This window comes from Brevibacterium sp. UBA7493 (assembly GCF_002479565.1).
Classification (GTDB): Bacteria; Actinomycetota; Actinomycetes; order Actinomycetales; family Brevibacteriaceae; genus Brevibacterium; species Brevibacterium luteolum.
The window spans coordinates 56,413-171,755 of record NZ_DLOD01000015.1; the positions used below are offsets into that span (position 1 = coordinate 56,413).

Consider the following 115,343-nt stretch of genomic DNA (forward strand, 5'->3'; position numbering starts at 1 on the left):
GTACAAGGCGCGGATGCTCACGCTCGTCGAGGAGCTCTCAGCTGTGCTGCCGGAAGGTTCGCTGATGAACCAGCCGGCCGGCGGGATGTTCGTGTGGGCCCGTCTGCCGGAGGGCTACGACACGCAGGAGCTCGTCTTCGCAGCCGCGCAGGCCGGCGTCCTCTACGTGCCCGGTCCGCCGTTCTACGTCGCCGACCCGGATCCGCGCACCCTGCGGTTCTCGTTCGTGTCCAATGACGTCGAGACGACCCGCGAAGGTGTGCGCCGCCTGGCCACGGTGCTCAAGGACGCCCGCCCACTGGCCGAGATCGCATAACCGCCTGCCCTCAGCCTTCGCCGGTCAACGGCCGTTGCCGAGGCGGTGGCTGCCGTTGCCGTGGCGGTGGTCGCCTGCTTCCGGCGTGCTGAGGCGCGACAGCAGCAACGGGCGTCCGAGATTCAGCAAAAGTTGGCGGAGCCCAACATACTGTTGAGCTCATGCCCTTGAGCATCCAGTTGCTGCCGGTCTTAGCTTGTTCCATGGCAGTGTGATGTACCTGAGGTCTGGAGTCCCATCTCGCACTCGGCGCGATTCCTGCTCTCGCTCTCGGCGTCGACCGCAACATCACGATGCACCGCCTCGTTGATGTGTCTCCTCGCAGACGGATCCACCTCATCTCCCGGAGCAGCGACCAGAATCCGCTTGTGGCTGAAGCAGAGCAGGTGATTCTCGACTCCGCAGACCATTTTGTGGACTGGACACGAGAGGGTTTCGAAACCTATGAGGTTGACCATCCGCTCGCGGCCTGTCTGCACAGCGGCAGCAAACCCGTGAGGTGAGCTGCCGCCCGGTCAGCACTCGACGACGTTGACGGCCAGTCCGCCGAGTGCCGTCTCCTTGTACTTGTGGCTCATGTCCTCACCGGTGGCCTTCATCGTCGCGATGACCTCGTCGAGGCTCACCCGGTGCTCACCATCGCCGAACATCGCCATCTTCGCCGCATTGATCGCCTTGCCGGCTGCGATCGCGTTGCGTTCGATGCACGGCACCTGGACGAGCCCGGCGATCGGGTCGCAGGTGAGGCCGAGGTTGTGCTCCATGGCGATCTCAGCGGCGTTCTCGACCTGTTCGGTGGTCCCGCCCATAATCTGGGCGAGCGCCCCGGCAGCCATCGAAGACGCTGATCCGACCTCACCCTGGCAGCCGACCTCAGCACCGGAGATCGAGGCGTTCTCCTTGTACAGCACGCCGATCGCACCGGCGGTGAGCAGGAACTTCACGATCGCGTTCTCCCGGGCGTTCGACGAGGCCGGGGCGTCGGCCACCTCGGGAACGTAGTTGAGCGCATAGTATAGCACGGCCGGGACGATCCCGGCGGCCCCGTTGGTGGGGGCGGTGACGATCCGTCCGCCGGAGGCGTTCTCCTCGTTGACGGCCAGGGCGATGAGGTTGACCCACTCCTGGTAGAAGTGCGGGTCGCCGCTGGGGTCCTGCTCCTTGAGCTTGAGGTACCAGTCGTGGGCGCGGCGGCGGACTTTGAGACCGCCGGGCAGGTTGCCGGAGCGGTCGAGGGAGTTCATGACGCACTGGTCCATGACGCCGTAGATGTGCAGCAGCCCGCGGCGGATATCGGGCACCGAGCGGTGGACCTTCTCGTTCTCCAGCATGATCTCCCAGATCGCCAGCCCGGTCTCCTTGCTGATGCGCAGCAGGTCAGCACCGGTGCTGAACGGGTAGGGGATCTGCGGGCCCTCGTCGTGGGCGGCCGCAACGGCGGCGAGCTCATCGGCGGAGACGTCTGCGTCCTCGGGATGCTCCTTGCGCGCCTCGGCGATGAGCGCTTCCTCCTCGGACTGGCTGACGACGAAGCCGCCGCCGATCGAGAAGTACGTCTCCTCGGCGATGACCTCGCCGGCGGCGTCACGGGCAGCGAGTGTGAGGCCGTTGGTGTGGCGTTCGAGCACGGTCAGCGGGCGCTGGCGCATATCGTCGACGCCGAAGGCGATCTCCTTGCGGTCGCCGAGCAGCAGTCTGCCGGTCTCGTGCATCCGGGCGGTGCGTTCGTCGACCTCATTGGGTTCGACGGCTTCGGGCTGGCAGCCCTCCAGGCCGAGCAGGATCGCATCGAAGGTTCCGTGGCCGGCGCCGGTGGCGGCCAGGGAGCCGTAGACGTCGACATCGAGGGAGGCGACGTCGTCGATGCGCTCACCGATGAGCTCGACGAAGGTCGCCGCGGCTCGCATCGGCCCGACGGTGTGGGAGCTGGAGGGGCCGATTCCGACGGTGAACAGGTCGAATACGCTGATCGCCATGGTGACACCAACTTTCGCTCAGGGGGGCAGCGCTGCCCAGGAATGGGTTCCCGGCAGGTCGCCGGGCCGGCCGGACGCAGAGTGCGCGCTGGGCCGGGATGGGTGCCGCCGCCGAGGTGTAGCGGCGGCACCCAGCCGATCAGACGTGGCCGATCAGACGTGGCCGGTCAGATGTGGTTGGCCTCGGCGTATCCGGCGGCGTCCATGACCTCGCCGAGCTCGGTGGCGTCGACTTCGAACAGCCAGCCCTCACCGTACGGGTCGGAATTCAGCAGTCCGGGGTTGTCGTCGACGTTGTCGTTGACGGCGGTGACGGTACCGGTGACCGGGCAGTACAGGTCGGAGACCGACTTGGTCGACTCGACCTCACCGCAGGTCTCACCGGCGGTGACGGTGTCACCGACGGCGGGCAGGTCGACGAAGACGACCTCGCCGAGGGCGTCGGCGGCGACAGCGGTGATGCCGATGCGCACGGTGTTGCCGACGATCGCGTCAGCCGTGGCGTTGACCCATTCGTGTTCCTTCGAATAGGTGAAGTCCTGTGGCAGCGGAGGCAGTTCAGCCATGATGAGTTCCTTTCAGGTGGATGAGGTTGTGGCGGCAGTCAGGTGGTGTCAGCCGTGCAGCGGTGGCCGGTGCAGGTGCGCCGGTCACTTCTTCCGGCGGTAGAACGGCAGTTCGGTCACGGTGAAGTCATAGGACTTTCCGCGGATGTCGACGCTGACCGCGGTTCCGGGTTCGGTGTGCTCCCGGTCGAGGTAGGCCAGCGCGATCGGGTGGCCGAGCGTTGGGGACGGCTGACCGGAGGTGATCTCGCCGATCTGCTCGCCGTCCAGCAGCACGGTCGCGCCCTGGCGGGCGGCGCGCCGGCCCTGTGAGGTCAGGCCTGCGAGCACGCGGGCCGGCTGCTGGGTCAGCAGTCCTTCGAGTGCTTCGCGGGCGAAGAGGTGCTCTTTGTTCTTGACGTTGAGTTCGACCATCCGCGACAGTCCGGCATCGAGCGGGCTGTGCTCGAGGCTGAGCTCGTTGCCGTACAGCGGCATGCCGGCTTCCAGGCGCAGCGAGTCGCGGGCGGCCAGACCGCACGGCAGCACCTCGCCGTCGACCTTCTCGGCCGCGGAGAAGAGCAGCTCCCAGATCGCCTCGGCCGAGGCGTTGGGCAGGTAGAGCTCGAAGCCGTCCTCACCGGTGTAGCCGGTGCGGGCGAGCATGATCTCGACCCCGTTCAGGGTCAGCGGCTGCCAGGCGTAGTAGCCGAGCTCATCGAGCGACCCGCCGCCCCCGCCGGCGGCTTCGAGAATCGCCTGGGACTCAGGCCCCTGCACGGCGATGAGGGCGGTGTCTGCTGACTCGTCTGCCACCTCGGCGGCGGCATCGGGGACGATCTCGGTGCGGAACTCCTCGGCCCTAGCCTGCAGCGCTTCGACGACCGCGGGGGTGTTCGAGGCGTTGGGCACGACGAGGAACTCGTCGTCGGCGATCCGGTAGGTGACGAGGTCGTCGACGAGCCCGCCGGCGGCGTCGACGAGGACACCGTACTTCGCCTTGCCGACGGGCATCGAGGAGTACTTCGCCACGAGCGCGTAGTCGAGCAGCGCGCCGGCATCGGCACCGGTCACCCGCACTTCGCCCATATGGGAGAGATCGAAGATGCCGGCGGCCTCGCGCACCGCACGGTGCTCGGCGAGTTCGGAGCCGTACTTCAGCGGCATGTCCCAGCCGCCGAAGTCCGTGAACGAGGCGCCGAGGCGGGCGTGGACGTCATGGAGTGGGGTGTGCTTGGTCATGCGTTGTCACCTTTCGCATCGGCGGCATCGGCAAGCTCCGCCTCGGTGTCGGAATCGGTTTCGAATGCCTCCGGCGGCGGGCAGGAGCACACGAGGTTGCGGTCGCCGTAGGCGCCGTCGATGCGGCGCACCGGGGGGAAGTACTTCGTCAGCTTCAGACCCGGTACCGGGAACACGGCGGTCTCGCGGCTGTAGGCGGCGTCCCAGTCATCCATCACGCAAGTGGCGGTGTGCGGGGCGGCGGCCAGCGGCGAGGCCTCGTAGGAGTACTCGTCGCCGATCGCGTCGATCTCACCGCGAATCGACTTCATCGCAGTGATGAAGCGCTCGAGTTCGCCGAGGTCCTCGCTCTCGGTCGGTTCGACCATCAGCGTGCCGGCGACCGGGAAGGCCAGGGTCGGGGCGTGGAAGCCGTAGTCGATGAGCCGCTTGGCGACGTCCTCGGCGGTGACACCAGTCTTAGCGGTGATCTCGCGCAGGTCGAGGATGCACTCGTGCGCCACCAGTCCGCTCTCACCGGTGTACAGGGTCGGGAACTCCTCGGCCAGGGCGTGGGAGACGTAGTTGGCGCTCAGCAGCGCGGTCTTCGTCGCCTCGACGAGTCCGTCGGGTCCCATCAGCTTGAGGTAGGCCCAGGAGATCGGCAGCACGCCGGCCGAACCGTACAGCGAGGCGCTGACCGGCAGGTCGAGGCTGTCGCGCTCACCGGCGACGAGCTCAGCCGAGCGCGGGTCGCCGGGCAGGAACGGGGCGAGGTGCTCGCGCACGGCGACCGGGCCGACGCCGGGTCCGCCGCCGCCGTGCGGGATGCAGAAGGTCTTGTGCAGGTTGAGGTGCGAGACGTCGCCGCCGAACTCGCCGGGCTGGGCGAGGCCGCACAGCGCGTTGAGGTTCGCGCCGTCGACGTAGACCTGGCCGCCGGCGTCGTGGACCTTCTGGCAGACCAGGCGCACATCGGATTCGTACACGCCGTGAGTCGACGGGTAGGTGATCATGATGCCGGCGAGCGTATCGCGGTGCTTGTCGATCTTCGCATCGAGGTCATCGAGGTCGATCGAGCCGTCGGCAGCCGTGCCGACGACGACAACCGAGAGTCCTGCCAGCACGGCGGAGGCGGCGTTGGTGCCGTGGGCCGACTGCGGAATGATGCACACGCGACGCTCGGGCTGGCCGTTGGACAGGTGGTAGCCGCGGATCGCGAGCAGGCCTGCGAGCTCGCCCTGGGAGCCGGCGTTGGGCTGGATGGAGACCTGGTCGTAGCCGGTGATCTCGACGAGCATGTCGTTGAGTTCGCCGATGAGCTCCCGCCAGCCGGCCGTCTGCGATTCAGGCGCGAACGGGTGGATGGTCGCGAACTCCGGCCAGGTGATGGCCTCCATCTCGACAGCGGCGTTGAGCTTCATCGTGCACGAGCCCAGCGGGATCATCGTCCGGTCGAGGGCGAGGTCGCGGTCGGCGAGCGTGCGCAGGTAGCGCATCATGAGCGTCTCGGAGCCGTAGGTGTTGAACACCGGGTGCGTCAGGAAATCGGTCTCGCGGTGCAGCGACTCAGCCCACTTCGGGGCCGGCACCTGGGCGGGCCCGAAGCCGCCCTGGCCGGCGCCGCCTGCCCCGGTGGTTCCCGCGCCCGAGGTGCCGAGCACGTCGTCATCGAGCCGCGCCTCGATGCCGAGGGCAGAAAGCACGGCGTTGGCGTCGGCAGGCGTGTGGGGTTCGCCGAAGGAGACGGTGACGTGCTCGTCATCGTAGCGGCCGAGGTTGACACCTTCCTTATCGGCGGCGGCGATGGCGGCACCGGCGTCGGGCACGCGCAGGGTGAGCGTGTCGAAGAAGTCGGCGGTGGCCACTCTCACCGCACCCGAGGCGGCGGAGCCTCCCGAGGTGCCGACCGCCTCGGCGAAGGCGGTGGCGAGGCGGTGGATGCGCGAGGCGATCTTCGCAAGTCCGACCGGGCCGTGGTAGACGGCGTACATGCCGGCGCACACGGCCAGCAGCGCCTGGGCGGTGCAGATGTTGGAGGTGGCCTTCTGGCGGCGGATGTGCTGTTCGCGAGTCTGCAGGGCCAGGCGATAGGCGGGCTTGCCGTCGGCGTCGACGGACACGCCGACCAGGCGACCGGGCAGCATGCGCTTGAGCTTCTCGGTCACGGCCATGAAGCCGGCGTGCGGGCCGCCGAAGAACAGCGGCACGCCGAAGCGCTGGGCGGAGCCGACGGCGATGTCGGCACCCTGGGCGGCCGGCTCCTTGAGCATGGTCAGCGCCAGCAGGTCGGAGACGAAGGTGACGAGGGCGCTGCGCTCCTTGGCGGTGGCGACAGCGGAGTCGAAGCTGCGGATCGCTCCGGAGGTGCCCGGCTGGGAGCACACGATGCCGAAAACATCTTCGCCGACGAGGCCTTCGGAGAGGTCGGAGACCTGGACTTCGAAGTCCATTGCCCGGGCACGGGCGCGGACGACGGCGATGGTCTGCGGGTGGGTCTCGGAGTCGAGGACGACGACCGAGCCCTTCTTGTTGGCCCGGCGCATGAGCAGCACCGCCTCGGCGACGGCGGTGGCCTCATCGAGCAGGGAGGCGTTGGCGATATCGAGGCCGGTGAGATCCTGGACGACGTTCTGGAAGTTCAGCAGCGCTTCGAGCCGGCCCTGGGAGATCTCGGGCTGGTACGGGGTGTAGGCGGTGTACCAGGCGGGGTTCTCGACGACGTTGCGGCGGATCACCGCGGGCATGATCGTGTCGTAGTAACCCTGCCCGATCATCTGGGTGCGCATGACGTTCTTGCCGGCGAGCTCCTTGAGTCGGGCGAGGACCTGGGTTTCGGTCAGCGCGGCATCGAGGCCGAGGGCGCGCTCCTGGGCGATGTTCTTCGGCAGCGCGGCTGCGGCGAGTGCATCGAGGGAGTCGTAGCCGAGGGCCGCGAGCATCTGCTCGACCTGTGCGGCGCGCGGGCCGATGTGCCGGTCGGAGAACGGCCGGGGCGCGTCTCCGGCGGCGGGAGTCGTATGGGCAAGGGAACCAGTCGTCATGCTTATCCTCACGCTGCTTGGTCCGTCGCGGTGACGAACACACGAGTGCCGGGTGTTCCTCCCCGCTCTGTCAGACCAGCGCGGGGTGTGTCCCTGCGCCGAGGCGGCGGTTGCCCGCCAGCTGGTACCTCCAGAGGTGCCTGCATGCTCCGGTACTGGGCCTGAGAGTTTCCCGGGGAGGGAATTGCACCTACGGCGCCGCCGGCGGCGGCTCTCCCGAAACATGTCGTTGCGGCTGTGATGAGTCTACACAAATCCGCAGGCCGGCGACAGGGTCCCGCGTGCCGGCAGGTGGCCGTGCCATTGCAGCCGGTGGGCAGGGACAGCCCAGGAGCCGTAAATGTCTGGTCATTACCCTCCAGCGCCGATACACTGAGAGCAACCGGCCATGCAGGCACGGCCCTGCCCCCTCCGCAGCGCATCCAGGAATACCCCGAGGGGTATCATTGTTGTGGCGCAGGAAAGCGAAACCGTGATCAACCTCCGGCCCGCGCAGCGGGACGGACGAGGAGGACACATGCTCATCGAACGGATCTACGACGAGGACCTGGCGCAGGCCGCCTACTTCATCGGCTGTCAGGCCACCGGCGAGGCAATCGTCGTCGACGGCCGACGCGACGTCGAGTTCTTCCAGGAGTACGCCGCGAAGAACAACATGGCGATCAAGGCCGTGACCGAAACCCACATCCACGCCGACTACCTCTCCGGCACCCGCGAACTGGCTGAGGCCACCGGCGCGAAGATGTACGTCTCCGGCGAAGGCGGCCAGGACTGGCAGTACGGCTTCGAAGCCGAGCGCCTGAATGACGGTGACACCATCACCGTCGGCAACCTCACCCTCGAAGCCGTCCACACCCCCGGCCACACCCCCGAGCACCTGAGCTTCCTGCTCACCGACGGCGGCTTCACAGATGAGCCCGGCTTCCTGATCTCCGGCGACTTCGTCTTCGTCGGCGACCTCGGCCGGCCCGACCTGCTCGACGAGGCAGCCGGCGGCGTCGACACCCGCTTCCAGGGCGCAAAGGACCTCTTCCGCAGCCTCAAGGAGAAGTTCATGCCGTTGCCGGACTACATCCAGGTGATGCCGGCGCATGGCTCCGGCTCGGCCTGCGGCAAGGCGCTCGGCGCTGTGCCGACATCGACGGTCGGCTACGAGAAGGCCTTCGCCTGGTGGGCCAAGCACGTCAAGAACGACGACGAGCAGGGCTTCATCGACGAGCTGCTCGACGGCCAGCCGGATGCGCACGCCTACTTCGGGCGGATGAAGCGGGAGAACCGCGACGGCCCGAAGGTCATGGGCGGCCGCCAGCCGCTGACCGAGCTCGACCTCGCGCAGGTCGCCAAGGACTTCGAGGCAGGCAAGGTCGTCATCGCCGACACGCGGACGCCCGATGAGATCCACGACGGCACCGTCAAGGGCGCGCTCGCCATCCCGGCGAACAAGCCGGCGACCTACGGCGCCTGGTCGTATGACCCCGAGGCGGAGTCGACGCCGATCGTGCTGCTGGCACCTGACGCCGCTGAAGCTCAGCGCATCTGGGATCACCTGGTGCGCGTCGGCATCGACGACGTGTCTGGCTACATCACCTCGCTGGACACGCTGGCCGACTACAAGCCGGAGGTCATCTCCCCGGCCGAGCTCGACCACACCGACTACGACCTGCTGCTCGATGTGCGCAACAAGACCGAGCACGCCGAGGGCCACATCCCCGGTTCGGCGCAGCTGAATGTCGGCCGCCTGCTGTGGAACCTCGACGAGCTGCCTGCAGACGGCACGATCGTGAGCTACTGCCAGTCCGGCATGCGCAACACGGTCGCAGCACAAGCGCTGCGCCGCGCCGGCTACGAGGTCATCGAGATCGACGGCAGCTTCGAAGGCTGGTCGAACTGGAAGCGCTCCGCCACCGCCTGATCAGCCCACCGGCACCTGAACACCTCAGGTGAGCAAACGGAATCGACAGCCTCCCCGCACCCACGGTGCGCCGGGAGGCTGTCGCCGTCTCCGCCTCGGGCGCGGTGGCACACCTGTCGCCGGGACCACCGGACACCTGTCGCCGGGACCGAGAGTCGATAGACTGGCAGGATCAGGCCCCAGCACCAGGAGCTGACACCCATGGGTGACTACCGGCGCACGTTCCTCGGCCGACGCCAGCAGTGGTTCGGTCTCAAGCCTGCGGCCAAGCGCGCGCTCGCCAGCCCGCTCCTCCACCCGCTGCTCAGGCCGGCCACCCGGCTGCCGGGCATCACCATCGGCCGCCTGCCGGCGCCGGCCCACCTGACCGAGGTGACCGGCCGGGTGCGGACACTCGGGGCACCGGATGATGCGGCGGAGTTCGTGCTGCTGCGCCCCGATCGGTGCGAGATCGCCAAGGAGATGTACTGGGGCGCCGGCCGCCGGACCTCAGCTGCCGATGCCTTCGCCCTCGACCTCATGGCCACCCGTGCGGCCGACGCCGAGGTGTTCCTCGACATCGGCGCCTATACCGGCATCTTCTCCCTCGCCCTGGCTGCTGCCCACGCTGACCTGGAGATCCACGCCTTCGAGATGGTGCCCGCGGTCGCCGATGCGTGCCAGGCCAACATCGAGCGCAACGGCTTCGGTCAGCAGATCGCCCTGCACCGGATCGGGGTCGGCGACCCGGATGTCGTGCTCAGCGTGCCGTGCGGGGACGGCGGGTCGGCGCTGCCGTCGTTCTACTCGGTCGACATGGAGTTCTCCTCCGGGACCGAGGTGTCCTGCCGCAGCCTCGATGGGTTCGCTGAGCAGTTCGGTCCTGGGGATCGCGTGCTGCTCAAGGTCGATGTCGAGGGCGCGGAGAACACTGTCTTCGGCTTCGGCCAGCAGCTGCTGGCCGCCCACCGCCCGGAGATCCTGTGCGAGGTGCTGCCGGCCCGCGCGCAGCCGCGCGAGCTCGAGAAGCTGCTGGCCCCGCACGGGTACTCCTACTATCTGGTGGGCGAGGGCGTGCTGGAGCACCGGCAGCGGATCGTGCCCGATGAGGACTTCCGCGACTGGTTCTTCACCACCGCGACGCCCGGTGAGATCGCTGCCGCCGGTGTGCCGGTGCGGGACTGAGCCTGCGGTTCAGCGGGCGAAGGCGACCTCGCCGTTGACGATGCTGAGGTCGACCTGCAGATCGCGCACCGCACAGGCGTGCTCGAACAGCGCTTCCTCGGACTCGTACGTCCCGGTCATGCCGTCGGAGCCGGCGTGTCCGGTGATCGGGTCGGTGTCGACGACGATGAGGTCGGCGTCCATGCCCGACATGATCCGTCCGGACTGCTTCTCCCGCCCGGCCGCATATGCGGCACCGGCGGTGTGGGCTTCGATGGCGGCATAAGCGCTGATGCGCCGGTGCGGCTGGAAGGTCGTGGAAGGATCACCGCTGATGTCGGCCCGGGTCATCGCCGCGTAGATCGCCGCCCAGGGGTCGGAGGGCTCGACCGGCCCATCGGAGCCGAAGGCCACCGGCACGCCGGCAGCGGCCATCTCACCCCAGGCGTAGGCGGCCAGCTGCGGATCGGGCCTGAGCGCCTCCAGCAGGTGCAGATCGGAGATGCAGTGCCTGGGCTGCATCGAGGCGACGATGCCGAGTTCGGCGTAGCGGGCGATGTCATCGGGCTGGACGAACTGGACGTGCTCGATGCGGTGGCGCAGGCGCCGTGAGTAGATCCGCTCAGCCTCGCGGGAGATCGAACGGGTGCGGGCGAAGGCGGAGAGCACGTGGTGGTTGGCCTGATCGCCGATCGCGTGGATGGCCAGTGACAGCCCGGACATGAGCGCATCGGTGATCTGCTCGCACAGCACATCCTCGCTGGCGATCTCCATGCCGTAGTGATCGCAGGTGCCCGGATACGGGCTCGACATGTACGAGGTCTGGGATCCCAGCGCCCCGTCGGAGAACAGTTTGAGCCCACCGCGGGTGAACCACGCGTCCCCGTCGCCGGTGCGCCAGGCGATCCCCTTGGCCCAGTCGAGTTCGTCGAGGCGCAGGTACTTCACCACCCGCATGAGCTGGCCGCCGCCGGCACCGATCCCCTGTTCGCGCAGGGCCGCCCAGGTGCCCGAGGAGATCTGCCCGTCGATGTCGTGGATGCCGGTCAGGCCCTCGGACAGCCACTGCTGCTGGGCTGCGCGCATCCGCTGCATGCGCATCTCGATCGGCGGGGCGGGCACGAGGCGTTCGACGATCGTCGCAGCGTCCTCGCGCAGGATTCCGGTCGCCTGCCCATCAGCGTCGCGGACGATCTCGCCGCCGCGCGGGCTCGGGGTGTGCTCGTCGATCCCGGCCGCGCGCAGGGCCGCGCCGTTGCACCACAGCGTGTGGTAGTCGATCGACCACAGCGCCACCGGCCGATCCGGCAGGGCGGCATCGAGCAGCTCCCGGTCGGGCTGGCCGGAGGTCTCCCAGGTGTTGCAGTCCCAGCGCCCGCCGGTGACCCACACGCCCGGTGGCAGGGATTCGGCGTGGGTGCGCACCGCCTCGACGGCGTCCGGCAGGCTGCGCACCTGGCGCAAGTCGACCTCGGCGAGTGAGTCGGCGTACATCGTGGCGTGGATGTGGGCGTCGACGAGGCCGGGCAGCACGGTCTGGCCTCGGCAGTCGATGATGTCCGCGCCCGAGGTGGTGGCGCGCAGCTGCGCATCGTCACCGACAGCGGCGATGCGTCCTGCATCGATGAGGACGCCGGTGGCGTGGGGATGGGCCGGGTCGAGCGTGTGCACATTGGCACCGGTGAGGAGTGTGGGCACGGGTCTCCAGAGTCCGTCGGTCAGGGCTGGCCGGGCAGGCGAGCCTGCCGGCCGTCACTGCTCACGGTACTCCAGGCGGGGTGTGCGGCGGTGAGGGCGCACCGGTTCTCAGGGCTGACCGGTGCGCTGCTGGCGGTGGATCGCCTCGATCCGCTCGACGTCCTCGAGCGAGCCGGCGGCGATGCACAGGTCGCTGCCATCACCGGTGCCGTGGTGGTGGGAGGGCCTGCGGACGTGCAGGCCGGCCTCTTCGGCGATGAGGGCGCCGGCGGCGTAGTCGTACAGGCCCAGCCGGCGCTCATAGTAGACATCGACTCGGCCCGCTGCGGCCTGGCACAGGTCGATCGCAGCAGAGCCTGCCCGGCGCATGTCGTCGAAGCCCTCCATGACCTCGGGCAGCACCGCGAACTGCTCATCGCGCTGGGCGCGCGCGTAACCGAAGCCGGTGGCCACGAGCCGGCCGCGCTGGCCAGGGTTGCGACCCTGCAGACGGGTGAGCGGCACCTCGGGGCCGGGCTGACCACCGGAGTCATCGCTGACTGGTTGCAGGTCGCTGACCTGGCCTTCGAACATCCACGCGCCCTGACCGCGGCGGGCGAGGAAGACCTTGCCGAGCTCCGGGGCGGCGACGAGGCCGGCGAGCCAGGTGTCCGGACCGGTCGCGTCGAGGTCGCCTGGGTCGGGGGTTCGGACCCCGATGGAGAAGGCGTAATCTTCGATGCCGCGCACGAAGTTCACGGTCCCGTCGATCGGGTCGACATGCCAGTCCAGCGGCTGATCTCCGGCGGCAGCGCCGGCGGCCGGTGGGACGCCCAGTCCGGCGGCGATCTGCTCACCGCCTGCCACCTCGGTCACGGACAGCGCGGCGGCGTTCTCCTCGCCGGTCATCGCGTCACCGGGACGCCGGGAGGCCAGGTACCAGCGCACGAGTGCCTCGATCTCAGCGTCGGCGGCGGTGACGAGGTTGTTGCGGTCGCCCTTGGCCTCGACGTCGGCTGCGCTCAGCTCCTGACGCCAGTGCCGCATCCGGGCGGTGGCGATGTGGGCGGCGTCGCGGCAGAGGGCGAGCAGGGGGTCTGCGAGGAGATCGGCGGAGTCCACGCCTCCACCGTAGCGCCTCACAGCAGGGTGGGTCCGTTGAGGTTGTCCTTGCCGTCTTCCACTTTGGGGCTGGTGACGGCTGCGATGTCGCCGGCAGAGGAGAGGCTGGAGGGGTGTACGGCCTGGCGGGCGGAGTGCCGCCGGATGATCTCCTGGACCGCCTGGGAGGAGGTACCGGCCGCCTCAGCGATCGCCGCGTAGGTGACGCCCTCGTCCCGGGCTCTGAGGATCGCCGATACGTAGTTGGAATTCACACGTTGGCGCTGCTTTGCAATCCGGCGTACTGCCTGAACGACGGCCTTCTGTTCGGCCGTCAGTGCCCGGGGTCGGCGTGCCATGCTTCTAAATCTACCCACTTCAGTGCTGCATCGTCGACCGCCAGCTGCCCGTCGGGGAGCAGAGCCCGGCCTGCGGGAGGGAACCCGCGCGTGTTGCTGTTCGTCCGCCCGGCTACGGCCCGAGGCGACATCGGAACAGTCTGAGACACAAAGTATAACCAGACTGGGAGGTCGGTGCCACTCAGCCAGACGGGACGTTCGGTGCCGCCCGGAATCGACAGCAGACGCATCCATCATGCAGATTCCAAGCCGGGCCCGCTGCCGCCTGGCACAATGAGGCCATGGACGCCGACGCACCTGCCGCTGCACTCTCCCGCGAAACCACTGATTCCGAGGCGTCTGCCGCGCGCGTGAACGAGGTCGGCACCGCCCTGCGCGCGGCGGGCATCGCCGATGTGCGCACCGCGGCCGTCGAACGGGCCGCGTACTCCTCTGATGGTTCGCTCTTCCGTGTGGTTCCGGCTGCTGTGGTCTTCCCGCGCACCGCCGCCGAGGTGGGTCGGACGCTGAGTGTCGCACGGCGACTCGGGGTGCCGGTCACCTCGCGTGGGGCCGGGACGACGCTGGCGGGCAACGCGATCGGGCCGGGCATCGTACTGGACTTCTCTGTGCACATGAACCGAATCTTGGGCATCGATGCCCAGGAGCGCTCTGCCTGGGTGGAGCCAGGGGTGGTGCATGCCCAGCTGCAGGCGGCGGTCAAGCCCTACGGGCTGCGGTTCGGCCCGGATCCCTCGACGCATTCGCGGTGCACGATCGGTGGGATGATCGGCAACAACGCCTGCGGGCCGCGGGCGATGGGCTATGGGCGCACCGTCGACAACATCCTTGCGCTGCGTGTCATGCTCATCGATGGTTCGGTCGTCACGCTCACCGGTGATGACGGGGACGTCTTCCCGCGCCTGCGACAGCTGGTGAATAACCACCTCGGGCTCATCCGCACACAGCTGGGCACCTTCTCCCGGCAGGTCTCCGGGTATGGGCTCGAGCACCTGCTGCCGGAGAACGGCTGTGATGCCCGGCGGGCCTTCGCCGGTTCCGAGGGCACCTGGGGTGTGGTGCTGGCTGCGAAGATGCAGCTGGTGGCTGACCCGGCGCATGTCACTGCTGTGGTGCTCGGCTATGCGGATATGCCCACGGCTGCTGATGATGTGCCGGTGCTCTCGCAGTTCCCGGTCACCGCCTGCGAGGGGATGGACCGGCGGATGGTCGACCGGCTCATCGAGGAGAAGGGCCCGGATGCCGTCCCGCCGATGCCTGCCGGTGGCGGCTGGATGCTCGTCGAGCTCGCCGGTGACGATCCCGCAGCACTGGAGCGGCAGGCCGCTGAGCTCATCAATGCCTCCCATGCCGATGATGCGATGGTGCTGCCCGGGGAGGAGTCGGGCCCGGTCTGGAAGATCCGCGCTGATGGCGCCGGCCTGGTCTCGCGCACTCCGGATGGGCGGGACTGCCATGCCGGGTGGGAGGACTCCGCGGTCCCACCGGAGAAGCTGGGTGACTATCTGCGCGATCTCATGAGCCTGCTTGAGGAGCACGGCCTGTGGGCGCTGCCCTATGGGCACTTCGGTGATGGCTGCCTGCACATGCGCGTGGACTTCCCGCTTGATGCCGACGGTGGGCGGCAAGTGATGCGCGACTTCATGTTCGCTGCCGCCGAGCTCGTGGCCGCCTATGGCGGTTCGGTCTCCGGTGAGCACGGTGACGGCCGCGCCCGCGGTGAGCTGCTGGCGAGCATGTACTCCCCCGAGGCGATCGCGCTCTTCGCCGCCGTCAAGCATCTCTTCGACCCGCGCGGGCTGTTGAATCCCGGCATCATCGTCGATCCCGATCCGCTCGATGAGCGCATCCGCTTGGCCACCGTCCGGCCCGGGGACATGCCGCCGGCCCGCCGGGAGCTCGGCTTCTCCTTCGCCTCGGACAAAGGCGACTTCGCCACTGCCGTCCACCGCTGCACCGGGGTGGGCAAATGCCGAGCCGATGCCGCCGCCTCGGGAGCGGTCATGTGCCCGTCGTATCAGGCGACGAAGGACGAGAAGCACTCGACCCGTGGACGCGCCCGCGTGCTGCAGGAGATGGTCGACGGGCGGCTCGTCGACGGCGGCTGGCAGTCCCCGGAGGTGCATGAGGCGCTCGACCTGTGCCTGTCGTGCAAGGCCTGCGGTTCGGAGTGCCCGACCGGCACCGATATGGCGACCTACAAGGCCGAGGTGCTGCATCAGAGCTATCGCGGCAGGCTCCGGCCGATGGATCACTATGTGCTCGGCTGGCTGCCGAAGCTCGCCCGCCTGGCCGCCCCGATCGCCGGCATCGCGAACCTGCCGCAGCGACTGCCGGCACTCGGCCGGTGGGCGAAGAAGGCCGCGAACATCGATGTGCGCCGGCAGATCCCGACGTTCACATCCCTGCCGTTCACCCGCTGGTTCGCCCAGCGTGCCGGGGTCGAGCGGGTGATGCCAGCGGTGGATCAGGGTGCCCCGCAGCGGGTGGTGCTGTTCGCCGATACGTGGTCGAACTTCTTCGCCCCGAGGGTGCTCGCTGCCGCCGTCGAGGTGCTGCGCCACGCAGGTGTCGACGTGCACGTCATCCCGAGCACCGAATGCTGCGGGCTGACGTGGATCTCCACCGGTCAGCTTGATACCGCCCGTGCCAGCCTCACGTCTGCCGTCGCTGCTCTCGATGCCACCGCGCCCACCGCCTCGGGCACGGATGCAGGCGAGACCGGCGTGCCGATCATCGTCGTCGAACCCTCGTGTGCTGCCACCCTGCGTGAGGACGCCGAGCGGCTGCTCGGCACCGAGGCCGCCGCGCGGGTGGCCGGGCGGGTGCGCACGCTGGCGGAGTTCTTGCTCGATTCCGGCGCCGAGCTGCCCGACCTGACCGGGGTCTCGGCTGTGGTGCAGCCGCACTGCCATCACAGCGCGGTCATGGGATTCGCCGCCGACCGCGAGCTCATGACCCGGGCCGGGATGGACGTCGAGGTGCTCGGGGGCTGCTGTGGGCTGGCCGGGAACTTCGGGGTCACCGAGGGCCACTACGAGGTCTCCGAGGCCGTCGGCGAGGTCGCCCTGCTGCCGGCGGTGCGGACGGCCGAGCCGGAGACAGTGGTGCTGGCCGACGGTTATTCGTGCCGGACGCAGATCAGCGATCTGAGCGAGCGCAAGGGTGTGCACTTGGCTGAGCTGCTGGCCTCACGGCTGTCGCAGGACTGGCACACGCCGAGTGCCGCGGATCGGTACTGAGCTGGACACAATGGGAGCATGAGCTTCTATCCCCAGGGGCATGGTCCCTATCGTCGGCGGCGCGGCATGCACGGCTGCGGCTGTGCGATCGTCATGCTGGGGATCGCCTTCATCTTCGCGATCACGATTGCCGTCATCGTGTTCATCACGGCGATGACGCACGACGGTTCCTCCGGAACCGGCCCAACGACACCTGCGCCGTCGTCGACGGGCGACGACTGGCAGCCCAGCGGCGGGTGAGTCAGGTGGGTGCTGCGGCAGCTGAGCGCGCACGCCTGCGAGTGGGCACAATGGGGTCATGAGCTTCTATCCCTACGGCGGCTACACCCACGACCGGCGCCGCGGCAACCGCGGCTGCGGCTGCCTCATCGGCCTCGTCGCTGCCGTCGTAGCCCTCATCGTCCTCGGCGTCACGATCGCGACACTCTTCTTCCTCAACAGCCCAGGCGCCGATTTCGATGACCCGGCGACACCGGCGCCGTCGTCGACAGGCAGCGACTGGCAGCCCAGCGGCGGCTGAGTCAGGTAGCGTGCTGGCTCAGGCCTTGACGGTCAGCACCGGCACATCGGCTTCGAGCAGGATGCGCTGGGCCTGCGAGCCGAGGATGAACTTGCCGATCGCGCTGCGCTTGCGCAGGCCGATGACGATGAGGTCGGCGTCTTCCTGTTCGGCCCATTCGTTCAGGGTCTGGACGAGATCGTCTTCGTGGGCAGGCTGTTCGACGCGAGCGGTGACGCCGTGCTCAGAAGCCTGGGCGAGGATGCGCTCGGCGTCCTCCTGCTGGATCTGGGTGATGCTGTCCGTGGTTCCGCGCCGCGGCGAGTTGAGGACGACGACGTCAGTGTTGCGCAGCTTCGCTTCTGCGAACGCGGTTTCGAGGGCGGCCTCGCCTTCCGGCGCGGGCAGGTAACCGATGAGGATCGTCATAGCTTCAGTATATGCGTCGGGGCGCCTGCCCACAGGAACAGGCCGTCGGGTTCCCACGACCCGTGGCCCGAGAGGACTTCGCCACAGAGGTGACTTGCATACTCAGGTCTGCGAGCACAACCACCCGGCGACGTTCCTGTGCCGCCGACCGCCCAGCGGGCCCCACTGGAATCACCGGATTGTTCAGCCTAGCCTGGCAGTCATACATGCTCTGCTGAGCCCTGCACCGCATCCGCACCCAGGTCCACCGAACACATCCGCACCCAGATCCACCGAAGAGGAGCCGCAATGAAGGTTGCCATCGCTCAGATCAACACCACCCCGGACAAAGACGCCAACCTCGCGCTCATCGCCGAGAAGCTGCAGGATGCGGCAGCTCAGCACGTGCGGCTCGTCATCTTCCCGGAGGCGACGATGGTGCCCTTCGGCGCGAACCTCGAAGCCAACGCCGAGGAGCTCGACGGGCCCTTCGCGCAGCGGCTGCGCGAGCTCACCGCTGAGGCCGGACTGGTGGCCGCGGTCGGCATGTTCCGGCCCGGCACCGGCGAGCGCGTCATCAACACCCTCTTCCTCACCGGTGTCGACTCCACCGGGGCGCGAGTCGAGGCGCACTATGACAAGATCCACCTCTTCGACGCCTTCGGACACCGCGAATCCGATGATGTCACCCCGGGCGAGACACTCGCCGCGGTGGACATCGACGGCGTCACCGTCGGGCTGACGATCTGCTACGACATCCGCTTCCCAGCCCTCTTCACCGCCCTGGCGCGCTCCGGGGCCGAGGTGATCGTCTCCTCCGCGTCGTGGGGTGCTGGTGAGGGCAAAGTCGAGCAGTGGCAGCTGCTCGGGCGGGCGCGGGCGCTCGACTCGACGAGTTTCGTCCTCGCCTGCGATCAGGCGGATCCGCAGGTCACCGGCGTCGAGGTGCACCCGAAGGCTCCGACCGGCGTCGGCCACTCCTTCATCAGCGCACCGGATGGCAGCGTGCTCGCCGCCGCCGGGGAGGACACCGAGCTGCTCGTCGCCGAACTCGACACCGACTCCGTCGCTGAGATCCGGGCGCGGATCCCGGTGCTGGAGAACTCGCGTCTCGAAGCCGCTCACGAGGTCGCCCGCGCCTGAGCGCCGTCGGGGCGCAGTCGTCCGCAGGACGGGACAGCGCCTGAACAGCAATTGACCGCTTTCGTTAGTAAGGCCTAACTTACTAACGTGAAACCATCTTCGACGCATTCCGGCCTGCACGGCACACAGCTGCGGATCGGCTACTCCCGCGGCGACGTCGTCACCGATGTCAGCCTCGAACTGCAGCCGGGCCGGGTCACCGCCCTCGTCGGACCCAACGGCTCGGGGAAGTCCACACTCATGCGCGGACTCGCCCGACTGCAGCCGTTGTCGGCTGGCAGCGTGACGTTCTCCGACGGCACCGATGCTGCCGCTCTTCCCTCCCGCCAGCTCGCCCGCCGACTCACGATGCTTGCGCAGTCCCGGCCGGTCCCTCAGGGACTGCCGGTGCGCGCAGCCGTCGCCCTCGGCCGGCACCCGCACCAGGGCCGGATCCGCACCGGTGATCCTGATGGTGCCGCCGTCGTTGAGCGCGCCATGGCGCTCACCGGCGTCACCGCCGTCGCCGACTCCCCCGTCGACGAGCTCTCCGGCGGCCAGCTTCAGCGCGTGTGGCTCGCCTCCTGCCTGGCGCAGAACACCGAGGTGCTGCTCCTAGACGAACCGACCAACCACCTCGACCTGAAGTATCAGGTCGAACTCCTCGAACTCCTCCACAGCCTCGCCCACGATCACGGCGTGTGCATCGGCGTGGTGCTTCACGATCTCAACCACGCCGCCGCCGTCGCCGACCGCATCGTCCTGCTCTCCGCCGGGCGCATCGCCGCCGCAGGCACTCCGGCCGAGGTGCTCGACGGTCAGGTGCTCAGCACCGTCTACGGCATCGACATCACCACCGACTACAGCCGCGCATCCGAGCGCATCGAGGTGCGTCCCCGCCCGCCCCGGCGCAGCGGCGCAGCCCGGCCCAGTGCCACGGATCTCGATCCTGGGCGGCCCTGCATCGCTGATCACAGCGCCGCTGCACACAGAGCCGCTGATCCGATCGCCGGCCCGTCCATCGCCGCCTCGGCCTGAAACCGAAACGCCACCTGCGCCTGTGCCCTGGGCGGGGCATCGGCACACATACGGCCGCGCCAGGAAGCACCGCCTCGGCGCCGGCCCGCATGCCACCGGCGCTGCGACCTCGGCGCCGCAACCGGCACCCTCACTCCTCGACCGCACCCACCTGCCGGCAGCTCCGCTGGCGGGAACCCTCATCAGAAGGAACAGCATGAAACTGCGCACACTCGGGCTTGCGGCCCTCATCAGCGCCCTCGCCCTCACCGGCTGCGGCACGACCGACGCGCCGGCCGGCGATCCGACTGCCGCCACCGGCGATCCGGTCTCGATCACCGACGCCCGCGGCACCACCGTCTCCCTCGACGCACCCGCGCAGAAGGTCGTCACCCTCGAATGGTCCGTCACCGAATACGCCGTGTCCCTCGGCGTCGACCCGGTCGGCGTGGCCGACCCGAAGGGCTACGGGGTGTGGTCAGCGCGCGTGCCGCTGTCCGGGGACCCGGTCGACGTCGGGATGCGCACCGAGCCGAGCATCGACGCGATCGCCGACCTCGCACCCGATCTCATCCTCGCCGACACCTCCTCGATCCCCGAGGATGCGATGAAGCAGATGGAGCGCATCGCGCCGGTCGCCGTGTTCAACTCCGCGACCGCCGATGGCCTGTTCGACCTCGTCAAGAAGAACCAGCACGATGTCGCCACACTGCTGGGCAGAGAAGCCGAGGCGGATGAGCTCGATCAGGACTTCGACGCCGCCCTGCAGAAGGCGAAGGAGAGTGTCGAGAAGGCCGGCAAGACCGGCCACCCGATGGTCTTCGCCTACCCGTACAACGAGGCGAACTCGATGACTTTCCGGCTCCACGGCCCCGGATCGGCGCCCTCAGAGGTGGGCCGGGCGATCGGCCTGACAGACGCCTCGACCGAGAAGGGCGATGAGGCCTACGGACTGACGACCACCGACGTCGAGGGCCTGCGCACGCTGCCGGACGACACGCACTTCCTGTACTGGGTCGACGAAGACGAAGGCGACCCGATGGAGACCCTGAAGAAGAACGCGGTGTGGACCGGACTGCCGTTCGTCACCGCAGATCGCGTCGCACCGGCTGGGTCCGGCATCTGGCTCTACGGCGGCACCGCCTCGCTCGGAGCCTTCGCCGACGAGGTCGCCGGCATCGTCGCCAAGCAGTGACGCGGCGGGCAACCGAGGGCTGAGACACAGAGCTGACGGACGACAGGCATCACACGATCATGACGATTCACACAACGACAGCAGGCCGGGCGGCCGCGCCGGCAGCAGGTCGGTCGGCCGCGCCGGCGGGGGCTGGGGCTGGAGCAGACGCCGGCATGGGGGCCGGAATGGAGGTCGGAATGGACGCCGGGGCTGCGGCTCGAGCGCCGCGGGCAGTCCGGTCGCGGCGCGCGCTGCGCCTCGGGCTGCTGACCACGCCGGTCGCGGTGCTGCTGGCGCTGCTGAGCCTGCTCCATCTCCTGCAGGGCACATCGGAGCTGAGTCCGGCCGAGGTGTGGCAGGCGCTCACCGGCACCCTCACCGGCTCCACGGCTGAGGCGAGCGCGGTCATCATCGATGCGCGGCTGCCGCGGCTGTTCGCCGGGCTGGCCGTTGGTGCCGCCCTCGGGCTCTCCGGCGGGATCCTGCAGTCGATCACCCGCAACTCCCTGGCCTCGCCCGATACCCTCGGAGTCAATGCCGGGGCCTACTTCGCTCTCACCGCCGTCGCTGCCTTCGGCGTCAGCCTGCCGTTCATCTCCAGCGCCGGAGTGGCGTTCGCCGGAGGGCTGCTCGCCGCAGGTCTCGTCATCGGCCTCTCCACCGGACCGCACAGCTCACCGATCCGGATGGTGCTGGCCGGCTCGGTCATCGCCCTGGGCCTTGCAGCCGTGACCTCGATGCTGCTGCTGTTCTTCCCCTGGCAGACACAGGGGCTCTTCGCCTGGGGGGCCGGCAGCCTCAGCCAGGCCGGCATCCAGGGGGTCACCACCCTGCTGCCGGTCCTGGCTTGCGCGACTGCGGCGCTGCTGCTGTTCGGCCGACGCCTCGATGCGCTCCAGCTCGGCGACGACGCTGCGACCAGCCTGGGCGTGCGGGTGCGGGCTTGGCAGGCGGTGTTCCTCGTCATCGCCGTCGTGTGCACGGCGGTGGCGGTGACGATCGCCGGCCCGGTGGGCTTCGTCGGCCTGTGTGCTCCGGCTCTGACCCGCCTGCTCGTGGGATTCTTCCCCGGCCTGACCCGCCAGCGCAGCCTCATCGTCGTCTCCGCGCTGCTCGGCGCCTTCCTCGTCATCGGTGCCGATGTCCTCATGCGCGCACTGCTCGGCTCCCAGCAAGGTGTATCGGTCCCCACCGGTGTCGTCACCTCGATCATCGGCGCGGTCTTCCTCGCCGCACTCGCCTGCACCGCCCGCTCCGGCTTCGACTCCGATTCCCTTGTCACGATGCGCGCCGGCACCGGATTCGGTCTGCGCCACCCCGTCCTGCTCATCACCATCTGCACTGGCCTACTGATGGCGGCGATCGCTGGTTCGGTGCTCGTCGGCGATGCGATGCTGCTTGGCGGCGATGTCGTCAACTGGCTGACCCACCAGGCCAGCGTGCGCATCGAGATCATCCTGGAGACCCGGGTGCCGCGTGTCTTCGCTGCCGTTCTCGGCGGGCTCAGCCTCGCACTGGCCGGTGCGATCCTGCAGGGCGTCACCCGCAATCCCCTCGCCGACCCCGGCGTGCTCGGCATCTCCGCCGCCGCAGCCACTGGGGCGGTCGCTGTCATCGTCATCACCGGGACCACCAGCTTCTGGGCGATCCTGTGCGCGGCGCTCACCGGCGCCTCGGCGGTGGGTCTGGTGCTCTTCGGCATCTCAGCGCGCACCGGCCTCGACCATGCCCGCATGGTGCTCGCTGGAATCAGCATCTCCGCTGCCGCAACCGCACTCACCACCCTCATGCTCGTGCAAACCGATCCGTGGAATCAGACGAAGGCGATGACGTGGCTGGCCGGCTCGACCTACGGCGCCACCGCCGTCGAGTGCCTGCCGATGATCATCGCCATCGTCGTCACCGGCTCCGTGCTCGCCGCCGTCTCCCGCGACCTCGACCTCGTCCAGATGGACGACACCACCCCGCAGGTGCTCGGTGTGCACGTCGGACGCACCCGCAGCGTCCTCGTCGCCTGCGCCCTCGTCCTCGTCGCCGCGGCCACGATCAGCGTCGGCACGATCGCCTTCCTCGGCCTCGTCGCACCGCACGCCGCGCGCCTGCTCATCGGGCGCACCCACCGTTACCTGCTGCCGCTGGCCGGGCTGCTCGGCGCACTGCTGCTCACCATCGCCGATGCCATCGGCCGGACCGTCATCGCCCCGTCGCAGATCCCGGCCGGCCTCATCACTGCTGTCATCGGCTGTCCCTACTTCATCTGGCTCCTATGGAGGATGCGCCGCTCATGACCACTGCCGACCGCTCCCAGAACCCCTACACGGCATTCCCTGCCGCACTCGTCGAACGCACCCAGCTCAGCCCGCACTTCACCCGGCTGACCTTCGCCGGCGATGCGCTCCGGGCCTTCGGCGGCACCCGCCTCGACCAGCGGATGAAGCTCGTTCTCGCCGATGACCGTCAGCGTGCCGCAGCACTGGCCGCGCCCGACTGGCTGACCTGGTGGCGTGAGCAGCCGGCGGAGGACCGCCCGCAGATACGCACCTATACGGTGCGGGCAGTCGACCAGGCCGCCGGCCGGGTCGTCGTCGACTTCGTCACCCACGGCACCTCCAGTCCCGCCAGCCGCTTCGCCCTCACCGCGGCGTTGGGGCAGGAGGTCATCCTCGTCGGCCCCGACGCGCGAGTGCCGGGCCATGACACGAGCGGCGTGGCTTATCGGCCCGGTGCTGCCGAGCAGATCGTCCTCATCGGCGATGAGACTGCCGTCCCGGCGATCGCCAACGCCTGCGAACAGCGCGACGGCAGTCCGGCTCGCCTGCGGGCCTTCATCGAGGTGCCCACCTCAGCCGACATCCTCGATCTCGACTGCCGGGCTGACGATGTCATCACCTGGCTGCCGCGCCTCGCAGAATCCGGCGCGCCGACAGCCGCGCGCGGGGAACAGCTGTGCGCAGCCGTCGCGGCTTGGGCCGCAGCACACTCCGCAGCCGGCGCCGAGGCGGGGGCTGGGCCGGATGCGGCGGCTGGGGATGCACGGATGGCGACTCCCGCCTCGGGAACGGGCGAGACCGAACCTGACAGCGGCGAGGCACTGCTGTGGGAGGAAGCCGAGGCTGCCGGCGCGCTGTATACGTGGGTAGCCGCCGACGCACCGACGGTCAAGCAGGTGCGGCGGATCCTGCTCAACGACCACGGCTTCGACAAGCGGCAGTGCTCGTTCATGGGCTATTGGAAGCCGGGAGTCTCCGGCAACTGAGCGGCCTGTCGCGCGCTGCGGGCACGCACCCTGCCGCGCGCTGCCGGCACGCACTCACCAGCTGCTGGACGCAGAACAGCTGCCGCACCGGCTCGCACGGTGCGGCAGCTGTTGTCTGCAGGGCCGGAGGGTCAGATCCTCCGGCGGTTCATCTCAGTTATGCGGCCAGCGCCCCGTACTCCCGGGCGTGGCGGTGGACGAGGAACTGCTTGTAGGCCGGTGTCGTGAGGAAGTCGGGCAGGTCGTCGTCGAGTGCGGTCTCGCGGAGGATCTGCACGGCATCGCAGTAGTGGTCAGCCGGGTGGCGGCGGATCGTTGCGAGCTCCTCGGCCATGATCCGCTCGACGAGCCGGCGGGTGACAGGGCGGCCGTCTTCGAGGATGACGCCGTGGTGGATCCACTGCCAGATCTGCGAGCGGGAGATCTCAGCGGTCGCGGCATCCTCCATGAGGTTGTTCAGCGCTGCCGCCCCGGTGCCAGAGAGCCAGGCGTTGAGGTAGCCGAGCCCGACCCGGATGTTGGCGCGCACGCCGGCTTCAGTCGGCTGGGCGTCGAGGCCCTCCATCGACAGCAGGTCTGCTGCGGTGGTCTCGACGTCGTCGCGCTGCCGGTCGAGCTGGTTGGGCTTGTCGCCGAGCACCGCGTCGAAGGACTCCCTGGCGATCGGGATGAGGTCGGGGTGCGCGACCCACGAGCCGTCGAATCCGTCAGCGGCCTCGCGGTCCTTGTCGGCTTTCACCTGGGCGAAGGCGTTCTCCGTGACCTCCGGCTGGCGGCGGTTGGGGATGAACGCGCTCATTCCGCCGATCGCATGCGCCCCGCGCTTGTGGCAGACCTTGATGAGGTGCTCGGTGTAGGCCCGCATGAACGGCACTGTCATCGACACCTGCGACCGATCCGGCAGCACGAACTCGCGGTGGCTGCGGAAGCTCTTGATCATCGAGAAGATGTAGTCCCAGCGGCCGGCGTTGAGTCCGGCGCAGTGGTCGCGCAGCTCGTAGAGGATCTCCTCCATCTGGAAGGCAGCCGTGATCGTCTCGATGAGCACGGTCGCTCGGATCGTGCCGTGGCTGAGCCCGAGGTAGTCCTCAGCGAAGCTGAACACGTCGTCCCACAGCTTCGCCTCGCGGGCGGCCTCGAGCTTGGCCAGGTAGAAGTAGGGTCCGCGCCCGGCATCGATGAGCGCCTGGGCGTTGTGGAAGAAGAACAGACCGAAGTCGACCAGTGAGGCCGATGCCGAGGTGTCGGTGCCGTGGTCGTCGACGTAGCGCAGGTGCTTCTCCGGCAGGTGCCAGCCGCGGGGTCGCACGACCATCGTCGGCGGAGCCGGATTGGTCACTTCGTAGTGCTTGCCCTTGGCCTCATCGGTGAATTCGAGGGTGCCGCGGACTGCCTGGCTGAGGTTGCCGATGCCGGTGACGATGTTGTCCCAGGTCGGGCTGGTGGCATCTTCGAGATCGGCCAGCCACACTTTGGCATCGGAGTTCAGTGCGTTGATCGCCATCGGTGCCGAGACCGGTCCGGTGATCTCGACGCGGCGGTCTTCGAGGCCAGGGGCGCCGCGGTGGCCGGCGACCTGCCAGCCGGGATCCTCACGGATCTCGCGGGTCTCGTCCTTGAAGTCCGGCAGCCGGCCGTGGTCGATCGCGGCCCGGCGCACATCGCGGGCGGCGAGGATCTCACGACGGCGGGCGAAGAAGTTCGCGTGCAGCGCGGCGACGAAGTCGAGAGCCTCACGGGTCAGCACAGTTTCGTAGCCGCGCTGCATGGGGCCGGTGATCATCATGTGTGACATGGGAAATCTCTCCTAGGTCCGATCGACCCCGGCCCTGACGGAACCCCTAATAACGTCAGGGCCGAGGTCGAACGAGTGTGGGGTGCGCCGGCCGGGGTGGCCCGGCCGGCGGCGCGGCAGTTCTGGCGGGGTCAGAACCGTCTGATGGGCATCAGAACTGCGCGGCTTCGGTGGAGTCCTTCAGGGCGGTGGTCGAGGACTCCGGGTTGATGGCGGTGGAGACGAGGTCGAAGTAGCCGGTGCCCACCTCGCGCTGGTGCTTGGTGGCGGTGTAGCCGCGGTCCTCGCTGCCGAACTCGCGCTCCTGCAGCTCGACGTAGGCCTTCATCTGCTCGCGGGCGTAGCCGTGGGCCAGATCGAACATCGAGTAGTTCAGTGCGTGGAATCCGGCCAGGGTGATGAACTGGAACTTGTAGCCCATCGCACCGAGCTCGCGCTGGAACTTCGCGATCGTGTCCTCGTCGAGGTGTGCCTTCCAATTAAAGGACGGCGAGCAGTTGTAGGCCAGCATCTGGTCCGGGTACTCGCTCTTGATCGCCTCGGCGAAGCGCTTGGCGACCTCGAGGTCCGGGGTGGAGGTCTCCATCCACAGCAGGTCGGAGTACGGGGCGAAGGCCAGGCCGCGGTCGATGCAGGGCTCGATGCCGTTGGTGACCTTGTAGTAGCCCTCGGCCGAGCGCTCACCGGTGAGGTACTTCTGGTCGCGCTCGTCGATGTCGGTCGTCATGAGGGTGGCGGCCTCGGCATCGGTGCGGGCGATGATGAGGCTCGGGACGTTCTCGACGTCGGCGGCCAGGCGGGCGGCATTGAGGGTGCGGATGTGCTGAGCGGTCGGCACGAGGACCTTGCCGCCGAGGTGGCCGCACTTCTTCTCGGAGCCGAGCTGGTCCTCGAAGTGCACGCCCGAGGCGCCGGCTGCGATCATGCCGCGCATGAGCTCGTAGACGTTGAGTGCACCGCCGAAGCCTGCCTCGGCATCGGCGACGATCGGGGCGAGCCAGTCCTCGACGCTGGAGATGCCTTCAGAGCGCTCGATCTGGTCGGCGCGCATGAGCGCGTTGTTGATGCGGCGCACGACGGCCGGCACCGAGTTGGCCGGGTAAATCGACTGGTCCGGGTAGGTCTGCGAGGCGAGGTTGGCGTCGGCGGCGACCTGCCAGCCGGAGAGGTAGATGGCCTTGAGGCCGGCTTTGACCTGCTGGACGGCCTGGTTGCCGGTCAGCGCACCGAGGGCATTGACGAAGTCCTCGCTGTGCAGCAGGTCCCACAGGCGCTCAGCACCGCGCCGGGCGAGCGTGTGCTCTTCGATGACCGAGCCGCGCAGCGTGACGACGTCCTCGGGGCTGTAGTCGCGGGCGATGCCCTGCCAGCGCGGGCTCGATGCCCATTCGCGGCGCAGCGCGTCGACGTCGTGCAGATTCTGCTGGTTGTCCTGTGCCATGGTGTCCTCCTGTTGCGAGCTGCGCCGGATCTTTGGCGCTGAGGTTCTCTGTCAGTCGTGGCCGCCGCCGAGGCGGTGGCCGGTTCTTCTGTTGTGTTCCCCAGTCTTGTGCCCCGCACCACATGATTTCCATCGAAAATGGATAGAAGATTTATCATTCTTCTGCTGGTTAGAAATTCTGGTCTTCTGCACGCTTTTTCGTGCCGTGTGTCACAATGAAGAGCATGAGCAACATCATCCAAACCGAGGCGAGGGCCGCCTCACGCACCCCAGCCACCGCCTCGGGCGCGGGCGTCTCCGGTGAGCACCAGGCCGGGGCCGACGCGCTGAGCATCGGGCAGAAGGTCCGGCACTACCGGCGGCGCAAGAAGCTCACGCTCGATGAGCTCGGCCGTCGGGTCGACCGCGCGGCCTCGCAGATCTCGACGATCGAGAACGGCAAGCGCGAGCCCTCGCTGTCGATGCTGTCCGCCCTGGCCAAGGCGCTCGACACGACGACCGATGCGCTGCTCGACCCGGAGCCGGTCGACGAGCGCAGCGCCCTGGAACTGGAGCTGGAGCGCGCGCAGTCCTCGCCGCTCTATACCTCCCTGCAGCTGCCGCAGGTGCGGGCGAAATCGCTGCCGCAGGATGCCCTGGAAGCAATCGTCGGTCTGCAGAGGCAGCTGAGTCAGCTCGTGCGCCGGCGCGCGGCCACACAGGAGGAAGCGAGGCGGGCGAACAAGCGGCTGCGCGAGGACATGCGCGCCAGGAACAACTACTTCGCCGGTCTGGAGCAGACGGCGGCCGAGCTGCTCGACGTCATCGACTACGACGATGGGCCGCTGCGGCAGGCGCAGGCCGCCCGACTGGCCGAACATCTGGGCTTCAGCCTGCACTATGTCTCGGACCTGCCGAAGTCGACGCGGTCGGTGACCGATACGAAGAACAAGCGGCTGTACCTGTCGAATCAGGATTTGGCCGAGCACGACCCGCGCTCCTATCTGCTCACCGCACTCGCCTCGCACATCCTCGGCCATCAACCGCCGCACGACTACGGCGAGTTCCTCTCCCAGCGGGTCGAGGCGAACTACCTGTCAGCCGCACTGCTGCTGCCGGAATCGGCCGCGGTGCCGTTCCTCACCGAGGCGAAGAAGAATCGCCGGATTTCTCTGGAGGAGCTGCGCGACTTCTTCGGCGTAAGCTACGAGACCGCCGCCCACCGGTTCACCAACCTCGCCACCGAGCACCTGAGCCTGCCGGTGCACTTCATGAAGGTGCACTCGTCGGGCACCATCCACAAGGCCTACTCGAACGACGGGCTGCCGTTTCCCACCGATCCGCTCGGAGCGATCGAGGGCCAGTACGGGTGCAAGCGGTTCACCTCCCGGCAGGTGTTCACGGTCTCCGACCGGTTCAGCCCGTACTTCCAGTACACCGACACCCCGAAGGGCACGTACTGGTGCACCGCCCGGGTGCTGCCGGGCGCCGGCGACTTCTCCGTCAGCCTCGGAGTGCCGTTCCAGCATGTGCGCTGGTTCGATGGCCGCGAGACGACGAAGCGCTCGCAGTCCCGCTGCCCGGACCCGAGCTGCTGCCGCCAGGCTCCAGATGAGCTGGAGGAGAAGTGGGCCGACGCCTCGTGGCCGTCGGCGCGCATGCACGCCTCACTTCTGGCCGCGCTGCCGCCGGGCGTGTTCCCCGGTGTCGATACGACTGAAGTCTACGAGTTCCTCGAGCGCCGGTCCGGCGACTGAGAGTGATGACAACCGGCTGAGAGAACGGCTGATACCCGTCAGGGTATCGAGCGATAGAATCGGGGTATGGACCGAGACAACCGCAGCATGTGGAATGAACGATGGGCCGATCACGACTCCGATGTCGACGGCACCGACCCCAACCCCGAGGTTGAGGAGGCGATCGCCGGGCTGTTCCCCGACGCCTCGGCTCGCCCCGGTGGCGAGGAGCGCGGCAACGCGCTTGCCACCCTCAAGGCGATCGACCTCGGCAGCGGCGCCGGACGCAACACCGCGCCGCTGGCCCGGGCTGGCCTGCAGACGACCGCGATCGACTTCGCACCCTCAGCGATCGCCCGTCTGTGCGAGCGGGCGGAGTCCGAGGGCTGGGATGAGTCGCTCATCGGCATCACCGCGGACCTGGTGCCGTGGATGGAGACGACCGCTGAGCGTTACGACCTCGTCGTCGCCGGCTATCTGCACGGCATCGACACGGCGATCACACGCGCGGCCCGACTGCTGGCACCCGGCGGGCAGCTGCTGTGGATCCTGCACGCACCGGAGTCCCCGCACGGTCCGCCGCCTGCCGTGGCGCGACCGAGCGCCGAGGAGATCCTCGCCGAGGCCTCGGCGGTGGAATTCCTCACTGCGGTGCAGGTCGACACAGTGGTGCGCGACGAGCAGTTCACCGACCTGATCCTCACCGCCACCCGCCGCGACTGACCGGGCGTGAGTGCAGCCGGTCCGAGCCAACGAGGCGGGAGCCGGCTGCACGCGGTTCGGGCCGGCTGCTCGCGGTTCGGTCGACGGCAGGTTCTGCTTGATCAGACCGCCAGTGGGCGGGATGTCACGAGCCTGACACACGGAACACGTGACGGGCACACAGGCGACGCGGGCAGCACCTGAGGTCTTCATACGGTGGAGGCAGTTGAAGAAATGAGTGGAGGTCCCCAGTGATCTCCCACCACCGTGAGGAGACGACCATGCGTAAGTCCATCATCACCAAGACCGCCACCGTCATCGCCGGCGGAGCCGCCGCCCTGAGCCTGTCGGCCTGCGGCTTCCAGATCAGCTTCGGCAACACCGATGGTCAGCAGCAGGAAGAGCAGACCCGCGACCGCAACTCCGAGGACCAGCAGCAGAACGACGAGAACCAGGACAACAGCCAGGACCAGCAGAACCAGCAGGGCACCGACTCCGGCACCGACCAGAACACCGGCTCGGGATCGGGCTCCGGCAGCGGTTCAGGCTCCGGCTCGGGCTCGGGCAGCGGATCGGGCTCTGGTTCCGGTGCAGGCAGCGGAGCCGGCTCGGGCACCGGATCAGGCACCGGCACGGGCACGAACACCAGCTCGGACTCCAGCAGCGGTTCGACCGCTGCCGACGGCACCCCGGTCATCAAGGACTACCAGCTGGAGAAGTCGATCAAGGAGCAGGCTGAGCAGCAGTCGGGCATCAGCGGCATCACCGTCGACTGCAACGACCTGCGTGCCGACTACGTCGGCGCAACGACCAGCTGCACGATGGACGTCCCCGGTGACAAGAAGTACTTCCCGCTGGCCAAGGTCACCAGCATCGACGGAAACTACGTCAAGTACGAACTGAAGTTCCCCGGCGTCGACTTCTGATCACGCCGAGAGCAGGGCAACTCAGCGCTTCCGCAGCCGGTACGCATCTGCCGGGCGGGAGCGCTGCTGCGTCTCCAGCTGCCGGCGCAGCTCGGCGTTCTCCGCCTTGAGCTGCTCGCTCTCAGCGCGCAGCGCGGCCAGCTCCTCGCGCATCGCATCCGATGCCGCACCACGGGCAGCCTCGGCAGAACCGGCCGCCGTGCGCTCGGCAGCTGCGACCCAGCCGCGCAGCGTGCGCGGATTGACATCCAGGTCCCGGGCGATTTCGGCGACCGGCCGGGCAGACGACTGCACCTGCCGGACCGCATCGGCCTTGAACTCAGCCGGGTAGTTCTGTCGGGTGCCTGCCATCACGGTGCTCCTGGGGTCGAGGGTGCGGGTCTCCCCAGCTTAACCACCGGCCTGTGGCCGGCCGGTCAACTGCCGCACAGGCGCACCTCCCCGAGCCTCGGCACTGACCGGGCTCAGCGCAGTTCGGCGACCGCCTGGTCGACGATGTGCTCGGCGATCGCCAGCGAACTCGTCGCTCCCGGCGAGGGGGCATTGCGCACCTGGGTGAGCCGGCCGCGGGTGGTGATGACGAAGTCGTCGACGAGGTTGCCCTGGGCGTCCATCGCCTGGGCGCGCACGCCGCGCGGGCCCTTGCGCACCGTCATCGGGTCGATGTCGGGCACGAACTTGCGGGCCTCCTCGATGAAGGCCTTGGGGCTGAGCGCGGTGCGCACCTCGCGGGCGGCCGCCCCGATGTTCTGCGAGGCGAACTTCCAGAACCCCTTGAAGCCCAGCGTCGAGCCGATGTCGGACAGGTCGAACCCGCCCTTCGAGTACGACTCCCGGCCCATCGACAGGAAGGCGTTGGGCCCGAGCATGAGCGCCCCGTCGACCCGCCGGGTCAGGTGCACGCCGAGGAACGGGTACTTCGGATCCGGGACCGGATAGATCAGCCCGCGCACCACCTCGGCGGCGGGACGATCGATGATGAAGTAGTCGCCGTAGAAGGGCACGATCTTCGGCACCGGATCGAGGCCGGAATTCACCGCCAGTCGGTCCGACTGCAGGCCGGCGCACGTGACGACGAGGTCGAAGGACCCGGCGTCCTCGGTCACCATCGACTCGCTCGCCCCGGGCATCGCCAGGCGGATCCGGACCTCGCTGCCGAGCGTGTCGAGCTGGGCGACCTCGGAGTTGAAGCGCAGCTGCCCGCCGGCGGCCTCGACATCGGCGCCGAGCGCCTCGGTCAGCGCAGCGAAGTCGACGATCGCGGTGTGCGGCGAGTGCAGCGCGAGCACTCCGCGCACATTCGGTTCGACCTCGCGCATCTCATGCCGGTCGAGCAGCTTGACGTGCGGGACCCCGTTGGCGGTGGCGCGCTCGTGGATCTTCTCCAGCCGCTCGACCTCCATCGTGTCGTGGGCGACGACGAGCTTGCCGCACTCCTGGTAGGGGATGCCGCGCTCGTGGACGTAACGCACGAGCTTCTCGACCCCGGCCCGGCACAGCTTCGCTTTGAGGCTGCCGGGCTCGTAGTACAGGCCGGCGTGGACGACACCGGAGTTGTGGCCGGTCTGATGAGCGGCCAGATGCGGTTCCTTCTCGAAGAGGGTGACAGTGGCGTCGTCGAAGCGGTGGGCGAGCTCGCGGGCGACGGCGGTGCCGATGATGCCGCCGCCGACCACGGCGATGCGTGAGATCTTCATGACGCCATCATGTCACCCGCCCCGCTCCCCTGCCAGGGTCATCCCAGCCCTCCACGACCGCGTGCGCGCACCGCGGATTCGCCCGCTCCCGAGGCGGCGGTCGCCGTCGTGGGGGAGGTGGCGGGTGTGGATGCGCCGGGCTGGGGGTGTGGATGCGGGCGTCTGCGGGTGTGGATGGAAAGGCTGATTCGCGGCCCGAAGTCGAGCCTGCGGCGACTCGGGGACGGCGCTCCGCCCTCACACGGCGAGCCAGCGGCCCTCCCCTGCGATTCGCTCACCTGCGGTGATGAGATCGACTCGTGTGCACTGCTCTTGCGCCACCGCTCCGGGCGCGGAGCGAATTCCCTATCCCCAACACCTAATGACCACAAGTCGCAATATAAGAGTTTTCCGGGAGAAGAAAATATTCATAGACATATATAGACAGAGAGACACCATCGCTGTACGATTGTTGTTATCGAACGCACGAACCGAACGATGGAGTTGATGGACGTGCCGACACTCACTCGCAGAACCCACCGCGATGATCCCGCCTTTGACGAGCTGTCGGATTTCAGTGCCGCACTCACGACGATCGAGCTGACGCACAGGAGCATCGACAGCTACCTCCTCGCGCAGCTGAAGAACCTCTTCGAGCTCTTCCTCAGCCGCATCAGCGCTGACAACCCCGACAGCCATGCCGAACAGCTGGCCGCTGTGCGCGAACTTGTGGCGCCGTCCGTCAATACGGCACCGGCCGAACGTGAGGCTGTCAACGCCCGGCGACGCGCAGCATACGAGTGGATCAAGTCCCTCATCCCTGCCACGAGTCTCATCCATGCGGCTCAGCTGCTTGACGTGACACCGATCGAGATCGGCAACCGGGTCCGGTCGGCGGCACTCGGGATGATCTGCCTGCCCCAGGCGACCGAGCAGGCCGCCAAGCAGCTGCTCTCCTTTGAGCGGTATGCCCATGCCACCCGGCGAGCGCGCAGCCTCGACACGTCAGTGTTGCCGGAGTACGACGACGGGCTCGTGCGCATCCGCGCCTCTGACATGGCCGCGTTCAAACGTGCGGTGAGCCAGCTCGTCGCCCGCCTCTCAACACGCGAATCCCAGACCAAGCACATCCGCCAGCGCCGAGGGGTGAGCTTCCATTACGATCCGCATGGAGAAGCCACCATGGTGGCTCGTGGGCCGTCGCCTGCCATCGCCCTCCTCGAAGCACGCCTCACCGGTGTCGCCCGGGCAGTCATCACCGGCAACACCTCGAGTCTCGGCATCGTCAATGCCGGCGAACTCGCTGACGATCGTTCCCTGCGCGAGCTCATCTTCGACTTCCTGGCCAACTCCCTGCCAGCCGGGTCTGTGACCGTTTCTGCCGACGAGGGTGCCTCCACCAGCCCGGGTGAATCCGGTCCTGCGCGTGCCACTGGTGATCCGCCGACAGCAGACAGCCTCACAGTGCCGGCGGCGAATCCGTCCGGCATCGACATCGATGCCACGGCTGAGAACTACAGCAGGCACTACCGAGAGGTCGGCATCACCTGCCCGACAGAATCCGAATGGCTCAAACGCCAAGCCCGCGTGACGATCACCGTCCCTGCGCTCACACTTCTCGGCGACACCCCCGGCACCGAATCCGGCACCGGACGCAACTCAGGAGACCGATCCGCAGTCGGGGTGCCGGGAACCGTCAACGGCGCACCAGTGGCGCCGGACGTCGCCCGGCAGCTGGTGGGCAGCGGACACTCGACCGTGTACCGGCTCCTCACCGACCCGGTGACTGGCGTGGTCCTCGATCACGCAGCAGAGAAATACACGATCCCCGACCCACTCAGAACCGCGCTCATCGAGAAATGGCAGTTCTGCACACTTCCCGGCTGCGACCGCTCAGCCATCAAAGCCGAACTCGACCACATCATCCCGTTCAACCACAGCAACCCGAGCGAAGGCGGGCTGACGACGATGCAGAATCTCCACCCGCTCTGCCGCCAGCACCACCAGATGAAGACCGAGCGGAAGATCTCAGTCACCCGTGACTCGCTGACCGGAATGCTGCACTGGAAGCTGCCCGGAGGTGTCACCACCACATCCGAACCGCCCAGCCACCCCATCAATCAGGCACACGCGGAACTGCTCAACCGAGTGTGACCGACAGCTCCACCTATCCTTCCCCGCCCCCAAGCGTCTGCCTGCCCCACCGGGCAGTGACAGAACGTTCTTCAGTAACTCCATAGAGATGAGGCAACGGTCGGGCGCCGGCCAGCGATGGCAGGCGCCCGACCACACCCCGATAGCCGGATGCACCCCGCCTTGAGTCCGAGCGATGCACGCTGACTTATCATGAGCGAGATGACTGACGAGGAGCTGACACCGATCGGCAGCCCGCAGCTGCTGTGGCCGCTGCGCGAGCAGGCCGCAGCCGAGGTGCGCTCCCCGGCACGTGCCCGGCTCACCGGCTGGCAGGTGCCCGGCGCCTCGGCAACGGCCACCGGTCCCGAGGCGGAGGCTGGGGTGAGTGCGGATGCGAACCTGCTCGTCGAAGGCGACAATCTGCCGGCTCTCAAGCTGCTGCAGCCCACACATGCCGGGCAGGTCAAGGTCGTCTACATCGACCCGCCGTACAACACCGGCAGCAGTTTGAGCTACGCCGATCGGGCACGGGGAGATGCTGCGGTCACCAGCAGGGATGCATGGTTGGCGATGATGTATCCCAGGCTCGTCCACGCGCGTGCCCTCATGCGCGCCGACGGGGTCATCTTCGTCTCGATCGATGACAACGAATCAGCAGTCACGCAGCTGCTGTGCCATGAGATCTTCGGCGAAGAGAACTTCCTCGGGACCTTCGTCCATCAGCGCGCCAAGGGCGGTGGGAATGCGAAGTTCTTCATCCGCGGCCACGACTACGTCCATGTGTGGGCCAAAAACATCCGGCAGGCAGGCGGCTTCACCACCGAGAAGCGACCGCCGGCCAAGTACGAGCGCATCGGCGGACAGCTCATGCTCGTCGAAGACGATGTGCTCAGGGTCAGCTTCGGCAAGTACACCCGCGGGGCGGAGCGGCGTCTGATGTACGAAGACATCGTCGCGGTGCGCGGGGAGGCGAAGAAGGCCGAGATCGATGCCGGGATCGCCGCCGGGCGCTACCAGCTGCGCGAATGGGCAGACGGCAATCACGCGGTGGTCCGCCTGACGCCCGCAAATCTGGCCAGTTCGAAGATGTACTCGATCATCCGCGCCCTCGGCGAGACCGGCCGGCAGGACCTCGTCGACCTGGACCTCGGCGGGATCTTCGCCTACCCCAAGCCCGTCGAGCTGCTCACCACGCTCATCGCTTCGCAGACGATGTTCGACCCCGAGGCGATCGTGCTCGACTTCTTCGCCGGCTCCGGCACGACCGCCCAGGCGGTCATCGAACTGAACAAGCGCGACGGAGGCAACCGCAGGTTCGTCCTCGTCCAGCAGCCCGAGCCGATCCGCGCCGCCGGCGGCGCACGGGTGGGCGCGCAGGCCAGCGCCGAGGCGGTGGCTCAGTTCCCCTCGATCAGCGCGTTCATGGCCGAGCGGGTGCGCCGTGCCGGCGGGGAGTTCACTGCCCTGCGAGTGGTGGACGACGCTTCCGCAGCGGCTCAGTGACGGCGTCGGTCAAGCATGCTGAAGCGCTCAACGGCGGCAGGAGGGCCGGCGATGATGATCTCGTCGCTTGCTTCAAGCACCGTGGAGCGGTCGGTGTTGGCCCAGCCCTGCTCACCGCGCTTGACGGCGATGACGGTGATCCCATGCGAGTCCCGCAGCCCGAGCTCTCCGAGCGCATGCCCGACTGCCCGCCTGGGCGGGGTTGTGCGCACGATGGCGTAATCGCTGTCGATGCGCAGGAAGTCGCTCATGTGACCGCGGATGAGGTGGGCCAGCCGCCGGCCCATATCGTCTTCGGGCCTGACGATGTGCTGGACGCCGAGCTGAGCGAGGATCTCAGCGTGCGGTTCGGAGATCGCCTTCGCCCACACCCGGTCATTGCCGCTGCGCAGGATCCGGGAGGCCGCCAGGATGCTCGCCTCCAGATCCGAGCCGATCGCGATGATGACCCGGCTGGCCTCGGGCACTCCGAGTTGGGTGAGCGCAGCATCCTGGGTCGCGTCGGCCCGGGTGACGAAGGGCAGCTCATCGCGCAGGCTCTCGACGACAGCCTCATCGCGGTCGATGCCGACGACGTCGACGCCCAGGTCGACGAGTTCGCGGGCGAGCGCAGCGCCGAAGCGGCCGAGACCGATGATGACGACCGCGCCGTGCTGGGCCAACGGGGTCGGATCGCCGGTGAAGAAGGTGCGGGCGCGGGAGTGCCAGGGGGCGTGCGGGTCGGTCATGTCGGGTTTCCTCTCAGCGCCGCTCAGCCGATGAGCGGGCGTTCCTTGGGCAGTTCGTGCTGTTCGCGGTGGCGGCGCAGCGCCAGGCCGGAGGCAAGCATGACCGGGCCGATGCGGCCGGTGGCCATGACGAAGATGATGATGCACTGCGCAGCCGGCGGCAGGTCACCGGTGATCCCCGTCGACAGACCGACGGTCGCAAACGCGGAGACAACCTCGAAGAGCACCCGGTCGAAGGCGAAGCTCGGCTCCATCAGCATGATCGCCATCGTCGCCGAGACGATGAGGGTCAGCGCCAGCACGATGACCGTCGTCGCCTGACGATGGACGAACCGCGAGACCCGCCAGCCGAAGAGGACGACGGTGCGCCGGCCGGAGATCTCCGCCCACGTCATCGCCGCAAGCACCGCGACGGTGGTGAGCTTGACACCGCCAGCAGTGCCGGCCGGGCCGCCGCCGATGAACATGAGGATGTCGAGGCCGAACCACGACACCGGGTGCATCTCGGCGATGTCGATCGAGTTGAACCCGGCGGTCCGCGCGATCGTCGACTGGAAGAACGCCGCCAGCAGCTTCTGCCAGCCGTTGAGGTGACCCATCGTCGCCTCGTTCGACCATTCCTGGGCGAGCAGGAAGAGGGTGCCTGCGACGAGCATGATCGGGGTGAGGCACACGACGATGCGGGTCGTCATCGACCAGCGCATCGGGCACCGGTAGCGGTAGGCGAGTTCGGTGAGCACCGGGAAGCCCATCCCGCCGATGATGACGGCCAGGCAGATCGGCAGGCTGATGAAGGGGTCCCCAGCATAGGGCATGATCGAGTCGGCCCGCAGCGCGAACCCGGCGTTGTTGAACGCCGAGATCGCATGGAAGATGCCGTGGTAGATCCCCTCACCGGGAGTGTCGGCATACCGGGTGGCGAACCGGATGCTGAGCAGGCAGGCGACCACCGCCTCGGTCACGGCCGAGAACGCGAGAATCCGCAGCACCATCGGCCGCAGCCCGCCGAAGTCCTCGGTCTTCGTCTCGGCAGCAACCGTCTGGCGCATCTGCAGACCAGTGCGGCGGGCGACGAGCATCGCCAGCAGCATCGTGAAGACCATGACGCCGAGCCCGCCGATCTGGATGAGCGCGAGGATGACGAGCTGGCCGAAGAGCGTGAAGTCCTGACCCGTGTCGAGGACGACGAGCCCGGTGACGGAGAACGCCGAGGTGGTGGTGAACAGCGCGTCGATGACGCCGATGCCGCCCGGAGCCGTGGTGGCTGCAGGCAACATGAGCAGGGCCGTGCCGATGGTGATGACCACGGCGAAGCCGACGATGATCCGTGCCGGAGGGGACACTACCGTCCAGTCCGGGAGAGGGGATGGGCTATCGTTTCTCTCAGCACAGCGCAATCCTAATCACAGACTGGCCGCTGCGCGCAGCAGCACGGTGATTTTTCTGGGCCACGCGAAGCCTCGGCCGATGAGAGCGACAAGGAAGTTGGATTCATGACTCACGAACACTCTGCATCCGAGGATCGGGGCCACGGGTTCGTCAAGGCGCTCGGCACCGTCGACGTCCTCTTCATCGGCTTCGGCGCGATGATCGGCTTCGGCTGGATCGTGCTGACCGGCGGCTGGCTCGATGACGCCGGAACGCTCGGCGCGCTGCTCGCCTTCGCCGCCGGCGGTGTCATCATGGGCTTCGTCGGCGTTGTCTACTCCGAGCTCGTCGCCGCGATGCCGCATGCCGGCGGTGAGCACAACTACCTCATGCGCGGCATGGGCCCGCGCCTGGCGATGCTCGGCTCCTGGGGCATCACCGGCGGATACATCGGCGTCGTCATGTTCGAGGCCGTCGCCGTGCCGCGCACCATGACCTACCTGGTGCCCAACATCGAGCACATCCACCTGTGGACGGTCGCCGGCTTCGACGTCCACCTGACCTGGGCGCTCATCGGCTCGATCACAGCGGTGCTGCTCACCTGGCTCAACATCCGCGGCATCAAGATGACCTCGCTGGTGCAGACCTTCGTCGTGTCCTTCCTGCTGCTCGTGGCCCTCGTGCTCATCGCCGGCGCATTCGTCGGCGGCGACACCGCCAATACCCAGCCGCTCTTCCACGGCGGAGTCGGCGGGTTCATGCTCGTGCTGGCCGTAGTGCCGTTCCTGTTCGTCGGCTTCGACGTCATCCCACAGTCGGCTGAGGAGATCCGCATCCCGCCGCGCAGGATCGCCCGCCTCGTCGTCTTCTCCGTCGTCATGGCCGTCGTCTTCTATCTCGTCGTCATCTTCACGACCTCACTCGCCCTGCCGGCCGATCAGCTCGTCGGCCTCGATCTCGCCACCGCCGATGCGGTCGCGGCGATGTTCGGCTCGGCCCTCATGGGCAAGATCGTCATCGCCGGCGGTCTGGCCGGCATCATCACCTCGTGGATCGCATTCCTCATCGGCTCCTCCCGCCTCATGTGGGCGATGGCACGTTCGGGCATGATCCCGCAGTGGTTCGCCGTCCTCCACCCGAAGTACGGCACCCCGGTCAACGCACTGCTGTTCATCGGCGTGCTCTCCGCTACCGCCCCGTTCCTCGGCACCGCGATGCTCGGCTGGGCCGTCGACGCCGGCTCGCCGATGATCGTGCTGACCTACTGCATGGTCTCGATCACCTTCCTCATCCTGCGCCGCCGCGAACCTGACATGGAACGCCCGATGCGCATCGGCGGCGCCGGCAACGGCGGCATAGTCATCGGCGTCATCGCTGTTGTGCTCACCGCGGTGCTGTTCGTCATGTACATCCCGGAGCTCACCCCGCTTTCGGTCACCCTCGACTGGCAGTCCTACCTCATGTTCGGCGTCTGGATGCTCGTGGGCGTCACGCTGATGCTCCACGTCCCCGGCGGCATCCACGCAGGCCCCGATGCTGAGGACCAGCTGCTGGAGAAGATCCGGGCCCGCCGCGGCACCGACGGTCCCGCCTGGTGAACCGGGCCCGAGGCGGTGGCCGGGCGGCCAAGCCGGGACGCTCCACCTCGTCCATGCCGACGGCACCTGTTCGGTGCACCGGACCGGTGGCATCGAGACCGGCACGGTCGCCTCTGCCGACGGGCACATCTTCCACTCCGACGCCGAGCACGACTCTGTGCTCTCCGACGAGCTCGTCACCTACGACCACCCCGAACCGGAGTCCGTAGCGATGGCGACGAACGCTCCTGGTGAGCTCAAGCGGCACGTGCTGTGCGGAGAGTTCACCAGCCTGTCGAACTGCGACGGGACCCTCAGCGTCGTCGTGTCCGAGAACTCGATCGACCGCGATATCCCGCGCGACAGCTACCTCGCCTTCACACCCGACGGCTCCGGGGTCGCAGCGGAGGAGCTGCCGAGTGAGCGGATCTCGACGATCGGGCAGTCAGCCCAGCCCTGCTGACTGTCAACAGCAGCGGGCAGGTGTGGCAGGTCGATCTGCGCAGAGGACGGCGACGACAGGGTCGTCACCGACATCACCGCGGTGACGCCTCGGGAGTGAGGGCCGGCAGCCGGGCTTCGAGCGCGGCGGCGATCCGGAAGACGGTGGCGTCGTCATAGGCGCGGCCGACGACCTGCGCGCTCGTCGGCACGCCGTCGGCGGCGACCCCGGTCGGCATCGCCATGACCGGCAGCCGGTTGGCGATGTTGAACGGCACCGTCATATGCCGCTGCCAGTAGAACTCGCACCCGTCGAGCCCGTCGAGGAAGAACGCGTCTGCCGCCAGGCTCGCCACCGCGAGGTGGGGGTCACGAACACATCGACGCCGGACAGTGCGGCAGCGATCTGGGTCTGGATGCGGTGCTCGAGGACGAGGGAGTCGACGACGGAGAACCGGCTGGCCCAGCGTTCGGTGAGTTCGAGGAAGCGCTGCGTGTACGGTTCGAGCAGCTCGGTGCGTCCGTCGCTCATGCGGCGGATGTTGCCGGCCAGGAAGTGCCCGTAGTGGGCCATCGACGCATCGGTGATGTCGGCGAGGTTGAGGTTGAGGTCGATGTCGGCGACCTGCGCACCCGCGGCAGCCAGCGCATCAGCGGCACGCTGCAGGCCGGCGGCGACATCCGGGTCGACGTCGTAACAGCCGAGGTCCGGGCTGATGCCGATCCGCAGACCGGTGAGCTCGCCTGAGACGAGGTCGTCCGGACCCGGATAGGGCTGCGGCGTCGGGACGGTGCCGTGGTCGTCGGGGTCGAGACCGCAGATGATGCCGGTGGCCAGGGCGGTGTCGGCGACGGTGCGGGCGAGGATGTGATCACCGCGGTACCAGTCCTGGTTGAGCGGCGGGGTAGCCGGGGTGCGGCCGAAAGGGGTCTTGAACCCGGGCAGCCCGCAAAACGCCGCCGGAATGCGGGTCGAGCCGGCGATATCGCTGGCGGTGGCCAGCGGCGCGTAGCCGAGCGCGACCGCTGCACCGGAGCCGCCGGAGGATCCGCCGGGGGTGCGCTCGGGATTGAAGGGGTTGCGGGTGATGCCCCACTCACGGGTCTGCGTGAAGGTCGCACACGACATCTCGGGCGTGGTCGTGCGGGCGAACGGAATCGCTCCAGCAGCCCGCAGCCGGGCGACGATCGGATGGTCGGCAGCCGCGATGCGACCGGCGAGCGCCTGCGACCCGCGGGTCGCCGAGCAGCCGGCGACGTCGTGCTGCTCCTTGACGAGCAGCGGGATCCCCAGCAGCGGCGGCAGGTCGCGCCCGCCAGCACGGTAGGCCTCAGTTGCGGTGGCTGCGGCCTCGCGGGCAGGTTCGGCCATGATGTCCATGACGGCGTTGAAGCTGTCGTCGAGGGCCTCGATGCGCCGGATGCATGCCTCCAGGTACGCCGTGGGGGTGAGGTCTTGGGTGCGGAAGGCGGCCACCGCCTCGGCGATGGTGAGTGTGTGCAGGGAAGCATCGTGAATCGTCATACCCGAATGATGGCACAGCCAGCCTCTGACCCAGGGGCTTCGCTCGCAGCCGGGCCCGAACTAGGCTATAGGTGAGGAGGGAGATGGCGTGACGACCGCAGACCTGCGAGACACCGGCGTTTCAGCGCGCCGTGCCGCCCGTCATGTCACCCTGTTCCTCGACGTCGACGGAGTGCTGAATTCCTACCCCGTCACTGGACTGCGGTTCCTGCGCGAACGCCGCCGGAAGGTCCGCGCCTGGCATTACGAACTGCACTTCCGGCCGCGGGTCGTGCGCTTCCTCGACCGGCTCACCCGCCGCCGGCTCGTCGACATCGTGTGGCTGTCGACGTGGTCGCAGCGCTGCCGCACCGAGATCGAGCCGAAGCTCGGATTCCGCTCCAGCTTCGAGGTCATCCCGATGCCCGATGACACCTACAACCGGTTCGCCAACGACCCGCACGAATGGTGGAAAGCCCGCGCCGTCGAGGAGTGGTTCGCCGCGCACGAGGAGGGCCGCGCGATCTGGATCGACGACGATCTCACCGCCCCTGAGACCCGAGCGCACTTCGAGCAGAAGTACGGTTCACGGCTGCTCATGATCGCCCCCGAGTTCTCCCAGGGGCTGAGCGAAGACCACTTCTCCCTCATCCGCGACTTCACCTACCGCCGCGCGGTGCCGGCTCCAGCACGCCGCACACTCCTGACCACAGAGCCGACCGGCGAGCTTGCGGCCGTCCAGGTGCCGGCGCCCGGCCTGACGAGCACCGACAGCCTCGCCGGCGACAACGCCCCGGTCGCCAACGACTTCCCCGCCGGCATCGGCACGACCTACCATGGAAAGGCCTGACATGACGCCCAGTCCCGGAACGCGCGCCCGCCCGGTCATCGGGATCATCGATTCCGGGCTCGGGCTCGTCAGCTACGCCGACGCACTTCACCACCAGTACCCGGCCGCCGACCTTGTGCTCGCAATGGACCCGGACTGGATGCCCTACGGGGCACTCGACCCCGAGGTGGTGGCTGAGCGGGCACTGCAGTCGGCCAATGCGCTCAGCCCCTGGCAGCCCGATGCGATCGTCGTCGCCTGCAACACCGCCTCCGTCCACGCCCTGGAGCGGTTGCGCGAAGTCTACGAGCCCGGCACCCCGATCATCGGCACTGTGCCGGCGATCAAATCCGCCGCTGCCACCGGGGAGGACTTCGCCGTCTGGGCGACACGAGCGACGACCCGCTCGGCTTATCAGGAGGGGCTCATCGCCGAATTCGCCTCCGGCATCACCGTCCACCAGGTGCCCTGCTACGGCTTAGCCGACGCCATCGATGCCGCCGATGAGGCCCGCATCGACGAAGCGATCGCCGCCGCCGTGGCCGCCACTCCCCCGGCCGCGTCGGGGATCGTGCTCGGCTGCACGCACTTCGGGCTCGTCGCCGACCGGATCCTGCAGCAGCGGCCGGGCACCAGCGCCCTGTTCGACTCCCCCCACGCCGTCGCCCGCCAGACCCTCAATCGCCTCGGGCTCGCCCCGGTGACCGACGCCTCGGCGCCGGAAGCCACCGAAACCGGGCGGGTGCTGGCGACCTACATGTCCGGCCGGCGCGCCGGGCTGCCCGACACGCTCGACGCCTACCCGGCGGGAGTGCGACTGCGCGCCATCGAGAACTGAGCTGTTGCGCGCGGTCAGTCGGGCCGGCGGTGCAGATGAGAACCGTCACCGGATTGAAACCGAACGCTGTTGACCGGCGTCCGAGAAGCTGGATGACGTCGAAACACTACCCCAGCGCATGCGCCGGCGACATTCCCACACCGCAGTGGCAGTCGAGCGGCGATCGCGTGCCCCACCACTTCTGAAAGGTCTCCTCAGTGGGTGTTCTCGACCGCGAAGCCATCGTCGCTTCTCCCAAGTTCAATCGGTGGCTCATTCCCGCCGCGGCCCTGGCCATCCACCTGTGCATCGGCCAGGTGTACGCCTTCTCCGTCTTCAAAGCTCCGCTCATGGACCACTTCGCCGTGCGCGAGGTGGCCGTCGGCTGGATCTTCTCGCTGGCGATCCTCATGCTCGGGCTCTCCGCCGCCTTCGGCGGCACCTGGGTGGAGAAGGCCGGGCCGCGCAAGTCGATGGCGCTGGCCGGACTGTGCTGGGTCACCGGCTTCATCGTCGCAACCTTCGGGATCTCGACCGGACAGCTGTGGCTCGTCTACCTCGGCTACGGGTTTCTCGGCGGCATCGGCCTGGGCATCGGCTACATCTCTCCGGTATCGACGCTCATCAAATGGTTCCCCGACCGTCCGGGCCTGGCGACTGGCCTGGCGATCATGGGCTTCGGCGGCGGTGCGCTCATCGCCAGTCCGGCCTCGAACGCACTCATGGCCCACTTCGGCGGCGGGCCTGAGCCCGAGCAGCTCGTCAACGGCATCATCCCGACGTTCATCACCCTGGCGATCGTCTACGCACTCGTCATCACCGGCGGCGCCTACTGCATCCGCGTCCCGCATCCGGACTGGAAGCCTGCCGGCTGGGACCCCTCCAAGGTGAAGGAGAAGCCGATGCAGACGACGAAGAACGTCTCGGCGAACTCCGCGATCAGGACTCCGCAGTTCTGGCTGCTGTGGATCGTATTGTTCACCAACGTCACCGCCGGCATCGGCATCCTGGAGAACGCCGCGCCGATGATCCAGGACTACTTCCCGCAAATCACCGCGGCCGCAGCTGCCGGGTTCGTCGGCATGCTGTCGCTGACGAACATGGCTGGCCGGTTCGTGTGGTCGAGCCTGTCGGACTACATCGGGCGCAAGAATATCTACATCGTCTACCTAGGCCTCGGGCTGCTGCTGTACCTCGCGGTGGCCGTCGTCGGCGGCGGATCGCTGTTCCTGTTCCTCATCGCGACCCTCATCATCCTGTCGTTCTACGGCGGCGGCTTCGCCACCATCCCGGCCTACCTGCGCGACCTGTTCGGCGTCTACCAGGTCGGTGCGATCCACGGCCGGCTGCTGACCGCGTGGGCGGCAGCCGGTGTGGCCGGCCCGCTCATCGTCAACCTCGTCGTCGAGTCTCAAGCCGCAGCCGGCAAGTCCGGCCCAGACCTCTACAACCTCTCGCTGTACATCATGGTCGGCGTGCTGGCCATCGGCTTCATCGCCAACGCCCTCGTCCGCCCGGTCGATTCCAAGCACCACGAGTCCGAGGAGGTCGTCGCCGCTGCGCAGGGCCGACCGGATCCGGGCGCCGTGGCAGCTGAAGAGACGCGTGCGCACAGGCGCGATGAGAACGCGCAGAACGGCGGCTTCCACGCCACCATCGCCGTGGTTCTCGCCGGTGTCGTGTGCGCCGGCCTGCTCTACGGACTCGTGCAGACGGTCATCAAGGCCACCGCGCTGTTCTGATCATCAGCGTTCTGGCGGCTGACCTCGTCTGCTTCCGACGCCGAGGTGCGTCGCCGTGACGGCGTGCTCGAAATGCCTCATCCTGCCGAGGAAGCCCGCGGCACCGATGCTGATGACGGTGACGGCATCCATGATCGAGTTGTGCATAACGGTTCCGTAGAATCACCGGTGAACGCCCGCCGCACGCAGAGAGGGAGTCGAGACGATGAGCGCCGGCCAGTCCTACCTCGTCAGCGGCAACCTCGTCGCCGTCATCACCGCCGTCCGAGACGCCGTGCCGTACGTGCTCACAACCGGCGGCGGGACGACCCTGCCGGCCGGGCCGCTGCAGCGCAGCCACCGCTCAATGCAGGAGGGCATGCGAGCGTGGGTGCTGCGCCAGACTGGCTGCGAGCTCGGCTACATCGAGCAGCTCTACACCTTCGCCGACCGCAACCGCGGCTCCGGTCCCGCCCTCGAAGTCTCCTACCTCGGGCTGACGACGATGGAACCCGGGGCCGAGGCGTGGCGCAGCTGGTACGAGTTCTTCCCCTGGGAGGACCGCCGGAACGGCTCTGAGGTCGTCGACGAGATCATCGCGCCGGCTCTCGGGCGTTGGGTTGAAGAGGCAGCTCACGACTGCCAGGACGGTCGCCGGGTGCGCTGTGAGGCGGCCTTCGGGCTGGCCGGCCGGCCGTGGCATCCGGACATGGCATTAGCGCGCTATGAGCTGCTCTACGAGGCCGGGCTCGTCCCCGAAGCCGGCGCCGAAGATCCTGTGCCGGGCCGGCCGATGACTCCGCATCACCGGCGGATCCTCGCCAGCGGGATCGCCCGGCTGCGCTCGAAGATCCAATATCAGCCGGTCATCTTCGAACTCCTCCCGAAGACCTTCACCCTCACCGGGCTGCAGACTGCTGTCGAGGCGATCGCCGGCCAGGAGCTGCACACGCAGAACTTCCGCCGGCTCGTGGCCCAGCAGCAGCTCGTCGAGGACTCCGGTCAGGTCGCCTCCAGCACCGGTGGCAGGCCCGCCAAACTCGTCCGGTTCCGCCGCAGCGTCCTCGATGAGCGCGCCGCAGCCGGCACCAAGCTGCCGATCCCCCGCGTGAAGTAACCGTCAGCCCACCCACGCTGACCAGCCGGTTTGCTCCCTCGCGCCTTTATGCTCATACTGAGCATAATAAGTTCCGGCAGCCCGAGCGAAGGAGCCGCATGCCGACCGTGACGATCGACACCGATGCCCTGTACCAGCGCGTCGACTCCGTCATCCCCCGCATCGAGTGGGCGACGATGGAAGACGACATCGCCGCCATCTGGCGACTCAAGGAGGAGCGCAACGCCGTCATCCTCGCCCACAACTACCAGACCCCGGAGATCTTCCACGGGGTTGCCGACATCGTCGGCGACTCCCTGGCTCTGGCCCGCGAGGCCGAGAGAGCCGATGCCGATGTCATCGTGCTCGCCGGCGTGCACTTCATGGCCGAGACTGCCAAGCTGCTGAATCCGGAGAAGACCGTTCTCGTCCCTGATCTGCGTGCCGGCTGCTCGCTGGCCGAATCGATCACGGCAGCCGACGTCCGGCAGCTCAAGGCGGACAATCCCGGCGTTCCCGTCGTCACCTACGTCAACACATCGGCGGCGGTGAAGGCAGAATCCGATATCTGCTGCACTTCGGGCAATGCGAAAGCGGTCATCGAGTCCCTCGGCACCGACCGGGTCATCATGATCCCGGATGAGCACCTGGCGGCGAACATCGCCCGCGACTGCGGCGTCGAGGTCATCACGTGGCCGGGCCGCTGCGAGGTCCACGACCGATTCACCGCCGCCGACATCGAACAGGTGCGCCGCGACCACGAGGGCGTACTCGTCATGGCCCACCCGGAGTGCCCGCCGGATGTCGTGGCCGCCAGCGACATGGCCGGTTCGACCGCGCAGATGCTCGCCCACGTCGCGCAGCAGCGGCCCAAGCGCGTCGCGCTCATCACCGAATGCTCGATGAGCGACAACATCGCCGCCGAGATCCGCGACGTCGAGATGATCCGGCCGTGCAATCTGTGCCCGCACATGAAGCGCAACTCGCTGGCCAACATCCGGGCCGCGCTCGAGGGCATGCAGCACGAGGTGACGATCGACCCCGACGTCGCCGACCGCGCCCGCGCCGCCGTTGACCGGATGCTTGCGATCTCATGACCGGTGAGCTGGCTGCGCTGCCGAAGGTGATGATCGAAGATCTCGTCCGCAATGCGCTGTTAGAGGACTTCGGCCGCGCAGGCGACCTGACGACGACGGCGACGGTGCCTGCCGGGATGCGGGCGAGCGCTGTCCTTGCCGCGCGCCAGCCCGGGACGGTCGCCGGTCTCGACCTGGCCGCCCTCGCCTTCGAGCTGCTCGACCCCGCCGCCGAGGTGGTGGTCTCGAAAGGCGACGGCTGCCGGGTGGGTGCTGGTGAGGAGATCGCCACGATCACCGCCGATGCCCGCGCGCTGCTGAGCGGTGAACGGGTGGCCCTGAATTTCCTCGGACATCTGTCGGGGATCGCCACTGCCGCGGCGGCCCTCGTCGATGCGGTCGCCGGGAGGTGTGCAGTCACCTGCACGCGGAAGACGACGCCTGGGCTGCGGGCGGTTGAGAAGTATGCAGTGCGCTGCGGCGGCGGAATGAACCACCGCACCGGGCTCGACGATGCGGTCCTCATCAAGGACAACCACATCGCGCTGGCCGGCGGCGTGACGGCCGCAGTCGAGCAGGTGCTCGCCCAGGTCGGACATCTCGTCGCCATCGAAGTCGAAGTCGACACGCTCGATCAGCTGCGCGAGCTGCTGGAGATCTCCGATGGTGTTGACGCGGTGCTGCTGGACAATATGGAGCCAGCTCAGCTGCGAGAAGCCGTGGAGCTCATCGACGGCCGCCTGACAGCAGAGGCCTCGGGGCGGATCACAGTCGAGACGGCACCGGCGATCGCTGAGACCGGCGTTGATCTCATCTCCGCCGGCTGGCTGACCCATTCGGCTGCGGTACTCGACATCGGGCTGGACATTCAGGTGTGAGGGGCCTGGTCTCACCGGATCTGCTGGAATCAGTGCAGGCGCTGTTCGTGGGAGTAAGCGTTGAAGGTGGAACCGCGGTTGAAGCCGATGACGGTGACACCGAGTTCTCGCCCGAGGTCGACGGCGAGTGCTGACGGGGCCGAGACTGCCGAGAGCATCGGGATGCCGGCCATCGCGGCCTTCTGCACGAGTTCGAAGGAGGCCCGGCCCGAGACCTGCAGGACAGCCCGGTCAGCCGGCAGCAGCTTCTGCTCCAGTGCCCAGCCGAGGACCTTGTCGACGGCATTGTGTCGGCCGACATCCTCTCGCAGAACCAGCAGGTCCGGTTCCCTGCCATCCTCCCCCGCCTCGGGAGCGGTGAACAGGGCTGCCGCATGCACCCCGCCGGTGGAATCGAACAGACCCTGGTGCGACCGCAGCAGCTCGGGCAGGGCGAGCACCGCGGATGGACTGATGAACCCGGGTTCCGGCGCGGCGACAGGGTAGGCGGATTCCTTGCGGACGGCTTCGATCGAGGCGGTGCCGCAGATGCCGCAGGCACTCGAGGTGTAGACCTGGCGGGCTCGGAAGGTCTCGCGGTCCCACACGCCGGGCTGCAGGCGGACGGCGGCGACGTTGTAGTTGCGGCTGCCATCGGGGTCGAGTCCGGAGGCGAAGTCGACCTCGACGATGTCAGCCATCGACGTGATGACGCCTTCGGTCAGCAGGAAGCCGGCGACGAGCTCGACATCGTCCCCGGGGGTGCGCATGGTGACGGTGAACTGCTCGCCGTCGAGGCGGACTTCCAGCGGCTCCTCACCGGCAAGTGCGTCGGCGCGGGCGCGGACCTCGCCGGAGGCGTCGAAGCGATGGACGCGGGAGCGGACGACCCGGCGCATCACAGCCCCTCGTCGAGGTGCTTGTACCAGGCGTCGATCCCGCCGGTGAGGTGCTTGACCTGGGCGCCGGACTGCAGGAGGACGCGGGCGGCGGCCTGGGAGCGGGCGCCGGACTTGCAGTACAGCACCACCTCGGCGTCAGAGGACTTCGCCTCGTCGATGAGTTCAGCAACCGCCTCGCTGCCGGCGGGAGGTTTCTCGGTGAACTCGCCGACCGGGATGAGGCGGGCACCGGGGATGATCCCGGTCTCAGTCTCATAGGGTTCGCGCACATCGACGAGCACGAGCGGCCGTCCCTGCACTTCGAGCGCGTCGACCTCCTCCTGCAGCTGGGTGCAGTTGAGGGCGGGCACGAGGTCGAAACCCACCTCTGCGGCGGTGGCCGGGCGGCGGACGGCCGGGTTGGCGCGCAGCGGCAGCCGCTCCCAGCCGGCAGTGCGGATGTCGTAGATGAGCACGGTGCCGATGAGCGGCCGACCGAAGTCGAGGATGAGCTTGAGCGCTTCACCGGCCTGGGCGACGCCGAGGATGCCGGGGACCACCCCGAGCACGCCGGCCTCCGCGCAGCTGGGGATCGCCCCGGGCGCCGGCTGGCTGGGCAGCAGGTCGCGGTAGACGGGCCCGCGGGAGGCGTGGAAGACGCTCAGCTGCCCGCCGGTCGTCAGCACCGAGGCCCACACGTGCGGGATGTCGACGACCGTGGTGGCATCGGAGACGAGATAGCGGGTGTCGAAGTTGTCCGCCCCGTCGATGACGATGTCGTAGCCGCTGATGATCTCGTAGGCGTTGCCGGAGTCGAGGCGGATCGGGTGCATCTCGACGGTGACGTTGGGGTTGAGCGCGTTGACGGTCGCGGCAGCCGAGACGGTCTTCTCGATGCCGACGTCGGCGGTGGTGTGCAGGATCTGCCGGTGCAGGTTCGACAGTTCGACCTCATCGTCATCGACGATGCCGATCGTGCCGACACCGGCGGCAGCGAGATACAGGGCTGCCGGCGATCCGAGTCCACCGGCGCCGATGATGAGCACGCGCGCTCGGCCGAGCGCATGCTGGCCGGCGACCCCAACGCCGGGGACGGTGATCTGCCGCGCATAGCGGGGGTGGCTCATGAGCCGATCCCCACCCAATCGTGGCCGCCGGTCGCGTAGTGCTGCTGCTTCCAGATCGGCACCTCGGCCTTGATCCGGTCAACAAGTTCGGCGCAGCAGGCGAACGCCTCGCGCCGGTGAGCGGCGGCGACCGCGACCAAGAGTGCGTCCTCACCGACGGCGAGGCTGCCGATCCGGTGAGCAGCCCAGATCCGCACCCCACCGGACTCAGCCGCGAACTCCTGGGCGACTGCCGCGCAGGTCGCGGCGAGGATCTCACCGGCCTGCGGGTGGGCGGTGTAGTCAAGCCCGGTGACGTCGTCGCGGCCGGAGTCGTGGTTGCGGATGACCCCGCGGAAGCTCGCGACCGCACCCATCTGCGGGCTCAGGACCGCGACGGCGGCGTCGTCTGTGAGAGGGTCCTCGGTGATGGATGTGTGGACGACTCCGGTTGCCGGTCCCGAGGCGGGGGCCGGCTGAGCAGGGTGGCGGTGGGAGTCGTCGTGGTCGCGGACGTCTGCGAGCTGTGCCTGCAGGTGGTGGAGGACGGAGTCGAGGACGGTGATGCCGTCGCGCACCCCGCCGGGTGAGCCTGGAAGGTTGCAGATGAAGGTCTGCCCGCACAGCCCGGCCCTCCCGCGGCTCATCATCGCCTCGTCGAGCTTCTGCAGACCATAGGCCCACAGCGCGTGCATGATCCCGGGGGCGGGCCGGTCGATGAACTCAGCTGTCGCCTCGGGGGTGCTGTCGTCGCTGTTGGTGCCGGTCCCGCCGGTGGTGAAGATGAACCGCGGGCGCTCGCCTGCCGGCAGGTCGACGAGCAGGCGCTGCAGTGCCGTGCGCACCGGGGCTCCGTCGGCGACGATGATCGGATCGGGCACGCGGTAGCCGTGGCCGGTGAGCCAGTCGGTCAGCAGCGGCCCGGTCGTATCGGCGGCTCGACCTTCGGCGGCGGCGGTCGAGACGACGATGACAGCCGCCCAGTCGCCGGCGCCGAAGTCCGGCTTGCGCTTGATGCGGCGGCCGGGCTGGAAGGCGAACTCATCAGCCTTGCTCATGGGAGGCCTCCCTTCTCATCAGCGGCGCGGTGGTAGTCGCCGCTCTTGCCGCCGGTCTTGGCCACGACGCGGGTGGTGGTGATCTCGGCGGCCTTGTCGAGAGCCTTGATCATGTCGTAGACGGTCAGGGCCGCGACCGAGGCGGCGGTCAGGGCCTCCATCTCGACTCCGGTGACCGCGGTGGTCTTGACGCGGGTGCGGATGTGCACGCCGGCCGGCAGCCGGGTGAAGTCGACGGTGACCCCGCTGATGGGCAGCGGGTGGCACAGCGGCACGAGCTCGGGGGTCTTCTTCGCGGCCATGATCCCGGCGACCCGGGCGACGGCGAGCACATCGCCCTTCGGGGCGGTGCCTGCGAAGATCTGCTCGACGACGTCGGCGGTGGTGGCCACGACCGCCTCGGCGGCGGCGGTGCGGGCGGTCACCGGCTTGTCCGACACGTCGACCATATGGGCGGTGCCGTCGGCGCGGACATGGCTGAGCTCACTCACTGTGGGCCTCCTCAAGCGGCAGAATCTGGACGGTGGATCCGGCCGGGACGGTCTCGTCACCAGGGGGGATGCGGATGAGTGCGGTGGCCTGCGCGGCCCCGGCGAGCAGGTGGGAGCTGGTGCCGGAGAAGGCGGCCGCGGTGACGTGACCGGTGTCGTCGGTGTGCCAGGTGCCGCGCCGGATCTGCTCGCGGCGGGCCAAGGGGGTGACGTCCTCGGTCAGGGAGGCCGGCTGCCAGCGGTGGGCCGACGTGCACCGGTAGCCGGCGGCCAGCGCTGGCCGCAGGAACATCTCGGCTGAGACCCAGGTGCTCACGGGATTGCCGGGGAAGCAGATGATGACCGCGCCCGAGGTGTGGGTTCCGAGGCCCTGCGGGCCGCCGGGCTGCATGGTCACCGATCCGAAGGCCGCACACCCTTCGAGTGCCTGGCGGATGACTTCGTAGCGGCCGGCGCTGATCCCGCCGGAGGTGATGATGAGATCAGGCGCGTGGGCGGCGACGTCGGCTTCGAGGACGGCGGCGAAGTCGGCGACGGTGTCGGAGATGAGCCGGGAGTCGGCGACGGTGACGCCGTTGCGGTCCAGCCAGGCGGCGAGCATCGTGAGGTTCGCGTCGTACAGGGCGCCCGGGCGCAGCGGGGTGGTGCCCGGGGCGCTCACTTCGTCACCGCCGGTGTAGATGACGGCCCGCGGCCTGGCGTGGACTGCCACCTCGGTCTGTCCGAGTGCGGCGATGGTGCCGAGCCCCGGGACGGTCAGGCGCGTGCCGGCAGCCAGCAGCAGGTCCCCGGTGCGGGCGTCGGAGCCGGTGGGACGCACGAATGTCCCAGCTGACACCTCGGGCACGGTGATCTGACCGGCCGTCACGGCGGCATCGAAGCTCGTCGCGTCGGTGTCTTCGATCGGGATGACCGCATCGGCCCCGGCGGGGATCGGCGCGCCGGTCATGATCGGGGCGGCGTGAGCATCCGGCAGCGGGTCGGGCCAGTGGCCGGCCGGAATCATCGGTGCCAGCGGCAGGGTGGCAGGCGTGTCGGCTGCGCAGACGGCGAAGCCGTCCATCTGGGAGTTGTCAAAACCGGGCAGGTCGCCGGTGGCGGTGACATCAGCGGCGAGCACCCGGCCGGCGGCTGCCGCCAGCGGCAGGGTTTCGGTGCGCACGCGCTCCCCGCCGACGGTGCGCGCGCTGGCCTGGGCGGCCACCGCCTCGGCGACGGCACGGATGTGGGCGGTGACCGAGCGTGCACCCGTCGCCGGCCAGCCGTCTGCAGTCGTGATCATGGACTCAAGCCTAGTCCCCGAAGCTCCACGCCCGGTGGACGCGCGGGCCTTTCTAGCCGAGACACATGCGCCGTTGCTAGACTCGATGCATGTCTGTTGAGCTGGGACTTCCCACCGTCAGGCCCACTGCCGGCAATGTCGCCGCGTCGCTGGCACGCCGGGCCGCCGATGCCCCTGCCTCCGGGCCGCTGCTCGACCAGTTCGGCCGGGCCGGCACCGACCTGCGCATATCCCTGACAGACAAATGCAATCTGCGCTGCACCTACTGCATGCCCGCCGAAGGCATGGACTGGATGCCGCAGGAGTCCCTGCTCACCGCCGATGAGGTGGTGCGGATCGTGCGCATCGCCGTGCGCGACCTCGGGGTCGAGAAGCTGCGACTGACCGGGGGCGAACCGCTCATCCGGCCCGATCTTGAGGCGATCATCGCCGGCATCCGCGCCGAGCACGCCGAACTGCCGGTCGCCATCACCACCAACGGCATCGGCTTAGCCGCCCGCGCAGCCAAGCTCGCTGAGGCCGGACTCTCGAGGCTCAATATCTCTCTGGACACCATCGACGCCGAGACCTACGCGACGCTCGCCCGCAGGGACCGGCTCACCCAGGTGCTCGACGGCATCGACGCCGCCCAGGCCGCGGGCCTGTCACCTGTGAAGATCAACGCGGTGCTCATGCGCGGGGTCAACGACGACCAGGCCGCAGGCCTGCTCGACTTCGCACTGGCCCGCGGGCTGGAGCTGCGGTTCATCGAGCAGATGCCGCTTGACGGCGATCACGGTTGGACGCGGGCGAACATGGTCACCGCCGAGGAGATCCGCACCCAGCTGAGCGCACACTGGGATCTCATCGCCGACGACGTCCCGCGCGCCGGCGCCCCAGCTCAGCGGTGGCGGGTCTACCCGCACGCAAGCACCGCCTCGGGAACGGTCGGGGAACCACTGGGCCGGGTGGGGATCATCGCCTCGGTGACCGAGCCATTCTGCGGCGACTGCACCCGCACTCGCATCACCGCCGAGGGCAAGATCCGCTCGTGCCTGTTCTCGCATGAGGAGTTCGACCTCTCGCTGCTGCTGCGCTCGGATGCCGATGATGCCGCTGTCGGGCAGGCGTGGCGGCAGGCGATGTGGCTCAAGCCGCGCGCCCACGGCATGGGCCGGCCCGGTCTTGACAGCGACGAGTACGTCCAGCCGGAGCGCTCGATGAGCGCGATCGGAGGGTGAGCATGGGTCAGCAGCACACCGCGCCCGAGGCGGGTCACGGCTGGGAGGTCACCGTCCGGTATTTCGCCGCCGCCCGCGCTGCCGCCGGTGGGATCGCCGAAGAGCAGGTGCCGCTTAATGAGCCGGTGAGTGAGGCGCAGCTCTTCGAGCTGCTGGCCGAACGGCACCCGGAACCACCGGCTGGAGAGCCGGCGCTCAAGACTGTGCTGGCGGAGAGCTCGAGCTTCGTCGACGGGTTCGTCGTGCTCGAGGGAACGCTCATCAACCCTGGTCAGCGGGTCGATGTGCTGCCGCCGTTCGCCGGCGGGTGAGCGGGCACAGGCAGCGTCTGCGGTGGGCTGAGCGGCTGCGGCGCTGACCGGGATCATGTGCGGCCGGCCGGGGTCATGTGAGAATGACAGCATGACCCACCCCGACTGGGCCGAGGCGATCACCATCGCCGCGCGCGCCGGTGCCTCAACACTCCAGCCGGCCGCAGCACAGCCGCTGCCGGCATGCCTGGGCCGGGTGCTCGCACACACGGTGACAGCCGGCCGCGCGATCCCGCATTTCGGCTCCTCGGCGATGGACGGTTTCGCCGTGTCCGGCCCGCCCCCCTGGCAGCTCGAGGCGAGCACCGCCTCGGGAGCGGATGCCCACGCCGCATCCGGCGCCCGTCCGCTGGCGGCAGGGTGGGCACGGCCGATCCTCACCGGCGGCGCAGTGCCGGCAGGCACCACGAGCATCGTGCGCTGCGAACACGCCGAGGTGATGGGAGCCGACGCGGCCGGACAGACCGGGCTGCGGCTGCGCGCTGATGCCCCGGCGACGGATCTGGCGCCGGCGCGCAACATCCGGCGAGCCGGCCGGGAGACCCGCGCCGGTGAGGTGCTGCTGGAAGGCGGGCGGGTGCTCTCACCGGCCGATCTTGCCTATGCGGCCGTTGCCGGGCTCGATGCGCTGCCGGTGCGCAGGCGGCCGCGGGTGGCGCTGCTGATGACCGGAGACGAGGTCATCACCGCAGGTCAGCCCGCACCCGGGCAGGTGCGCGACACCTTCGGACCGGCGCTGCCGGGACTTGTGGCAGGCCTGGGCGGAGACGTGATCGATGTACGGCGGATCGGAGACGATGCGCAGGAGACCCGGGTCGCGCTTTACGAGGCGCTGGCTGCCGCTCATGTCGTGCTCACCACCGGTGGGACCGGACATTCGGATGCCGATCACGTCAGGCGGGAGTCGGCACGCTTGGCCAGTGAGCTGCTCTTCCCGGAGCTGGCGATGCGGCCAGGACATCCGACGACGTTCGCTCAGCTCGGTGGGCACCCGGGAGCCTGGCATGTCGGGCTGCCGGGCAACCCGCTGGCGGCGATGACGGCGATCCGCGTCGTCGTCGAACCGCTGCTGTGCGGGATGCTCGGCCTCCCTCTGCGCCCGGCGCGTTCGGTGGAGGTCGCCGTCGAGGTGCGGCCGGTGCGCGTGAGCACACTCATGCCGGCACGCCAGCGCGAGGGCAACCGCTGGGAGCCCTGCGATGCCCGTGGGGCGAACATGCTGCGCGGACTCACCGAGGCCGACGGATTCCTCACCGTGCCGACTGCGGGTCTGCGCGCCGGCGAGCAGGCGCAGGTGCTCGACCTGCCCTGGCCGCAGGGGTGACGGTTCGTCTTCGCTGCCCTCAGCTCTGGGGCTGTGGGTCGTTCCTCGACCAGATGTCATCACCGCGCAGCACCGCATCGGCGTGAACACCCGTCCGTCCTGGTCAGCAGATGACGCTGGCCTTTCAGTCGGCGTGTCAGCGCAGCCGTGAGGTGATCGTGTCAGCTGCAGCCTTGACACGGTCGATGACATCGCGTATCCGCGCCTCGCTCTGCTCCGCATCGGGAATGCTGACGCCCACGGCGGCGACCGGCCGGTCGAGGACATCGAAGACCGGTGCGGCGATCGTGCAGATGCCTGGGGTGATCTCCCCGCGTTCGAGCGCATATCCCTGGTGGCGGGTCTGGGCGAGCTGCGTGAGCAGCTGCCGTATCGTCGTCGGCCCGGCTCCGGTGCGGGAGACGAAGACGTCCTCGCCGCTGAGCAGTGCGAGCACATCGCGCTTGGGCAGCCCGGACATGATCGCCCGGCCAGTGGCGGTCAGGTAGGCCGGCATCCGCACACCGGTGGCGGTGATGACGGCCACGGATTCGACCGACTGCTCCTTGAGCACATAGACGGTCTCCCAGCCGCGCAGCACCGCCAGCTGCGCGGTGCCGCGGGTCGCCTCGGCCAGCTGCCGGACGAGCGGTGCGGACATCCGCTGCAGCGGATTCGCCCGCACATAGGCGCTGCCGAGTTCGGAGACGCCGGCGCCGAGCATGTATCCGCCGCCGGTCTTCGCCACCAGCCCGAGTTCTTCGAGCACCGAGAGGATCTCGTAGATCGATGAGCGCGGGATCGACAGCGAACGCGCCATCGCACCTGCGGTGATCGGCCGGTTCGATCCGGCCAGCGCCCGCAGGATCGCGACAGCGCGGCGCAGGGCTGGGACTTCGGCCATCTCAGTCTCCGAAGTCGAAGGCCCGGTAGGCCTCCCGGTAGAGCTCGCCGACTGGCCCGAGGCTCGTGTGCACGCCGTTCGCGGCGACGAGCCGGCCGGCGGAGTACACGTGGGTGACATCGGCGGCGGTGCCGGCGAGCATGATCTGCTCGCCTTTGGATCCGTAGGTGCGCGGGGTGTCGGCGGCGATGACGGCGATGTCGGCAGGCTGGCCGACGGTCAGTCCCGCGCCCGAGGCGGTGGCCGGCTCTGCGTTGGTGTCCCCGAGGTGCAGAGACCGGCTGCCGCCTGAGGTGAGTGCGGCGAGCAGTTCAGCAGGGGTGAAGCGGCCGCGCTGGCCGGAGCCGAGTCGTTCGCCGGCTTCGAGTCCGCGCAGTTCCAGCAGCGGGTCGAGGGTGACGTGCTGGTCGGAGCCGAGGCTGATGACCGCACCGGCGTCAGCGAGGGCGCGGGCCGGGCCGATGCCGTCGGCCAGGTCTGCTTCGGTTGTCGGGCACATGACGATCGTGGAGGCGGCGTCACCGAGCAGTTCGATGTCCTCGTCGGTCAGGTGGGTGGCGTGGACGGCCGAGAGCCGGTCGGTCACGACACCTGCATCAGCGAGCAGCTGCGTGGGGGTCGTGCCGTAGGCCTTCCGGCAGGCGTCGTTCTCGGCCGGCTGTTCGGACAGGTGGACATGCAGCGGGCCCTCGAGTGCCGTGAAGGCCGGCAGAGCTGCGGCGGGGACGGCGCGCACCGAGTGGATCGCAGCACCGAGGGTCACTCCCCCCGCGGTGGCATGGGCTGGGAAGTCAGCGGCCAGCATCTCGGCCAGGCCGGTGTGACGCTGCAGGTAGCCGTCGATCGTGCCGTCGCCGAAGCGCTGCTGCTCTGCATTGAGCTCCTCGCCGATCGCACCGGTGAGGTAGCAGGTGTCGAGGAGGACGAGCCGGATCCCGGCATCAAGCGCCGCCTGCGCGAGGGCGCGCTCCATCGCGTGCGGCTCAGCGTAAGGTGCGCCGCCGGGGGCGTGGTGGACGTAGTGGAACTCGCCGACGGCCGTGTAACCGGCGGTGACCATCTCCGCGTAGATGGCGCGGGCGGCCCGGTAGTAGTTCTCCGGGTCGAGCTGGCCGGCCACCCGGTACATCACCTCGCGCCACGTCCAGAACGTCCCTCCGTCACCGTGGGTGCGGCCGCGCAGCAGCCGGTGGAAGGCATGCGAGTGGGCGTTGACGGCACCTGGGATCGCGAACCCTGCCAGCCGGTCCCCCGCCTCGGGAGCGGCAGGGTCTGCCCCCTCCTCGATCGCGGTGATGATGCCGTCATCGTCGATGCTGACGCGCACGTCACGGGCGTACCGGCCCGGGGCCAACCAGGCGGTCTCGAAGCGCAGCGAGCCGGTCATGATGCCGTTCCGTTGTCGAGGCCGTGGGTGAGTTCGGCGGCGAGCACATCGGCCAGCGCCTTCGCGCCGGCACGGGCATCGTCGTCTTCACAGGCTTCCTCCGGGGCGTGGGAGACGCCGGTGGGGTTGCGCACGAACAGCATCGCCGAGGGCACATGTGCGGCGAGGATCCCGGCGTCGTGCCCGGCCCCGGTCGCCAGCAGGGGCGCCTCGGGCAGGACGGCGCGCAGCCGGTCGTTCAGTTCGCGATGGAAGTGCGTCGTCGGTGAGTAGGATTCGCGGCTGACATCGAGGCCGACCTCGACGCCGTTCTCCCGCGCACCGGGACCGGCGGCTTCTGCGGCGCGCTCCTTGCCGCGAGTGGTGATCGCCTCGAGGACCTCTGCGACGACGTCATCGGAATCATGGCGGATGTCGAGCCAGAAGTCCATCGCCGAGGCGATGACGTTCGTGCCGCCAGGGTGGATCGAAGTGCGTCCGACGGTCGCGACGGCCTCATCGAAGCCGTCGGCCAGCGCCGGGATGTCGCCGATGAGGCGGCTGGCGGCAGCAACCGGGTCAGCACGGTGGGCCATCGGGGTGGTGCCGGCGTGGTTGCCCTGGCCGGTGAAGCGGAAGTGCCAGCGGCCGTGGCCGACGATCGAGGAGCCGATCGCCACCGGCTGGTCGGTGTTGATGAGCCCGACGCCCTGTTCGACGTGGAGTTCGATGAATGAGCCGATCTGGTTGACCCGGTCCCGGTCAGCACCCATTCGGGCAGGGTCGAGGCCGTAGCGGGTGACGACATCGGCGAGTGTGTCGCCGTTCTGGTCGGTGAGCGTCAGGGCGTCCGCGGCGGCGACCGCACCGGTCAGCAGCCGCGAGCCCAGGCAGGCGAGCCCGAACCGGGAGCCCTCCTCCTCGGGGAATACGGCGAGCGCGAACGGCCGGGTGGGCCGGTCGAAGGTGCCGCGGGCTTTGAGTTCGTCGTAGGCGGCCAGCGCCGAGGCGACACCGAGGGGGCCGTCGAACTGGCCGCCTCCGGGCACCGAGTCCAGGTGCGAACCGGTGACGACGGCGTTCTCACCCGGGGCGGTCGCCCAGGCCCACACGATGCCGTTGGTGTCGATCTCGACATCGAGGCCGCGGCGTTCGGCTTCGGCAACGAACCAGTCGCGCAGCTCGCGTTCGATCGGCGAGTAGCCCGGCCGCAGGTAGCCGGGCCCGCGCGGGTCGGTGCCGACCGTTTCGATCTGGCCCATGAGGCTGGTGACATCGGTCATGACTGTTCACTCCGTCCATTCAGCACGGTGCCATCCGTGTCGGTGAGCGTATGGGTGAGGCCAGCCACCGCCTCGGCGGCGGCCGTCACCTGCCCGGAGGACACGAGTTCGATCGCGTCGGCCAGCTCCGGTGAGAGGAACCGGTCGGGGCCGGGTCCGGGCACGGTCTGGCGCAGCAGGCTGATGACCGCGCCGGTGACGGCGGCCGGGTCGTGCTCGCGCAGGTCGGTGGCCCGGGCGGCTGCGTAGAGTTCGATGCCGAGCACGGAGGCGAAGTTCGTCACCGCGGTGCGCAGCTTCCGCGCAGCCGACCAGCCCATCGATACGTGGTCCTCCTGCATGGCAGACGAGGGGATCGAGTCGACGCTGGCAGGGGTTGCCAGACGCTTGAGGTCGGAGACGAGGGCGGCCTGCGTGTAGTGGGCGATCATGAGCCCGGAGTCGACGCCGGCGTCATCGGCGAGGAACGGCGGCAGGCCCTCGTTGCGGGCCACATCCATCATGCGGTCGGTGCGGCGTTCGGCGATGTTGGCGGCATCGGCGACGGCGATGGCGAGGAAGTCGAGCGCGTGAGCGAGCGGTGCGCCGTGGAAGTTTCCGTTGGAGGACACCGAGCCGTCGGGCAGCACGACCGGGTTGTCGATCGCTGCCCGGAGTTCGCGGGCGGCGACCTGGGCGGCGTAGGCGGCGGCGTCGCGGGCGGCACCGGTGACCTGCGGGGTGCAGCGCAGCGAGTAGGCGTCCTGGACGAGGTGGGTGGACTCGCGGTGGCTGGCGACGATCGGCGAGCCGTCGAGGGCTTTGAGCATGTTCGCTGCCGAGGCGGCCTGGCCCGGGTGCGGGCGCAGCGGCTCGTGCAGATCGGGCATGAACACCCGATCGGTGCCCAGCTGCGCCTCCACGCTCATCGCCGCGGTGAGATCTGCGGTGGTGAGCAGGTTCTCGATGTCGTGAAGGGCGAGGATGAGCATGCCGAGCATGCCGTCGGTGCCGTTGACGAGCGCCAGTCCCTCCTTCTCGGCCAGTTCGAGCGGTTCGATGCCGGCTGCAGCGAGGGCGTCGGCGGCCGAGGCGGTGGTGCCGTCGGGTGCGTGGACCTCGCCTTCGCCCATCGCGACGAGTGCGCAGGCCGACAGCGGTGCGAGGTCGCCGGAGCAGCCGAGTGAGCCGTATTCGTAGACGACCGGGGTGATGCCGGCGTTGAGGATCGCAACATAGGTGTTGAGCGTCTCCAGGCGCACACCGGTGCGGCCGGTGGCCAGCGTGCGGGCGCGCAGCAGCATGAGCGCCCGGACGACTTCGCGCTCGACCGGGGTGCCGACGCCGGCGGCATGCGAGCGGATGAGGGACTTCTGCAGCTGGGCGCGCAGATCATGGGCGATGTGCCGCTGGGCGAGCGCGCCGAACCCGGTGGAGACGCCGTAGACCGGGCGGGGCGCCTCGGCCAGGGCCTCGACTGCGGAGCGGTTGGCGGCCACATTCTCAGCCACCGCCTCGGGCACGGTGACCTGCGCGTCGTGGCGGGCGACGGCGAGAACGTCGGCGAAGGTCAGCGCATCGGGATCGAGGGCGACGGTGGGGGTGTCAGCGGTCATGTGGGTGCCTTTCAGGATGGGTTGACGGCGATCGGGCGGCCGGCGCGGTGGACCTCACGGATGAGGTTGACGCCGGGCCGATAAGCCAGGTGCCGGTAGCTGGGTGCGGTGAGGATGGAGAAGTCGGCGCGGGCGCCGGGGCTGAGCCGGCCGATGTCGCTGCGTTCGAGTGCCGCGGCACCGCCGGCGGTGGCCGACCAGATCGCCTGTTCGACAGTGAAATGCATATCGCGCACGGCCAGGGCGATGCAGAACGGGATCGAGCTGGTGAAGCACGAGCCGGGGTTGCAGTCGCTGGCGATCGCGACGGTGACGCCGGCGGCGTGGAAGCGGCGGGCATCGGGGTAGGGCTGGCGGGTGGAGAATTCGACGCCGGGCAGCAGGGTGGCCACTGTGCCGGCCTCGGCGAGGGCTGCGAGGTCCGCGTCCGAAGCGAAGGTCGCATGGTCGGCAGACGCGCAGCCGTGCGCTGCGGCCAGCTGCAGGGCGCCGCCGGCGGTGAGCTGGTTGGCGTGCAGGCGCGGACGCATCCCGGCAGCGACGCCGGCGTTGAGAATGCGGGCAGTCTGGTCTTCGGTGAAGGCACCCTCTTCGCAGAACACGTCGATCCACTTGGCCTTGCCGGCGGCGGCCGGGATGATCTCGTCGATAACGAGGTCGACGTAGCGCTCGGGGTTGTCTTTGTGCTCCGGCGGGACAACGTGGGCGGCGATGAGGGTGGATTCATCGGTGTGGCGGTTGATGATCTCCAGCTGGCGGATCTCGTCCGCCAGCGTGAGGCCGTAGCCGGTCTTGATCTCGAACGTCGTGGTGCCGGAGTGCTCGGCCTGGCGCATGAGCGTCGTGAGGTTGTCTTCGAGTTCGGCGTCGCTGGCTGCGCGGGTGGCGGCCACGGTGGTGGCGATGCCGCCGGCGGAGTACTTCTGACCGGCCATCCGAGCGGCGAACTCGGCGGAGCGGTCGCCGGCGAAGATGAGGTGGTTGTGGCTGTCGACGAAACCGGGGATGACCGCGCCGCCGGCTGCGGAGATCGTGGTGGCGCCGGCGGGGGCCTCGTCAGCTGGGCCGACCCAGCGGACGATGTCGCCGTCGATGAGCATCGCAGCGTCGGTGATGATGCCAAGACGTTCATAGCCGTCCGGCGCCGAGGCGGGGGCCGGGCCGGCAGCGGCGGCTGACGGGTCGTTGGTCACGAGCTCCGAAATGTCGGTCACGAGAATGGTGCCCATGGTTTCCCTTCTGCACTGGCCGGCGGCGTCATCACCCCCAGCCATTCGGCGTCCAGCCGCGTGGATGGCGTGCACACGGCAGTCGTCTTCAGGGTGCCATCCTGAGCGGCGTGAAGGCACCGGTCTCATGCCATTATCGTCTGAAATGCCGGACTCGGGAACCTCGTGTCATGGGTCTACGTGGACCCAACACCCGTGAATCGCCACATCGCCGACCACCAGGGCCAGCAGACGAATCTGGATGTAAACTGAAAGCTGACTGAGTAGAAACTGTGCAATGCGCAGCCGAGAGAATCGAGCATCAGATGTCGTATCAGCCCGGTGACGGCGAGACCGACCGCTTCCCACAGCAGCCGCCTCACGACCCGTCGTCCGCCTATCATCCTCTGGCCGATGCACACAGCAGCCAGCCCGGTTACAGCCCCGCACCTCAGTATGGTTCGCAGCCGCAACCGGCATACGGAACCTCCTCCTCACACCCGGGCGCGCACGCTCCGGGCTACGGTGCGCATCCGGGGCACCCTGCAGGCGACTCGGATAAGAGCTTCCTCGTCACCTGGTTACTGGCATACTTCCTCGGCTCTTTCGGCGCCGATCGCTTCTACCTCGGCAAGATCGGCACGGCGATCGCCAAGCTGCTGACCGCCGGCGGACTGGGCATCTGGGCGCTCGTCGACCTCATCATGGTCCTCGTCGGCGCCACTCGCGACAAGCAGGGCCGCCCGCTGGCCGGTTACCAGCAGCACAAGAAGACCGCGTGGATCGTCACCGCCATCCTCGTCGCACTCGGATTCGTCATCGGCATCATCATAGGAGTCGCCGGCCTTTTCGGTGCGCAGAGCGCTTCAACCGTGCGACCGGCTGACGAGCCGGCATCGCAGTCTGCACCAGAGGATCCCGCCGACTCAGCGCAGGAAGAAGAGCCGCCTGCAGCCGAGGAGGCCGACGCCGAGGAGGAATCGGCTGCTGAAACCGAAGACGCCGACAGCTCCGGCACCGACTTCGCTTCCTGGGCCGACGGAGCCTTCGGCACGTTCGACCCGGTAACCGAAACCGGCAGCGGTGACACGGTCATCGACATGCCCGCCGGCGTCTCCGGCGTGCTCATCACCGCGAAGTACAGCGGCGATGGCAATTTCATCATCCAGGGCCTCGACGAGTCGAATGCGAGCAGCGGAGCGCTGCCGGTCAATACGATCGGCGCCTATGAGGGGACGACTTTCGTCAGCGCAGACGGCTGGGACGCCACATCGAAGCTGCAGGTCACTGCAACCGGCACTTTTGAGATCACGCTGTCACCGGTGTCCACGGCGGCCGCATTCTCCGAATCAGGCTCGGGGGACACGGTGATGCAGTACACCGAGGGCGCGGCAACCGTCAGCTTCACCCATGACGGAGACGGCAACTTCGTGGTGCACGAGAATTCGGGCTCCGACTTCGGTCCCGACCTGCTTATCAACGAGATCGGCAGCTACGACGGCTCGATTCCCCTGAGGTCAGGCCCGTCGATTCTCATCGTGCAAGCCGACGGCAGCTGGACAGCGTCAGCAAGCTGAGAGACTGTTCGCACACCCGAAGGCCGAGGGGCCCAGCTCAGATGAGCTGGGCCCCTCGATCCATCCGCAGCGCATATGCTGATCCAGATCCGCCCGCTGGGCTGCATCATCCGCGAAACCCAGAGCATACGACGCTGACCTTCGTGCACAAGCCCCAGACGATCAAGGGCGACCCGCAGCAGTTCCGCTTCCGCGGCTTCACGGCCCAAAAGACGGCTCTCGCCGACTTCACCACCACATCGCTGCCGACTTCGTGGGAATTCCTACCCGAAGGTGAGGGCGATGACGAATCCGGTGCCCGGCAGCCCCGCACCCAGCATAGGCTGGGACGATGACCTTCACAGTGCCGCGCCGGCACCGGTTCGTCTCACAGTGGCAGATCCCAGCTGAGACGCACCGGTGCTGGCAGGCGCTGTGTGCCGTTGACGGCTGGCCGGCATGGTGGCCCGGCGTGCGAGAGGCGCATTTGTTCGCTGCGACCGGCACGGCTGCCCCGAACACCCGCGCCCGGGTGGTCGTCGGCAGCCCGCTGGGCTTCCGCCTCGATCTCCTGCTCAGACTCACGTCTGCCACCGCCCCGCATACCGCGAAGCTGGCGGTCAGCGGTGACCTGACCGGGACCGGGACATGGCGTGCCGCGCCCGATGGGTCGGGCACCCAGATGACGTTCGAGTGGTTGGTGTGCTCCCGCCGAATCGCGGTCAACGCCTGCAGCCCGCTCGCCGGCTGGGCGCACCGGCATGTCATGGCCGCAGGCGAGCGCGGCCTGGATGCCCACTTGTCCCCAGGCCCACCGTCGGGCGGGTGCTGATGCGTCGACTCCCCGTCATCCTCATCCTCACGGTCGCACTCGGCACGGCCGGGTGGCTGGCCGCCTCAGCGGTGCCGGTCATCCTGGCTGCCGGCACCGGGATCCTCGGTGCGTGGCCGTTGCTCGCGCCACGTGAGCCGGCCGCCGCCTCGGAAACGGGCAGCGGCTGGCACTGGGCCGACTGCGTCACCAGCCTCCGGTTGGGGATGCTGCTTATCGTCATCGCCGCGATCGCCGTGCACCCGGGCCCGGGCTTCGGGTGGCTGGCGGTCGCGATCGCGATCCCGATGCTCGCCCTCGACCTCGTCGACGGGCTCATCGCCCGGGCGACCGTCACGACTGCCGCCGGCGCCCGCTTCGATGAGCAGGTCGACGCGACCGTCGTGCTTGTGCTCTCCGCAGCGCTCGTGCCGCTCTACGGCACCTGGTGCCTCATCAGCGGGCTGGCGCACTTCGCGTTCCGGGCCGGAGCCGCGATCCGGCCGGCCTGGAGAGCCGAGCTGCCGCCGTCGTGGCGGCGCAAAACGGTGGCCGCCTTCCAGGGCCCGCTGCTGCTGGCCGCTGGCTCCCCGCCGGGCTTGGCGGTGCCGGCTTTCGGGTGGGTGTGCACGATCGCAGCGGTGGCAAGCCTCCTCGTCTCCTTCGCCCTCGACATCCGCATCCTCGAACGCGGCCGTGCCGCCGAGGTCAACCAGGCCTAGACTGTCATCCATGGCCATCTCCGAATCCGGCACCGCGCTTCACCAGCGGGCACGCACGATGCTGCCCACCGATCACGGCGTCTTCACCACTTACGCCTTCGACGCCGCCGGCACCACGCATGTCGCGATGGTCGCCGGTGACCCGTCTGCTGCGACCGCCCCGCTCGTGCGGATGCACAGCGAGTGCCTCACCGGCGATGCGCTGGGCTCGCATCGCTGCGACTGCGGCGACCAGCTGCAGGCGGCACTGGCCGCGATCGCCGATGCCGGCTGCGGTGTGCTGCTCTACCTGCGCGGACATGAGGGCCGCGGCATCGGGCTCGGCCCGAAGCTGGAGGCCTATGAGCTGCAGGATGCCGGGCTCGACACCGTCGATGCCAACCGGCGCCTCGGCCTGCCTGATGACGCTCGCGACTACACCGCCGCCGCCCAGATGCTCGAGGCCCTCGGCATCACCCGGGTGCGGCTGCTGTCGAGCAATCCGACGAAGGCCGCCGCGCTCGAAGCGCTCGGCATCGAGGTGATCGAGCGGCGGATGCTCCCGGTCGCCGACCGGCCGGAGAACGCAGGCTACCTCGACACGAAGCGCCGCCGGATGCACCACGACCGGCCGCGCGCCGTGCCCGAGGTGCCGGTCGCGGCTGCCCAGGCGACCGGCACCTCGGGCCCGGACTACGCAGCGATCACCGCCGGCGCCGAGGTCGTCGCCCAGCTGGCGCAGAGCGCTGACGGATTCATCGCCGCCCGCAGCGGGGATGCGGCGTTCGTCTCCGGGGAGGCCGACCGGGCGCATCTGCACCGGTTGCGCGCCGCTGTCGCCGCAGTCGTCGTCGGCGCCCAGACTGTCGTCGCCGATGACCCGCAGCTGACCGTGCGGGCGGTTGATGGCGAGAACCCGGTGCGGGTGCTGCTCGACCCGCACGCCCGGATCCCGGCCGACCGGCAGGTGCTCACCGATGGGGCGGCCAGGACGCTGTGGCTGGTCGGTCCCGCCGCCGAGGTGCCGGCTGACCTGGCCGGTCATGTCGCCGTCGTCCGGCTGCCGCAGACCGGCGGTGCGCCGGTGTCGCCAGAGCAGGTGCTGGCGGTCGTGCGTGAGCAGGTGCCGGGCGCAGTGCTCATCGAGGGCGGCGGCCGGACCGTGTCGGACTTCCTGGCTGCAGGTGTCCTCGACCGGCTGTTCCTGACCCTGGCGCCGGTGCTCATCGGCGATGGGGTGCCGGGGCTGCGGTTCTCCGGTTCGCCGGTGATGGCCGAGGCGCTGCGGGTGCCGTTCCGGCGGCACCTGTTCGACGCCGATGTGTGCACGGAGTTCGTCCTCAGCGCGGCTGCCCAGCAGCGCACCTCGGGACTGCTGGAGAGCTGAAGCTCAGCCCTGCTGGCGCGGCTGGCGCAGCCAATGCCACAGCAGCACGGCCAGACCCGGCAGGGTCGATGCAGTTGCGAGCAGCCCATAGGCGGTTGCGGCGCTGACGGCGGATTCGGCGTGCAGGGCCAGGGGTCCGGCGAGCAGTCCGACGGACAGTTCACGAGGACCCCACCCGCCGACCCCGACCGGCAGGCTCATCGCCGCCAGCCCGATGATCGCCACGATCGGTTCGATCCGGCCCCCCAGGGCGCGCATCGCGACGAGGAACAGCGCCACGAGTGCTGCCACGCTGAGCGCAGAGGTCGCCCACACGACCAGCTGCCGGCGGGTGCCCATTCCGCGCATGCACACGACGGCGGCGATCGCACATCCGAAGGACACAGTCGCAGCTGCGGCTGCGGCGATGAGCGCCGGCGAGGTGTGCAGCGAGAGGATGACGGCGGCGGCTGCGAAGAGCAGCGTTGTCGCGCTCAGCCGCTCCGCCCCGACCGCCAGGAGCGGTGAGAGCCAGCGACGGCGCCCGCGGTCGCGGTAGACCGCTGCGCGCACGGCATCGCCGGCCAGCCCGCCGGGCAGCACCATGTTCGCGAAGCTGGAGGCGTAGCAGTCGGCCAGCGCCCGGCCGAGCCCGAGCCGGATCCCGCCGGCGGCGGCGAGCAGGTGCCAGCGCAGAGCCTGCGCACCGGTGGCTGCGAACCCGAGCACAGCGGCGGCGAGGACGCTCACTGGCCCGAGCGCGGTGAATCCGGCGGTGAGCGCCTGCGCGCCGATGAGCCGGGCGGTGATGACGAGCAGCACGACACTGGCGATCACTGCGAGCACACGCATCCACCGCCCACCCCGTTGGGTTCGCGTGCGTCTCGGCGCCTCGCCTGCTGGCAAGGCGCGCGAGCCGGTGCGTGTGCGGGCCGCCGCCGAGGTGCCGGGCACCTGGGTCATCGCCCCTCCCCTGGAGTGGTGGGCAGGATGAGCAGATCGCGGTGGTCGACGGTGACGGTGAGTGTCTCGTCAGCCAGCCGGTCGCCCAGCCATGCGGAGAAGAGGGCCGCGGAGCCGGGATCCTGTTCGCTGGCAGCGGTGACGCGGTCGGTGAGGAACCGGGTGAGGAACACGTGATCCTCACGGGCGCTGAGCTGCCAGGGGCTGGCGGTGGACTGCACGCGCATGCCGGCGGCTTCGGCAGCGTCCTGCAGGTGGGAAGCGGCAGCGGCACCGAGCCGGCCCTCGCGCTGCTGATGAGCGGCGAAGGCACCGGCGATCTGTCGGTCTGCCGGGTGCACGGGGTTGAGGTGCCAGTCGCCGGTGATGGTGAGCAGGAACAGACCCGGCGCCCCGGTCGCTGCCAGCGTGTCGACGAGGGCTGCGGCATCAGCGGGGCGCAGCACGTCGAGCACGGCGCTGCCGGTGATGAGGTCGACGGGCTGGCTGACGTCGAGGATGCGTGGCAGCTCGGCGATCGGTGCGCGCCGGGTCTCAGCGCGGCGGTCGGGAGTAGCCCCGATGCGGGCAGCAGCCTGGGTGAGTGCGTCTGGGTCGTCGTCGATGAGCAGCCATGTCCGGTCGGTGATTCCGCGCTCGCCGAACGCGGAGTCGAACCAGAGTGCGGAGTTGCCGGTGCCGGCGCCGATGTCGCAGATCCGCAGCCGTCGGTCTTCAGCAGCCGGCACGGCAGGAGCAGCCGGCATGGCAGGAGCGGCAGGTGCGGTCCCCCGGCGGCCTGCCACCGCCTCGAGCGCGGCGTCGACGAGCGGCAGGGAGGCAGTGCGCGCGGTGTTGTCATACGCGATGCGCATGTCGAGCCAGTCCCCGTGTTCGGGAGAGAACGGGCCAGCCGCAGACGCATCCGCTGTACGAGCAACCGCATCGACGGCAGCAAGCAGCGCCGCCGCGGTCTCGTCCCACCCGGGCAGATCCTTGCGGGTGCGCTGCGCCTGCTCCCGCAGCTGGGTGCGGTCATGCTCATCGCCGAGCCATGCCATGAGTGCCTCAGCCCAGGCTCCCGGTTCCGGCGGCAGGGACCGGCCCGCCTGCAGGGCCTCCTGCGCGCCGGTGCCTGCGGTGACGAACGCGGGGATGCCGGCGGCAGCGGCCTCGGTGATGACCATCCCGAAGGTCTCGTGGACCGAGGGAAGCAGGAGCAGATCGGCGGCCGCGAGGGCGGCGTCGACGCCGTGTTCGTCGAGTTCGCCGGTGATCTTCCAGCTGCCGGCCGGCAGGCGGGTCAGGGCCTGCCGCAGCTGCTCGGCATAGTCAGGTTCGGTGATCGGGCCGGCGAACACGCAGCTGATCCCGGCATCCGGCATGGCTGCCTGCACGGTGGTGAGTGTTTCGGCCAGCAGCAGCTGGTTCTTCCGCTCCTCGACAGAGGCGAGGCACAGCAGGCGGGTGCCCGCTGCCTCGGGCACGGTGAGCGGACGAAGCTCGGTCCCCGGCCGGGCGACAGCGGCGCGCAGCCCGTAGAGACCGGCGATGTCCTCGACGGCGTGCTGGCTGGTGACGATGATGCCATCAGCGGCCTGCAGGCAGGCGCGCTCACGAGCGAGAGCCTCGCCACCGCCTCGGCCACGGGGCAGGTGGACGAGCTGCAGCAGCGGGCCAGTGTACACCGGCGGGGTGCGCAGCGCACATCCCAGCAGCCCGTCAAGGACGACCGGGCCGTCGAGCTCGGCGAGCAGGTCGTGCACGCGAGCCTCATCGGCGGCAGACGGGTCGGGCCAGCCGCCGGGCACGGAGTGCAGGCGCAGCCGGGCGGCGGCATCGGTGACGGCGCAGTTGTAGCGGGCCCCACCGGAGGCTCGGCCGAGGGCCGGTTCGAGCAGGTGGACCGGCCGGGAGCTCATACCTGCCGGGGCCCCGGGTCAGCCGGGTGCAGGGTAGGCGCCGGCGGGACGGTGTAGGTGACCCGCGCGTTGGGGTTCTCATCGAGGGTCACGGCGATGCTGATGTCGGGCCGGTCGGCGAGCGCTTCGCGCAGACGGTTGCCGATGTGGGCGGCGATGACCTCGGTCGTCGAGATCTTCCCGGCGAAGTCGGGGTGCTCGTCGAGGTTGGCATACCGCAGCGGGTCGAGGGCCGCGGAGAGGATCTCACCGGCCCGGCCGATGTCGAGCACGACGCCGTGGGAGTCGAGTTCGGCGGTCTCGAAGTGGGCCTCGACGGCGAGCGTGGCACCGTGCATGTGCTGCGCCGGGCCGAAGAACGGGTCGGGCAGGCTGTGGGCGATCATGATGTGGTCGTTGATGCTCAGGCGGAACATGGCTCTCCTCTCAGCAGGGCAGGCTGCGGTAGTCGACGATGTGGCACAGACTGGCGGGGTCGGTGAGCACGCGATCCATGACGACCGGCAGCTCGGACCAGTCGGTGGAACCGGTGATGAGCGCATCGAAGCGCTCGTCATGCAGGGCGTGAAGTGCCTGGCCAAGCCGCTGGGCGCGGGTGCGGCGGGCGCGCTGGCCGGCGGCGACCTGCCCGACCTGGCTGGCGATGATCGAAAGCCGGCGGGCGTGGAAGTCCGCGCCGAGCGGCACGCGCGGGGCGTCGGTGCCGTACCAGGAGGCTTCGACGACGGTGCCGTCGTCGCCGGTGAGGGCCAGTGCCGTGGCCAGGCCGGCTTCCGTTCCCGAGGTGTGGATGACGATATCGCAGTCGCCGCTGGCCTCATCTGGGGTCGCGGTGGACAGGCCGAGGCCGGTGAGCATCTCGCGGCGTGCGGCGTCAGTGTCGATGACTTCGAGGCGGGAGAGCCCCATCCGGTCGGCCAACAGCGCGGTGGCCGCACCGATCATGCCGGCGCCGATGATGGCCACGCGGTCGCCGAATCGGGGCGGAGCCTGCCACAGGATGTTGATCCCGGTCTCGGCCGCTCCGGCGAGCAGCGCACGCGAGGTGGGCACCGCCTCGGGCACGGGATGCACGTCAGCCGGGCCGACGATGTGATGGGTGTGGTGCGGCCGCAGCCCGAAGACGCGCTGGCCGAGCTGGTCGGCCGGGCCCTCGTCGATGGTGCCGACGGCCAGATACCCGTAGGAGACGGGGAAGGGGAAGGTGCCGCGCTGAGCGGGGGCGGCCATGAGACCTGCGACGGAGTCGGGGACCCGGCCTTCCCACACGAGGCGTTCGGTGCCGCGGGAGATAGCAGAGGCGGTGGTGCGCACCCGCAGCTGTCCACTGGCGGCGTGCGGTTCGTCGACCGCGCGCCAGCGGCCGCGGCGTGCCTCTTCGATCCAGAATTCCCAGGCCATGGTTCCAATGTACGCGCTCGACCTGCAGGTGCGCTCCGCACCGGCGAGTCGGCTTTCCGCAGGTGGGGCCCAGCTTGAAGGAAAGAGCGTGGTCTTGAAGGGAAAGTCAGGAAAGTTATTCATGGTTTCAGGCGCGAAAACCATGAATAGCTTTGCTAACTTTCCGGATCCTCGGGTGTGGCGGGCCTGCGGTCACCTGACGATGTGCGCGGAGCCACTCATCTGCTGCGGGTCTGCAGCAGATGAGTGGCTCCGCAGATTTCTCTGGACTGCCCTCCGGAGGCGTCAGTGTGCGCCTCGGCGGGCTCAGTTCGCGGCGGATTCCTCGTCGCGCTTGTCGAGCTCAGGATTCATCGGGATGCGCATGTGGCGTTCCTTGGCGACCTCGACGGCGCGGTCGTAGCCGGCGTCGACATGGCGGATGACGCCCATGCCCGGGTCGTTGGTGAGCAGGCGGGTGAGCTTCTGCTCCGCCAGCTCGGTTCCATCGGCGACCGAGACCTGACCGGCGTGGATCGAACGGCCCATGCCCACGCCGCCGCCGTGATGCAGCGACACCCACGTCGCGCCCGAGGAGGTGTTGACCAGGGCGTTGAGCAGCGGCCAGTCGGCGACCGCGTCGGTGCCGTCGAGCATGCCCTCAGTCTCACGGTAGGGCGAGGCGACGGAGCCGGAGTCGAGGTGGTCGCGGCCGATGACGATCGGTGCGGAGACCTTGCCCTCGGCGACGAGCTTGTTGAAGAGCACACCGGCCTGGTGGCGCTCCTTGTAGCCCAGCCAGCAGATGCGGGCGGGCAGGCCCTCGAACTCGACGTACTCATCGGCGGCGTCGAGCCAGCGATGCAGCGACTCGTTCTCCGGGAAGAGCTCCTTGAGCGCCTGGTCGGTGACCTTGATGTCCTGCGGGTCACCGGAGAGCGCGACCCACCGGAAGGGCCCCATGCCCTCGCAGAACAGCGGGCGGATGTAGGCCGGGACGAAGCCGGGGAACTCGAAGGCGCGATCGTAGCCGGCCTTGCGGGCCTCGTCGCGGATCGAGTTGCCGTAGTCGAAGACCTCGGCTCCCTTGTCCTGGAAGCCGACCATCGCGGCGACGTGCTTGGCCATCGACTCCTCAGCCCGCAGCGTGAACTTCTCCGGATCCTCATCAGCTTCGGCCTGCCAGTCCTCGAGGCTGACACCCAGCGGCAGGTAGGACAGCGGGTCGTGAGCCGAGGTCTGGTCGGTGACGATGTCGACGGGCACGTCGCGAGCGAGCAGCTCGGGGACGATGTCTGCGGCGTTGCCGACGAGGCCGACGGACAGCGCACGCTTCTCCTCTTTGGCCTTGAGCACCTTTTCGAGAGCGACCTCGAGGTCGGTCTCGACCTCGTCGAGGTAGCGCTTGGACTGGCGGCGATCGAGGCGGGACTTGTCGACGTCGATGATGAGGCAGGCGCCGCCGTTGAGGGTCACCGACAGCGGCTGGGCACCGCCCATGCCGCCGCAGCCGGCGGTGAGGGTCAGGGTGCCGGCCAGGGTTCCGTTGAAGCGCTTGCGGGCGACCGCGGCGAAGGTCTCGTAGGTGCCCTGCAGGATGCCCTGGGTGGCGATGTAGATCCAGGAACCGGCGGTCATCTGGCCGTACATCATGAGGCCTTCAGCTTCGAGGTGGCGGAAGTGCTCCCAGTTGGCCCAGTCGCCGACGAGGTTGGAGTTGGCGATGAGCACCCGCGGGGCCCATTCGTGGGTGCGCAGCACACCGACCGGCTTGCCGGACTGGACGAGGAGGGTCTCATCGGCTTCGAGGTCGTCGAGAGTCTTGACGATCGCGTCGAAGGCCTCCCATGAGCGGGCGGCACGGCCGGTGCCGCCGTAGACGACGAGGTCTTCGGGGCGTTCGGCGACCTCGGGATCGAGGTTGTTCATGAGCATCCGCTTGGCGGCTTCGGTCGACCAGGTCTTGGCCGTGATCTCGGTGCCGCGCGGAGCCCGCACGACGCGTTCCGGGTCGTGGCGGGTGAACGTCTGCTTCGCGGCTGCTTCCTTCGCAGCTGCGGTGTCTGTAGTTTCGGATGCGTGTGACGTCGTCATGCGTCTTCCTCCGGCTCTCGGGACGCCTGCAGTCAGGCGCGGGGTGCGAACGGTTCTGCTTCCAGTCTGCGCGCAGGTGGAAGCAGCCGAAAGTGAGCCGAAGCACGATCTGTCCGGAATCTCGGACAGGCGGCGGCCTCATGCGGCGTTTTCGCTGCCTCGAACCGCGCCTTCATCGTCTGTGCCGCCCCGGTGTCCGCGCCGCCCCGGTCCGAGAGCTCGGGTCGCGGCTTGCCTGCCGGAGAGATCTGCAGCTCAGTCGAGGATGATGATGTCGACCTTCCGCGGACCGTGGACCCCCTCGACACGCTGCAGCTCGATGTCCGAGGTCGCCGACGGTCCGGAGAACATCGTCACCGGCTGCCTGTGGTCGATGCGGGCGAGCGCCTCGGGCACGAGCTCGACGAGCGATTCGGCCGGCACCACGCAGATGTGGTGATCGGGGATGAGACTGATCGCCCGACGCCCTTCGGCAGGCCCCGCGTTGAGGAACACGGTCCCGGTCTCCGCGCACGAGACCGTCGAAGACGTCACGACGGCGTCGACCGCGTCGAGTTCGGCGTGGCTGAGCGGCTGGTCTGCTGTGTCAACGATCCTCTCACCAGCAGAGCCGTCACTGGGCAGCCAGCCGACCGGGAATCCCTCCGGCACCACGTGCCGCGCATCTTCGCCGAGGAGTTCGGCGATCCGCCCGGCGATCGTCTCTGCGGTTTCGATGAATGCACGAGCTTTGTAGTCGACGATCCGATCGATGAACATCTCGCGCACCGCCTGCGCATCGGCGCTGCTGCGCTGCCGGTAGTTGCGCACGGGTGCGGCCGGCTGCGGATTGTCGGCCAGCGCCGAACGGATGCGGGCGAGGATCTCGGCCTTCGCTGAGGTGGTCCGCTCACTCATGCTCTCTCGCCTTTCATCCGTCCGTCGTCCGTGCCCGAGGCGGTGGTCGCCGAGGTCTCGGTGCCGCGGGCATAGTCGGCCACGGCGGCACCGGTGGCGTCGTGGTGCTGGATCCCTGCCCGTTCGGCGGCCATGAGCCGGGTGTAGTCATCGGCAGGTGCGGCGAAGCGCGCATGGAGTTCGGCGGCCTTGCCGCGGTTGGCTGCGATGAGAGCGGCGACATCGGCCCTCTGCTCGGGGGCGCGGCGCACTGGGGCGCTCGTGCGGTTGCGCTTCCACCAGTGGCGGAAGGACTGCACAGGCGGTGCGTCGATGATCCGATGCTCGGTCCACCCGCCGATGAGACCGGGCAGGAAGGAGATCTTCCCGTCCCTGCCGCCGAGGATCCTGCCCAGCCGCAGTCCCCGTTCACCGATGCTCAGCAGCCCGGGCTTGGCGAAGGCGGTCTTGGCAGCCGCCATGAGGGCATCCATCTGATCGGGCACCCGACGGGCCACCGCCCCGGCGATGCGGGCAGCCCCGGTGCGGGCGGCCGTTGTCAGGCGGGAGCGCCGGGAGGCGCCGGAAGCAGAGGCGTCGGTGGCAGGCGAAACGTCCACCGCCTCGGGCGCGGTGCTGCGCGCGCTGTGGCGTGCCTCGACGTCGGCGCCGCGCAGGTGGACGAGCACATCGGGGATGTTGATCTTGACCGGGCAGACTTCGTAGCAGGCCCCGCACAGGGACGAAGCATAGGGCAGCGAGTTGTTCGCCGCGGCCTCGATGCCGGTCATCTGCGGGGACAGGATCGCGCCGATCGGGCCCGGATAGACCGAGCCGTAGGCATGACCGCCGGCGCGCTCGAAGACGGGGCAGACATTGAGGCAGGCTGAACAGCGGATGCAGTGCAGGGCCTGGCGGCCGACCTCATCGGCCAGTGTGGCGGTGCGGCCGTTGTCGATGAGGATGACGTGGAGGTTCTGCGGCCCGTCGCCGGGAGTCACGCCGGTCCACAGGGAGGTGTAGGGGTTCATCCGCTCACCGGTTGAGGAGCGCGGCAGCAGCTGCAGGAACACCTCCAGGTCGGCAAAGCGCGGCAGCACCTTCTCGATCCCCATGAAGGTGATGAGGGTGTCCGGCAGGGTCAGGCACATGCGGCCGTTGCCTTCGGATTCGACGATCGTCAGTGTGCCGGTCTCAGCGATCCCGAAGTTCGCCCCGGAGACGGCGACGCGGTTGTCGAAAAACTTCGCGCGCAGGCGCTCGCGCGATGCGTCGGCCAGGTCGGTGGGCTCGGAGGTCAGATCCGGACGCACGCCGTCGATCTCGCGCAGGAAGATGTCGCGGACCTCTTCCCGGTTGCGGTGGATGGCCGGCACGACGATGTGGGAGGGCTTGTCGCCGCCGAGCTGCACGATCTCCTCGGCCAGGTCGGTCTCAACAGCGGTGATGCCGTGGGCTTCGAGGTATTCGTTGAGGCCGGTCTCCTGGGTGGCCATCGACTTGATCTTGTTGACCTCGTCCACTCCCTGCTCCTGGATCAGCCGCAGGGCGATCGCATTGGCCTCATCGGCGTCACGGGCCCAGTGGACGTGGCCGCCGGCAGCGGTGAAGGAGGCCTCGAACTGCTCGAGGAGTTCGGGCAGGTCGGCCAGCACGTTCTGCTTGATCGCCGAGCCGGCGGCGCGCAGCTGCTGCCAGTCGGGCATCTCGCTGACGACGGCGGCGCGCTTGCCGCGGATCTTGCGCATCGCAAAATTGAGGTTGCCGCGCAGGGTCTCGTTCTTCAGATCCCGGGCCGCGCCCGAGGTGAAGGGTTCGTCGGCGAAGAGGTTGCCGCGGCCGTGGCGGATCGTCGGCATCCCGAGGTTGACGGTGGTCATGCGCAGCTCCTTCCGCCCCCGGAGACGGCGACGTCGCCGGAGACCTGCAGGGGATTCTCCCGGGTGCTCGCGAGGATCTCAGCGAAGTGGACGGTGGTGATGCCGGTCTTCTGCTTCTGTGCGGCGCCGCCGATGTTCATCAGGCATGAGACGTCGCCGCCGGCGCAGATCGAGGCCCCGGTGGACTGGATCGCGGCGACTTTGTCGGCGGTCATCGCCCCGGAGGTGCCGGCGTTCTTGAAGGAGAAGGTGCCGCCGAAGCCGCAGCAATCCTCCAGCCCGGGCAGCTCGGCGTAGTCGATGCCGGCGACGGTGCGCAGCAGATCGGACTGCCGGGTCCCGAGCTTCATGTGCCGCAGCCCGTGGCAGCTGGAGTGGAAGGTCACCCGGTGCGGAAAGTAGGAGTCGAGCTGGGTGGCGGCATCGGTGATGCCGAGGACGTCGATGAGCAGCTTCGAGAGCTCAAACGTCCGCCCGGCGATGGCCTCCGCCGCCGAGGCGCAGGCTGGGTCACCGGCGCGGCGGGCGATGTCGGGCTGCTGGTGCTGCAGGGACACGACGCACGAGGCAGAGGGGGCGACGGCGACGTCGTAGTCGTAGTCGGAGAAGGCCTCGACGTGGTTGCGCACGATGTCGTAGGCGTCTGCGAAGTAACCGGAGTTGACGTGCATCTGCGAGCAGCAGGTCTGCTGGGGCGGGAAGACGACCTCGTGGCCGAGGCGTTCGAGGATCCGCACCGTGGCTTCGGCGACTCGGGGGTACATCGCGTCGACGATGCAGGTCGGGAAGATCGCGATCCGCAGCGCGGTCTGCGCCGATGTCGGGGCCTGGGCTGACTGCGCAGCACCGGGCGGGCTGGGCCGGGTGGCCGATGTCATTGTCTACTCCCCTCTGACGTCCCGCCTGCCGGCAGGAGCTCGGCGGCAGCACGCTCATGGTTCCGGAGCGAGGTCGGCGCGAGCGGCTCTGATGAGGTGCTGCTGTGTGCCATCGTACGCCTCCAGCCTGACACGGATTTGTGCTCGTCCCGAACGCGTGTAAGCTGTGGTCCCACCACATACTGTAATGTAGCACACAGCACCGGCATGGATCACGTTCACTGCTGAACGCACCTCACTGGCCGCGCCCGCAATCGCGCCCTCCCGTCTCAAGGAGCCCCCGTGGAGAACTTCACCGCAGCCACCGACGCCGTCGGCGGGTCACTGGGCCTGTCCGCCCTTGTCGCCCTCATCCCGCTTGCGACCTTCTTCGCCATGCTGCTCGGCGTCAAAGCCCGCGCCCACACCTCGGCGCTGGCCGCGCTGACCGCGGCGCTGCTCGTCGCCTGGCTCGGATTCAAGATGCCGCTCGGACTGGCGGCCCTGTCCGCGACACAGGGCGCAGCCTTCGGGCTGTTCCCGATCGTGTGGATCATCGTCATGGCACTGTGGTTCTACGAGCTGACCGTCACGTCCGGTCGCTTCGAGGACCTGCGTCTGCTCTTCGACCGCATCGGCGGCGGCGACCTGCGCATCCAGGCGATCCTCATCGCCTTCTGCTTCGGCGGCCTGCTCGAAGCCCTCGCCGGCTTCGGCGCCCCGGTCGCCATCACCGCCACGATGGTGATGGCCCTCGGCGTGGCTCCGCTGCGCGCGGCCATCGCCGTGCTGCTGGCCAACACCGCGCCGGTGGCCTTCGGTGCACTCGCGATCCCGATCACCACCGCAGGATCCCTGACCGGTGAGGACCCGGCGGCGATCGGTGCGATCGTCGGTGTGCAGGCCCCGTTCGTCGCCTGGATCGTGCCCTTCGTGCTGCTCTTCGTCCTCGACGGGCTGCGCGGCATCAAAGACGCCTGGCCGGCAGCGCTCGTCATCGGCCTGTCCTTCGGCATCGCCCAGTGGTGGTCGGCGACCCACTTCTCCTACGAGATGACCGACATCGTCGCCTGCCTCGCCTCGCTCGGCGCAGCCGTGCTGTTCCTCAAGGTCTGGACCCCACGCGGCACCGCAGAGGTGCGCGAGCGCCTCGGCGTCACCGCGCCGGTGAGCACCGCCGAGCTCAAGCCGGTGCGCGTGTGGATGGCCCTGCTGCCCTATCTGCTCGTCGTCGCCTTCTTCGCCGTGGCGAACATGTGGAAGCTCGGCATCGACGTCCCGGCCGCCCTGGCGTCGACCACCTTGGAGATCCCGTGGCCGGGGCTGTCCGAGCACCTGCTCACCGCCGACGGCTCGGTCGTCGCGTCCACCACCTACAAGCTCGCCTGGCTGTCCTCACCGGGCACCATCCTGCTCATCACCGGACTCGTCGTCGCCGCGATCTACACGGTCTTCAGCGAACACGGCCGCTACCGCCTCGGGATGGGTGCAGCACTCGGGCTCATCGGCACCTGCGCCTGGCGGATGCGGTGGGCGGCACTGACGATCGCGGCCGTGCTGGCGCTGGCCTATGTCATGAACTTCTCCGGCCAGACCGTCTCGATCGGCGCCTACCTCGCGTCGCTGGGCGCGATCTTCGCCTTCCTCTCTCCGATCCTCGGCTGGCTCGGCACCGCCGTCACCGGATCCGACACCTCGGCCAACGCCCTGTTCTCCAACCTGCAGCACACCGCGGCGACCAACGCCGGGATCGACCCGAAGCTGCTGCTGGCAGCCAACACCTCGGGCGGGGTCGTGGGCAAGATGATCTCCCCGCAGTCCCTGGCGATCGCAGCGACGGCAGTGCAGATGGAAGGCAAGGAGTCCGAGATCTTCAAGAAGGTCATCCCGTGGAGCATCGGGCTGCTGTTCATCATCTGCAGCCTCGTGTTCCTGCAGTCGAATGTGCTCTCGTGGATGCTTCCCTGAGCATTCACCAGATGGGCCCCGAACGCCGCGCGCCCGCGAAGTCCTATGCCGCCATCCTCGACGCTGTCGAAGACCGGCTGCGCTCAGGGCAGCTGCGCATCGGCGACCGACTGCCCTCGGAGCGGGCGCTGGCTGAGGAGTTCGGCATCTCCCGCAACTCCGTGCGCGAGGCGATCCGCATCCTCGACGCCCTCGGGCTCGTGCGTTCGGGGGTCGGTTCGGGGCCTAGCGCTGGGGCGATCGTCATCTCCGAGCCCTCGGCCGCACTCGGCTGGGGGCTGCGGATGCACCTGGCGTCGAGCTTCCTGCCGGTCGTCGATGTCGTCGCGGTGCGCCGACTGCTCGAAGCCGACGCCGCTGCTGCTGCCGCCCGGCGTGAGGCCGTCTCCGACCCCGAGGCGGAACAGACTCTTGCACGGGCCGCTGAGATCCTCGCTGCGCTCGATGATCCTGCTCTGCCCGATGAGACCTTCCACGAACTCGATGCGCAGTTCCACCTGACGGTCACTTCGCTGGGCGGCAATGAGGTGACGACGACGATTCTCGGCTCGCTGCGTCAGGCGACCGTCGGCTATGTGCAGGAGGGGGTGCGGCTGCTGACCGACTGGCCGCAGGTCAGGCTGCGTCTGCAGGAGCAGCACCGGCAGATCCTCGCCGCTGTGGCGGGCAGCGACCCGCAGGCTGCCGCGGATGCGGTCACCGCACACGTCGAGTGGTTCTATCGGATGGCCTTCGAGCACCTGGAGGGTGAGGCCCCACGGCGCTGAAGACCGACAGCTCAGCCCCGCCCAGCAGCACGGCTGACAGGGCTCTACGATGGATGCCATGAGCGTGCTGGCAGAGTCGCAGGCGAACCGCCGCCTGATCGCAGAGGACCCTACCTGGTCTTTCCTGCGCAGCGACAATGTGTGGTTCGCCGCTCCGATCCTGCGCACGCACCTGACCGGCAGCACGATCCGGATGGCCGCCAGCGACCTGTTCGACCTCATCGACGCCGACCTCGATGCTCTGAGATATCAGGGCCATACCGTCATAGGCACGGCCCGCAGCTACTGCGAGCAGTGGCGGCGCGACGGAATCCTCATCCGCCGCAGCGTCGAGGCCATCCGGGAGGAGACCTTCGAGCTGTCCCCAGCTGGGCACATCGCCCTGCAGTTCGTCGACCGGCTCGATTCGGACCGCACCTCGGTGACGCAGTCGCGGCTGGCGACGATCCAGAATCGGCTCCGCCAGCTCGTGCGCGACACCGACCCCGATGTCGAACGGCGCGTCGCAGCCCTCGAAGCTGAGCGTGATCGCATCGACGCTGAGATCGACGCCGTCCGATCAGGGGAGGCGCTGCCGGCTGATGCGGCTGCCGCTTCCGAATCGGCACGTGACGTCTCCCAGCTGGCTTCCGAGCTGCCCGCTGACTTCGCCCGCGTGCGCTCCGAACTGGAAAGCATCAATCGCTCGCTGCGCACCCAGCTCGTGGAGGAGGCCGGCCACCGCGGAACAGTGCTGTCCGATGTGTGGCGCGGTGTCGACCATCTCGCTGAATCCGAGGCTGGCCGGTCGTTCGACGGCTTCGCTTCGATGCTTCTCGACACTGAAGCGGGTTTGGAGTTCGAAACGAACATCACTGAGCTGCTGGGCCGGGACTTCGTCGATCGCCTCGATCCTGCGACAGTGACGTTCCTGCGCCGGCTCGTTCCGATGCTCCAGGATCGTGCGGCAGAAGTCGGCGATGTCATGACGGCCCTGACGCGGTCGCTGCGCCGGTTCGTGCAATCGAGCGAATTCGCCGAAGACCGCAGTGTTGCAGCAGCCATCCGATCCGCGCGGTCCTTGGCGGTGCAGGTCGCCGCCGAGGTGCCGGTGTACGAACGGCTGAACATCTCGATCGCCCGGCCGTCTGTCGAGCTGCGCTCCGTCGGCTCCCTGCGCCTGCATGATCCGGCTCTGGCCCGAGTCGCGGATGAGGTCGAGTCACACACCACGGGCACCCTCGACGCAGCTGCACTGCGCTCCCTCGCCAGGGAGGCCGATATCGACATGAAGGAGCTTGCCGAGAACGTCAACGCCGCGCTCTCCGCTCACCGCGGGGGTCAGCTGCCTTCTGCCCAGGAGGATCTGCCGGGAATCGGAATCGGCGATGTCCTGGGATTCCGTCCGGCCACACAGGGGCTCGGCAGCGTCATCGGGCTCATGGATCTCGCGCTGCGCTACGGCAGCAGCGAACCCGATGAGTATGAGACGCTGCGCTGGGTGTCGGCCTCCGGTGCCGAACGCAGCGCCGAGGCGCTCTGCTTCCGTTTCACTGAGCCGATCCCGGCCCTCAGGCGCACCCGTCGCACTCGTGAAGGAACGCATGCCCAGCTCTGAAGCCAGTCGTGACGCACCTGCCGTGCCCGAGGCACCGGCCCGGGAGCCGGAAGCGAACCCGGACCAGCTCTGGGAATACGACTCTGGAACTCTCAGCGCCGATGCCCGGCGCGCACTCGTGAAGCTCGTGCAGGGGCCCTACGTCTCCAGCCAGTCCCACCCGGCGCTGTGGCGGGCGACCCTCAACGGTGAGGAGGCGCTGCGCTCACGGCTGGCGGACATGTTCCTGGAGCTCATCGTCGATGAGGACAGCGGGATCGCCTTCGTGCGCAATGTCAGCGCCCCGGAAGCAGCAGCGCCTGCGGTGGTGCGCACGCACCAGCTGACGCTGCTGGACTCCGCCCTGGTGCTTCAGCTGCGCCATGAGCTGCTGCGGGTCGACCGCGGGATGCGGGCGATCATCGGCGAAGAGGAGATGCGCGATGCGCTCAGCGTGTTCGCAGCCAAACAGGACCTCGACGACGTCATGTTCGCCAAGCGCTTCAACGCTTCGTTCCGGAAGCTCATCCAGTACGGCATTCTGCAGCGCACCAAGACCGACGGACGCTACGAGATCTCACCGGTGCTGCGCCTCATCTTCGGTGCCGAGCAGATCCATGCCCTGGCCGCGGAATACCAGCGGATCCTCGACGCAGGCCTGGCGCAGTCGGACGGCGCCGCAGCGGAGGACGGTGATGACCGATGAGCAGCGATGCGCTCTTCGAGCTGCCGGAGCAGCCGGCGGCCCCGGTGCCGGCGATAGCAGCGACCGCGCGCCGCCAATGGCGGCTCAGCCGGCTGGAGGTGATCAACTGGGGCACCTTCTCCGGCCACCATGCCGTCGACGTTCCGCCCTCGGGCCTCGTGTTCACCGGCGATTCGGGCTCCGGCAAGTCCTCGCTGCTCGATGCGATCTCCACAGTCCTCACACCTCGGGTGAAGCTGCGCTACAACGCCGCCGCGCAGGACCAGTCTGTGCGCTCCTCCGACCGCACGATCGTCAGCTATATGCGAGGTGCCTACGGCGCAGCCGAAGCCGATGACGTCGATGAGATCCGCACAACCTACCTGCGCACCGGTGCGACCTTCTCCGGCGTGCTGCTGCGCTTCGACCGGCCGGATGACGAGCCGGCCCTGCTCATCAAGCTCTTCAAGCTCAACGCCGGGCAGATGATGCCCAGCGAGGTCAAGGAGATCTGCATTCTCACCCGCTCCGATGCTGTGCTGCCGGACTTCAGCAGCTATCTGACCGGCGCGGTGGCGGTGCGGAAGCTCAAGCGGGATTTCACGTCCGCATTCGTCACCGACAAGCACTCCGTCTTCCAGTCGCGGTACCGCACTGCGCTCGGCATCGCCTCGGATGCGGCGATGAATCTGCTCCACCGCACGGTCGCCGCGAAGAACCTCGGCAGCCTTGACGACCTGTTCCGGATGTACATGCTAGGCGAGCCTGCGACCTTCGCGACCGCTGATCGCGCCGTCGAACAGTTCGCGCAGTTGTCCGATGCGCACGAAAGCGTCGTCACCGCACGCCTGCAGCTGCAGGCGCTGGAGGAGATCTGCGCTGACGCAGACGCCTATGACGAGGCGACGGCCCGGAACACGGAGATCAGCTCCCTGCTCGCCGGGCTCGACTCTGTGGCCAGCGCACTAACCCGCGAACTCGCCGAGCAGGAGCGCAGCAGGGTACGCCGGCGCCTCTCGGGTGCCGAAGCCGCCCTCGCGAAGGCGCGCGCGGGTGTCGAGGAGGCGACCCGCGATGCGGATCTCGCCCATGCCGCGCTGCGGGAGGCCGGCGGAGGCGAACTCGCCCGACTCGACGACCAGCTGACAGCGGCCCGGAACCGCCAGGACGATGTCGACCGGCGCCGCACCTCGCTGAGCCAGCGGCTCCAGCGCGCCGGCGTCACCGCCCTGCCGCAGACGGCGGAGGAGTTCGATGAGCTGCTCGAACAGCGCTCCGACCCAGCTGACGAAGCTGAGCGCACCCGCATCCAGACCGCCGAGCATGAGGCGGCTGAGCGGCACCGGCAGGCGGAGGAGCGGCTGGCGGAGCTCCGAAGCGACCTCGAGGCGGCCAAGGCGGAGAAGTCCAATCTCGACAGGCCGCTGCTCAACGCCCGGAAGCTGCTGGCTCAGCAGCTGGACCTCAGCTATCAGGCACTCCCGTTCTGCGGTGAGCTGATGGAAGTGCGCGGGGAGGATGCCGCCTGGCGGGGTGCACTCGAACGGCTACTCAATTCGCTCTCACGCACGATGCTCGTCGACTTCCGCTACGCCAAGCAGGCGGCCCAGACGCTCGATTCCACGCATTTCGGAGTGCGGATCATCGTGCAGGCCGTCCACAGCTCCACTCCTGCGCCCCCATCGATCAGTGACTCCCGGTCCCTGGTGCACAAGGTCGACGTCCGCAGCGATTCGCCCTTCGCGGCATGGATGCACCACACGCTGTCCACCCGATTCGACTACACCTGTGTCGATGAGCCTGCCGAACTGGCGCAGGTGGAGCGTGGACTCACTCGTGCCGGACAGGTCAAACGGCCGGGAGACCGGTTTGAAAAGGACGACCGCACACGGGTCGACGACCGCCGCCGTTGGGTGATGGGCTTCAGCACGGTGGAGAAGGTCACGGAGCTGCTCGAAGCCATCAACACTGAGCAGAAGACCGTCGCCCAGACCAAGGACCAGCTCATCCGGGCCATCGACCAGCGAAACGCCGACGCCAGCAGACGCAGCATCCTCGATGAGCTCGCTGACACGCCATGGGCGCAGCTCGACGCCCGGGCAGCACAGGCTGCAGTCGCGGCCGCCGAACGACGACTGGATAAGATGACCCGCGGCAACACCGATCTGCAGGAAGCACAGGAGCTCGTCAACGCGGCTACCACCGCCCGCGAGGCGGCCCGGGTGGCCGAGAGCGCTGCACAGACCGATGTGATCGAGCTCAGAAGCGTGCTCACACGCCTGGACGAGGCCGTTGCCCGGGCAGCGGACGCCGGTGATGGGCCCGAACCGGATGCGGCTGTAGCAGATACCTTGCGCTCCCGGTTCCACGAACGCCGACGCCGGCTGAGCGCCGATGACATCGCCACCGTGAAGAATGCGATCGAACGGCAGCTGCGCGAAGACCGTGATGAGATCCAGAAGCAGCAGCACCGTGCCGAGGCCAGCTTCGAACGCCACGCCTACACCTTCCTCAGCCAGTGGCCAGCTTTCAGCGCTGACGTCGAGCGCTCAATCCGCGACCGGGACGAATACCGCCGACAGCGCACCACGTTGCACAGCGACGGGCTGCCGGCACATGAGAAGCGCTTCCTGGAGATGCTGCGCACCCAGTCGACCCGCAATATCGGCACGCTGAATGCGCAGATCAGCCGCGCTTTCAACGAAGTCAGGGAGCGCATCCACCAGGTGAACCAGTCGCTGAGCGGAAGCCAGTTCGACCGCGGAAGGTATCTGACGATCAAACCGAAGGAGCGCCGCACCGCGGAAGTCCAGACATTCCTCGCAGAGCTGCGCGAGATCACCACCGATGCGATGACATCGCTGACACCGGAGGCCGCAGACGAGAAGTTCGCGCTCATCAAGAAGGTCATCGGCCGCCTCGGCTCAGCTGAACCAGCAGACCGGCGGTGGCGCACCGCCTGTCTCGACACCCGTCGGCACGTCAGCTTCCTCGGCGTGGAGACTGATGCGAACGGCGAGCCGATCCGAGCCTACGAATCCTCCACCGGGCTCTCCGGCGGACAGCGCCAAAAGCTCGTCGTGTTCTGCCTGGCCGCAGCCCTGCGCTATCAGCTGACCGATTCTGCCGAAGAGCTGCCGGAATTCAGCACCGTCATGCTCGATGAAGCATTCGACAAAGCCGATGAGACCTTCGCCCGAATGGCACTGGAGACCTTCGTGGCCTTCGGCTTCCAGCTCATCCTCGCCACACCGAAGAAGCTGCTGCCGATCCTCGAAGACTATGTGGGTGCGGCCGTCAAGATCGACATCAGCGACAACCGTGACTCGCGTCTGGCAGCCCTTCAGTGGGAGCAGAGCGGGGAACCGGAGTGAGTGCCCGCCGCCGGTCCAGCGCGCCGCACAGCATGGTCTCACCCGATCAGGCGCGCGAGGCAGTCGCCGCGAAGTTCCGGCTGCACAAGCGGGCGTGGGCGCTCGGTATGGCGGATGCCGACGTCTCTGTGCCGCTCAAGCCGCCAGCGGAGCCGCAGACCAGCGCGAAGCTCGATGCGGTGATGTCGTGGATCCGAGCGTGGGAGGCTGCTGGCGCGCAGCTGCCGGAGCATGCGCACCTCGACTGGACAAGCCGGCGGTGGCGCACCTGGGGACGGCAGCGGCTGCCGGTGCGTCTGCGGCTCACCACGCCCGAGGCGGTCGCCGCCTGGGCAGATCAGCTGCGGGAATGGCGCCGGCTCACCCGTGCCGCCGACATGCTCGCGCAGTGGGCTCAGGACGCGGTCCCCCTCACTGTGCTGCGCCGCGTCCTCGGAGCCGCTGCCGAACTCAGCGCCGACGACCATCAGCGACTGCTGGCTGTTCTCAGCTGGCTGCGGGAGAACCCCCGCTCGGGACTGTTCATCCGCGAGCTGCCGATCGTCGGCGTCGACTCGAAATGGCTGGAGACGCATCGGGGCGTCGTCTCCCCGATCATCACCTCGCTCACCGGTGAAGACAGCCTCGGCTTCCGCACGGCTGAACCGCGCATACGCGTGCGGCTCCTCGGCACCGGCGACCGACCGCACCTGTTCGCGGGTCTGCGCGATATCGAAGCTCCGGCGTCTGAGATCGCACAGCTGCCGGTGCGCCCGAAACTCGTCATTGTGACGGAGAACCTCGCGTCGTTCCTCGCGCTGCCAGCACACGGCCGGTGGGGAGACGCGGTAGCCGTATTCAACCCCGGCTACTCCGCTTCAGTGGCTGCCCGGCTGCCGTGGCTGTCCGGTGCGCGTGTCCTCTACTGGGGAGACATCGACACACACGGCTTCGGGATCCTCAACCGCTTCCGCACCCACTGCCCGCACACCGAATCGGTGCTCATGGACAGCCGCACGCTTATCGATTTCCAGCACCTGGCCGGAACAGAGCCGGCACCGCTGCGGGTTGCCCCGGAACATCTGGAGACCCTTACGGCTGGCGAGCGCGAGATGGCGGCGCAGCTGCATGCCAGCGGCTTCCCGCGCTTGGAGCAGGAGCGGATCGAGTGGTCCTACGTCCTCACCGCCATCGATGCGACAGCAGCACGCTCCCTGAGCTGAACACTCACCGCTCACTGGCAGATTCGTCGCGGCTGGCCTTGGCTCGAGGCGCGGCGGGCACGCACAGCCCGAACAGCGTCAGTCCGGCTGTCAGCACGGCTGCGATCTGCACAAGCAGCTCCCAGCCGGCTGCGGGCTGGGATGACCACGGCCGGATGACGAAGAGCGCACAGATGACGACAGCGCACACCAGCAGCGTGACGGCCCGCCACCTGCGCTTGAGCATGCGCCCGATTCCCATGAGCCGACCATAGCGAAGCCACCGGCCCGCCACCATAGCGAAAGGCGGCGGCCGGCACGCAGGCCAGCCACCGCCTCGGGCGCGGTGTCAGAGGGGTCAGCCGATGTAGCCGCGGCCACCGGCCATGAGCGCGACCTGGTCAGCGGGCAGCCAGAATTCGCCCACACCGCCGAAGTTCGCCGGATCGGCGACCTTGACGGTGCGGTTCTCGGCGTCGTAGCCGACGACGGTGAAGAAGTGGTAGATGAGGCCCTGGTTCTTCGGGTACCAGTCTGGGGAGGCATCCGGGGCGGTCATAATGTTGACGATGACCGGATGGTCACGGTCGATGTCGTACTGCACATCGTGCCAGAACAGGTCCTTCTGCTCCTGGGTGGGCGTCTCCGCCAGCCCCTTCGTCTCGTAGAACGTCGAGCCGAGCCGGGCGTTCATCACCGGTTCGATCGCGCCGAAGTTCGTACCGGCCTCGGTGGTGCCGGCCTGAGCGGCGAGGTCGTCGGCGGCGACGTCGTGGCCGAAGGCCGACAGTGCGATCCGCATAGCGAACGGGCCGCAGTTGTAGGCGGTGCTCTGCTGCTCCCAGCGGTAGTCGAGGACCTTTTCACCGGCCTGGGTCTCGGCCTGGGTGGCGACCGCCGCCGAGGCGGGGGCTGCACCGGCTGACGGAAGCACGGCAGCTGACGTGCCGAGCAGGCTGCCGATGGCCAGGGTGCCGGCGACGATGAGCGTGGGGACGGTGCGTGCGTAACGCATGGGGATCTCTCCTTGGGTGGGGTCTTCGAGGGATGATCGGGGCGGTGGCATTCAGCTGCGGTGGAGGGGATGGCCGAACAGCTCACATTATTCATGGAAGCAAGACGGGGTGTCTGCGTCAATGGATTAGGGACTGCACCTTTGGGGTAGACCTGCACGAAGGTTGCAGTGAGCCGCAGCCGCTGAATGACGGTGATGTGTCCATCGATCAGCAGGTGGCCTTGGACGGAAATCACAGCCGATCATGCGGCTTTGGGGATCGACGGTCTGCGCGGGGCGGTTAGGGTGGTACCAGGCGAGACATCAATGGAGAGCTCGCTGGCGAGAGGAGCTGTGCCATGCGCACCGCACGTGAAGTGCTCGCCTGGCTGAAGTTCCTGCAGCCGGGTGTGACGAAGACTCAAGCCGATCTGCTGCTCGTGTGCGCGCAGGCCTGGTGGCTGAAGTGGCACGAGGAGCCGCTGTTCGAAGACGAGACGGTGATCGGCGAATACGGACCCTATGTGGCCGCCGCCCATGACGGGTTTCCGCAGGCGATGCCGCGGCGTCCCGAACTCGACCTGCGCGAGCAGCTGGAGTTCGCGGCGATCATCGGCCATTACATGAGCCTGCCGACCACCAGGCTCGTCGACCTCGGCCGGCTGGCAGTCGACGGGCGCACGAGCGGGACGCTGACGCTCGGTGAGCTGCGTGAGATCGCCACACGTGAGGCAGATGCCTGGGCTGCGGCCGGCGCCGAGGCGGCAGCCCGAGTGCCGCAGCGGCCCACCTCGGATGATGTCGAGTCAGCCGAGCAGCACATCAAGGCCAAGGAGCTGCGCCGTCAGATGGCGCTGCGCGAGCCGAGCTTCGGCGGCGGTGGCGCCTCCCCTGCCGCGACGGCGGCGCTCCAGGAGCCGGTGCTGCGCGACCCGCTTGTCGGCGAGCACTGAGGCGGCCGAGCGCATAGGGTCAGTGCTCGCGCAGCCGTTGAGTGCGCTGCCCGATCGACTCCTGCAGGTCAGGTGAGGCTGAAGGGTCGGGTGTCTCCGCGCTGACGGCTGCGCGGATCTCTTCGAGAGCCTCGGTGACGATTCGTTCGGCATCGCTGAGCTTCCACGAGGAGAGTTCGCTCACGAGGCTGCTGTGGCTGAGGTCGGCCAGCCGGTAGTGCCGGTCGACTGTCAGCGCCAGCCGGCCATCGGCATCGCGATGCTGAGCCATGGGCACCATGTCGTAGGCGGGAGCCAGCAGCGTCTTCTGGTCTGGCAGATGCATGAGACCGAGGTTCTTCGCGTGCATATCGAGGTTGCCGATCGCGCAGCACAGGACGACCTGGCGGGCCAGCTGGATGAGCTCTGACTTCGGGCAGCGACGGCGGACGGTCTCAGCGATCCGTCTGAGCGTCACCGCTCCGCCGACCTCCTGGTATTTCTCATCGGCGGCAGCTCCCAGCGCCTGGTTGAAATCCTCCTGGTGGAGCCGCTCACCGCGAGTGTTCCGGTCGAAGCGCTCGATGACGAGCGCTGGCAGCTCTGCGAACGCCGTCAACTCGACTCGGTAATCCGCCAACCCGATTGCGCGGGCCAGGCGCCAGCCGTATTCCTCATCGCCGATGACCGTCGGGTGCGCCGAGAGGCTCGGCTTGATGATGTGCGTTGAGGGATAGCCGCCTGCGACGCGATGCCACCGACCGTCTCGCTGAGCCAGGACAATCTTCGGCTGCACACCGGCCAGCGAGGTCCTCCCCGACCGTCGTCTGTTCGCGAGCGGGTCGGCCTGCGGGCTTTCGAGCAGTGACCGGATCTCGCAGTCGCTCACGGGACGGGCTTCGGGCGCCGGAGATTCACTGGGGTCGTCGGCGTCCCAGATCTGCACGGCCCCTGCGATGTCGCGACCGTAGCGGGCGAGGAACGCCGGCGTATCTCCTCTGCGGAGGCCGCTGCGCTCAAGCATCCAGGTCAGGATGTCCCCTTCGGGCAGCAGCTCGTTGAAGAAGTTCCGCCGCTTGGCGGCGTGGTGACGCGGCGGTCGATCCGTCAGCGGAACGGCGACTGAGAGCACGTCGCTGTTGATGCCGAAGCGGCTGATGGCTTCTGTGCTCGCCGTGAAATCGAAGTCCTGCGGCCCCTGCGCATCGATATGGCCGACGATCACGCCGTAGAGCTCAACTGCCAGGCGCATCGCCGGTCGTCCATTCTGCACGCAGGGTCACGCCGCATTCCTCAAGCAGAGCGAACAGCCGTTCGGCGTAGAGAGTGTACTTTCCGGATTCCATGTCGGAGATGGCGCTCTGCGCGATACCGGAGATCCGTGCGAGGTCTCGCTGGGACCAACCTCTGTCCATCCGCGCAGCCTGGATCGTCTCCCCCAGATCCTCTGGGGCGATGATCCTCGACCAGCGGTCCATGGGCACCTCCGACTGTCGCACCGAATTGATCGGATAAACCGGATCATACCAGCATGATCAAGAAATTCAGATCAGGAGGGGTTGATCTGGATTCTGAGATCAACTGGTATTCTCCATCTCAGTGACGGGCGCTGAGCAGCGTGCCGTTTCGCCGCCCCAGGTAAGCACCATCCTTCACCACCTGTTCGCCTCCGACCCACACAGCGTGAACGCCCGACGGTGCACGCGTCGGGTCATCGAAGGTCGCGAGGTCGCTGAGACCTTCGGCGTCGAAGATGACGAGGTCGGCACTTCTGCCCGGCGCGATACGGCCGCGGTCTGGCAGGGAGAAGATGTCTGCAGCCAGCGATCCGTCGCACTCACCCTGCTGATGTCTGCGCCTCGTGGCACGATGGTTCCGTGATCTCGAAGCTGCCGCGCGTGCTCGCCCCGGATGTCGATGAATACCTCACCGACCTCATGGCCGAGCGCGGCCGGGACTACGCCGAGGACCAGCGCGTGCGCCGCGTGAGCTGGGATGCCGAGGAGTCGACGCTCAGCGGAGAGGTCGTCGGCAGCGGTTCGAACATCTACCGCGTCGTCATCCGCCTGACGAAGGCTGCGCTGAGTGAGCCGGACTGCTTCGAACCGACCAGCGGCGACTGCAGCTGCCCGGTCGGCTTCGACTGCAAGCACGTCGGCGCTGTCCTCTACTCCATCGCCGACTACGGCGACAGCGACGAGATACCGAGCCCGCACACGGGCCCTGAACATGTGATGCCACCACGGACCGCCACCCCTCAGCACCCCGACGACTGGCGTACGGTGCTGACAGAGCTGCAGGTCCGACGCCGCGCACACGCTGCGCGTCCCGAAGACAGCCCGCTGGCGATCGGCTTCGACATCGAGCGCACCACCACGAGCCGCTGGTTCCACGGCCGCCACCGCAGCCCACTCGCCAACGCCGATGTCGTCAACCTCTCTGACCTCGACCTCGGCAGCCTCAGCATCACCCTGCGGCCGCTGCGCCGGGGTGCTCGGAACAACTGGATCAAAGGCGGGCTCGGCTGGCGCAACTTCACCCGCGGCTTGGCCGACCCACCCGGGATCCGCCGTGACCACGCTGCGGTACTCAGCCAGCTGCACGCTCAGAACACCACCCGCAGCTACACCTACGGAAGCGACCCCGACACAGCCGTATTCTCTGCCTTCGACCCCTCCCTCATCTGGCTGCTGCTCGCCCGCGCTCAAGACACCGGCATCGCGCTGACCGGCCACGGCGTCGTCTCCGAAGTGCGGGTCGTCAGCTCCCATTCCCCACTCACCCTCACCACCGCCTCGGGAACGGAGAAGATGATCGAGACCGCCGACGTCATCGTCGACGTCGTGCGCCAGCCCGGCGGCTACGCTTTCACCGCCCTCATCGACTTCGCCGGCACCGTACCGGAGAACGTGTTCCGCATCGGGGACAATGCCATCGCCTTCATCGACCGGCTGCAGGGCAACACCCTCCGCCTGACCCTGGCCGAAACATCCACCCCAGTCTCCGAACCGCTCGGTGAGATGCTCGCCTCCCGCACGACGCTCAGTGTCCCCGGGGACGACGCCGAGGTGTTCTTCACCGAGTTCCTCCCCGAGCTGCGGGGCCTGGCCACGCTCACCAGCCACGATGCCTCGGCAGAGCTGCCGGAGTTCAGGGACCCGCGCCTGCACGTGGAGGTTGTGTTCGAACCCCAACAGTCTCTGCTGCTGATGTGGTCGTGGGAGTACTACGGGCCCAGACGCCGCCTTCCGATCGCTCACAATCGCTGGCACCACCGAGAACCGGAGCTCGAGCTCGCAGTACTCGAGGAGGTCCGGCGGATCTGGCCGACGGCCGCTACCGTCGATGACGAGCATCTGATCGGTATCGAGGCCGCCCAGTTCGCAGTGCGGGTGCTGCCGCGTCTTGAGGACCATCCCGACGTCGTCGCTGAGATCAGCGGTGAGCGCGTCGACTACACCGAGCTCACCTCACCCCCGCAGGTGCGGGTCACAACCGAGGCGACCGAGGACCGCGACTGGTTCGACCTCGCCTTCGAGGTCACGATCGAAGACAAAAGGGTTCCGTTCGCTCCTCTGTTCGCCGCCCTGGCCCAGCACAAGTCGCATCTGCAGCTTGTCGACAACACGTTCTTCTCCCTCGACCATCCGGCCTTCGACAGGTTGCGCGAACTGCTCACCGAGGCCGAAGCGCTCGGCGAATGGGAGCCGGAGCGTTCCAAGATCAGCCGCCACCAGGTCTCGATCTGGGATGATCTCGCCGAGCTTGCCGATGAGGCGGTCCCGGCACGTGAGTGGCGGGAGTCGATCGGCCGGCTCGGTGCCCTTGAGGAGCTGCCCGCTCCCGAGGTGCCGGCCGGGGTGCGTGCCGAGCTGCGCGGCTACCAGCTCGATGGGTTCCGGTGGCTGGCGTTTCTGTGGGAGCACAGCCTCGGTGGGATCCTCGCCGACGATATGGGCCTGGGCAAGACTCTCCAGACCCTGGCGCTCATCGCCCACGCTCGCGCGCGAACTGCTGAGGCCGGTGGGGAGATACCGCCGTTCCTCGTCGTAGCCCCGTCATCGGTGGTGTCAGTGTGGCAGGCTGAGGCGGACCGCTTCACCCCCGAGCTGCAGATGGCAGTGCTCGACACGACGACGCACAAGCGCAAACAGCCGGTCGCTGAGGCGATCGCCGGCGCCGATGTCGTGCTGACCTCGTACACGATCTTCCGCATCAACGGCGAAGAGTTCACCGCACTGCCGTGGGATGGCTTCGTGCTCGATGAGGCACAGTTCGTCAAGAACCAGGCCGCCAAGACCTACCGCGTCGCCCGTGACGTCCGCTCCCCGTTCACGCTCGCGATCGCCGGTACGCCGATGGAGAATTCGCTCACGGATCTGTGGTCGCTGCTCTCCCTGACAGCACCGGGGCTGTTCGCCTCCCGGGTGAAATTCAAGGAGGAGTACGTCAAGCCGATCGAGAAGGGTGCCGCGCTGTCACCGGAGCCCGGTGTCCTCACCTCTGCAGACGGTGATGCGGCGGTGCAGGAGCGTCTCAACGTCGGACGGCAGGCTCGGCTGGAGCGGTTGCGTCGGCGTGTGCGACCGTTCATGCTCAGGCGCACCAAGGATCTCGTCGCCGAAGAACTGCCCGCCAAGCAGGAGCACGAACTGCACGTTCCGCTCGAACCCAAGCACAAGAAGCTCTATGACCTCGTCCTGCAGCGTGAGCGCAAGAAGGTCCTCGGCATGGTCGGCGATCTCGACAAGCACCGCATGACGGTGTTCCGGTCGCTCACCCTCCTGCGGATGCTCGCCCTGTCACCGCAGATCGTCAGCGACGACTATGCCGATGTGCCCTCCAGCAAGCTTGAGGCGCTCTTCTCCGGTCTCGATGAGGTGCTGAGCGAAGGTCACCGAATCATCGTCTTCTCCCAGTTCACCTCGTGCCTGCGGCTCGTCGCCGAACGGCTCGATACGGCTGGCGTCGATTACGTCTACCTCGACGGCAGCACCCGCAACCGCGGAGAGGTCATCGACGGATTCCGCTCCGGCACCGCACCGGTGTTCCTCATCAGCCTCAAAGCCGGCGGGTTCGGGCTGACGCTGACAGAGGCCGACTACGTCTTCCTCCTCGACCCCTGGTGGAACCCGGCTGCCGAAGCGCAGGCGATCGATCGCACACACCGGATCGGGCAGACGAAGAACGTCATGGTCTACCGCCTCGTTGCTGCCGGCACCATTGAGGAGAAGGTGCTCGCCCTGCAGCAGAAGAAGGCCCGGCTCTTCGACGCCCTCATGGACGACGGACGCGCTTTCAGCACCGCACTGACTGCCGACGATGTCCGCGAGCTGTTCGCCCCGGCAGACTAGGCACGGCCTCTCGATAGACTGCGTGTGAGCCGGTCCACAACCCCCGATCGAATCCAGTCGATCGACTGCATCGCGCAGCTGCGCGAGACGGCTCATGGCTACGACTGCCCCAGGGAGGACGCCCAATGACCGACGCACCCGAAACCCAGCAGACCCAGGCCACCGACGCACCGCAGGTGCAGCAGTGGGACGAGAAGATCACCCCCGGCCGCTTCGAGAACAAGACCGTCATCGTCACCGGGGCAGGAGCCGGCATCGGCCGTGCCACCGCCCTGCGCATCGCCCGCGAAGGCGGGAAGGTCATCGCCTGCGACATCTCCGCCGACCGGCTCGCACACTTGGAGCAGGAAGCATCCGAGCTGGCGATCACGGCTGTCGCCGGTGATGTCAGCGATGACGACGACGTTGCGAAGATCGTCGACGCTGCCGGCGAACGCATCGACGGTCTGGCCAATGTTGCCGGCATCATGGACGACTTCTCCCCCATCCACGACGTCAAGGACGGCATCTGGGATGCCGTCATACGCGTCAACGTCACCGGCGTCATGAAGCTCACCCGTGCGGTCGTGAGGGTGATGCTGCCGCAGAAAGCCGGCAACGTCGTCAACGTCGGATCCGAGGCTGGTCTTCGCGGTTCGGCCGCCGGTGCCGCCTACACCGCTTCGAAGCATGCACTCAACGGGCTGACGAAGAACAGTGCGTTCATGTATGCCGAGGAGGGCCTGCGCTTCAATGCGGTGTGTCCCGGTGGTGTGGCCACCAGCATCGAGGTGAACTTCGGCTCTGAGTTCGCTGCCGCGCGCCTGCCGAAGTACTTCGGCCTCGCTCCGGGCCTGCCCTCGACCGCACAGCAGCAGGCAGCGCTCATCACCTATCTGCTCAGCGACGACTCCACCAACATCTCCGGGGCGATCATCGCCAGCGACGGCGGTTGGGCCGGCGTCTGAGCTCCTCCCCCGCACCTCGGGACAGCTGCCGCACCGCACTGGAGTGGCAGCCGTCTTGCCATCAGCATATGAGCGGCGAGCCGACTCAGCCCCGCCCGACCATCCGCACGACCGCCCGCCGCAGCTCTTCGACGATGATGAAGACGACCGCGCAGCCGATGACGAGCAGCCAGTGCTGGCCGTCAAGCGGCACCGTTGAGAACGCGGTGTTGAGAATCGGCAGATAGACCACAAGCAGCTGCAGCAGCAGGCCGGCGGCCAGCGCCAGCCACAGCCAATGATTGGTGAACAGGCCGGCGAACATCGTCGTGTGCGCATGCCGAACCGACAGCGTGTTCACCAGCTGCAGAACGACAAGCACGGTAAAGGCGACCGTCCGGCCGGTGGCCGCATCGTCAGCTCCGGCGATGAGCCCGCCGGGCAGGCACGCATCCAAGGCGAGCAGCGACAGCACCGCCATGACGAACCCGGTGCTGAGGATCCGCGCCCATTCGCGGCCGTCGAGCGCACGCTGATCGGGCCGGCGCGGCGGGTGTGTCATCACCCGCTCATCGACCGGATCGACGCCCAGCGCAAGCGCAGGGGTGGAGTCGGTGACAAGGTTGACCCACAGAATCTGCGTGGCCAACAGCGGCAGGATCACCGCACCGTCGGCCTGGACGAGGCCGAGCACAGAGGCGAAGACCACACCGCAGAAGACGGTGAACACCTCGCCCATGTTCGACGACAGCAGGTAGCGCAGCACCTTCTTGAGGTTGGAGTAGATGCCGCGACCCTGTTTGACGGCGGTGATGATCGAAGCGAAATTGTCATCGGCGAGGATCATCGTCGCCGCATCATGCGAGACCTGCGTGCCGGTGATGCCCATCGCCACGCCGATGTCGGCGCGCTTGAGCGCCGGTGCGTCGTTGACACCGTCGCCGGTCATCGCCACGACGTGACCGTGGTCCTGTAAGTGCTCGACGATCCGCAGCTTGTGGCTCGGGTCGACGCGAGCGAACACGGAGGTGGTCTCGACCGCCTCGGCGAACTGCGCGTCGGTCAGTTCGCTCAGCTGCGCGCCGGTGAGCGCCTTCGGGTCGTCGATGCCGAGGTCTGCGGCGATCCGCTCGGCCGTCAGCGGGTGGTCACCGGTGATCATGAGGACCCGGATCCCGGCCTGCTGGGCCTGCGCGATCGCCGCCTTCGCCTCGGGTCGGGGCGGGTCGATCATTGCAACCATGCCCACAAAGGTCAGCCCGTGCTCCATCTCCTCTCCCAGGCTCACCTCGGGATTCTCCCCCGCGCCCGAGGCGGCGGGCACCTCGCGCGCGGCCACGGCCAGTGTCCGGTAGGCCTCCCCGGCCAGTGCGGTGACCTCCTCATCGAGACGTTCGAGCACCTCGGGGGTGGCCTCGACGTCCCCTTCTGCCGTGCGCACGTGGGTGCAGCGGTCGAGCACCACGTCGGGTGCGCCCTTCATCACCAGCTGCCGGCTGTCACCGGTGTCGCCGGCGACGAGCACGGACATGCGCTTGCGCTCAGACGAGAACGGCAGCTCGTCGAAGCGGTGGGTCTGCGGGACGGCGATGCCGGCGTCAGCGCAGGCGAGGAGGAACGCAGCTTCGGTCGGGTCGCCGATCGGGCCATCGGCAGTCAGCCGGGCGTTCGAGGCGATCGAGCCGAGCTCCAGGGTCCCAGCGGCCTGAGGGTCGGAGATGTGGTGGCGGCCGTCGGCGGTGATGACCTGGTCGATCGTCATCTGGTTGAGCGTCAGGGTGCCGGTCTTGTCGGTGCACACGACGCCTGCCGAGCCGAGCGATTCGACGGCATCGAGCCGCTTGACGATCGCCTCGTGGGCGGCCATCCGGCGCACACCCATCGCGAGGATCACCGAGACAATCGCCGTCAGGCCCTCCGGCACGGCGGCCACCGCGAGGGAGACGCCGAGCAGCAGCACTGTCACCAGCGACGACACCGAATGATCGGCGGTGGTGAGGTAGACGGTGGCCATGACGGCCAGGGCGATGGCGATGACGGCGATCGTGAGCATCCTGCCGACTGCCGCCATCTCCTTCTGCAGGGGCGTGTCGGTCGATCCAGCCGTCGAGATCATCCCGGCGATCCGGCCGATCTCGCTGGCAGCACCGGTGCCGGTCACCACTGCGCGGGCACTGCCCTGGGTGATGGCGGTGCCGGAGTAGACCATCGGCAGCCGGTCCGCCAACGGCGTGTCGGCAGCAACGGCGTCGAGGGTCTTGTGCACGGGCACGGATTCGCCGGTCAGCGCGGCTTCGGCGACCATCAGCCGGCTGCCTGACAGCAGCCGGGCATCAGCGGGCACCGCATCCCCTTCGCCGAGATGGAGGATGTCGCCGGGGACGAGTTCGGCGGCGGCGATGACCTGGGTGCGCCCGCCGCGGGTGACCGTTGCTGTGGGGCTCGTCATGTGCTTGAGTGCAGCAACCGCATCGGCGGCCTTGAGCTCTTGGACCAGGCCGATGACGGTGTTGAGCACGACGACGGCGGCGATGACGATCGCGTCGATCGGCGCCCCGTGCCGGCCCTCGGCGATCCAGGCGATGACGGAGACGACGATGGCTGCCAGCAGCAGGTAGGTCAGCGGTTCGTTCAGCAGCCTGAGCACCCGCCGCCAGATCGGCTCTGCGGGCGCTGCGGCCAGCTCGTTGCGACCGCAGCGCTCGAGCCGCTCAGCGGCTGCGGCCTGCGTCAGTCCGGCGGTCGCCGAGGTGTCGAGTGCAGAGACGACGCCTGCGGCTGTGCGGGCGTGAGCATCACTGAGCGCACAGTCGTCAAGCAGGGAAGAGCTCATGGCCTGAGCTTAACCGCCCTGGGAGCTGAAGCGCCGCGGGAGGCCGGTGACCTTAGCCGAATGGGCGTCCTGGCAACCTGACCACTACGCAGAGGCGGCCATCTTCGAGACGCTCGATGCGTTTTGCGATTGGGCGGAGTATCGCAGCAGCCTCGGCGTGACCTCCCGGCCCGGCGAGAGCACCGGTTGAGCGCACCACGGGCGGTGCCGTCGCGTCATCGCCCTGTCGGGTTCAGCAGCTCGTGGCCGTGGGTGCGCAGCTCGTTGACAGTCGCGACTCCCGCTAGCTGCAGGGTACGGGTGAGCTGCGTGCGGAGGATGTCGATGACATGGGCGACTCCCGACTGGCCGGCGGCCGCGAGACCGTAGAGGTAGGGTCGGCCGATGAATGCCGCATCGGCGCCGAGGGCAAGAGCGACGGCGATGTCGGCGCCGTGTCGGATCCCGGAGTCGACGAGGATCGTGAACTCTTCCCCGGTCGCGGCCCGAACGAGTGGGACGAGGTCGAGGGGGACGACGCAGCGGTCAAGCTGCCGGCCGCCGTGGTTAGACAGGTGGACGCCGTCGACGCCGAGCTGCTGCGCCCGCAGTGCATCGGCAGCGCTGACGGGTCCTTTGAGGAGGAGCGGGCCGTCCCACAGCGACCGAATCCAGGCCAGCGTGTCCCAGTCCAGGCTCGGATCGAACTGCTGGGAGATGTTCTCAATCGTGTACCCGGCATCGGATCCGGCGACATTGGCGAATTCGATCATCGGGTGGGCGAGCATCTGCGTCCAGTACCGGGGCCGGCTGGCGATGTCGAGAAGCGCGCCAGGGGTCAGCTGCGGCGGGATGGTGAGGCCGTTGCGCACGTCCCGGCCGCGGAACCCGGAGACGTGGGTGTCAACAGCGACTTCGAGCACCCGGTAGCCCGCGGCTGCGGCACGTGCAATGAGTCCTGCGGTAAGGCCGCGGTCCTTCCACACGTAGAGCTGAAACCACCGGTCCGCCCGGCCGGCCGGCGGCACGGCGGCCAGATCCTCCAGCGATGTCGAGGCCATCGTCGAGAGCACATAGGGGATCCCCGCATCGGCGGCGGCACGAGCGACGGCGGGTTCACCAGCCGAGGCGATCATCTTGGTGTATCCGGTCGGCGCGAGCCCGAACGGCAAAGCGGACCGGCGGCCGAGGATCTCGGTGGGAAGGTCGACCTCGGCGACGTCGCGCAGCACCTGCGGCTGGAAACGCCACGCGGTATAGGCGCTTACGTTCTCCGCCAGCGTCACCTCGTCATCGGCTCCACCTGCGATGTAGTCGAAGACCGGCCGTGGCAGCGCTCGGCGGGCGGCCGCCTCGACGTCGGCGACCGTGTGGCAGCGGGCGCGGAAGCGCTGCACTCGGTTGAGCTCGGGACGCCCCATGCGCACCAGGCTCAGCGCCTCGGAGATCTTCATACCATCACCTGTCTTCGTCACTGTCGGCCGTCGCTGCCGCTGGGAGTCATCGCACAGACGCCGCCCGCGCTGGCGGGCCGGCGTCTGCTGTTCTCCCACACTAGCCGCGCAGGCAGCTGGCAGGCGCGGTGTTCCGAGATATCGGGCAGAGAACGCCCACCGGTACGTTTCGCAGTCCCCGTCCCTTGCCGTCTTGGCTGCAGTCGGCGGGAGGGAGTAAAGTACTGGTGTCGCCGCCCGGCGACGATGCCTTGGGGCTATAGCTCAGTTGGTAGAGCGTCTCGTTCGCAATGAGAAGGTCAGGGGTTCGATTCCCCTTAGCTCCACATTTGTGAAGTCTCGGGACATCGTTCACTCGATGTCCCGAGATTTCTTTTTGTTTTGGCGGCGATGTCTCGCGTCATCGTCCTCAGACACCTGCCTGAACCTGCAGCGCACCCCAGACATCAGCGCAGCGGCCATACGGGTGACGAAGAGCCGGCGTCGAGCTGCAACCAGGGCCTAGACGAAGATGGAAGTCCATGACTCAACCCGCAGACTGGCGCACGGGACACCGGACTGTCACCATGAGAAGAGATACCCACGACTCGACGACGCGGGCAGGGGACGCGGAACTGGGCCGGCTCGTAGCATGTCTGAGTTCAGCTCTGATCGGCGGGCATCCGCATCCGGAGGTGACTGGTATGGAACCGCGAATCCTCACTGTGGGGCATTCCACCCATCCCATCGACGAATTCGTCGCGCTGCTGCAGGACGCAGGAGTCGACTGCGTCGTCGACGTCCGCAAGCTCCCAGGGTCACGTCGCAACCCGCAGTTCAACGAGGAGAACCTCGCGCCGAGTCTTGAAGACGCAGGAATCGGATATCAGCGCGAAAAGCGCCTCGGCGGGCTGCGCAATGCCAGCCATTCCGTGGCTGACGAGACCAACGCCTTCTGGAACAACGCGAGCTTCCACCGGTACGCGGACTACGCGCTGAGCTCCCAGTTCGCCGACGGCCTGAAGGCACTCATCGGGCTCACCGGCCCCGATGCGCTGCCGGCGATCATGTGCTCAGAAGCCGTGTGGTGGCGCTGTCACCGCCGCATCATCGCCGACCACCTTCTCGCCCGCAACCTGCCGGTCTCGCATCTCATGCCCGACGGGCGACTGACCCCGGCCACCCTCACGAAAGGCGCACGGGTCGACGACGACGGAACCGTCACCTACCCCTGAGACGAACGCGCGGTGGCGGTGTCGTCGTCGGTGCCTGCACGCATGATCTCCTCATACGCCGCCTGATCAGTGGCGCCTTCGGTCGAGAAGACGAGGACGACATCGTCGCTGGTGAGACCGAGTGCGTGACGATGCGCGAGCAGCCCGGCGAGCCCGGCCGCGCCGCTCTCACCAGAGACCACACCATCGCGAGCGAGCAGCCGCATCGCCTCGCGGGCATCGTCGTCGGTGGCGGTGGCGAAGGCGTCGAAGCCGTGCTGCATATCCGGCCAGGCGATCTGCGAGGGCGTGCCGCAGTTGAGTCCGGCCATGATCGAGGTCTGCGGGCCGGGGATCTCCGTGAGCTCCCCGCGCTCGATGCTCACCGTCACGCAGTCGGCCAGCGTGGGTTCGACACCGATGAGGCGCGGTCCCTGCGGGCGGGCGAAACCGCGCACCACTGCCGCAGCGAACGCGCCCACACCGATCTGGGCGGCGATGACAGTCGGCTCATCGGCCTCACCGGCGGCGATCGCCTCGTGGACTTCGGCCATCATCGTCGAGTACCCGTCGATGACCCAGGCCGGTGGTTCGGTATATCCCTCCCACGAGGTATCGGAGACCACGAGCACATCAGGTCCGGCGACCTCAGCGCTGCAGCGGATCGCATCGTCGTAGCCGCCGTCGACCACCTCGACTGCGGCTCCTTCGGACCCGATGGCGGCGATGCGTTCGGCGACCATGTCGGCTGGGACGAAGATGCGCGCCGACAGCCCGAGCAGACGCGCCATGATCGCCACGGCCCGGCCATGATTGCCATCCGTCGCAGCAGCAAGCTGCAGCGGCCGGCCGGTCTGCTCGACCGCCGCGAACAGTGTGGCGCGCAGCAGCGCGAAGTCCGCCACCTCGGCGATCTCCACGCCGAGCCAGTCCGCGAGCACCCGGCAGGTCGCCCACGACGCGCCGAGAATCTTGAACGACGGCGTGCCGATCCGCTCCGACTCATCCTTGAGCCAGACGGCGCGCACCCCGAGCGCCTCGGCAGCCGCCGGCAGCGAACGCAGCGGAGTGGGCGCGTACCCGGGCAGCGACTGATGGAAGGCGCGCGGCACCACGGCGCCGGCGTCTGCGGGCGGGGCCACCGCCTCGGGCGCGGCGAAGGGATTCGTCACGAGACGGCGGGTGGTCATGGGCGGCTCCTGGGTCGGTGCGGATGTTCCCGCCAGCTTAGCCACCGCCGAGGCGGTGGTGGGCGCCTGCCCGGTCAGCGGTCGTCGAGCACCTCACGCGGTGGGGATGCCGGCCGGTCGGCAAGCGCCGGGGCGTCGGCTGTGCGGCCGCCGCCGCGTTGGGCGGCTGCACCGGCGACGATGACACAGGCGATGCCGATCAGCTGCATGACGGTGGGCGTCTGGGCGAGGATGAGCAGACCCATGAGCACGCCGAATGCCGGTTCGATCGACAGCAACGTGCCGAAGGCGGTGTGGGTCATCCGGCGCAGGGCGAGGAGTTCGAGGCCGAAGGCGATGACCGGGGTGATGAGGGCGATGCCGGCCGCGGCTGGCAGCACCCACCAGACGAGTTCACCGCCGATGACCTGCGGCAGCCCGAGCGGCAGGGTCGCCAATGCGGCGATCGGGATGGTCAGTGACAGACCGCTGATGCCGGCGAAGCGGTCGCCGATGTGCTGGGTGAACACGTTGTACAGGCCCCAGCAGGCACCGGCGGCCAGTGCGAAGCCGACTCCGGCCAGGTCGATGGTGCCGTGCCACGGTTCGGCCAGCAGGATCACCCCGGCGAAGGCGATGAGCGGCCAGATGAGTGCGCGGCGGCGCGGGCTCATGAGACCGGCGACCGTGAGCGGGCCGAGGAGCTCGATGGCGACGGCGGTGCCGAGCGGGATGCGTGCCACAGCGGCTACGAAGAACGTCGTCATGAAGCTGGTGACGATGCCGAGGACGAGCAGGGCCGGCAGGTGGCGCAGCCGCAGGCTGCGCAGTGCAGGGCGGGCGATGAGCCACAGGAACACGATGCCGAAGCTCATCCGCAGCCACGCCGTGCCGGCCGGACCCACCTGGGCGACGACCGGTACGGACAGTGCATTGGAGACCTGCACGGCGAGCATCGCCGCGACTGCCATCGTCCACGGCGGCACCGCTGCCGGCACGGCGGCCTGCCGTCTGCTCACGGCTGCAGGAAACCGGTCAGGGCTGCCTTCGGTGGCGTCGTCTCAGACATGGCGGGATCCTCTCGGTCGCCAGCGCTGCGCAGCTGAGCGCCATGCCGGGTTCGCCGTGCATCGTAATGCAACCCGCCACCACCGGCGCGGCGCGGCTCAGGTGCCGGGATGCTGGGAGCCGGGCAGGCCTCGGGCGCGGTGCGCAGGTTCCCGGGTGCCGGGACTCCGGCGCACCTCGGGCACGGTGCTCACAAGGCGAGGGCGTCGAACAGGATCGGATACAGCGGCATCTGGAGCACACCGATGAGCAGGAAGATCGCAGTGGCGACGAAGCCGAGCACCATCGCCGCGGTGGCGAACCGACGGCCCCGGCGGTGCTGCCGCAACCCGAAGAGTGCGACGGCGAGCGCGATCACGAAACCGAGCAGCTGGCCGACGAGCGCCGTCCACAGGATGATCCAGTTGAAACGGTATTCCGGTTCGGGTCCGAAGACGCCGTCGAGCGTATGGGTCATCGTGACCCCGAGGCCGAGGTAGCCTACGGTTGCCAGGCCGCCGGCAAGCGCCAGGAACGACCAGGCCAGCACCGCGATGCCGGCAGGGAACCACAGCGTCATCCTCGGCTTCGGCGGGGGTGCGGGGGTCGCGAGTCCGGCTGGGGCGGCCGATGTGTGCCGGCCTGCTCGGGCGGGTGATGGTGGACGGGGTGGTGGAGCGGGTGGCAAGTTCAGAGGTTCTCCCGTGTGTCGGCGCCGGGCCGGCAGGCACCCACTTCGAGGATCTCTGCGAGGAGCCGGGAGGTCAGAGACGGAGGGGCCATGGTCATGGTGATGCCTTTCCCGCGATGGTCCCTGCCGCGCAGGCAGCAGGTGGCTTCAGGATACGTCAACGGCAGGCAGAAGTCTCTCGAGTCGGGTCAATCGTGATGCTTCCGGTGCGCGGGCGGCGTGGCACAGCGGATAGCGGCGCTACGGCAGTGCGAGACTGCAGCAGCGGATGCATCGGATGCTGAGTTAGAGCTTCTCGGCGTTCATCACCCAGTGCGAACCGTCGAAACCGTCAACAAGAAGCGTCACTGCGAGCAGTCCGTGACGGGCGTCGACGACCCAATTCGGCTTCAACACCGCCCGCGGCTCCGCCGGGAAGAGGTCGAAGTTCATCCCCAGACGAAAGCGTTTGCGCAGGGCGGTGGCGACCAGCTGACGCGCCTTGTCCGCTGTATTGGTCCCCGGCCCTGACATATGGGCCTGGCACGGTGAGGGCACATCGACGCCGTTGATAGGGATGCTGGAGATGAGACTGGTTCCGCTCTTCGCATCCACCATGACCGACACGGTCGAACCGTCGGATTCCGCCTCGTGCTGTGGTGTGGACTTCTCGCGCCACAGCTCGGAGATCCGGAAGCGAGGTCCTCGTGTGCGCCGAGCTCTGACGTCGACTGACCAGAATGGGTGGTGCACCAGCGTCGCTGCGGCTGCGCCTCCGCCGATCTTCCGGCGCACGATGTCCTCGGCTTCGAACTGCGTGATCGTCGGGTTGAGTCGGAGGGCCGTACATGCGGCACCCTGCGGGTCCGGCGCCTCGGCACGGGGTGCTCCCGGAGCCGAGGCGCCCTGGCCCGTGTGCCGGTATGAGGACTTTGGACTACTCATGAGTCTTCCGCGCACCTTGGCTGTCTGCTGCAGTGCTCTCCGAGGCAACACTGCCGGTGGCCGGAGCGCTGAGCTGTTCGTCGGCGACCGGCAGCTGAGCTGCGAGGACGTTGTTCTGACCCATCGCCAGCCGAGCCGGAATCGGCCCGACCTTCGCTGTCTCGACGAGCACCTCGCGGATGTGTTCGGGAACCGGGTTCGTCTTCTGCGTCGCCAGCGACACGACGACGAGGGTGAGGGCCGAGATGACGACACTGGCCATCGGGTCGACCGCAGTCAGGTCCGTCAGACCGCCGAGCTCCCAGACGATCGGCACGATCGTGCCGACGATCATCGAGGCGATCGCACCGGCGGTGTTCGCCTTCTTCCACCAGACAGCCGCAACGTAGGCGGGCACGAATGCGGTGCCGAGGATGGTCGTGGCGAACAGCACGACGTCGGCGATTCCCGGTGCCCGGGTTGTGGCGATGATGTATCCCAGGGCCGCGAAGGCCAGCACGGTGATCCGCGAGACCCATACCGACTGCTTCTCCGTCATGGACGGGTTGATGAAGCGCTTGAAGAGATCATGCGAGGCGATCGTGCCGGTCTGCAGCAGCAGTGCGTCGGCGGTCGACATGATCGCGGCCATGATGGCAGCCATCACGATGCCGACGGCGAAGTTCGGCAGCACGAGCTCTGCCACGCCGAAGACCGCCATCTCCGGGTTCGCCAGGTTCGGCAGCAGCACCAGCGCCATGACACCGACGAGGTAGGGCGCCGGGACGAAGAGCAGGTTGAACCCCGTCGAGTACAGCGCTGCGGTGCGGGCGACCGAGGGCTTCTTCATCGCCATATGGCTGACGTTGACGTGCGGGTAGCCCATGTAGCCGATCGAGAAGATCAGCAGCGCACCGATGACGAGTCCCCATTTGACTGATTCGAAGCCGTCGGGGCCCCACATCGTCAGGAGGTTCGGATTGATCTCAGCGACTGCGTCGTTTCCGGCAGTCAGTCCGCCGACGGCGATGAGCGTGCCGATGAGGATCCACAGCATGCCGATGACCATGACGATCGCCTGCACGAAGTCGGTGTAGGCCACAGCGAGGTAGCCGCCGAGGAACGTGTAGAGCACGATGACGCCGATCGCCACGAGCATCGCCCACTGGAAGGGGATGCCGGTCACCATCTCCAGGCCCTGACCGCCGGCGATGAACTGCGAGAGCACGTACATGAACATGCAGCCGAGGCCGATGGGTGCTGCGATGGCACGCGTCCAGGCCGACGGGTAGCGGTGCTCGAGGTATTCGATCGAGGTGAGCGAGCCGAGCATCTGCGACAGTTTGCGCATCCGCCGGCCGAGGACCGAAAGGTTGAGCACGCCGCCGCCGATGTCGCCCATGGCGTACCAGAGACCGAAGTAGCCGTTGGTGTAGCCGAGCGAGCCTGCACCCTGGAACATGTAGCCCGACATCGACGATGACTGCAGACGCAGGGCGGTGACCGCCGGGCCGAGGCTGCGCCCGCCGAGCAGGAAGCCCTCTTCGTCCTTCGAGCCGGCGCGCACCGACCACAGACCGATCCCGGCCATCGCGACGAAGTAGATGATGAGGAAGACGACTTCGATGCTCATGAGACACCTCCGGCGGCTGGACGCGCACCGGGTGCGGCATCATCGGCGTCATCGGGCAGCTCGACATCCTCCCGGCTCCAGCCGCGGGTGCTGAAGAAGAAGATGAGCGTGTAGGCGGTCCACAGCAGTGGGATGCCGACAATGATGAGGATTGTCGCCATTGGCAAACCGAACATCGGGTTCCTTCCGTCTCAAGGTCTGAGGTCAGACGAGTGTGTCACTCGTGCCCATGCGCTGTCTTCGGCATGTGACTGAAGACCGTGGGCCATCGGCTCATGTCTCTTGGTCATGTCCCAGTCACGCACAGACTGTCGAGGGATATCAATGGATCCGCTCGACGTATTCGTCCGCTATGTCGAGGGCGCGGTCGATGATGAGCAGGCCTTCGAGCACCTCGTCATCGGGGGTATTGAGCGGTGGGACGACGTGGATGCGGTTGAAGTTGGTGAACGGCAGGACGCCGTTCCTCTTGATCTCCGCGGTCACGCGGTCCATCGCCTCTGACGAGCCGCCGTAGGGAGCCAGCGGTTCACGTGTCTCGGCATTCGCCACCAGCTCTAGGGCCCAGAAGCAGCCCATGCCGCGGACTTCGCCGACGGACGGGTGGTTGGCTTCGATCTTCTCCAGGTACGGGCCGATGACTTCTGCTCCGAGCCGCTTGGCGTTCTCCACCATCGCTTCGTCGCGCATGGCGTTGATGGTGGCGACCGCGGCCGCTGTGGCGAGCGGGTGTCCGGAGTAGGTGAGCCCGCCGGGGTATGGGCGTTCGGCGAAGGTCTGGCGGATCTCGTCGGAGATGATGACGCCGCCGAGGGGTACGTAACCTGAGTTCACGCCCTTGGCGAAGGTGATGAGATCCGGTGTCACTCCCCAGTGGTCGATGGCGAACCATTCGCCGGCGCGGCCGAATCCGGCCATCACCTCGTCGGCGATGTACATGATCCCGTATCTGCGGGTCAGCTCCCGGACGCCTGCGAGGTACCCGGGTGGCGGTGCGTAGATGCCGGCGGTGCCGGGAATCGACTCGAGCATGACGGCGGCGATGTTCTGCGGCCCTTCGAGCACGATCATGTCTTCGAGGTGGCGCAGGGCGCGTTCGGTCTCTTCGGTCTCGTCGGCTGAGCCGAAGTACGAACGGTACGTGTAGGCCGGCATGAAGTGGACGACGCCTGCACCTGGGGTGTCGTTGGCGAAGCGGCGCGGGTCGCCGGTGAGGTTGACCGCCAGTGTGGTGCCGCCGTGGAAGCTGCGGTAGGCGGTGAGCACCTTCTGACGGCCGGTGTGCAGGCGGGCCATGCGCACAGCATGCTCGTTCGCGTCAGCACCGCCGTTGGTGAAGAACACGCTGTTGAGCCCCTCGGGCGCCAATTCGCTAATGAGCCGGGCGGCCTCGGAGCGGGCATCGTTCGCGTGCGAGGGTGCGATCGTGCACAGGCGGGCTGCCTGATCCTGGATCGCCTTGACGACCGTCGGATGCTGGTGGCCGATGTTGGTGTTGACCAGCTGCGAGGAGAAGTCGATGTACTCGTTGCCATCGGCATCCCACAGCCGGGATCCCTGTGCGGTCACGACTGCCATCGGGTCGATCTTGTCCTGGGCGGACCACGAATGGAAGACGTGCTTGCGGTCGAGTTCCTTGCCGCGCCGGGCCCGGTCCAGATCGTCCTGGGTGTACGGACGGCTGCCGGCCTCCTGCGTCTGGTCGCTCGCGGCGAGGTTCTGGTCTGTCATGGTTCTCTCCTTTGAAGCTGCTGGCTGGGTGTCCGGCGCGGTGATCAGCCGTTGGTCGGGAATCCCAGGTTGATGCCGAGCTGGCTTGGGTCCTGCCAGCGCTTGGTGATGACCTTGCCGCGGGTGAAGAAGTGCACGCCCTCAGCTCCGTGTGCGTGGGTGTCGCCGAACAGGGAGTTCTTCCAGCCGCCGAAGCTGTAGTAAGCCATCGGCACTGGGATCGGCACATTCACGCCGACCATTCCGACCTGGACTTCGTTCTCGAATCGGCGGGCCGCCCCGCCGTTGTTGGTGAAGATGGCGGTGCCGTTGCCGTACTTGTTGTCGTTGATGAGGGCCAGGCCCTCGTCGTAGGACTTCACGCGCACGACGCTGAGGACGGGCCCGAAGATCTCGTCCTGGTAGATCGACATGTCCGGTGAGACGTTGTCGAACAGGGTCGGGTTGAGGAAGGCATCGGCGGAGTCGGCGTCGACGTCGCCTTCGCGCCCGTCGACGACGAGGGTTGCTCCAGCCTCCACACCGGCGTCGATGTAGCCGGCGACCTTGTTGCGGTGCTCGACGGTGACCAGCGGGCCCATGTCGGTGCCGCGGGTGCCGTCGCCGACCTTCAGGGAGCGGGTGCGCTCGGCGATCTTGGAGACCAGCTCATCGGCGATGTCCTCGACTGCCACCACGACCGAGATCGCCATGCACCGTTCGCCGGCTGCGCCGTATCCGGCGTTGACGGCGGCGTCGGCGGTGATGTCGAGGTCAGCATCGGGCAGCACGAGCATGTGGTTCTTCGCGCCGCCGAGCGCCTGCACGCGCTTGCCGTGGGAGGTCGCAGTCTCGTAGACGTACTTGGCGATCGGAGTCGAACCGACGAACGACACAGATGCCACGCGCTCATCGCTGAGGAGCGTGTCGACGGATTCCTTGCCGCCGTGCACGACGTTGAAGACGCCGTCGGGCAGTCCTGCTTCCTTCCACAGTTCGGCCATCCAGTTCGCAGCCGAGGGATCCTTCTCTGAGGGCTTGAGGACGACGGTGTTGCCGGCGGCGATGGCCACGGGGAAGAACCACATCGGCACCATGGCGGGGAAGTTGAACGGCGAGATGATCGCAGACACGCCGACGGGCTGGCGCACCGAGTGCACGTCGACGGCAGCCGAGGCGTTCTCCGTGTGGCCGCCTTTGAGCAGGTGCGGCATGCCGCAGGCGAACTCGACGACCTCCTGGCCGCGGCTGATCTCACCGAGCGCGTCGGCGAGCACCTTGCCCTGTTCGGCGGTGATGATCTCGGCGAGCTCCTCCTTGCGCGCGTTGAGCAGCTCCCGGAAGGCGAACAGCACTGCGGTTCGCTTCGACAGCGAGGTGTCCCGCCACGCAGGGAACGCGTCACTGGCGGCGGCGATCGCCTGCTGCGTCCGCTCGGTGTCAGCCAGGGGCACGCGGCCTGAGACGACGCCCGTTGCCGGGTTGACGATGTCAGCGGTGCGCACGCTGTCGCCTTCGGTCACCGCGCTGCCGTTGATCCAATGTGCCAGAGTCTCCATCGAAACCTCTCCCTGATGTGAAGATGCGGGGTGCTGCGAACCGACGACACCGGCGTGATCGACCCCACAATGCTGGACGCCAGTATCACGCGCCCAGCCGCCTTGCGCACTGAACGCTCTGTCAACTTCGCATTCAAATCCATGACAGACTGTAAACTGGCGGCATGTGCGCACACCTGTCCTGTCAGCAGAGCCCGAGGTGAGCCCGGTGATCGGGACGGGCCGGGAGGGCGTCACCGTCCGCACGGTGCTCTCGGTGCCCGAGCTTGAGCGAACGCAGCTGACCGTCCTCTCCGGTGAGGACCGGCTTGACGCGGCAGTGCGGTGGGTCCACATCGCTGAGACCGAGGACGTCGCCTCCCTCCTGGAAGGCGGGGAGTTCCTGCTGTCGAGCGGACCGGCGTTCCGGCTCAACGTCGATCGCACCCGCGCGTTCCTCCTGCGTCTGGAGAAGGCCGGCGCAGCGGCGTTCGCAGTCGAGATCGTCACAGAGGGCGATGAACCGGACGCGGCGTCGCTCGAGGTGCTGCGCGCAGCGAGCGTCGGCCTCCAGATCCCCGTCATCGCGCTGACAGAACGGGTCCGGTTCGCCCGCATCACCCAGGCAGCCCACCGCCTGCTCATCGCCGAACACCTCGAGTGGATCGAACGCACTCGCGAAGTGCATGAGGTGTTCACCGAGCTCAGCATCAGCGGGGCGGACGAGGCGAAGATCGTCGAGACGACCAGCGACCTGCTCAACACCTCAGTCGTCCTCGAAGACGCCGCCCATCGCATCCTGAGTTTCGAGCTGCGCGACATGACCGAGGACGAGGTCTTCGACGACTGGCCACTGCACAGCGGCCGGGCGGTGCCCGTCGGGATGAAGCAGAACCGGTGGGGCAGACTCGCCGCACCCTTCGCAGACCCGGCCGACCGCTACGCCGCCGAGGTGCTCGAGCGCGCCGGCCAGGCCATCACCCTCGTGCGGATGGCGACCCAGCATCAGCGGGACCTGCTGCTCGACGCCACCGACCGCTTCCTCGGCGAGCTTTCGACGCACACGCAGATGACAGACCAGGTCGCTGCGCTGCGATCGCAGCGATACGGAATGAGCCGATCGGAGGCATACGCCGCCGTGGCGCTGCACACGGCCGACGTCTCGGATGCCGCTGGAGTCGATCTCTCCGATTACCAGCTCGAAGAGCGCCGCATCCGCAGCGAGCTCATCGCCGTCAGCCGAAGCCTGGGCCTCTCCGCTCTGACCGGCACATGGCGCTACGGCACCGTCGTCGCCCTGGTGGGCTTCCCCACCGATGCAGTGGATGCGCCCCTCAGCGAGCTCAGCCGTACCTTGTCAGTCAATCTGAACCGGTCGATCACGATCGGAGTGGGCCCACCACGCAACGGAGTCCTCGCCGCGGGCAGGGATCTGGAGACAGCGGTCGAGACTGCCCGGATCGCCGCAGGGATGTCGGTGCGCGAGCGGCCCTTCTACCGGTTCGCCGATCTGCGGCTCAACGGCCTCATCGCCGGCCTGGCCGATGATGCGCGGATGCGCGTCTTCGCCGAAAGCGAGCTGGCACCGCTGCTCGGCGCCGGCGCAGACGCGTCTTCGGCACCTGACCATGCGGCACTCGACTTCCTCCAGACCTATGTGTTGGCTGCTGGGAACAAGACCGAGGTGGCAACCAAGCTGGGCATCAGCCGCCCAGTCGTCTATGACCGCGCTCGGCGCCTGGAGAAGCGACTCGGCGTCTCGCTCGCAGATGCCGAATCCCGCGCTGCGCTGCTGATGGCGCTGCTGTGGTGGCGCTCACAGAACTAGGGAGCAACTCCCCCGGTAGCGCGTCCTCCGCATGCGGTAACCGTCTTGCCTCAAGCGAGATTCCCAGGCGCTCCGCTGAACCCACCGGCACCCCGGACGGAAAGCCTCCCGGACTCCGGTATAGCCACCAGTGGCAGCTGATGCAGGGAAGGATCGGAACAATTTCCAGCAAAACTCTTGACTATTAGAACATATCACCGAATAATAGATTCATGAAGATGGTGAAGCGAGCGTACAAATTCCGCTTCTACCCGAGTCCTAAGCAGGCGCAACTGCTCAATCAGACTTTCGGGTGCGTGCGCCTCGTCTTCAATCTGGCTCTACAAGCGCGGACAGCGGCATCGGAGTCAAACCGATGCAATCTAAGCTATGCGGATACTTCTGCGATGTTGACTCAATGGAAGCGGAGCAGAGAGCTTGCGTTCCTCAACGAGGTTTCCTCGGTGCCTCTCCAACAGTCGCTGCGGCATCTTGATTCCGGCTTCAAGCGATTCTGGAAGAGGCAAAGTGCCTACCCTCGATTCAAGTCCAAGCGCAGGTCGAAAGCGAGTGCCGAGTTCACCGTCTCAGCGTTCCGCTGGGATGACAAGCAGCTTCGACTGGCGAAAATGGCTGAGCCCTTGGACATTGTGTGGTCTCGCTCGCTGCCAGCCAACGCCGTTCCGTCAACGGTGACAGTGTCGCGTGATCGCGCTGATCGTTGGTTCGTATCGAACTTGGTAGACGAGACGCTCGCAGAGCCACCAGCCGCTAAGAGCAATGCAGTCGGTATAGACCTAGGCTTAGAATCTCTAGCGGTACTGTCAACCGGAGAGAAGATTGACAATCCTCGCCATGAACGCAGAGATCGAACTCGCCTGATCCGGGCCCAAAGACGCCTAGCGCGCAAGCAAAAGGGGTCAGCCAACTTTTCCAAGGCAAGAGTAAAGGTCGCGCGCATTTACGCTGTGATTGCTGATCGCCGTCGAGACCATTTGCACAAACTCACCACTCGACTCGTCCGCGAGAACCAAACGGTCGTGATCGAAAACCTGTCAATTCAACGGCTGAGGGCCAAGGGAGGGAGACGGAAGACGGGCTTGAACCGCACAATGTCAGATGCGTCATGGGGAGCGCTGCGATCCATGCTGGAATACAAGTCTCGATGGCATGACAGGAACTTAATTGTCATCGATCCGTGGTTCCCATCGACGCAGTTGTGCTCCCAGTGCGGTGCAGTTACTGGTCCTAAGAGTCTTGATGTGAGGGCGTGGACGTGTGCCTGCGGCACACACCACGACCGCGACGTCAACGCCGCAACGAACATACTGGCTGCGGGGCTCGCAGTCACCGTCTGTGGAGATGGAAGAAGACTTGTTCGCGGTCACGCGTGAACGAGCATCCGCCTGTGAAGCAGAAAGATCCGGATAGCGATATCCGGAAGCCGGCAGTGATGACCGGAGGATGCCAAGTGGTACGACTGGATGGCCAGCGCCTTCCTGATCAATCGTGGTGCTGAAACCGCGAAGCATCGTGGGTGCGTTCACCGCCGGTGACACAGTATGGAGCGCTTGCGACTGCCGCTGGCGTACCCTGAATCTATGAACTCGACAGACAGCTCAGCCGGAGATTCCCGCGCCTCCGAGCCCGGTGCGGACTCTGCGCTCGTGCGTGGGCTGCGGGTGCTCACCCACGTTGCCGAAGGCGGAGAGGTCAGTGCCCAGGATGTCTCCGCAGAGCTCGGCTTGCCGCTGTCGACGACGTACCGCTACCTCAAAACGCTCACCGACTTCGACCTCATCGAAAAGCAGCACGGCCGATTCGTGCCCGGTTGGCGGCTCTCGGCCTGGTCCGGCCAGGACATCACCCGCACCCGGCTCGTCGAAGTCGGCCACTCCTTCCTGCAGGGTCTGACGAACCGCACCGGCAAGGTCTCGGTGCTCACCGTGCGCGCCGGGCACAATGCCGTGTGTCTGCGGCAGGTCTCCCCCAGCGCCGATACTGGTATCTCGTTTCGCATCAACCAGGTGCTGCCGATCTACCGCGGCGCCGGCCAGCGCGTGCTGCTCGCCTACGCGCCGCCTGCTGTCATTGAAGGCGCGCTGCGGGCTGTCAGCGCTGATGCCGCCGATGATCACGCGCTCGCCCGCCGTCAACACCTCATTGCCGACCTCAAGGACATCCGCGCCCGCGGGGTCGCTGTCTCCCACGGCGAGCTCATCGACAGCGCCATCGCCGTGGCCGCGCCCGTTCGCGTCGGCGGGGAGGTCATCTGCTCGCTGGCCGTGGCCGGACGCGCCGACCGGGTGCCGGCGAACCTCGTGAAGTCGCTGACGCCGGTCCTCACCTCGGCAGCCGAAGAACTCGGTGCCGAACTCTCCGCGTAATCCGCACCTCGCCTGCTCCGCCGCCCTGCCGACTGCCTTCCCAGCCCATGAGATTGGCGCGGGCGCCACGCCTCGGAGACGGCTACCGTGAGGGAAGACACAGCCGGCAGCACACGGCAGCCTGCCGCCGGCTGCCGCCTGACCGCACTCACTCCCGGAGGTTCCGATGACGGCCCTCACCACGACCACGCTGACCGATGACCCGTACTCACCCGAGGTGCTGCGCGACCCGTACCCGTTCCTCACTCGCCTGCGCGAGGCCGGACCGGCCGCGTGGCTGAGCATGTACGACGTGCACGCCTTCGGCCGGGATGCCGAGGTGCGCGAGATCCTTGAGGACTGGGAGACCTACATCTCCGGAGCCGGGGTGGGGATCGTCAACATCCACCACAACCCGCCGCTGCGCAAGCCGGGCATCCTCGAAGTCGATCCGCCCATCCACACGCGCATGCGCGAGGCCATGACCGGGGTCATCAATCCCCGCAGGCTGCGCCCGCTGCGCAAGGGCTTCGCCACCTACGCCAAGACCGTGCTCGACGATGTGCTCACCGGCGACTGCGCCTTCGACGCCGCCGAGGTGGCCGAACGGTTCGTGCTGCGGGTCTTCGGCGACGCGGTCGGCATCCCACGCGAGGGCCGGGCGGAGAACCTGCCGGTCCAGGGAGCTGCGAACTTCGCGACCTTCGGCCCGCAGAACGACGTGGCCCGGGCCCATATCGAAGCCGCGGAGGGCACATATGACTGGGTGCTGGAGAACTGCGCTCGCGAGGTGCTCAACACCTCGGGAATGGGCGCCCAGATCTGGGAGTTCGCCGACGCCGGCACAATCGATGCAGATGAGGCCACACTGCTGGTGCGCGCGATGCTCTCAGCCGGGCTCGACACGACGATCTTCGCAATCACCAACACCCTCAATGCGCTGGCCCAACACCCTGACCAGTACGCCCGCGTCCACGCCGACCCAAGCCTGGCGAAGTACGCGATCGACGAGGCGTTCAGGTGGGACTCGCCTTTCCAGTCCTTCTACCGCACCACAAGCCGGGACACGACGATCGGCGGAGTCGACCTGCCGGCCGAGACGAAGGTCCTCGTCTTCCCCGGCTCGGCCAATCGCGATGAGTCGAAGTGGGGTCCTGATGCACATGAGTTCCGTATCGACCGGGATGCCAGCGGGCACCTGACCTTCGGCATGGGCATCCACCAGTGCGTCGGCCAGCCGATCTCGCGGATGGAGATGGATGCGTTCTTCTCCGCCTTCTGCGCCCGGGTCGCTCACCTCGAACCGACCGCCGAGCCCGAGCCGCTCATCCACACCACACTGCGCTCCTACACCTCGGTGCCGCTGAAAGCGACACCTGCCTAAGCCGCACGGCCACCGCGGCGCCAGGCCCTCTGGGCACTGCGACCCTCTGGGCACCGTCACCGCCGCCGCCCGGACACTGCCGGCGCACCACTCCATCTGACCGTCCGATCTGCGAGGAGACCCGCATATGACCGCACATCCGCACTCGAACCTGCACCACGCCACTGCTCCGCTGCCCGGCCAGCCGGCCGCGACCGAGGAGTTCGACGGCCCGGTACTCACCCTCGGCGAATCCGATCTGAGCCTGGCCGACATGGTCGACGTCGCCCGGCACCGCCGCCGCATCACCCTCGCCCCGGCCGCCCAGGAGGCCTGCCGGGAGTCACGCGCCTGGCTCGATGATGTCATCGACCGGATGAAGGCCGGTGAGGACGTCGAGGCGATCTACTCGGTCAACACCGGTTTCGGCTCCCTGGCCGGCCGGCAGGCGTTTCCCAGTGCCGCTGATGCCGCTGAGCTCTCCCGCCGGCTCATCCTCGCCGACGCCTCAGGCATCGGCCGGCTCGTCGACGAAGAGGTCGTGCGGGCCACGATGCTCATCCGCATCCAGTCGCTCATCGCCGGACATTCGGCGATCTCCTGGCCGCTCGTCGAGGGGCTCGTCGCGATGCTGAATCACGACGTGTGGCCAGCGGTACCCGAATACGGTTCGCTCGGCGCTTCCGGAGACCTCATCCCGCTGGCCCACATCGCCCTTGTCCTCACCGGCCCGCCGACCGGGGAGGACAAGCCCGAGGATTCCGGTGAGGCAGTGCTTGACGGGCAGATCGTGCCCGGCACCGAGGCGATGGCGGCAGCGGGCATCGACCGGGTGCCGGTCGGCGCCAAGGACGGCCTCGCACTGCTGAATGGCACGTCGTTCTCCCTTGCTCAGACCGCGCTCGCGGCCTGGGATGCGACGACCCTGCTGGAGACCGCGCAGGTGACCGCGTCGATGACGATCGAGGCGCTGCTGGGCTTCGGTGATGCGTTCATCGACGAGCTGCACACCGTACGCAGGCAGCCCGGCCAGATCGCCGTCGCCGCCCGGATGCGGGAGCTCATGGCCGACTCGCAGCTCATCACCGGCAGCCGGGCTGCCGACCCGGACCGGCAACCGCCGCAGGATGCGTACTCGCTGCGCTGTGTGCCACAGGTGTTCGGCCCGGTCGCCGACACGCTCGAGTTCACCATCGGGATCATCGAACGCGAACTCAACGCTGCAACCGACAACCCGCTCGTCTTCCCGCAGCTGCCGCGCCCACTCAAGGCCGTCTCCGGCGGGAACTTCCACGCCGAATACGTCGCTTTCGCCGCCGATTTCCTCTCGATCGCGGTCACCGAGGTCGGCAACATCACCGAACGGCGGATCTTCCGCCTCGACGACGGAACGCTGAACCGCGGTCTGCCCGACATGCTCGTCGACTCCGCGCAGGTCGGCCTCGACTGCGGGTTCATGCTGCCGCAGTATCTGGCCGCGGCCCTCGTCTCCGACTGCAAGACCCTTGCCCATCCGGATGCCGTCGATTCGATCCCGACATCTGCGAACCAAGAGGACCACGTCTCGATGGCCAACAACGCCGG

Annotated in this window: 99 protein-coding genes, 1 tRNA gene and 1 riboswitch (2 of these 101 only partly in view); of the genes, 50 read left to right on the forward strand and 50 right to left on the reverse strand. The window is 68.1% G+C overall.

Translation table 11 applies throughout. The features are described from left to right. Together B4E96_RS09165 and B4E96_RS09170 are read left to right on the forward strand one after the other, a co-directional pair. Window positions 1-316, forward strand: partial view of a PLP-dependent aminotransferase family protein gene (locus B4E96_RS09165; protein ID WP_286957293.1) — the 3' end only. 896 nt of this gene lie to the left of the window's left edge; the window shows 316 of its 1,212 coding nt (coding positions 897-1,212); the start codon falls outside the window, past its left edge; the stop codon is at window positions 314-316. A 368-nt stretch (window positions 317-684) separates the two neighbouring features. Next, window positions 685-819, forward strand: coding sequence for a hypothetical protein (locus B4E96_RS09170; protein ID WP_286957294.1), 135 nt, complete (start codon window positions 685-687; stop codon window positions 817-819). A 12-nt stretch (window positions 820-831) separates the two neighbouring features. On the opposite strand, the gene B4E96_RS09175 is transcribed toward B4E96_RS09170, so the two are convergent. From B4E96_RS09175 to gcvP, 4 genes are all read right to left on the reverse strand, one after another. Beyond that, window positions 832-2,292: an L-serine ammonia-lyase gene (locus B4E96_RS09175; protein WP_286957296.1), complete on the reverse strand. Its 1,461-nt coding sequence runs from the start codon at window positions 2,290-2,292 to the stop codon at window positions 832-834. 167 nt (window positions 2,293-2,459) lie between these two features. Further along, on the reverse strand, window positions 2,460-2,858 hold the full coding sequence (gene gcvH, locus B4E96_RS09180; RefSeq protein WP_207948747.1) for a glycine cleavage system protein GcvH: 399 nt from the start codon (window positions 2,856-2,858) through the stop codon (window positions 2,460-2,462). 84 nt (window positions 2,859-2,942) lie between these two features. Further along, a complete protein-coding gene (gene gcvT / locus B4E96_RS09185) occupies window positions 2,943-4,079 on the reverse strand; it encodes a glycine cleavage system aminomethyltransferase GcvT (RefSeq protein WP_286957297.1) in 1,137 nt (378 codons plus the stop codon). Continuing rightward, window positions 4,076-7,102 (reverse strand): aminomethyl-transferring glycine dehydrogenase, encoded by a 3,027-nt coding sequence (gene gcvP, locus B4E96_RS09190; RefSeq protein WP_286957298.1) that lies wholly within the window; start codon window positions 7,100-7,102, stop codon window positions 4,076-4,078. Before gcvP ends, gcvT begins: the two co-directional genes overlap by 4 nt. 140 nt (window positions 7,103-7,242) lie before the next feature. Beyond that, window positions 7,243-7,331: riboswitch (glycine riboswitch) on the reverse strand. A 288-nt stretch (window positions 7,332-7,619) separates the two neighbouring features. Here gcvP and B4E96_RS09195 point away from each other — a divergent pair. Further along, window positions 7,620-9,014 carry an MBL fold metallo-hydrolase gene (locus B4E96_RS09195; protein ID WP_286957299.1) on the forward strand — a complete coding sequence of 465 codons (1,395 nt, stop codon included), beginning with the start codon at window positions 7,620-7,622 and terminating at the stop codon, window positions 9,012-9,014. Between the two features lie 201 nt (window positions 9,015-9,215). Then, window positions 9,216-10,178, forward strand: a complete 963-nt coding sequence (locus tag B4E96_RS09200) for an FkbM family methyltransferase (RefSeq protein ID WP_286957300.1) — start codon at window positions 9,216-9,218, stop codon at window positions 10,176-10,178. Window positions 10,179-10,187: 9 nt separating this feature from the next. Here the strand turns inward: B4E96_RS09200 and B4E96_RS09205 are convergent, their stop codons facing one another. From B4E96_RS09205 to B4E96_RS09215, 3 genes are all read right to left on the reverse strand, one after another. Next, window positions 10,188-11,855 carry an amidohydrolase gene (locus tag B4E96_RS09205; RefSeq protein ID WP_286957301.1) on the reverse strand — a complete coding sequence of 556 codons (1,668 nt, stop codon included), beginning with the start codon at window positions 11,853-11,855 and terminating at the stop codon, window positions 10,188-10,190. A gap of 108 nt (window positions 11,856-11,963) precedes the next feature. Then, window positions 11,964-12,956 carry an inositol monophosphatase family protein gene (locus tag B4E96_RS09210; protein WP_286957302.1) on the reverse strand — a complete coding sequence of 331 codons (993 nt, stop codon included), beginning with the start codon at window positions 12,954-12,956 and terminating at the stop codon, window positions 11,964-11,966. Window positions 12,957-12,973: 17 nt separating this feature from the next. Then, the gene (locus tag B4E96_RS09215; protein ID WP_286957303.1) at window positions 12,974-13,294 is read right to left on the reverse strand and encodes a hypothetical protein; all 321 of its coding nucleotides are present in this window, start codon (window positions 13,292-13,294) and stop codon (window positions 12,974-12,976) included. Between the two features lie 281 nt (window positions 13,295-13,575). Here B4E96_RS09215 and B4E96_RS09220 point away from each other — a divergent pair, with 281 nt between their 5' ends. From B4E96_RS09220 to B4E96_RS09230, 3 genes are read left to right on the forward strand one after another with little or no spacing between them, the layout of a single operon-like run. Next, window positions 13,576-16,536, forward strand: coding sequence for an FAD-binding and (Fe-S)-binding domain-containing protein (locus B4E96_RS09220; RefSeq protein ID WP_286957304.1), 2,961 nt, complete (start codon window positions 13,576-13,578; stop codon window positions 16,534-16,536). An 18-nt stretch (window positions 16,537-16,554) separates the two neighbouring features. Further along, a complete protein-coding gene (locus tag B4E96_RS09225; protein WP_259835054.1) occupies window positions 16,555-16,776 on the forward strand; it encodes a hypothetical protein in 222 nt (73 codons plus the stop codon). A gap of 58 nt (window positions 16,777-16,834) precedes the next feature. Beyond that, window positions 16,835-17,056, forward strand: coding sequence for a hypothetical protein (locus tag B4E96_RS09230; protein WP_259835056.1), 222 nt, complete (start codon window positions 16,835-16,837; stop codon window positions 17,054-17,056). Between the two features lie 18 nt (window positions 17,057-17,074). Here B4E96_RS09230 and B4E96_RS09235 read toward each other — a convergent pair whose 3' ends face one another. Beyond that, window positions 17,075-17,464, reverse strand: a complete 390-nt coding sequence (locus B4E96_RS09235; protein ID WP_102162309.1) for a universal stress protein — start codon at window positions 17,462-17,464, stop codon at window positions 17,075-17,077. Between the two features lie 288 nt (window positions 17,465-17,752). Between B4E96_RS09235 and B4E96_RS09240 the strand changes: the two genes are divergently transcribed. The 5 genes from B4E96_RS09240 to B4E96_RS09260 all read left to right on the forward strand — a co-directional run bounded on the left by B4E96_RS09240 (window position 17,753) and on the right by B4E96_RS09260 (window position 24,015). Continuing rightward, on the forward strand, window positions 17,753-18,586 hold the full coding sequence (locus B4E96_RS09240) for a carbon-nitrogen hydrolase family protein (protein WP_259835058.1): 834 nt from the start codon (window positions 17,753-17,755) through the stop codon (window positions 18,584-18,586). Between the two features lie 87 nt (window positions 18,587-18,673). Further along, window positions 18,674-19,603: an ABC transporter ATP-binding protein gene (locus B4E96_RS09245; RefSeq protein ID WP_349680654.1), complete on the forward strand. Its 930-nt coding sequence runs from the start codon at window positions 18,674-18,676 to the stop codon at window positions 19,601-19,603. A gap of 196 nt (window positions 19,604-19,799) precedes the next feature. Beyond that, window positions 19,800-20,777: an iron-siderophore ABC transporter substrate-binding protein gene (locus B4E96_RS09250; protein WP_286957305.1), complete on the forward strand. Its 978-nt coding sequence runs from the start codon at window positions 19,800-19,802 to the stop codon at window positions 20,775-20,777. Between the two features lie 59 nt (window positions 20,778-20,836). Continuing rightward, window positions 20,837-23,047: an iron ABC transporter permease gene (locus B4E96_RS09255; protein ID WP_286957306.1), complete on the forward strand. Its 2,211-nt coding sequence runs from the start codon at window positions 20,837-20,839 to the stop codon at window positions 23,045-23,047. Next, complete coding sequence (locus tag B4E96_RS09260) at window positions 23,044-24,015, forward strand: siderophore-interacting protein (RefSeq protein WP_165884324.1); 972 nt, start codon at window positions 23,044-23,046, stop codon at window positions 24,013-24,015. The genes B4E96_RS09255 and B4E96_RS09260 overlap by 4 nt, the downstream gene beginning before the upstream one ends. A 157-nt stretch (window positions 24,016-24,172) precedes the next feature. Here the strand turns inward: B4E96_RS09260 and aceB are convergent, their stop codons facing one another. Together aceB and aceA are read right to left on the reverse strand one after the other, a co-directional pair. Then, complete coding sequence (gene aceB, locus B4E96_RS09265) at window positions 24,173-25,810, reverse strand: malate synthase A (protein WP_259844851.1); 1,638 nt, start codon at window positions 25,808-25,810, stop codon at window positions 24,173-24,175. A gap of 151 nt (window positions 25,811-25,961) precedes the next feature. Further along, on the reverse strand, window positions 25,962-27,251 hold the full coding sequence (gene aceA / locus B4E96_RS09270) for an isocitrate lyase (protein WP_102162304.1): 1,290 nt from the start codon (window positions 27,249-27,251) through the stop codon (window positions 25,962-25,964). 224 nt (window positions 27,252-27,475) lie between these two features. Here aceA and B4E96_RS09275 point away from each other — a divergent pair, with 224 nt between their 5' ends. The 3 genes from B4E96_RS09275 to B4E96_RS09285 all read left to right on the forward strand — a co-directional run bounded on the left by B4E96_RS09275 (window position 27,476) and on the right by B4E96_RS09285 (window position 30,594). Then, window positions 27,476-28,987: a helix-turn-helix transcriptional regulator gene (locus B4E96_RS09275; RefSeq protein WP_286957307.1), complete on the forward strand. Its 1,512-nt coding sequence runs from the start codon at window positions 27,476-27,478 to the stop codon at window positions 28,985-28,987. A 66-nt stretch (window positions 28,988-29,053) separates the two neighbouring features. Beyond that, complete coding sequence (locus tag B4E96_RS09280) at window positions 29,054-29,689, forward strand: class I SAM-dependent methyltransferase (protein WP_165884321.1); 636 nt, start codon at window positions 29,054-29,056, stop codon at window positions 29,687-29,689. A 260-nt stretch (window positions 29,690-29,949) separates the two neighbouring features. Continuing rightward, window positions 29,950-30,594: a hypothetical protein gene (locus tag B4E96_RS09285; protein WP_286957308.1), complete on the forward strand. Its 645-nt coding sequence runs from the start codon at window positions 29,950-29,952 to the stop codon at window positions 30,592-30,594. Window positions 30,595-30,615: 21 nt separating this feature from the next. Here B4E96_RS09285 and B4E96_RS09290 read toward each other — a convergent pair whose 3' ends face one another. Together B4E96_RS09290 and lhgO are read right to left on the reverse strand one after the other, a co-directional pair. Beyond that, on the reverse strand, window positions 30,616-30,945 hold the full coding sequence (locus tag B4E96_RS09290) for a transposase (protein ID WP_102162300.1): 330 nt from the start codon (window positions 30,943-30,945) through the stop codon (window positions 30,616-30,618). A gap of 113 nt (window positions 30,946-31,058) precedes the next feature. Next, entirely contained in the window at window positions 31,059-32,291 is a 1,233-nt protein-coding gene (gene lhgO / locus B4E96_RS09295; RefSeq protein WP_102162299.1) for an L-2-hydroxyglutarate oxidase, read from the reverse strand. A gap of 492 nt (window positions 32,292-32,783) precedes the next feature. Between lhgO and B4E96_RS09300 the strand changes: the two genes are divergently transcribed. Beyond that, a complete protein-coding gene (locus B4E96_RS09300; RefSeq protein ID WP_286957310.1) occupies window positions 32,784-34,424 on the forward strand; it encodes an HNH endonuclease signature motif containing protein in 1,641 nt (546 codons plus the stop codon). A gap of 192 nt (window positions 34,425-34,616) precedes the next feature. Then, window positions 34,617-35,909, forward strand: a complete 1,293-nt coding sequence (locus B4E96_RS09305) for a site-specific DNA-methyltransferase (RefSeq protein WP_286957311.1) — start codon at window positions 34,617-34,619, stop codon at window positions 35,907-35,909. Here the strand turns inward: B4E96_RS09305 and B4E96_RS09310 are convergent. Continuing rightward, entirely contained in the window at window positions 35,903-36,637 is a 735-nt protein-coding gene (locus tag B4E96_RS09310; RefSeq protein WP_102162296.1) for a potassium channel family protein, read from the reverse strand. The two genes, B4E96_RS09305 and B4E96_RS09310, sit on opposite strands and share 7 nt — an antisense overlap. Window positions 36,638-36,660: 23 nt before the next feature. Next, window positions 36,661-37,980 carry a TrkH family potassium uptake protein gene (locus tag B4E96_RS09315; RefSeq protein ID WP_286957313.1) on the reverse strand — a complete coding sequence of 440 codons (1,320 nt, stop codon included), beginning with the start codon at window positions 37,978-37,980 and terminating at the stop codon, window positions 36,661-36,663. A gap of 150 nt (window positions 37,981-38,130) precedes the next feature. On the opposite strand from B4E96_RS09315, the gene B4E96_RS09320 reads away from it, so the two are divergent. Next, window positions 38,131-39,603 (forward strand): APC family permease, encoded by a 1,473-nt coding sequence (locus B4E96_RS09320; protein ID WP_286957314.1) that lies wholly within the window; start codon window positions 38,131-38,133, stop codon window positions 39,601-39,603. 73 nt (window positions 39,604-39,676) lie between these two features. Beyond that, on the forward strand, window positions 39,677-40,045 hold the full coding sequence (locus B4E96_RS09325; RefSeq protein WP_165884310.1) for a hypothetical protein: 369 nt from the start codon (window positions 39,677-39,679) through the stop codon (window positions 40,043-40,045). A gap of 73 nt (window positions 40,046-40,118) precedes the next feature. Here B4E96_RS09325 and B4E96_RS09330 read toward each other — a convergent pair whose 3' ends face one another. Together B4E96_RS09330 and B4E96_RS09335 are read right to left on the reverse strand one after the other, a co-directional pair. After that, a complete protein-coding gene (locus B4E96_RS09330) occupies window positions 40,119-40,307 on the reverse strand; it encodes a hypothetical protein (RefSeq protein WP_286957315.1) in 189 nt (62 codons plus the stop codon). Further along, window positions 40,304-41,548 carry an amidase gene (locus B4E96_RS09335; protein WP_286957316.1) on the reverse strand — a complete coding sequence of 415 codons (1,245 nt, stop codon included), beginning with the start codon at window positions 41,546-41,548 and terminating at the stop codon, window positions 40,304-40,306. The genes B4E96_RS09330 and B4E96_RS09335 overlap by 4 nt, the downstream gene beginning before the upstream one ends. Window positions 41,549-41,636: 88 nt before the next feature. On the opposite strand from B4E96_RS09335, the gene B4E96_RS09340 reads away from it, so the two are divergent. The 3 genes from B4E96_RS09340 to B4E96_RS09350 all read left to right on the forward strand — a co-directional run bounded on the left by B4E96_RS09340 (window position 41,637) and on the right by B4E96_RS09350 (window position 44,915). After that, window positions 41,637-42,377 carry an HAD domain-containing protein gene (locus B4E96_RS09340; protein WP_286957318.1) on the forward strand — a complete coding sequence of 247 codons (741 nt, stop codon included), beginning with the start codon at window positions 41,637-41,639 and terminating at the stop codon, window positions 42,375-42,377. Window position 42,378: 1 nt separating this feature from the next. Beyond that, a complete protein-coding gene (locus B4E96_RS09345) occupies window positions 42,379-43,194 on the forward strand; it encodes a glutamate racemase (protein WP_286957320.1) in 816 nt (271 codons plus the stop codon). Window positions 43,195-43,391: 197 nt separating this feature from the next. Further along, on the forward strand, window positions 43,392-44,915 hold the full coding sequence (locus tag B4E96_RS09350) for an L-lactate MFS transporter (protein ID WP_286957321.1): 1,524 nt from the start codon (window positions 43,392-43,394) through the stop codon (window positions 44,913-44,915). Window positions 44,916-44,918: 3 nt separating this feature from the next. Here B4E96_RS09350 and B4E96_RS09355 read toward each other — a convergent pair whose 3' ends face one another. After that, window positions 44,919-45,062 carry a hypothetical protein gene (locus B4E96_RS09355; protein ID WP_180964767.1) on the reverse strand — a complete coding sequence of 48 codons (144 nt, stop codon included), beginning with the start codon at window positions 45,060-45,062 and terminating at the stop codon, window positions 44,919-44,921. Between the two features lie 58 nt (window positions 45,063-45,120). On the opposite strand from B4E96_RS09355, the gene B4E96_RS09360 reads away from it, so the two are divergent. From B4E96_RS09360 to nadC, 3 genes are all read left to right on the forward strand, one after another. After that, a complete protein-coding gene (locus B4E96_RS09360; RefSeq protein ID WP_259796545.1) occupies window positions 45,121-46,011 on the forward strand; it encodes an NUDIX hydrolase in 891 nt (296 codons plus the stop codon). 98 nt (window positions 46,012-46,109) lie between these two features. Then, window positions 46,110-47,087 (forward strand): quinolinate synthase NadA, encoded by a 978-nt coding sequence (gene nadA, locus B4E96_RS09365; RefSeq protein ID WP_259796547.1) that lies wholly within the window; start codon window positions 46,110-46,112, stop codon window positions 47,085-47,087. Beyond that, complete coding sequence (gene nadC / locus B4E96_RS09370) at window positions 47,084-47,944, forward strand: carboxylating nicotinate-nucleotide diphosphorylase (RefSeq protein ID WP_259796551.1); 861 nt, start codon at window positions 47,084-47,086, stop codon at window positions 47,942-47,944. The genes nadA and nadC overlap by 4 nt, the downstream gene beginning before the upstream one ends. Window positions 47,945-47,973: 29 nt before the next feature. Here the strand turns inward: nadC and fdhD are convergent, their stop codons facing one another. From fdhD to glp, 5 genes are read right to left on the reverse strand one after another with little or no spacing between them, the layout of a single operon-like run. Then, window positions 47,974-48,822 carry a formate dehydrogenase accessory sulfurtransferase FdhD gene (gene fdhD / locus B4E96_RS09375; RefSeq protein WP_259796554.1) on the reverse strand — a complete coding sequence of 283 codons (849 nt, stop codon included), beginning with the start codon at window positions 48,820-48,822 and terminating at the stop codon, window positions 47,974-47,976. Next, a complete protein-coding gene (locus B4E96_RS09380; protein ID WP_286957325.1) occupies window positions 48,822-49,931 on the reverse strand; it encodes a ThiF family adenylyltransferase in 1,110 nt (369 codons plus the stop codon). The genes fdhD and B4E96_RS09380 overlap by 1 nt, the downstream gene beginning before the upstream one ends. Then, window positions 49,928-50,968, reverse strand: a complete 1,041-nt coding sequence (locus B4E96_RS09385) for a molybdenum cofactor biosynthesis protein MoaE (RefSeq protein ID WP_259854956.1) — start codon at window positions 50,966-50,968, stop codon at window positions 49,928-49,930. Before B4E96_RS09385 ends, B4E96_RS09380 begins: the two co-directional genes overlap by 4 nt. After that, window positions 50,965-51,459 carry a cyclic pyranopterin monophosphate synthase MoaC gene (gene moaC / locus B4E96_RS09390; RefSeq protein WP_170274679.1) on the reverse strand — a complete coding sequence of 165 codons (495 nt, stop codon included), beginning with the start codon at window positions 51,457-51,459 and terminating at the stop codon, window positions 50,965-50,967. Before moaC ends, B4E96_RS09385 begins: the two co-directional genes overlap by 4 nt. Then, window positions 51,452-52,741 carry a gephyrin-like molybdotransferase Glp gene (glp, locus tag B4E96_RS09395; protein ID WP_286957326.1) on the reverse strand — a complete coding sequence of 430 codons (1,290 nt, stop codon included), beginning with the start codon at window positions 52,739-52,741 and terminating at the stop codon, window positions 51,452-51,454. The genes moaC and glp overlap by 8 nt, the downstream gene beginning before the upstream one ends. Before the next feature lie 89 nt (window positions 52,742-52,830). Here glp and moaA point away from each other — a divergent pair, with 89 nt between their 5' ends. From moaA to B4E96_RS09410, 3 genes are all read left to right on the forward strand, one after another. Beyond that, the gene (gene moaA, locus B4E96_RS09400) at window positions 52,831-53,961 is read left to right on the forward strand and encodes a GTP 3',8-cyclase MoaA (protein ID WP_259796567.1); all 1,131 of its coding nucleotides are present in this window, start codon (window positions 52,831-52,833) and stop codon (window positions 53,959-53,961) included. A 2-nt stretch (window positions 53,962-53,963) separates the two neighbouring features. Further along, the gene (locus B4E96_RS09405; RefSeq protein WP_259796570.1) at window positions 53,964-54,272 is read left to right on the forward strand and encodes a MoaD/ThiS family protein; all 309 of its coding nucleotides are present in this window, start codon (window positions 53,964-53,966) and stop codon (window positions 54,270-54,272) included. Window positions 54,273-54,363: 91 nt separating this feature from the next. Continuing rightward, entirely contained in the window at window positions 54,364-55,596 is a 1,233-nt protein-coding gene (locus B4E96_RS09410; RefSeq protein WP_286957327.1) for a molybdopterin molybdotransferase MoeA, read from the forward strand. 136 nt (window positions 55,597-55,732) lie between these two features. Here B4E96_RS09410 and B4E96_RS09415 read toward each other — a convergent pair whose 3' ends face one another. The 5 genes from B4E96_RS09415 to hutI are packed head-to-tail and all read right to left on the reverse strand — an operon-like array spanning window position 55,733 to window position 61,952. Next, entirely contained in the window at window positions 55,733-56,479 is a 747-nt protein-coding gene (locus B4E96_RS09415; RefSeq protein WP_286957329.1) for an IclR family transcriptional regulator, read from the reverse strand. Between the two features lies 1 nt (window position 56,480). Next, window positions 56,481-57,866, reverse strand: a complete 1,386-nt coding sequence (locus B4E96_RS09420) for a formimidoylglutamate deiminase (RefSeq protein ID WP_286957330.1) — start codon at window positions 57,864-57,866, stop codon at window positions 56,481-56,483. Further along, the gene (locus B4E96_RS09425; RefSeq protein WP_286957332.1) at window positions 57,863-59,128 is read right to left on the reverse strand and encodes an allantoate amidohydrolase; all 1,266 of its coding nucleotides are present in this window, start codon (window positions 59,126-59,128) and stop codon (window positions 57,863-57,865) included. Before B4E96_RS09425 ends, B4E96_RS09420 begins: the two co-directional genes overlap by 4 nt. Then, entirely contained in the window at window positions 59,125-60,723 is a 1,599-nt protein-coding gene (gene hutH / locus B4E96_RS09430) for a histidine ammonia-lyase (protein ID WP_286957333.1), read from the reverse strand. Before hutH ends, B4E96_RS09425 begins: the two co-directional genes overlap by 4 nt. Window positions 60,724-60,734: 11 nt before the next feature. Next, window positions 60,735-61,952, reverse strand: a complete 1,218-nt coding sequence (gene hutI / locus B4E96_RS09435) for an imidazolonepropionase (RefSeq protein ID WP_286957334.1) — start codon at window positions 61,950-61,952, stop codon at window positions 60,735-60,737. A gap of 305 nt (window positions 61,953-62,257) precedes the next feature. Here hutI and B4E96_RS09440 point away from each other — a divergent pair, with 305 nt between their 5' ends. The 5 genes from B4E96_RS09440 (at window position 62,258) to ribA (ending at window position 66,386) form a co-directional block, all read left to right on the forward strand. Beyond that, on the forward strand, window positions 62,258-63,508 hold the full coding sequence (locus tag B4E96_RS09440) for a TM2 domain-containing protein (RefSeq protein ID WP_259854964.1): 1,251 nt from the start codon (window positions 62,258-62,260) through the stop codon (window positions 63,506-63,508). A 143-nt stretch (window positions 63,509-63,651) separates the two neighbouring features. Then, complete coding sequence (locus B4E96_RS09445; protein WP_286957337.1) at window positions 63,652-63,843, forward strand: hypothetical protein; 192 nt, start codon at window positions 63,652-63,654, stop codon at window positions 63,841-63,843. Then, entirely contained in the window at window positions 63,840-64,319 is a 480-nt protein-coding gene (locus tag B4E96_RS09450) for an SRPBCC family protein (RefSeq protein ID WP_102162273.1), read from the forward strand. The genes B4E96_RS09445 and B4E96_RS09450 overlap by 4 nt, the downstream gene beginning before the upstream one ends. After that, a complete protein-coding gene (locus B4E96_RS09455; RefSeq protein WP_286957338.1) occupies window positions 64,319-65,020 on the forward strand; it encodes a CDP-alcohol phosphatidyltransferase family protein in 702 nt (233 codons plus the stop codon). Before B4E96_RS09450 ends, B4E96_RS09455 begins: the two co-directional genes overlap by 1 nt. Before the next feature lie 10 nt (window positions 65,021-65,030). Then, window positions 65,031-66,386 carry a GTP cyclohydrolase II gene (gene ribA / locus B4E96_RS09460; protein ID WP_170274669.1) on the forward strand — a complete coding sequence of 452 codons (1,356 nt, stop codon included), beginning with the start codon at window positions 65,031-65,033 and terminating at the stop codon, window positions 66,384-66,386. Between the two features lie 3 nt (window positions 66,387-66,389). Here ribA and B4E96_RS09465 read toward each other — a convergent pair whose 3' ends face one another. The 8 genes from B4E96_RS09465 to B4E96_RS09500 all read right to left on the reverse strand — a co-directional run bounded on the left by B4E96_RS09465 (window position 66,390) and on the right by B4E96_RS09500 (window position 76,262). Beyond that, complete coding sequence (locus B4E96_RS09465; protein WP_170274668.1) at window positions 66,390-67,211, reverse strand: lysylphosphatidylglycerol synthase domain-containing protein; 822 nt, start codon at window positions 67,209-67,211, stop codon at window positions 66,390-66,392. 113 nt (window positions 67,212-67,324) lie between these two features. Beyond that, window positions 67,325-69,229, reverse strand: coding sequence for a glycosyltransferase (locus B4E96_RS09470; protein WP_286957340.1), 1,905 nt, complete (start codon window positions 69,227-69,229; stop codon window positions 67,325-67,327). Further along, the gene (locus B4E96_RS09475; protein WP_170274666.1) at window positions 69,226-69,645 is read right to left on the reverse strand and encodes a 6-pyruvoyl trahydropterin synthase family protein; all 420 of its coding nucleotides are present in this window, start codon (window positions 69,643-69,645) and stop codon (window positions 69,226-69,228) included. Before B4E96_RS09475 ends, B4E96_RS09470 begins: the two co-directional genes overlap by 4 nt. Window positions 69,646-69,655: 10 nt before the next feature. Continuing rightward, window positions 69,656-70,630, reverse strand: a complete 975-nt coding sequence (locus B4E96_RS09480) for a zinc-dependent alcohol dehydrogenase (protein WP_286957341.1) — start codon at window positions 70,628-70,630, stop codon at window positions 69,656-69,658. Between the two features lie 306 nt (window positions 70,631-70,936). Then, window positions 70,937-72,703: a urocanate hydratase gene (gene hutU, locus B4E96_RS09485; protein WP_102162266.1), complete on the reverse strand. Its 1,767-nt coding sequence runs from the start codon at window positions 72,701-72,703 to the stop codon at window positions 70,937-70,939. Between the two features lie 255 nt (window positions 72,704-72,958). Beyond that, complete coding sequence (locus tag B4E96_RS09490; RefSeq protein WP_259800582.1) at window positions 72,959-73,600, reverse strand: LutC/YkgG family protein; 642 nt, start codon at window positions 73,598-73,600, stop codon at window positions 72,959-72,961. Beyond that, a complete protein-coding gene (locus B4E96_RS09495; RefSeq protein ID WP_286957342.1) occupies window positions 73,597-75,459 on the reverse strand; it encodes a lactate utilization protein B in 1,863 nt (620 codons plus the stop codon). The genes B4E96_RS09490 and B4E96_RS09495 overlap by 4 nt, the downstream gene beginning before the upstream one ends. Beyond that, complete coding sequence (locus B4E96_RS09500; RefSeq protein WP_259800589.1) at window positions 75,456-76,262, reverse strand: (Fe-S)-binding protein; 807 nt, start codon at window positions 76,260-76,262, stop codon at window positions 75,456-75,458. Before B4E96_RS09500 ends, B4E96_RS09495 begins: the two co-directional genes overlap by 4 nt. Window positions 76,263-76,619: 357 nt before the next feature. Between B4E96_RS09500 and B4E96_RS09505 the strand changes: the two genes are divergently transcribed. Genes B4E96_RS09505 through B4E96_RS09530 form a run of 6 tightly spaced genes read left to right on the forward strand, consistent with a single transcriptional unit; the run spans window position 76,620 to window position 85,888 of the window. Then, window positions 76,620-78,284, forward strand: a complete 1,665-nt coding sequence (locus B4E96_RS09505) for an L-lactate permease (protein WP_286957343.1) — start codon at window positions 76,620-76,622, stop codon at window positions 78,282-78,284. After that, on the forward strand, window positions 78,269-79,051 hold the full coding sequence (locus tag B4E96_RS09510; RefSeq protein ID WP_349680655.1) for a FadR/GntR family transcriptional regulator: 783 nt from the start codon (window positions 78,269-78,271) through the stop codon (window positions 79,049-79,051). Before B4E96_RS09505 ends, B4E96_RS09510 begins: the two co-directional genes overlap by 16 nt. 58 nt (window positions 79,052-79,109) lie before the next feature. Beyond that, on the forward strand, window positions 79,110-80,648 hold the full coding sequence (locus B4E96_RS09515; protein ID WP_286957345.1) for a DUF3375 domain-containing protein: 1,539 nt from the start codon (window positions 79,110-79,112) through the stop codon (window positions 80,646-80,648). Further along, window positions 80,635-81,333 (forward strand): DUF4194 domain-containing protein, encoded by a 699-nt coding sequence (locus B4E96_RS09520; RefSeq protein ID WP_286957347.1) that lies wholly within the window; start codon window positions 80,635-80,637, stop codon window positions 81,331-81,333. Before B4E96_RS09515 ends, B4E96_RS09520 begins: the two co-directional genes overlap by 14 nt. Further along, entirely contained in the window at window positions 81,330-84,686 is a 3,357-nt protein-coding gene (locus B4E96_RS09525; RefSeq protein ID WP_286957348.1) for an ATP-binding protein, read from the forward strand. Before B4E96_RS09520 ends, B4E96_RS09525 begins: the two co-directional genes overlap by 4 nt. Before the next feature lie 32 nt (window positions 84,687-84,718). Continuing rightward, window positions 84,719-85,888 (forward strand): Wadjet anti-phage system protein JetD domain-containing protein, encoded by a 1,170-nt coding sequence (locus B4E96_RS09530; protein WP_286957349.1) that lies wholly within the window; start codon window positions 84,719-84,721, stop codon window positions 85,886-85,888. 4 nt (window positions 85,889-85,892) lie between these two features. Here B4E96_RS09530 and B4E96_RS09535 read toward each other — a convergent pair whose 3' ends face one another. Together B4E96_RS09535 and B4E96_RS09540 are read right to left on the reverse strand one after the other, a co-directional pair. Next, a complete protein-coding gene (locus tag B4E96_RS09535; RefSeq protein ID WP_286957350.1) occupies window positions 85,893-86,129 on the reverse strand; it encodes a hypothetical protein in 237 nt (78 codons plus the stop codon). 96 nt (window positions 86,130-86,225) lie between these two features. Continuing rightward, entirely contained in the window at window positions 86,226-86,882 is a 657-nt protein-coding gene (locus B4E96_RS09540; RefSeq protein ID WP_286957352.1) for a C39 family peptidase, read from the reverse strand. A 338-nt stretch (window positions 86,883-87,220) separates the two neighbouring features. On the opposite strand from B4E96_RS09540, the gene B4E96_RS09545 reads away from it, so the two are divergent. After that, window positions 87,221-87,814 carry a hypothetical protein gene (locus tag B4E96_RS09545; RefSeq protein WP_286957353.1) on the forward strand — a complete coding sequence of 198 codons (594 nt, stop codon included), beginning with the start codon at window positions 87,221-87,223 and terminating at the stop codon, window positions 87,812-87,814. A 19-nt stretch (window positions 87,815-87,833) separates the two neighbouring features. Here B4E96_RS09545 and B4E96_RS09550 read toward each other — a convergent pair whose 3' ends face one another. The 3 genes from B4E96_RS09550 to B4E96_RS13400 all read right to left on the reverse strand — a co-directional run bounded on the left by B4E96_RS09550 (window position 87,834) and on the right by B4E96_RS13400 (window position 89,716). Continuing rightward, entirely contained in the window at window positions 87,834-89,045 is a 1,212-nt protein-coding gene (locus B4E96_RS09550) for a type II toxin-antitoxin system HipA family toxin (RefSeq protein WP_286957354.1), read from the reverse strand. Continuing rightward, a complete protein-coding gene (locus tag B4E96_RS09555; RefSeq protein WP_286957355.1) occupies window positions 89,029-89,271 on the reverse strand; it encodes a helix-turn-helix domain-containing protein in 243 nt (80 codons plus the stop codon). Before B4E96_RS09555 ends, B4E96_RS09550 begins: the two co-directional genes overlap by 17 nt. A gap of 118 nt (window positions 89,272-89,389) precedes the next feature. After that, window positions 89,390-89,716, reverse strand: coding sequence for an amidohydrolase family protein (locus B4E96_RS13400; RefSeq protein WP_414632693.1), 327 nt, complete (start codon window positions 89,714-89,716; stop codon window positions 89,390-89,392). Between B4E96_RS13400 and B4E96_RS09560 the strand changes: the two genes are divergently transcribed. Both B4E96_RS09560 and B4E96_RS09565 read left to right on the forward strand, forming a co-directional pair. Beyond that, window positions 89,671-93,147, forward strand: coding sequence for a DEAD/DEAH box helicase (locus tag B4E96_RS09560; protein ID WP_286957357.1), 3,477 nt, complete (start codon window positions 89,671-89,673; stop codon window positions 93,145-93,147). The genes B4E96_RS13400 and B4E96_RS09560 overlap by 46 nt on opposite strands. Before the next feature lie 125 nt (window positions 93,148-93,272). Then, entirely contained in the window at window positions 93,273-94,094 is an 822-nt protein-coding gene (locus tag B4E96_RS09565; protein WP_286957358.1) for an SDR family NAD(P)-dependent oxidoreductase, read from the forward strand. 85 nt (window positions 94,095-94,179) lie between these two features. On the opposite strand, the gene B4E96_RS09570 is transcribed toward B4E96_RS09565, so the two are convergent. After that, on the reverse strand, window positions 94,180-96,906 hold the full coding sequence (locus tag B4E96_RS09570) for a cation-translocating P-type ATPase (RefSeq protein ID WP_286957359.1): 2,727 nt from the start codon (window positions 96,904-96,906) through the stop codon (window positions 94,180-94,182). A gap of 46 nt (window positions 96,907-96,952) precedes the next feature. Here B4E96_RS09570 and B4E96_RS09575 point away from each other — a divergent pair, with 46 nt between their 5' ends. Further along, window positions 96,953-97,096, forward strand: coding sequence for a hypothetical protein (locus B4E96_RS09575; RefSeq protein ID WP_286957360.1), 144 nt, complete (start codon window positions 96,953-96,955; stop codon window positions 97,094-97,096). 25 nt (window positions 97,097-97,121) lie between these two features. On the opposite strand, the gene B4E96_RS09580 is transcribed toward B4E96_RS09575, so the two are convergent. Further along, window positions 97,122-98,339: an alpha-hydroxy acid oxidase gene (locus B4E96_RS09580; RefSeq protein ID WP_286957361.1), complete on the reverse strand. Its 1,218-nt coding sequence runs from the start codon at window positions 98,337-98,339 to the stop codon at window positions 97,122-97,124. Window positions 98,340-98,592: 253 nt separating this feature from the next. On the opposite strand from B4E96_RS09580, the gene B4E96_RS09585 reads away from it, so the two are divergent. Both B4E96_RS09585 and B4E96_RS09590 read left to right on the forward strand, forming a co-directional pair. After that, window positions 98,593-98,665, forward strand: a tRNA-Ala gene (locus B4E96_RS09585). Window positions 98,666-99,022: 357 nt separating this feature from the next. Then, a complete protein-coding gene (locus tag B4E96_RS09590) occupies window positions 99,023-99,553 on the forward strand; it encodes a DUF488 family protein (protein ID WP_286957362.1) in 531 nt (176 codons plus the stop codon). Here B4E96_RS09590 and B4E96_RS09595 read toward each other — a convergent pair. From B4E96_RS09595 to B4E96_RS09630, 8 genes are all read right to left on the reverse strand, one after another. Beyond that, entirely contained in the window at window positions 99,544-100,722 is a 1,179-nt protein-coding gene (locus B4E96_RS09595; RefSeq protein WP_286957363.1) for a diaminopropionate ammonia-lyase, read from the reverse strand. The genes B4E96_RS09590 and B4E96_RS09595 overlap by 10 nt on opposite strands. 74 nt (window positions 100,723-100,796) lie before the next feature. Then, window positions 100,797-101,720, reverse strand: a complete 924-nt coding sequence (locus tag B4E96_RS09600; RefSeq protein WP_286957365.1) for an EamA family transporter — start codon at window positions 101,718-101,720, stop codon at window positions 100,797-100,799. Between the two features lie 239 nt (window positions 101,721-101,959). After that, on the reverse strand, window positions 101,960-102,328 hold the full coding sequence (locus tag B4E96_RS09605; protein WP_286957366.1) for a hypothetical protein: 369 nt from the start codon (window positions 102,326-102,328) through the stop codon (window positions 101,960-101,962). Between the two features lie 396 nt (window positions 102,329-102,724). After that, window positions 102,725-103,363, reverse strand: a complete 639-nt coding sequence (locus B4E96_RS09610) for a hypothetical protein (protein WP_286957367.1) — start codon at window positions 103,361-103,363, stop codon at window positions 102,725-102,727. Next, window positions 103,356-104,975 (reverse strand): sodium/proline symporter, encoded by a 1,620-nt coding sequence (locus B4E96_RS09615; RefSeq protein WP_286957368.1) that lies wholly within the window; start codon window positions 104,973-104,975, stop codon window positions 103,356-103,358. Before B4E96_RS09615 ends, B4E96_RS09610 begins: the two co-directional genes overlap by 8 nt. Then, window positions 104,972-105,136 (reverse strand): hypothetical protein, encoded by a 165-nt coding sequence (locus tag B4E96_RS09620; protein WP_254221374.1) that lies wholly within the window; start codon window positions 105,134-105,136, stop codon window positions 104,972-104,974. Before B4E96_RS09620 ends, B4E96_RS09615 begins: the two co-directional genes overlap by 4 nt. Window positions 105,137-105,296: 160 nt before the next feature. Further along, window positions 105,297-106,706 carry an aspartate aminotransferase family protein gene (locus B4E96_RS09625; protein WP_286957369.1) on the reverse strand — a complete coding sequence of 470 codons (1,410 nt, stop codon included), beginning with the start codon at window positions 106,704-106,706 and terminating at the stop codon, window positions 105,297-105,299. Window positions 106,707-106,750: 44 nt separating this feature from the next. After that, entirely contained in the window at window positions 106,751-108,244 is a 1,494-nt protein-coding gene (locus B4E96_RS09630) for a CoA-acylating methylmalonate-semialdehyde dehydrogenase (RefSeq protein WP_286957370.1), read from the reverse strand. Window positions 108,245-108,410: 166 nt separating this feature from the next. Here B4E96_RS09630 and B4E96_RS09635 point away from each other — a divergent pair, with 166 nt between their 5' ends. The 5 genes from B4E96_RS09635 to B4E96_RS09650 form a co-directional block, all read left to right on the forward strand. Next, the gene (locus B4E96_RS09635) at window positions 108,411-110,051 is read left to right on the forward strand and encodes a PucR family transcriptional regulator ligand-binding domain-containing protein (RefSeq protein ID WP_286957371.1); all 1,641 of its coding nucleotides are present in this window, start codon (window positions 108,411-108,413) and stop codon (window positions 110,049-110,051) included. A gap of 218 nt (window positions 110,052-110,269) precedes the next feature. Beyond that, a complete protein-coding gene (locus tag B4E96_RS13405; protein WP_414632694.1) occupies window positions 110,270-111,424 on the forward strand; it encodes an RNA-guided endonuclease InsQ/TnpB family protein in 1,155 nt (384 codons plus the stop codon). 207 nt (window positions 111,425-111,631) lie between these two features. Next, window positions 111,632-112,417, forward strand: coding sequence for an IclR family transcriptional regulator (locus B4E96_RS09640; RefSeq protein WP_286957372.1), 786 nt, complete (start codon window positions 111,632-111,634; stop codon window positions 112,415-112,417). A gap of 166 nt (window positions 112,418-112,583) precedes the next feature. After that, the gene (locus B4E96_RS09645; protein ID WP_286957373.1) at window positions 112,584-113,780 is read left to right on the forward strand and encodes a cytochrome P450; all 1,197 of its coding nucleotides are present in this window, start codon (window positions 112,584-112,586) and stop codon (window positions 113,778-113,780) included. A gap of 127 nt (window positions 113,781-113,907) precedes the next feature. Then, window positions 113,908-115,343: the 5' portion of an HAL/PAL/TAL family ammonia-lyase gene (locus B4E96_RS09650; RefSeq protein ID WP_286957374.1), read on the forward strand. 307 nt of this gene lie beyond the right edge of the window; only the first 1,436 of its 1,743 coding nucleotides appear in the window; it begins with the start codon at window positions 113,908-113,910; the stop codon falls past the right edge of the window.

Coding starts and splice junctions, on each gene's coding strand:
- B4E96_RS09175 (WP_286957296.1), bottom strand. CDS start 2,292: ATGGCGATCAGCGTATTCGACCTGTTCACCGTCGGAATCGGCCCCTCC.
- gcvH (WP_207948747.1), bottom strand. CDS start 2,858: ATGGCTGAACTGCCTCCGCTGCCACAGGACTTCACCTATTCGAAGGAA.
- gcvT (WP_286957297.1), bottom strand. CDS start 4,079: ATGACCAAGCACACCCCACTCCATGACGTCCACGCCCGCCTCGGCGCC.
- gcvP (WP_286957298.1), bottom strand. CDS start 7,102: ATGACGACTGGTTCCCTTGCCCATACGACTCCCGCCGCCGGAGACGCG.
- B4E96_RS09195 (WP_286957299.1), top strand. CDS start 7,620: ATGCTCATCGAACGGATCTACGACGAGGACCTGGCGCAGGCCGCCTAC.
- B4E96_RS09200 (WP_286957300.1), top strand. CDS start 9,216: ATGGGTGACTACCGGCGCACGTTCCTCGGCCGACGCCAGCAGTGGTTC.
- B4E96_RS09215 (WP_286957303.1), bottom strand. CDS start 13,294: ATGGCACGCCGACCCCGGGCACTGACGGCCGAACAGAAGGCCGTCGTT.
- B4E96_RS09220 (WP_286957304.1), top strand. CDS start 13,576: ATGGACGCCGACGCACCTGCCGCTGCACTCTCCCGCGAAACCACTGAT.
- B4E96_RS09225 (WP_259835054.1), top strand. CDS start 16,555: ATGAGCTTCTATCCCCAGGGGCATGGTCCCTATCGTCGGCGGCGCGGC.
- B4E96_RS09230 (WP_259835056.1), top strand. CDS start 16,835: ATGAGCTTCTATCCCTACGGCGGCTACACCCACGACCGGCGCCGCGGC.
- B4E96_RS09235 (WP_102162309.1), bottom strand. CDS start 17,464: ATGACGATCCTCATCGGTTACCTGCCCGCGCCGGAAGGCGAGGCCGCC.
- B4E96_RS09240 (WP_259835058.1), top strand. CDS start 17,753: ATGAAGGTTGCCATCGCTCAGATCAACACCACCCCGGACAAAGACGCC.
- B4E96_RS09250 (WP_286957305.1), top strand. CDS start 19,800: ATGAAACTGCGCACACTCGGGCTTGCGGCCCTCATCAGCGCCCTCGCC.
- B4E96_RS09255 (WP_286957306.1), top strand. CDS start 20,837: ATGACGATTCACACAACGACAGCAGGCCGGGCGGCCGCGCCGGCAGCA.
- B4E96_RS09260 (WP_165884324.1), top strand. CDS start 23,044: ATGACCACTGCCGACCGCTCCCAGAACCCCTACACGGCATTCCCTGCC.
- aceB (WP_259844851.1), bottom strand. CDS start 25,810: ATGTCACACATGATGATCACCGGCCCCATGCAGCGCGGCTACGAAACT.
- aceA (WP_102162304.1), bottom strand. CDS start 27,251: ATGGCACAGGACAACCAGCAGAATCTGCACGACGTCGACGCGCTGCGC.
- B4E96_RS09275 (WP_286957307.1), top strand. CDS start 27,476: ATGAGCAACATCATCCAAACCGAGGCGAGGGCCGCCTCACGCACCCCA.
- B4E96_RS09280 (WP_165884321.1), top strand. CDS start 29,054: ATGGACCGAGACAACCGCAGCATGTGGAATGAACGATGGGCCGATCAC.
- B4E96_RS09285 (WP_286957308.1), top strand. CDS start 29,950: ATGCGTAAGTCCATCATCACCAAGACCGCCACCGTCATCGCCGGCGGA.
- B4E96_RS09290 (WP_102162300.1), bottom strand. CDS start 30,945: ATGGCAGGCACCCGACAGAACTACCCGGCTGAGTTCAAGGCCGATGCG.
- lhgO (WP_102162299.1), bottom strand. CDS start 32,291: ATGAAGATCTCACGCATCGCCGTGGTCGGCGGCGGCATCATCGGCACC.
- B4E96_RS09305 (WP_286957311.1), top strand. CDS start 34,617: ATGAGCGAGATGACTGACGAGGAGCTGACACCGATCGGCAGCCCGCAG.
- B4E96_RS09310 (WP_102162296.1), bottom strand. CDS start 36,637: ATGACCGACCCGCACGCCCCCTGGCACTCCCGCGCCCGCACCTTCTTC.
- B4E96_RS09320 (WP_286957314.1), top strand. CDS start 38,131: ATGACTCACGAACACTCTGCATCCGAGGATCGGGGCCACGGGTTCGTC.
- B4E96_RS09330 (WP_286957315.1), bottom strand. CDS start 40,307: ATGACGGTGCCGTTCAACATCGCCAACCGGCTGCCGGTCATGGCGATG.
- B4E96_RS09335 (WP_286957316.1), bottom strand. CDS start 41,548: ATGACGATTCACGATGCTTCCCTGCACACACTCACCATCGCCGAGGCG.
- B4E96_RS09345 (WP_286957320.1), top strand. CDS start 42,379: ATGACGCCCAGTCCCGGAACGCGCGCCCGCCCGGTCATCGGGATCATC.
- B4E96_RS09355 (WP_180964767.1), bottom strand. CDS start 45,062: ATGCACAACTCGATCATGGATGCCGTCACCGTCATCAGCATCGGTGCC.
- B4E96_RS09360 (WP_259796545.1), top strand. CDS start 45,121: ATGAGCGCCGGCCAGTCCTACCTCGTCAGCGGCAACCTCGTCGCCGTC.
- nadA (WP_259796547.1), top strand. CDS start 46,110: ATGCCGACCGTGACGATCGACACCGATGCCCTGTACCAGCGCGTCGAC.
- nadC (WP_259796551.1), top strand. CDS start 47,084: ATGACCGGTGAGCTGGCTGCGCTGCCGAAGGTGATGATCGAAGATCTC.
- fdhD (WP_259796554.1), bottom strand. CDS start 48,822: ATGCGCCGGGTCGTCCGCTCCCGCGTCCATCGCTTCGACGCCTCCGGC.
- B4E96_RS09380 (WP_286957325.1), bottom strand. CDS start 49,931: ATGAGCCACCCCCGCTATGCGCGGCAGATCACCGTCCCCGGCGTTGGG.
- B4E96_RS09385 (WP_259854956.1), bottom strand. CDS start 50,968: ATGAGCAAGGCTGATGAGTTCGCCTTCCAGCCCGGCCGCCGCATCAAG.
- glp (WP_286957326.1), bottom strand. CDS start 52,741: ATGATCACGACTGCAGACGGCTGGCCGGCGACGGGTGCACGCTCGGTC.
- moaA (WP_259796567.1), top strand. CDS start 52,831: ATGTCTGTTGAGCTGGGACTTCCCACCGTCAGGCCCACTGCCGGCAAT.
- B4E96_RS09405 (WP_259796570.1), top strand. CDS start 53,964: ATGGGTCAGCAGCACACCGCGCCCGAGGCGGGTCACGGCTGGGAGGTC.
- B4E96_RS09410 (WP_286957327.1), top strand. CDS start 54,364: ATGACCCACCCCGACTGGGCCGAGGCGATCACCATCGCCGCGCGCGCC.
- B4E96_RS09415 (WP_286957329.1), bottom strand. CDS start 56,479: ATGGCCGAAGTCCCAGCCCTGCGCCGCGCTGTCGCGATCCTGCGGGCG.
- B4E96_RS09420 (WP_286957330.1), bottom strand. CDS start 57,866: ATGACCGGCTCGCTGCGCTTCGAGACCGCCTGGTTGGCCCCGGGCCGG.
- B4E96_RS09425 (WP_286957332.1), bottom strand. CDS start 59,128: ATGACCGATGTCACCAGCCTCATGGGCCAGATCGAAACGGTCGGCACC.
- hutH (WP_286957333.1), bottom strand. CDS start 60,723: ATGACCGCTGACACCCCCACCGTCGCCCTCGATCCCGATGCGCTGACC.
- hutI (WP_286957334.1), bottom strand. CDS start 61,952: ATGGGCACCATTCTCGTGACCGACATTTCGGAGCTCGTGACCAACGAC.
- B4E96_RS09440 (WP_259854964.1), top strand. CDS start 62,258: ATGTCGTATCAGCCCGGTGACGGCGAGACCGACCGCTTCCCACAGCAG.
- B4E96_RS09450 (WP_102162273.1), top strand. CDS start 63,840: ATGACCTTCACAGTGCCGCGCCGGCACCGGTTCGTCTCACAGTGGCAG.
- B4E96_RS09455 (WP_286957338.1), top strand. CDS start 64,319: ATGCGTCGACTCCCCGTCATCCTCATCCTCACGGTCGCACTCGGCACG.
- ribA (WP_170274669.1), top strand. CDS start 65,031: ATGGCCATCTCCGAATCCGGCACCGCGCTTCACCAGCGGGCACGCACG.
- B4E96_RS09470 (WP_286957340.1), bottom strand. CDS start 69,229: ATGAGCTCCCGGCCGGTCCACCTGCTCGAACCGGCCCTCGGCCGAGCC.
- B4E96_RS09475 (WP_170274666.1), bottom strand. CDS start 69,645: ATGTTCCGCCTGAGCATCAACGACCACATCATGATCGCCCACAGCCTG.
- B4E96_RS09480 (WP_286957341.1), bottom strand. CDS start 70,630: ATGGCCTGGGAATTCTGGATCGAAGAGGCACGCCGCGGCCGCTGGCGC.
- hutU (WP_102162266.1), bottom strand. CDS start 72,703: ATGACGACGTCACACGCATCCGAAACTACAGACACCGCAGCTGCGAAG.
- B4E96_RS09490 (WP_259800582.1), bottom strand. CDS start 73,600: ATGAGTGAGCGGACCACCTCAGCGAAGGCCGAGATCCTCGCCCGCATC.
- B4E96_RS09495 (WP_286957342.1), bottom strand. CDS start 75,459: ATGACCACCGTCAACCTCGGGATGCCGACGATCCGCCACGGCCGCGGC.
- B4E96_RS09515 (WP_286957345.1), top strand. CDS start 79,110: ATGAGCGTGCTGGCAGAGTCGCAGGCGAACCGCCGCCTGATCGCAGAG.
- B4E96_RS09520 (WP_286957347.1), top strand. CDS start 80,635: ATGCCCAGCTCTGAAGCCAGTCGTGACGCACCTGCCGTGCCCGAGGCA.
- B4E96_RS09525 (WP_286957348.1), top strand. CDS start 81,330: ATGAGCAGCGATGCGCTCTTCGAGCTGCCGGAGCAGCCGGCGGCCCCG.
- B4E96_RS09530 (WP_286957349.1), top strand. CDS start 84,719: ATGGTCTCACCCGATCAGGCGCGCGAGGCAGTCGCCGCGAAGTTCCGG.
- B4E96_RS09535 (WP_286957350.1), bottom strand. CDS start 86,129: ATGGGAATCGGGCGCATGCTCAAGCGCAGGTGGCGGGCCGTCACGCTG.
- B4E96_RS09540 (WP_286957352.1), bottom strand. CDS start 86,882: ATGCGTTACGCACGCACCGTCCCCACGCTCATCGTCGCCGGCACCCTG.
- B4E96_RS09545 (WP_286957353.1), top strand. CDS start 87,221: ATGCGCACCGCACGTGAAGTGCTCGCCTGGCTGAAGTTCCTGCAGCCG.
- B4E96_RS09550 (WP_286957354.1), bottom strand. CDS start 89,045: ATGCGCCTGGCAGTTGAGCTCTACGGCGTGATCGTCGGCCATATCGAT.
- B4E96_RS09555 (WP_286957355.1), bottom strand. CDS start 89,271: ATGGACCGCTGGTCGAGGATCATCGCCCCAGAGGATCTGGGGGAGACG.
- B4E96_RS09565 (WP_286957358.1), top strand. CDS start 93,273: ATGACCGACGCACCCGAAACCCAGCAGACCCAGGCCACCGACGCACCG.
- B4E96_RS09570 (WP_286957359.1), bottom strand. CDS start 96,906: ATGAGCTCTTCCCTGCTTGACGACTGTGCGCTCAGTGATGCTCACGCC.
- B4E96_RS09580 (WP_286957361.1), bottom strand. CDS start 98,339: ATGAAGATCTCCGAGGCGCTGAGCCTGGTGCGCATGGGGCGTCCCGAG.
- B4E96_RS09590 (WP_286957362.1), top strand. CDS start 99,023: ATGGAACCGCGAATCCTCACTGTGGGGCATTCCACCCATCCCATCGAC.
- B4E96_RS09595 (WP_286957363.1), bottom strand. CDS start 100,722: ATGACCACCCGCCGTCTCGTGACGAATCCCTTCGCCGCGCCCGAGGCG.
- B4E96_RS09605 (WP_286957366.1), bottom strand. CDS start 102,328: ATGACGCTGTGGTTCCCTGCCGGCATCGCGGTGCTGGCCTGGTCGTTC.
- B4E96_RS09610 (WP_286957367.1), bottom strand. CDS start 103,363: ATGAGTAGTCCAAAGTCCTCATACCGGCACACGGGCCAGGGCGCCTCG.
- B4E96_RS09615 (WP_286957368.1), bottom strand. CDS start 104,975: ATGAGCATCGAAGTCGTCTTCCTCATCATCTACTTCGTCGCGATGGCC.
- B4E96_RS09620 (WP_254221374.1), bottom strand. CDS start 105,136: ATGGCGACAATCCTCATCATTGTCGGCATCCCACTGCTGTGGACCGCC.
- B4E96_RS09625 (WP_286957369.1), bottom strand. CDS start 106,706: ATGACAGACCAGAACCTCGCCGCGAGCGACCAGACGCAGGAGGCCGGC.
- B4E96_RS09630 (WP_286957370.1), bottom strand. CDS start 108,244: ATGGAGACTCTGGCACATTGGATCAACGGCAGCGCGGTGACCGAAGGC.
- B4E96_RS13405 (WP_414632694.1), top strand. CDS start 110,270: ATGGTGAAGCGAGCGTACAAATTCCGCTTCTACCCGAGTCCTAAGCAG.
- B4E96_RS09640 (WP_286957372.1), top strand. CDS start 111,632: ATGAACTCGACAGACAGCTCAGCCGGAGATTCCCGCGCCTCCGAGCCC.
- B4E96_RS09645 (WP_286957373.1), top strand. CDS start 112,584: ATGACGGCCCTCACCACGACCACGCTGACCGATGACCCGTACTCACCC.